The organism is Castellaniella sp. (assembly GCF_034675905.1).
Taxonomy (GTDB): domain Bacteria; phylum Pseudomonadota; class Gammaproteobacteria; order Burkholderiales; family Burkholderiaceae_B; genus Castellaniella.
Window position 1 is genome coordinate 1 of the sequence record NZ_JAUCCV010000009.1, and the last position, 111,348, is coordinate 111,348.

Consider the following 111,348-nt stretch of genomic DNA (forward strand, 5'->3'; position numbering starts at 1 on the left):
ACTTAGATGAAAATCTAGGTCCTTTTATTTTGTCTGTATGTGCCGGATTATGTGACACCGCCACATATCCAGTAGTTTTATCCGGCACTTGCAGGTCCTGATCACATCGGACCAATAGCGGTCCCGCCCTCCAGATCGAACGGGATGGTGGTCATGGTTTTCCTTGAGGGATTTTTAAGAGTGAGCAGGCTTAGAATCAGCCGATGCCATTCGATAAAGCGGGGATTCCATGAAAATCAAAAAAACCGAAGCGTCATCAGAAGGAAAGACCGGCGCCTTGCGCGCAAAATTCCCTGGGCAGCCCAAAACACAGATTGATGATCAAGGAAAACTGGCCGTTCAGATCACTGCCTGGGTTCCGAACGGGAAAGATGGCTCGGATCAACACCAGGTGGTGCTGACGGACGGCGATATCGAAAGGCTGCTCACTTGTCTTGCCAATCCAGGCGATGCGGATACGGTAAAGGCCGTGAGCAAGCTCATGAGAGAAAACCTTAGAAACACGCTTCGGCTAGTTGCGCTTGGCTCTGGAACTGCTTTGGTGGATTAATGTGATCGGATGTCTTCGATAACAGCACGCATTCGCTCGTGGTCGGTCTCTGATATTCTTCTTGTTGCTCTTGATCGCTCGAATCGGCGAGCCATCAAGAGCAACAAGGGAAATTCATGGTCCATGAGCCAGTCACTATTCACACCCGCGACGGCGCATGCTGCGTGCATGTCATGTCGCCCAGTCATGGGGGGCCTTGGCCAGCGGTAATCTTCTACGCGGATGCGGGCGGCATCCGACCAGCGATGTTCGACATGACGCAGCACCTCGCAGACGCGGGCTACATGGTGTTGCTGCCGGATCTTTTCTATCGTTACGGCCCTTATGGGCCGTTGGTGCCCAAAGAGGTTTTCAAGGGGGATGTGGGGGCAATACTAGGCCCGCTGATGGCGACGACCAGTAACGTCAAGTCGTCGGAGGACACTGAGGCCTTGCTTGGCTATCTCGACACTCGCGCTGATGTCGCTGGCGGGAAGATCGGCGCAGTGGGTTTTTGTATGGGTGGCGGTATGGCAATCACCTCGGCAGCCACCTATCCGGATCGTTTCGCGGCGGTCGCCAGCTTCCATGGCGGCAATCTTGCGACGAGCGCGCCCGACAGCCCCCACCTGCTGGCGCCAAAATTGAAAGCTGAAGTCTATGTGGCAGGCGCAGACAACGATGGGAGCTACCCGCCGGACATGGCCGAGCGGCTTGAGGCAGCCTTGGCCACCGCTGGTGTGCGTCACTTCGCCGAAACCTATTCGGGTGCTGCGCATGGCTGGATGGTGCCGGATTTTCCGGTCCATGATCAGATATCGGCCGCGCGCGGCTGGGAGGCATTGCTTGCGCTGTTCGACCGAACTTTACGTGCTTGACGCGATCTCCATGTGATCGGCGGCCTATAGCACTAGAACCTGATTTGCATCGAAACCCCTAGGCTGGCGTCGTCTTGGCGTCCGCCGCTTGCCAGTCCACGTCGCCTCGGGTGTGCTGATAACTGATCGATCCGGAGAAGGCGTGATCGAGGCGGGGGCGCTCACGTTTGGTAGCAGTATCCGCCTGTCGGTCGAGCAAAAATGGTTCCGCTGAAAACAATGGAGTGGCAACGTGAAAATAAAGATTCTGCTGGTGTGCGCGGCCCTGTCTATGCTGTCTGCGTGTGCGGTCTATACGCCTCGCGGCTCGGTGGTGGTGGATCCCGGGCCGCATCCTGACGCAGGTACGTTCTGCCCGCCAGGGCAGGCGAAAAAGGGGAATTGCTGATAAAGCCCGCTATTTCGCAATGCCTATGCTTTATTTCCACTGTGCTGGTCGTGAAGACAAGACCGGCCCGTGCTTGGTCCTGCTAAAAAATGAGCCATATCGCTAAGATGGCCGTCAGCCAGACCTGTCCTTGCGGCCTGCCGACTTCCTATCGTGACTGTTGTGGTCGCTGGCACTATGGGGCCTTGCGGTTGCGGGCGCCCGACGCGCAGGCCTTGATGCGGTCGCGCTATTGCGCCTATGTGCTGGATGAAATCGACTACCTGTTGCAGACCTGGCATCCGACGACGCGACCAGCGGCGTTGACGCCCAATGAGCCGGGGACAAAGTGGCTGGGGCTGGAGGTGCGCCGTCATGATCGTCAGGATGCGGATCACGAGACTGTGGAGTTCGTCGCCAGGGTCAGGGTCAACGGCCGCGCGTCCCGCATCCACGAAGCCAGTCGTTTCGTGCGCGAGGCGGGTCAGTGGCTATATGTGGATGCGCTGCCCGATGCCTAGTGCGCCCCCGCCGCGCCGCCTGCGCCATGATTCGCTGTTTTCGGACGGGCCAGCCAGATCAGCCCGATCAGGATCAGGAAGATGAAGGTCGAGGCATAGAAGAAATCCGCAGCGGACATGGTGTAGGCCTGCTGATTGATGACCTGATCCAGCAGCGCCGCGCCGTGCAGCGGATCGACGCCCATGTTCTGCAGGCCGCCCATGATGTGATCGAAGGCGGGTTCCCCCGGTCGGGCGATTTCGGTCAGGCGGGCATGGTGCAGGGTCGCGCGGTCGCCCCAGATCGTCGTGGTGATGGACGTGCCGAAGGCGCCGCAGACCAAGCGGACGAAATTCGTCAGGCCGGCGGCCGCCGGGATGCGATCCGGGCGCAGGCCGGACAGAGAAATCGTCGTCAGCGGGATGAAGAACGTCGCCATGGCGGCGCCTTGGATGAAGGTCGGCAGCATGACACCGAACAGATCCACATTGGTGTTGTATTGCGCCCGCATATAGCTGATCAGGGAAAAGATCAGGAAGGCTACGGTGGCGATGATGCGCGGATCGTGGCGGGCCAGCATCTTGCCCACCACGGGCGACAGGATGATGGCCAGGATGCCCACAGGTGCAGCCGCCACGCCGGCCCAGGTGGCCGTGTAGCCCATGGTGCTCTGCAGCCACAGGGGCAACAGCACGACGGTGCCAAAGAACACGCCATAGGCGATCGACAGGGCGATGGTGCCGGAGGTGAAATTGCGCTGGGCAAACAGCGTCAGGTCCACGACCGGGTGGGCGGCTGTCAATTCCCAGATGACGAAATAGATGAAGGCGACGACCGACACGATCGCCAGAATGCAGATCAGCGGGCTGGCGAACCAGTCCAGATCCTTGCCCTTGTCCAGCATGATCTGCAGAGCGCCGACCCAGACCACCAGCAGGAACAGGCCCATGCGGTCGATGGGCAGCTTGTAGCGTCGCGAATCGCGGGATTTGTACACCTGCCAGGATGCCCAGGCGGCCAGCAGGCCGATGGGCACGTTGATGTAAAAAATCCAGGACCAAGCATAGTTGTCTGAAATCCAGCCGCCCAGCAGCGGCCCGGCAATCGGCCCCACCAGAATCGTCATGGACCATAGGGCCAGCGCCATGCCGGCTTTTGCTCGGGGGTAGCTGGCCAGCATCAGCGATTGGGACAGCGGAATCATCGGCCCGGCCACAGCGCCCTGCAGTACGCGAAAGAACACCAGGGATTCAAAGGACCAGGCGAATCCGCACAGCCAGGATGTCAGGACGAACAACAGCGTAGCCAGGACGAACAGTCTCACCTGGCCGAAGCGCTGGGTCAGCCACCCGGTCAAGGGCACCGTGATGGCGTTGGCCACCGCAAAGGACGTGATCACCCAGGTGCCCTGGGTGGTGCTTACGCCCAGATCGCCGGCAATGGTCGGGATCGACACATTGGCGATGGAGGAATCCAGCACGTTCATGAAGACCGCGGCGGATACGGCGATCGTGCCCAGGACGCGGGCGCTGCCTTCCAGGGGCGGATGGCCGGCTTCGGGCGGTCTGGCAGGCGCGGGCGGCGGCGCGCCTTCGTCCAGCGTGGTCGTGCTCATGAGGCCAGATTTTCCTGAATGATGCGCTGAATCAGCGTGTCCGCCTCGGCCGGGTCATGGTCGTAGACCGAGGTGTTCAATGCGCTGGCGGGCGCGGGCTGGACAGCCTGATCCGGTGTGGAGGAAAGGTCGATCTCCACCGTCATCGACAGGCCCACGCGCAAGGGATGATCCTGCAGTTCCTTGGGGTCCAGCGCGATCCGCACCGGCACACGCTGGATGACCTTGATCCAGTTGCCGCTGGCGTTCTGGGCCGGCAGCAGGGCAAAGGCGCTGCCGCTGCCTGCCGACACGCCGACGACCGTGCCGTGATAGGTGAATTTGCTGCCGTACAGATCGGACACCAGGGTGGCTTTCTGGCCCGGTTGCATGGCGGGCAGCTGGTTTTCCTTGAAGTTGGCTTCCACCCACAGGCTGTGCAGCGGCACGATAGTCATCAATGGCGTTCCCGGCTGGATGCGCTGACCTAATTGGACGGAGCGCTGCGCGATCATGCCGCCCACCGGGGCCAGCACGCGGGTGCGAGCCTGTGCCAGCCAAGCCTGACGGACCTGATCCGCAGCCTGCAGGACGTCGGGGTGCGTGGCGACCGTGCTGCCTTGGGTCAGCGCCTGGTTGGTGGCCAGTTTGGCTTTGGATGCCTCCAGTCCGGCGCGGGCCTGAGCCAGGCCGGCCTGGGCGGATTTCGCCGCTACCTGGGCGTGCAGCAGTTCTTCGCCGCTCACCCCGCCCGAGTCGCGCAATGTATTGCGTCGCTGCAGATCGTTTTTGGCTTTGTGCAGCAGGGCTTCGGCTTGCTCGATGGTGGCTTGGCCAACCGCGACTTCCGCTGCCAAGGCGTCGTTTTGCACGAACAGCGTCTGCGTGTGGCGCACGGTCTGGGCCAGAGCGGCTTCGGCCTGGGCCAGAGCGAGATCGGTGTCGCTGTGGTCCAGTGTCACCAGGTGGGCGCCTTGCGCAATCGTCTGTGTATCGTCGGCGTCGATGGCAACCACGGTGCCAGGGATCTGGGCGCTGACCGAGACCAGATTGCCGTGGACATAGGCGTCGTCCGTGGATTCGTAGTGCGAGGCGAAGATCATCCACCATAACCCATACAGCAGGGCGATCAGGATGAACACGCCGGTGACGCCCCACATCAGGCGTTTGCGGATCGGGTGGGCTTGTGAGGTGCTTGCGGTCATGATGGCTGAAACTTAGTCGATGAGGGTCGAAGACTGAGGCGGAAGGGCTGCGTCGGCAGCGGCGGGCGTTTGGTAGCCGCCGCCCAGGGCTGTCGCCAGCTGCACGTCCAGCACATAGGCGCGGGCACGCAGATCCGTGGTCTGCACGGTTTGCTTGAGCGCCTCGCTTTGGGCCTGCAACACCTGCACGAAGTTGCCCAATCCGGCTTTGTAGCGGTCCAGTGCGACGTCGTAGGCGGATGTGATGGCTTTCAGGCTGGCTTCCTGGTGATGGATCTGCTCTTGCAGGGAACGAATGGAGGCGCTGGCGTCGGCGACCTCGCGCAGCGCGCCCAGCACGGTCTCGTTGTATTGCGCGATGGCTTCGTCGCGGGCGGCTCGGCGGCCCGCCAGCTGGGCGTTCAGGGCGCCGGCATTGAAGATAGGCAGGGTGATGACAGGGCCGGCGCTGTAGTTTTCGCTGCTGCTGCGCACCAGCTTGTCCATGCCCAGGGACAGGTAACCGGCGGCCGCCGACAGATTGATGTTCGGCAGAAAATCCGCCTTGGCGGCAGACACTTCCGCCCCTGCGGCCCGGGCCTGCAGTCGGGCGGCTACGATGTCGGCGCGGCGCCCCAGTAGGGCCATGGGCATATGTGCGGGGACGCCGGCGGGCAGCGCATATTGCGTCTGTATGGATAGTGCCGGCAGTTGTTCGGGGGCCAGGCCCAGCAGAGCGGCCAGCTGGTGATGCAGCAGCGCCACATTGTTATGGATCTGGCTCAGCTGCACCTGGGCGGACGAGACGGCGGAATCCGCCTGGTCCACATCCACCTGGATGCCCAGGCCGTTCTTGTAGCGGTCCCGGGTGATGTCCAGGGCTTCCTGCAGCTTGCCGACGATGGATTCGATCGCGGCCGCCTGGGCCTTGGCGTCCTGCAGCTGGAAATAGCTTTGTGCTACTGCCGAGACCAGCAAGGTGCGGGTCTGCTGGCCGATGGCCTGGGCGGCGGCGGCGCGCTGACCTGCGGCGGCTGCCAGGGTGCGCTGTTTGCCCCACAGGTCCAGGTTGAAGTTCAGCTGCAGCGTCAGGCCGGTGTCGCTCTGGTATGAGCCAGCCAGAGGGGGCGGGTAGATGTAGTTTTCGCTGAGCCGTTCGCGGGTCAGGTGGTAATTGGCGTTGATCTGGGGCCATTGCACGGCGCGCGCGCCCCGGGCTGCCGCCTGCGCGGCACGGATACGGGCTGCTGCCGCTTGCAGGGACGGACTGGACTGCAGCGCCTGATCGATCAGGCGGTTCAGTTGCGGATCCTGGTAGCGGGTCCACCAGTCGTCCTGGGGCCAGGCGATCGCCTGGTCGGTTTGCAGCGCCAGGTGTTCGCCTGTCAGGGCGGAGACGGCCGGTGCGCCGGGGTCCATAGGCGCGCAAGCCGATAGAGACAGGACGAGCAACAGGGGGATGAGCGGTTTCATGCTGACAAAAAGCTGAAAGTAATTGATTGGGTCTGTATCTGACTAGGCAATTATAAAACGAAAAAAAGCTGATTCACGCACTGACATCAGGGTAGATAGAGACTTTTTTCAGGAGGCGGTAGCTTCGCTGACTTGTTGCAGCACTTGTTCGCCGTTGTGGATCATGCGTTTCAGCAAGGCCAGCAGCATGCGGATTTCGTCTTCGGAAAACCCTTGCAGGTGCAGGTTCAGCGCATCGGCGATGATGGGCAGGATCTGTTCCGTCAGCGTACAGCCGATGTCGGTTAGCGTGACCTTGACCACGCGGCGGTCTTCGGCGATGCGATCGCGACGCACAAAGCCTTTGGTTTCCAGGCGGTCCAGCATCCTGGTCATGGCGCCGGTATCCACATTCATGGTGCGCGCCAGTTCTGCTGGGGTGTCGATGCCTTTATAGCGGACGAGTAACAGCGGTCGCCATTGATTGGCCGTCAGGCCCAGGGGCATGGTGCGCAGATCGATGACCCGGTGCATCAGGACATGCAAGTGCCGGATCAGCAGGCCGATATTGCGGTCTGCCGTCAGGTCGCCGGGGCTGCTGTTGTAAAAACAGCAGGACAGACCGGCGACGGAGGCCGGATCCAGGGGGGGCGATGACGGAAGCACGGGATCTTGCATGTTAAAATTCTACCCCAACAATATCTGACTAGGCAACTAATCATGCAGGACCTTTCGCGCCGCCTGTTCTGGACTGGATTCATACTGGCGGGGCTGGGGGCGGTGCTGTTTTCCGCCAAGGCGATTGTCGCCAAGCTGCTGTACCTGCAGGGTGTCGATGCCTTGGATGTGATTGGTTTTCGGATGCTGCTGGCCTTGCCGTTCTTTGCCGTGGTGGCCGTGTATCAGGCGCGCCGCGCGCGCCGAGGGCTGATCCCCCGGCTGAACTGGCGCGATGGAATTCGCATCTTCATTCTGGGCTTCATCGGCTATTACCTATCCAGTTTCCTGGATTTCCTCGGTCTGCAATATATTTCAGCCGGCCTGGAGCGGCTGATCCTGTTCTTGGCGCCGACCTTCGTGCTGCTGATTTCCGCCTGGTTTCTGGGCAAAACCATTTCGTCGCGCCAGTGGTTGGCGATGGCCTTGGCCTATGCGGGGGTGGCGCTGGTATTCTGGGGCGATCTGTCCATTGCGGGCGATCACGTCATTCTGGGATCGGCCTGTGTGCTGGGGGCGGCTTTTTCCTATGCCATGTATCTGATCGGTTCGGGGGAACTGATCGAGCGGGTCACGGCGACGCGGCTGGTGGCCTACGCAATGACGGTATCTGCCGGGGTGACGATGGTGCATTTTTTTCTGGTCAAGGGGCTGGCCGGTCTGGATCAGACTTGGCCTGTTTATGGTTTGTCTTTGATCCACGCAACGGTCAATACCGTGATTCCGACCTTCATGATCATGTGGTCGGTGGCCCGGATCGGTGCGCCTTTGACGGCTCAGCTGGGTTTGCTGGGGCCGGTGTCCATTCTGTTTCTGGCATGGGCATTTCTGGGTGAGCCGATCACGGTGCTGCAGGTGGCGGGCACTGTGTTGGTGGCGGCGGCTGCAGTCGTGCTGGGCCGGCGATCCCCAGAGGCGGCATCGCCTCGCGTCCGCTCCGGCAGGGCCTGATCAGGACAGGGCGCTCAGTCCCTGGAGGTCATGCTTTCCTCGATTTCGTCACGGTGCACGTCATGCGTGATAAAGCCGGTGCTGTTGTCGGGCATGGACAGATAGTGCGGATGGGCCAGGGTGTTGCGGATGTCCTGCAGGCCGCTGGCCCAGTGTTCGCGCATCGTCGCCGGGCCGAACTGGAAATCCCGAAAGTGCTGCTCGTAGGGTTTATCACGGTAGATCAGATGGATCACGTTGCTGCGGGCGCCGCTGGCCAATTCGGCCGCCTGACGGCAGGCAGGGTCCTGATCCCGCAGGGCCTCGGGAACTTGATCCAGCACCTGGCGCAGCAGGCGTTGCATCTTCCTGTGCGCGCGCATCTCCTCGGTGACCATCCGTGTCCGGCTGGAATAGCGGATGTCCTGGATGCGGTCGCCCACCTCGCTGATGCTGCGCGGCACAGGGCCGCGCGCCGACCATAGGTCCACCTGGAACACCAGGGTGTCGCGTTCCGGGCGTTGCTGCAGCACCTTGGCCAGCGGCGTATTGGAAACCAGCCCGCCGTCCCAGTAGTATTCGCCATCGATTTCGATGGCGGGAAAGGCCGGGGGCAGGGCGCCGGAAGCCATGAAGTGTTCCGCCTGCAGGCGGATCTTGCGATTGTCGAAATAGGTGAAATTGCCGGTGCGCACATTCACCGCTCCGACTGAGACATGCAGGCCGCCATCATTGATGCGATCAAAATCGCATAGAGATTCCAGGGTGTCCTTCAGGGGACGGGTGTCGTAATGGCCTACGCAGCCGGGGTCCAGGCTGGCCGCCAGAGCGGCAGGTGGAAAACGTGGGTGGAAAAAACCCTTTTGCCCGACCATCAGGGCGCTGCCGGCATGCATCGCCCCCATGAATTGGCGTGCCAGGTCGTTGATCTGGAACAGGCTTTGCTCCATCAGGGCATTGGCCCCCGGGCCGACATACGGCTGGCAGATGAGGTTCCAGAATTCCTGCAGCCGCTCGACGCGTTTTTCCAGGGGATTGCCGGCGATGATGGCCACATTCAGCGCACCGATGGAGATGCCGGCCAGATCGGTCAGCAGGATGCCGGCGTTGTTCAAGCCTTCATAGACGCCGGCCTGGTAGGCGCCCAGCGCGCCGCCGCCTTGCAGCACTAGCGCGCGGGCGGCGTAGGCTTCGTGGGCGGCCGGGATGGGGGATTCAGTCTTGGGCATGAGAGTCGGCCTTGAGTGAGTGCAGAAATGCTTCGATCAGCGTACCGCGATAGCGGCTGCGATGCAGCACGATGGACAGGCGCCGGTCCAGATTCAAAAAGGGCGTGCGCAAGACCCGCAGCCGACCGGTCGCCACAGCGTCCAGTGTGGCGGCGTAGGGCAGGCAGGCGATGCCCAGGCCGGCGATGACCGCCTGCTTGATGGCCTCGATCTGCCCCAGCTCCAGCAGGATGCGGCCCGGCGGCAAGACGGTCAGCGCTTGTTCGCTGAGGTTGCGGGTGGCGGAACCGCGCTCTCGCAAGATCCAGTGGGCGTCGGCGAAATCCTGGGGCTTCAGTCGGGCGCGCCCGGCCAGCGGGTGCGAGGGCGCGGCACAGACGACCAGCGCGTCGCTGCGCCAGGGCAAAGTTTCCAGCCGGGCATGGTGGACGGGGCCTTCGACGCAGGCAATATCGATGGCGTGATCCAGCAGCATGCTGGTGATCGCGCGCGTATTGTCTACGGTCAGATGCAGTGCCACCATGGGGTGTTGGGCCACGATGGGGCCCAGAAGTTCCCCTACCAGATAATTGCCCACGGTATTGCTGGCGCCGACGCGCAAGGCGCCGCTCAATCCCCCCTGCGTATCGGGATGGCGGCGCTGCATGTCCTGCAGCCGTTCCAGGATTTCGCGGGCCAGCGGCAGCTGTTCGGCGCCCTGAGCATTCAGGTGCAGACGCCCGCGCTCGCGGTCGAACAGCGTGCTGCCCAGCTGCCGTTCCAGCTCCGCCAGCGCCATGCTGACGGCGGGCTGCGTCAGATGCAGCTGTTCCGCTGCGCGGCGCACGCTGCCGGTGGCGGCCACGGCATCGAAGACTTCCAGCTGGCGGATGCTGAGTCCGATCATGGCGGCGTTTCCCAGTCCTTACAAGCAACGGGTATTGTAGGGCGTGCTGTTGATGCCATCAATTTTATTTATAGATACAGTCATGATTACTGAATTTATTGATTGAGTGGCATCCCCTAGAATGCGGATCGACATCTAACCCCTGATGATTTGCTTATGCTGCCGATCTCCGCTGTACCCAGTCCTCTTCCCGCTGCAGGCGGGGTGGCCGTTCCGGATCTGGCCGACGGCTGGCCGCGCACGCCCTCGCGCTGGTACGGGATTGCCTTGTCGGGCGGGCTGGCAGTGGTGGCCTGGCAATTGGGGCAGTGGTTCCCGCTGATCGGCGGGCCGGTCATGGGTATTCTCCTGGGCATGTTGTGGCGCAATCTGCTGGGTGTGTCTCCGGTGTTCGTGCCGGGCATCGGTTATAGCAGCCGTCAGGTGCTGAAATGGTCCATCATCGGCCTGGGGTTCGGGCTTAGCCTGGGGCAGGTCGTGCAGACCGGGGCCTCATCCCTGGCCGTGACGCTGGTGACGCTGTCCACGGCCTTTGCGGCTGCCTGCTTGCTGGGCCGCTGGCTGGGCTTGACCGGCCACCTGCGCACGCTGATCGGGGTCGGGACCGCCATCTGCGGGGGGTCCGCCATTGCTGCCGTGGCCCCCATCATCAAGCCCGATGATCACGATACGGCGCTGGCGATATCCACGATCTTTCTGTTCAATGTCGTCGCGGTGCTGGTGTTTCCGCTTTTGGGACACTGGATGGGTTTGAGCGATGCGGGCTTTGGCCTGTGGGCCGGCACGGCCATCAACGACACCTCGTCCGTGGTCGCCGCCGGCTACAGCTACAGCACCGCCGCGGGTGATATCGCCACCATCGTCAAACTGACGCGTGCAACTTTGATCATTCCCATCTGCATCGGTCTGGCCTTATGGACGGCCTGGCGGGCACGTCACGCGGAAACCCGCGTTTCGTTGGCGCAGATCTTCCCCTGGTTCATTCTGTGGTTTCTGCTCGCCTCTGGCGTCCGGTCCCTGGGAGTGATCCCCGAATCGCTGCTGGCCTTCCTGCATCTGGGGGCGCAGTTCCTGATCATCATGGCGCTGACCGCTATCGGCCTGTCGTCCGACCTGCGCCGCATGGCGCTGGCGGGCGTGCGCCCGCTGTTGCTGGGTCTGGGGGTGTGGGTGGCGGTGGCTCTCAGCAGCCTGGCTGTCCAGTGGGCGATGGGCAGCCTCTGATCCGCCGGCGCCGGTGGGGCCGGCCTGTTGTTCGTCTTACAGCATCGAGAACCAGGAACCGGAGTCCTTGGTGATGGCCACGCCCACGATGTAGGCGAAGATGGCGATGGCGATCAGGGCGGCTGTCAGACGCCCCCGGGTGGTGCGGCCGCGCTTGATGGCGATGGCGCCCACGCCGATATAGGCGATCAGCAGCACGATCTTGGTCAGGATCCAGGGCTGGTTCGGGCCGATGATCGCCGCCAGGATCACCCCGCACGTCAGCAGCACTGTATCGACCACGTGCGGCAGGATGCGCACCAGCCGATGCTGCAGCAGCGCCGAGCCCGTCACCGACCAGTAGGCCCGGATGACGAACAGGATGATGCTCAGGCTCACGGCAGTGACGTGCAGGTGCTTGATGGGGAAGTAGTAGTCGGTCATGGGCGGTGTGCTTGGATAAGGGTCGAGTGAGTCGGCGCCAGTGTAATGGATCGGGCTCAGGCGGCCTGGATGGGCTGCAGCTGCCAGCCGCCGCCGACGCCTTCCAGGACCAGTTCAGCCCCGTGATGGCGGCGCAGCGTGCTGCGGTGGCCGACGCTGATGATCCGGGTGCCGGGCAGCTGTTCGCGCAGCAGCCGGTACATGGCGTCCTCCAGGCCTTCGTCCATGGCGGAAGTCGCTTCGTCCAGGAATGCCGCGTCCGGGCGGGCGATCAGCAGGCGGCCGAATGCCAGACGCTGCTGCTCGCCCAGCGACAGGATGCGGCTCCAGTCGTCCTCGATGTCCAGCTGGTCGTGCAGATGCCCCAGCTGCACCAGATCCAGAATGGCCTCGTCCTGGCCGGCGGGCGCCTGATCGACCGGCTGCGGATAATGCAGCGCCTGGCGCAGGGTTCCCAGGGGCAGATAGGGCTTTTGCGCCAGAAACAGCGATGCGGATTCCGGGCGGATGATTTCCCCGGATCCGTAGGGCCAGATGCCGGCGATGGTGCGCAGCAGCGTCGTCTTGCCAGAGCCCGACGGCCCGCGCACCAGCACGGGGAGAGCGGGCTCGACTTCCAGGTCCAGGTTCTTCAGCAGCGCATGGCCGTCCGGGCGGCGGACAGTGAGGCCGTGCAGCGCCAGGCGTGCGCCGTCCTGGCGGGTGTCCGGCAGCACCATCTGGCGGGCGGCGTCGATGGTGGCATCGAAACCGGTCAGACGGTCCAGGGTGGCGCGATATGTGGCGAAGCTGTCGTACACGTTACGGAAGAACGAAAGATTAGCCTGCAGCTGGCCGAATGCCTGTGCGGTCTGGATCAGGTCGCCCAGGCTGATTTGCTTGGAAAAGAAGCGCGTGGCCTGGATGATGAAGGGAAAGACGACGGCCGTCTGGGTGACGACGAAATTGAAGCCCAGGAATTTCAGCGACCGGTAGATGATGTCCCAGGCATTGCCGATGACTTCGGCGAACCAGTGGCGCAAGGTGCGGCCTTCGACGCGCTCGCCTCGGTAAAACGCGATGCTCTCGGCGTATTCCCGCACCCGCACCAGGGCGTAACGGTAGTCGGCGTTCAGTTTTTCATTCAGGAAATTCAGGCGGATCAGGGGCTTGCCGATCCAGATGGCCAGCAGCGTCGCCAGAAAGACATAGATAAAGACCAGGAACACCATGGCCCGGGGGATTTCATAGCCCAGCACGGTCATGGGGCCCGACAAGTTCCACAGGATCAGGGTGAAGGCGATGGTGGACACCACGGCGTTGATCAGCCCGACGGCCAGGGTCATGGACGTGCTGGCGAAGCTGGTGATGTCCTGCTGGATCCGCTGATCCGGGTTATCGGCCAGGTGATTGAGCGATTGCGAACGGTAATAGGCCTGCTGCTCCATCCAGCGGCTGAGCAGGCGTTCATTCAGCCATTCGCGCCAATGTACGACGAAGGCCTGCTGGACATAGAAATCGAATAGGGATCGGACCACGTGCACGGCGGCCAGCAGCGCAAACAGCAGCATGGCGGCCCAGAAGCCCGGCGAGTCCAGCGCTTGCAGGGCGCTGTACATCGTGTTGTACCAATTGGAAAACAGCACATCCAGGCGCACGGCGCCCAGGGTCAGCAGCAGGATCAGGGCCACGCCGGCCAGAGGCCGCCAGTTGCGGCGCGGCGAAAAGAAATCCGCGCTCAGGCGCCAGAATTGATCCCCCCAGCGGGTGAAGCGCCGCAGGCACCAGACGGCGGCGATGCCCGCCAGGATGGTCAGCACATAGGCCTTGGCCAGCCACAGGCCGCTGTCGATCAGGATGTCTTGCCATGCCATGGATGTACTTGTCCTATCAGAAGATCCGCGCTGCCGCCCGGCTACGAGCTGGGATTGTATGTTGGATGGCTGAAGATCAAAAAGGTTTCTTCATTCCCAGCCGCTTCGCCAGTTTGTGCAGATTGCTTGCATCCATGTCCAGCGCCTTGGCGGCTTGGGCCCAGTTTTCCTCGGCGGCATCCAGGGCCTGACGGATCGCCAGGCGCTGACAGTCGTCCACCGTGGTGCGCAACGGCGGGATTTCATCCAGCGCGGGGGGCGTGACAGGGTCGCCGGCGGGCGGGGAAGGCGGGTCGGCAACTACTGCGTCCAGCGGGCTGTCAGGATCGGGGGGGATATCCAGATCCAGCAGTTCCGCCTCGATGGTCAGCACCTGATCGCGCGAAGCGCCCCGGCTGAGGGTTTTCAGTGCGGCCCGGCTGATCACGTGCTCCAGTTCGCGGACGTTGCCCGGCCAGGGATATTGCTGCAATGCCCGCTCGGCCTCGTAGGACAGGCGCACGCCGCGCAATCCCAGGCGCGCGCGGTTGAATTCCAGGAAATGGCCCGCCAGGATCAGGATGTCGCGGCCACGGTCGCGCAGCGGCGGGATGGGGATGGGGTACACCGACAGCCGGTGATAGAGATCAGCCCGGAACAGGCCGGCCTGGGTGTTCGCCTTCAGGTCGCGGTTGGTCGCCGCGATGATGCGCACGTCGGTCTTGATGGTCTGGTCCGTCCCCAGACGCTGGATCTCGCCGTTTTGCAGCACACGCAGCAATTTGGCCTGCAGGCTCAGCGGCAATTCGCCGACTTCGTCCAGAAACAGGGTCCCGCCCTGGGCGGCTTCAAAACGCCCGGGCCGGTCAGCCGTCGCCCCGGAAAACGCCCCTTTGACGTGGCCGAACAGCTCGCTTTCCGCCAGGGATTCGGGCAAGGCCGCGCAGTTCACCTGAATCATGGCTTGCCGGCTGCGGCGCGAATGGCGGTGCAGGCGCCGGGCGAACAGCTCTTTGCCCACTCCGGTTTCCCCCAGCAGCAGGATGGGCAGGTCGGAGTCGGCGACCAGATCCAGCTCGTTCAACAGGGATTGGATGGCCTCGCTGTGGCCCAGGATTTCCGTGGTTTCGCCGATGCGTTCGATGCCTTGCTGCGAAGTACCCAGTTGGCGCAGGCGGCGGTTGTCCCGTTCCAGGTCAGTCACGCGCACGGCGGCCTGCAGAATCAGTCCCAGCTGCTGCAGCCGGGCGCGGGCGGCTTCATCGAAGGTGCCGGTGGTCAGGGCGTCCAGGGTCATGATGCCCCAGGGGCGGTCTTGCTGATGGATCGGCACGCCCAGGCAGTCATGCACAGGCAGGGGCGAACCCTTGCGATCATCCAGCAACCCGTCGTAGGGGTCGGGCAGCACGCTGCCGGGGTCGAACCAGGTCGGTTCCTGGCGTGACAGGATGGCGGCGAAGCGGGGATGCTGGCCGACCACGAAGCGCCGCCCCAGGGCTTCGTGCGCCAGACCGGATGCGGCCACCAGGTGCAAGGTGTCATGGCTGTCGAGCATCAGCAAGCCCACGGCATCGCAGGCAAAGGCCTGTCGAATGGCAGTAGCGGCTCTTTGCAGCCGTACGCCGTCGGGCAGTTCGGTCGTCAGGTCAATCAGTAGTTGGGTTTCCATGACGGTAATTTAAACCATGTAAGGGTGATTTTTACCCCATCAGGGATGGTGAAATTAACCCTATTTGATCTACATCAGTGTTTTCCCTAGGTTTATCAGTTGGCACGATTCTTGCTTGATTACTGATGAAGTGAAAAAGGGAGCGCCCTCCGGCGCTGATTCTCGAATCTCTCGGCTGCAGAAGGAGCGCAGGATGGGTGAGTATAAGAAGTTATGGTGGACGCTCATCGGCGTCCTGGTCGTGTCATTTGGTGTCCTGGGGTGGATGGGCAAAGAGGTCTATCAGCAGGCGCCTCCGATCCCGGGGCAGATCGCGACGGCCAGTGGTCAGGTCGTCATGACCGAGGAACAGATTCTCGATGGTCAGGTCGCCTGGCAAACGGCGGGCGGCATGACCGTGGGTTCGATCCTGGGGCATGGGGCCTATCAGGCGCCCGACTGGACGGCGGATTGGTTGCATCGCGAATTGACGGCCTGGCTGGATCTGGCTGCGCAGGAACGCTTCGGGGTGAAATTTGATCAGCTCGATGGCGACAATCAGGCAGTGCTGCAGCGGCAGCTGAAGAACGAATATCGTAAGAACACCTACGATGCTGCGACTGATACTGCCATTGTGTCTGATCGCCGTGCGCAGGCCATTGCCCAGACGGCTTCCTATTACGACAAGCTCTTTGGCGATGATCAGTCCTTGCGCCAGAGCCGCATCCATTTCGCTATGAAGGAAGCCACGCTGCCCACGGCTGAAGCCCGAGCCCGTCTGGCGAATTTCTTCTTCTGGACATCCTGGGCGGCCGCCACAGAACGGCCTGATACGACGGCCACCTATACCAATAACTGGCCTCACGAACCGCTGATCGATAACGTTCCGACCGCAGAAAACATCATCTGGTCGATCATGAGCGTGATCATCCTGATCGCCGGGGTAGGCTTGCTGGTCTGGGCATGGGCTTTCACGCGCAAGGAAGAGGAAGAACCCGCCGCCCCGGCGCGCGATCCAATTCTGGGTATGGCGTTGACCGCTTCTCAACACGCGTTGGGCAAATACCTGTTCCTGGTGGTCGCCCTGTTCGTCTCCCAGATATTCATTGGCGGCTTCACCGCGCACTACACCGTGGAAGGCCAGACCTTCTATGGCGTCAATGTGTCCGAATGGCTGCCGTACTCGCTGGTGCGCACCTGGCACATCCAGGCGGCGCTGTTCTGGATCGCCACGGGCTTTCTGGCGGCCGGCCTGTTCCTGGTCCCCATCCTGAATGGCGGCAAGGACCCCAAACACCAGAAACTGGGTGTCGATATCCTGTTCTGGGCGCTGATCCTGGTGGTGGTCGGTTCCTTTACCGGCAACTTTGCGGCGATTGCCCACCTGATTCCCCAAAGCTGGAACTTCTGGCTGGGTCACCAGGGCTATGAGTATGTCGAACTGGGCCGTCTGTGGCAGATCGGCAAGTTCCTGGGCATTGTGTTCTGGCTGGTCCTGATGCTGCGCGGTATCGTGCCGGCGCTGCGTCAAAAGGGCGACAAGAACCTGCTGGCGCTGTTCAGCGCCTCGGTGGTCTGCATCGGCCTGTTCTATGGCGCCGGTCTGGCCTACGGCGAAAAGACCCACATCACCATCATGGAATACTGGCGTTGGTGGGTGGTTCACCTGTGGGTCGAGGGCTTCTTCGAAGTATTCGCCACCGCTGCCCTGGCTTTCATCTTCTGCACCATGGGGCTGGTATCCAAGCGGGGCGCGACTTCGGCCAGTCTGGCCGCCGCCGTGCTGTTCATGCTGGGCGGTACGCCGGGCACCATGCACCACTTGTATTTCTCGGGTACTACCACGCCGATCATGGCTATCGGGGCTTCGTTCAGCGCGCTGGAAGTCGTTCCCCTGGTCGTATTGGGGTATGAGGCCTGGGAAAACTGGCGCTTGAAGGCCCGCGCGCCCTGGGTGGAAAGCCTGCACTGGCCGCTGAAGTTCTTCGTCTGCGTCGCCTTCTGGAATATGTTCGGCGCCGGGGTGTTCGGCTTCATGGTCAATCCGCCGGTTGCGCTCTACTACATCCAGGGTCTGAACACGACCGCCGTGCACGCGCACGCCGCCCTGTTCGGTGTCTATGGCTTCCTGGCGCTGGGCTTCACGCTGTTCGTGCTGCGCTACATCCGTCCGAACATGCAGTTCAACCACGGCCTGATGAACACCTCTTTCTGGTGCATGAACATCGGCCTGGTGATGATGATTGTGCTCAGCTTGCTGCCGATCGGCCTGATGCAGTTCTACGCCAGCGTCAGCGTCGGTACCTGGTGGGCTCGCGGCGAGACCTTCATGCAGCAGGACATCCTGCAGACCCTGCGCTGGATGCGCACCTTCGGCGACGTGGTCTTCATCGTCGGCGGTCTGGGTGTCATGTGGCAGGTGGTGACGGCCTTGTTCGGCACACAGTCTGCGACTGCAGTCGACGCCGATCTGGCTGCGCAACGCACCTGATCATCGTTGTCTTGCAACAGGGGGCCCGAAGCGGGCCCCCGCTCGGACCCGCCTCGAAAGAGGCGGGTTGGGCCCAATGACTCTTAAAAATTCCCAAACTGACTTAATTAAAAAATCCAAGGATAAGAAAGATCTCAGGAAGAAAAAGAAAAAAAGAATAAAAAAAAAATAAAAAAAAAAAAAAAAAAAAAAAAAGAAAAAAAAAAAAAAAAAAAAAAAAAAAAAAAAAAAAAAAAAAAAAAAAAAAAAAAAAAAAAAAAAAAAAAAAAAAAAAAAAAAAAAAAAAAAAAAAAAAAAAAGAAAAATTAAAAAAAAAAAAAAAAAAAAAAAAAAAAAAAAAAAAAAAAAAAAAAAAAAAAAAAAAAAAAAAAAAAAAAAAAAAAAAAAAAAAAAAATTAAAAAAAAAAAAAAAAAAAAAAAAAAAAAAAAAAAAAAAAAAAAAAAAAAAAAAAAAAAAAAAAAAAAAAAAAAAAAAAAAAAAAAAAAAAAAAATAAAAAAAAAAAAAAAAAAAAACCTTTTAAAAAAAAAATAAAAAAAAAAAAAAAAAAAAAAAAAAAAAAAAAAAAAAAAAAAAAAAAAAAAAAAAAAAAAAAAACAAAAAAAAAAACAAAACTTTTTTTAGGCAGCCGGATCGTCGGTGGGGCCGGCGCCCGGCAGTTCCACATGCCCGCCAAAGGCATGCCGCATCGCCGACAGCACCCGATTGGCGAAATCGTCCTCGCCACGCGAGGCAAAACGCGAATACAGCGCGGCGCTGAGCACGGGCGTGGGGACGGCTTCGTCGATGGCCGCCTGGATCGTCCAGCGGCCCTCGCCGGAATCGGATACGCGGCCCTCGAAACCCGAGAGCGCCGGGTTCGCAGCCAGGGCCGTGGCGGTCAGGTCCAGCAGCCAGGAACTGATGACGCTGCCGCGCCGCCAGAGCTCGGCGATGTCGGGCAGGTTCATGTCGTACTGAAAGTGTTCCGGGTGCCGCAGCGGCGTTGTTTCCGCCGTTGCCGCGTGCGTCTGCTGCCCGACGTTGGCGTGGCGCAGGATGTTCATGCCTTCGGCGTAGGCGGCCATGATGCCGTATTCGATGCCGTTGTGCACCATCTTCACGAAATGGCCCGCGCCGTGCGGGCCGCAGTGCAGCCAGCCTTGGTCTGCGGTGCCTGTGCCGGGGCGGCGGCCCGGGGTGGATGGCAGCGTGCCTGCGCCCGGGGCCAGCGTGGTGAAGATCGGGGTCAAGTGTTCGACGGCCTGGTCGCCGCCTATCATCAGGCAGTAGCCGCGTTCCAGCCCGGCGATGCCGCCGCTGGTGCCGACGTCCACGTAGTGGATGCCCAGCGGCTGCAGCAGGGCGGCCCGCCGCAGGTCGTCGTGGTAATGGGAATTGCCGCCGTCGATGACGATATCGCCCGCCTGCAGCAGCGGAGTCAGTTCGCCCAGTACCCTGTCGACGGCGCCTGCCGGCACCATCAGCCAGATGGCGCGCGGCGCGGCCAGCGTCGCCACCATGGCTTGCAGGGATGAGGCGCCGGTCGCCCCCAGGGCGGTCAGGGGGTCGATGGCTGCGCGGCTTTGGTCGTATACGACGCAATCATGGCCGCCGCGCAAGAGCCGGGTAGTCATATTGGCGCCCATGCGCCCCAGTCCGATCATGCCGATTTGCATTGCGTATGTCCTGTTGTTCCGGGTGGGAGCGCGCCCGGACCGTCATGGTCATGCGCTGCCGCGGGCTCAGGACCGGATAGGCTGGGTCGGCCGGATTCCGTTTCTGGCGGTGAGCGCCCCCAGGGTGAATGTCAGCAGCAGTGTGGGCAAGGCACTGCCGTAGTCCGGTGCCCATTGTGCCAGGGAATGAAAGCAGACAATACCCAGCAGCCAGATCAGCGCAGGGGCGGCGTGGATGCTGCGCGGCGTGTCGCTCAAGCGGCCGGCCTGTAGGCCGGTCCGCCCCAGGATCGTGCCAAACAGGGGCACGAAGACCGAGCTGAGCGTCAGCAGAAAGGGTTCGAGCGACTGCATGGGCAGCACCATGGCCAGCGCCATCGACAACACGGCCAGCAGCATGCCCCAGGTCTTCAAGCTGAAGCGCGGCAGCAGGCTGTGGCTGTTGACAGACCCCGAATAGAGATCACCGTAGGTGTTGTCCAGTTCGTCGATCAGGATCAGGCCCAGGGCCAGCAGGCCGCCTTGCGCCATCAGCAGGGCGCTGACCATATCGGTGTCCGGTCCCGTGACGGTGATGACCAGCACCCCCAGCGCGTAGCACCAGATATTGGCCAGGGTATAGCCGAACCAGGTGCCGGCCAGCGCGCCTTGGCTGCTGCGGCCGTGGCGTGCGTAATCGGCCACCAGCGGCAGCCAGGACACGGGCATGGCGATCACCAGATCCAGGGCCTGAAAGGTATTCATGCTGCCGTCGCCTGCCCGTTGCCATAGGCTTTGCACGGCATCTGCGTCCAGCTTCAGACCGAATTGCACGCTCAGCCAGATCAGCGAGAGCACGACCAGGGGCAGACCGATGCGGCTGACGATGCGCCGCACCAGCGTCACCATGGACCCGCGCAGCAGCAGCAGGACGACCAGCCCCCAGAACAGGGTGGGCAACACCAGGCCGACATCCAGCTCCAGTGCTTGCTGGCTGATCGCACGAGTGCCGTCGCGCATGATGACCAGCTCGAATGTGGCCCAGCCGACCAGTTGCACGACGTTCAGCAGAACCGGCAGGCGAGCGAAGCGCTGGCCGTAGACCGCGTGGATCAGGCCGGCGCTGGAGAGGCCGCTGTCGCAACCCAGCCGTGCGACCCAGGCCAGCAGCCCCGCCCCCAGGATGGATCCGGCGATCACGGCAGCCATGGCGGCTTGCGTGCCCAGAGCCGGGACCAGATAGGCGCCGACCTGGATGACCAGCAGCCCCACGCCCAGGCTGAACCAGAGCGACATGTGATCGTGCCAGCCGAAGACGCGCTCGACGGCGGAATCGGGCAAGTACCCTGCGGACGGCGCGGAAGCGCTGGCGGGGGCTGAGGGGGAAAGCGGGGTTTGGTTCATGATGCGCCTGTCTGTCTAGATGCAGGAAGCAGGCGCACGCAACGGAAAGCCGTCGCCGTGGCGAGCTGCTTTCCTGCGCGAGGATTATCTCAATCAGGTTCGAAGGGACTGTCTCAGCCGCCGTGGCGGCACCCCTAGCGAGGCTCGAAAATGGGCAAAACGGTCCCTATTGTACGCTCAGTCGTGGTGCACGATCTCGAAGCTGAGCCGGCCTTGTGCGTCGCGGCCTACTGAATACCCCAGGTGCTCGCGGATGCTGTTGTCCGGGTGGAAGGTCAGCACGACAGGCTTGATGTGTTCCAGTTCGGCTTCCTGGATGTATTCCGAATTGGCGATGATGACCTCGTCGCCGCGTTGGCAGGTGCGGGCGGCTGCGCCGTTCAGGATGCAGCAGCGCGAACCGCGTTCGCCATAGATGACATAGGTGCTGATGCGGGCGCCGGAGCTCTTGTTCCAGATGTCCACGAATTCCATGGGCAGGATGCCGGCCGCTTCGCAGTGGTCGGGGTCCAGGGTGATGGAGCCGTGGTAGTCCAGGTCGGCCCCGGTGACGCGGATGCCGTGCAGTTTGGCGCGAACGATTTTCCTCATTGTGGTTCCAGAGAGCGAAATTGAGCAGGCCGTATTCTAGCGCGTTGCAGTGCAGCATCCGCTGCCGGCGCCCAGCGCTGTGCTGCTGCGCACGGTATCGGCCAGACGGTGCTGAAAGCGTGCGGGAAAACCTGCCCGCTCGGCAGCCGGCAGCAACAGATCCAAGGATATGGCTTTCTCTGCCGCGTAGCGGCGCGGCGCGTCCAGGGCGGTTTCCAGGGCATTGGCCAGATCGGTTGCAAGGATTGTGTTGCATTGCAATAAGATCAGCGCGTGAACCAGACCGATCTGGCGCTCGTCCTGTTGTGTGACCGTTTGCCCGGCAGGCAGGCGTCGCCACCACTGCGCCGTCCCGGCAATCTTGCGGGCGGGGGACCCGATTGCAAGGTTGTAGCGCCCGTCGCAGAAGGACCCTTCCACTGCCTGGGCATGCGTCTCGATGCCGAAAAACAGCAGCGCGGTGGCGATCAGGCCGCACAGATGTTGATAGAGCGCTTCGGAATGGTCCAGCGGGCGGCCCTGAAAAACCTGGGCCAGGCTGATGTTCAGGATGCCGGGCCCTTGGGGGACGATGCCGCCGCCCGATTGACGGACCTGGATGGGCCACCCTTGGGCGGCAAAGGCGGTTTGCGCCTTGGCAAACCCTGGCCGCGCGGCGTAGGTGCGCGGCACGACCAGGCCCTGGGGCGCTTGCCAGAGACAGGCGACCGGCCCGTCGGCAGCTTGCGCCAGCAGGGCTTCGTCGGCCAGCGGTCCGCTGTCGGGGCCGGGGTCCAGCAGACGATAGTGCGCAGTCTGTAGCAGCGCCATCAGTGCAGCTGGGTGGCGGCGAAAGTCTCGTCGTCCATGAACAGGTAGCGGATGGCGTCGATCAAGCCCAGTACCGCGGCCAGCGGCACGAAGATCCAGGCGATGAGCAGAAAGCCCAGACCCCAGCCGATCTGCCCCAGAAAGAAGCGGTGCGCCCCCAGCCAGCCCAGGAAAATAGCCAGTACGATGGCGATGCGCCGCTGGGATGTCGGTTTGCCCAGTGATTCGCGGTGCGACCCCAGGATCCAGATGCTGGCGGGGACGGTCAGCAGCAAGGCCAGCAGGACTTTGCCGCTGTGGATCTGCAGGTAGCTGCCGATGACGGTGAACAGTTCATCGAAATTGCGGATCAGCACACCGGTCAGGCTGGAGATCCAGGTGAATATCTGGCCAAAGGCCGCTTCGCCAAAGCTGAGCGCCAGCAGGATGACGACAAAGATGGCAGCGATCAGAATGATTTTTTTGAACATGGCAGCAGCCGGTATCTGGAATCGATCCGCCTGCGGCGGAGGGCCGCAGGCGGTCTGAACCGTCATTCTATCGGGATTGCCTGTCGTCAGCGCGCCGTCGCCTGATGAATGGCATGGTCCCATTGCGCCAGGTGTTCCGCCGCCTGGTCGCGGGGCATGGCCGGATCAAACTGGCGTTCGATGCGCCACAAGGATTCCAGTTCCTGCAGATCAGCGTAGACGCCGATCTGCAGTCCTGCCAGAAAGGCTGCGCCCAGGGCAGTCGTTTCCACCATGGTGGGACGCAGCACCGGGATGCCCAGCAGATCGGCCTGAAACTGCATCAGCAGATCGTTGACGCAGGCGCCGCCGTCCACCCGCAGGGCTTGCAAGGGGCTGGCGCCCGCAGCCTGGGCATCGCGGCTCATGGCCTGCAGCAGGGCGGCGCTCTGGTAGGCGATGCTTTCCAAGGCGGCGCGGGCAATGTGCGCCATCGTCGTGCCCCGGGTCAGCCCGGTGATGGTGCCGCGCGCCTGCGGGTCCCACCAAGGAGCGCCCAGGCCGGTAAAGGCGGGTACGAACATGACTCCGCCCGAATCGGGCACGCTGCGGGCCATTTCCTCGATGTCGCTGCTGCGCGTAAAGGCGCGTAGCCCGTCCCGCAGCCATTGGACGACTGCACCGCCGACAAACACACTGCCTTCCAGCGCATAGGCGGGCTGCTCGTCAATCTGCGCCGCGCTGGTCGTCACCAGGCCGTTTTCCGATACCTGGAACTGTTCGCCGGTATGCATCAGCATGAAGCAGCCGGTGCCGTAGGTGTTTTTCGCCATGCCGGGGCGAAAGCAGGCCTGGCCGAACAGGGCGCTTTGCTGGTCGCCGGCGACGCCGCAGATGGGGATGGCATGGTCCAGGATGTCAGGCGCGGTCAGGCCGAAGTCGGCGGACGAGGGCAGAATCTGCGGCATCATGGCCGCCGGGATGTCCAGGCGGTCCAGCAGTTCCGTATCCCAGGCGTTGCGGTGCACGTCCATCAGCATGGTGCGGGCCGCGTTGCTGACATCGGTCAGGTGGCGCTGGCCGCCGGTCAATTGCCAGATCAGCCAGCTGTCGATGGTGCCAAACAGCAGGTCGCCGGCTTGGGCGCGTGCGCGTGCGCCAGGCGCCTGATCCAGAATCCACTTCAGCTTCGTCGCTGAGAAATAAGCATCCACGCGCAGGCCGGTGCGCTGCAGGATGGTGGCCTCCAGCCCCTGAGCCCGCAGTTCGACGCAAGTGGGCTCGGCGCGCCGGTCCTGCCAGACGATGGCGTGGTGGATGGGCTGGCCGGTGTGGCGGTCCCAGACCACCGTGGTTTCGCGCTGGTTGGTGATGCCGATGGCGCGGATGTCGCGGGCGGCGACACCGGCCCGGTGCAGGGCTTCGCGCATCGTGTCACGCTGCGTCTGCCAGATTTCGGTTGCGTCGTGTTCCACCCAGCCCGGTTGCGGATAGTGCTGGGCGAATTCGCGCTGCGCCAGTCCGACGATGCGGCCCATGCGGTCGAATACGATGCTGCGGGTGCTGGAAGTGCCCTGGTCCAGGGCAAGCAGATACGTCATGAGAAATCCTCGGGGGCGATCACACACTCGACTTCGGCGGCTTTCAGCAGGCCGGGGAAGGGCTCGGGGGGACGGGCATTGGTGAACAGCCGGTCGATCTGGGACAAGTCCCCCACCCGCACCATGGCGGGTCGATGGAATTTGCTGACGTCCGAGGCCATCCAGACCTCGCGGGCTGATTGCATGATGGCCTGCGAGACTTTCACCTCGCGGTAATCATAGTCGCGCAGCGTGCCGTCTTCCTCGATGCCAGATATCCCCATCAGGGCGATGTCGACGCGAAACTGGCGGATGAATTCGACTGTGGCTTCGCCCACGATGGCCAGATCTCGCGGGCGCACATTGCCGCCCGCCAGAATGACCTCGCAGCCCGGCTGATGTCCCAGCGTATAGGCCACATTGATGTTGTTGGTGATGATGCGCAGTCCCGTGTGTCCGGTCAGCGCGTGAGCGATGGCTTCGGTGGTGGTGCCGATGTTGATCATCAGCGAGCAATCGTTGGGAATCTCACGGGCGATGGCCTGGGCGATGCGCTGCTTGTGATCGGCGTGCAGCTGTGCCCGCTGGCGGTAGGCAATGTTTTCCGTGCTGGATGTGGGCAGGCGCGCCCCGCCGTGAAAGCGGATCAACTGATTGTCTTCGGCCAGGCGCTGCACGTCGCGCCGGACGGTCTGGACCGTGACCTGCAGGTGGTTGGCCAGGTCTTCCAGGCTGGATGATCCGGCGATGTGCAGGTGTTTGAGCAGGCGGATCTGGCGCGGGTTGGGACTCATGATGTCAATGGAAGTTCGAACGAAAAGACTGTACAACGAAACAAAAGGAACTGATGTTAGGGTTTATATGGACAGCAAACCAATCAAAAACGAACAATAATGCTCAAAATAGAATCTTTGGGAGAAGCAGTCCATGCTGCTCGAACTGGCAGGAATTGACAAGCAGGTAGGGGCGGACACTTGGTTGTATCCGCTGAACCTGACATTGCAGGAATCCGCCGTCACCATTCTGCTGGGGGCGACTCGCGCCGGCAAGACCAGCCTGATGCGCATCATGGCCGGGCTGGATACGCCTACGACGGGGCGTGTCCTGGTTGACGGGCAGGATGTGACCGGTGTGCCGGTGCGCCGCCGCAATATCGCCATGGTGTATCAGCAGTTCATCAATTACCCGTCTATGACGGTGGCCGACAATATTGCGTCGCCGCTGCGCTTAAGCGGGCAGCGCGATGTGCTGCCCCGGGTGCGGGAGATCGCGCGCACGCTGCACATCGAAGAATTCCTGGATCGTCTGCCGGCGGAACTGTCAGGCGGCCAGCAGCAGCGGGTCGCTCTGGCCCGCGCGCTGGCCAAAGACGCGCCACTGATGTTGTTGGACGAACCTTTGGTGAATCTGGACTACAAACTGCGCGAAGACCTGCGCGAAGAACTGGGGGATATGTTCTCCCAGGGGCGTTCCACGGTGGTGTACGCCACGACGGAACCGGCCGAGGCCCTGCTGTTGGGCGGATATACAGCTGTACTCGATCGTGGTGAATTGCTGCAGTACGGTCCCACGATCGATGTCTTCCAGCGGCCTAATTCCATGCGGGTGGCCCGGGCCTTCAGCGATCCACCCATGAATTTCATCGAAGCGCGGGCCGATGGCGCCGCCTTGCACTGTCAGGGGATGGGTCCCGTGCCTTTGTCCGGCTCGAATCTGCCGTCCGGCGCTGTGACGCTTGGTCTGCGGGCCGCCGATCTGTCACTGCAGCATCAGGGGGGAGACTGCCTGATCAGCGGGCAGGTCCAGTTGGCGGAAATCTCCGGCTCGGCGACCTATGTGCATGCGCAGACCCCGGTAGGCAATCTGATTGCCCAGGTCCCCGGCGTCAGCCATCACCAGCTGGGTGATGCCATCACACTGCATTTTTCCAGTCGTCAGGCGTATGTGTTTGGTCCTGACGAATCCCTGTTGCGGGCGCCGCAGATGGAGGCTCGCCATGGCTCGTATTGATCTCGATCTGGCCCACAGTTATCAGCGCGTCGTGCGTTCCGATGCGGACTATGCCTTGTTGCCGCTGAAAATCACCTTTGACGATGGCGGGGCCTATGCTTTGCTGGGGCCTTCGGGCTGCGGCAAGACCACCATGCTGAATATCATTTCAGGGTTGGTCACCGCTTCGCACGGCGCCGTGCGTTTCGACGGGGCGGATTGCACGCGGGCCACGCCGCAGCAGCGCAATATTGCTCAGGTGTTTCAGTTCCCCGTGATTTACGACACCATGACGGTGGGTGAAAATCTGGCTTTCCCCTTGCGCAACCGCAAGGTCCCGGCGGCCCAGGTGCGCGAACGCGTAGGGCGCATCGCCGAAATGCTGGATCTCTCATCCGTACTGGATCAGCGGGCTGCCAATCTGGCGGCCGATGCCAAACAGAAAATTTCCCTGGGACGGGGGCTGGTGCGCCCCGACGTATCGGCGGTGCTGTTTGACGAGCCCCTGACCGTGATCGACCCCCATCTGAAATGGGAACTGCGCCGCAAGCTCAAGCAGATCCATCACGAACTGGGCCTGACGTTGATCTATGTGACGCACGATCAGGTCGAGGCCATGACGTTCGCCGATCAGGTGCTGGTCATGGCCCGGGGCCGGGTGGTGCAGCAGGGCACGCCGGCCGAATTGTTCGAACGGCCGCGCCATACGTTTGTCGGGCATTTCATCGGCTCGCCGGGCATGAATCTGCTGCCGGTCGAACGGCGTGCGGACCGGTCTCTGTGGCTGGCCGATCAGGCCCTGGCCGGCGCGGATGCCTTGTCCTTGCCCGATGGGCCGTTGACCCTGGGCATCCGCCCCGAATATCTGCGGGTGCTGCCCGATGCCGCCGCCGGTACGGTGCCGGCTACCGTGCAGCGGGTACGTCATGTGGGCACCAGCCAACTGATCAGCGCCCGGGTGGGCGGCCAGGAACTCAAGGCGCATATCGCGCCGGATGCCGCGGCGCCCGAATCTGGCGCCCAGGTGCATCTGGCCCTGTTGGATCCCCATACTTGCTTCTACCAGAACGAGGAGCTCATCGCATGAGCGCAACCGTCAAACCTGTCAATCAAAAAGCCTGGTGGCTGATCCTGCCAGTCATTCTGTGCGTATCGTTCTCGGCCATCATCCCCTTGATGACGGTGGTGAATTACTCGGTGCAGGACATCCTGGGCCCCAACCAGGTTGTCTTTGTCGGCACGGAATGGTTTGCCAACATCATGCGCGACGAAGACCTGCACGCTGCTTTGTGGCGGCAGCTGATGTTTTCCGGCGCGGTGCTGGCCGTTGAAATCCCCCTGGGCGTGATGCTGGCCTTGTCCATGCCGGCCAAGGGCTGGCGGGCGTCGTCCGTGCTGGTCATCGTGTCTCTGTCTCTGCTGATTCCCTGGAATGTCGTGGGCACCATCTGGCAGATCTTCGGGCGTACCGATATCGGCCTGTTCGGCTGGGCGCTGACGCAGCTGGGCATCAATTACAGCTATGTCGGCAATCCCATGCAGGCCTGGCTGACCGTGCTGCTGATGGATGTCTGGCATTGGACGCCGCTGGTCGCGCTGCTGGCCTACGCCGGTTTGCAGGCCATCCCCGAAGCCTATTACCAGGCTGCCAGCATCGACGGCGCCAGCAAATGGGCGGTGTTCCGCTACATCCAGCTGCCCAAGTTGCGCGGGGTGCTGATGATCGCCGTCCTGCTGCGTTTCATGGATAGTTTCATGATCTATACCGAACCGTTTGTCCTGACGGGCGGCGGGCCGGGCAGCTCCACCACCTTTTTAAGCCAGTACCTGACGCAAAAAGCCATCGGGCAATTTGATATGGGTCCGGCAGCGGCTTTTTCCCTGATTTATTTCCTGATCATCCTGCTGTTCTGCTTCGTCCTCTATAACTGGATGCTCAGGGTCGGCACAGGCTCGACGGAGACCCATCATGACTGAGCGCACTTGGCTGCCTCGCAAACGTACGGTCTTTCTATGGCTGTATCTGTTGTTCGCCCTGATCCCCATCTACTGGATGGTGGTCATGAGCTTCAAGACCAATCAAGGCATTCTGGCCGAATTTTCGATCTTTCCGCGTGAATTCACGCTGGCCAACTACCGCACCATCTTGACGGATCCGTCCTGGTATATGGGTTATGTCAACAGTCTGGCCTACGTCAGCCTGAACATGGTCATGGCGATTGCCGTCGCCTTGCCTGCGGCCTATGCGTTTTCGCGCTATTCCTTCCTGGGCGACAAGCATGTTTTCTTTTGGCTGTTGACCAATCGCATGACGCCGCCGGCGGTCTTTCTGCTGCCCTTCTTTCAGCTGTATTCGACGCTGGGACTGCTGGATACTTATTGGGCGGTCGCACTGGCGCACCTCTTGTTCAATGTGCCCCTGGCGGTCTGGATTCTGGAAGGCTTCATGAGCGGCGTTCCGCGTGAAATCGACGAAACCGCCTATATCGATGGCTATAGTTTTCCGCGGTTCTTCCTGACGATTTTCCTGCCCCTGATCAAGTCCGGGGTCGGAGTGGCGGCGTTCTTCTGCTTCATGTTCAGCTGGGTCGAACTGCTGCTGGCGCGTACGCTCACCAGCGTCGATGCCAAACCGATCGCGGCCATCATGACGCGCACCGTCTCGGCGTCCGGCATGGACTGGGCCACCTTGGCGGCAGCGGGCACGCTGACCATCGTGCCGGGCGCTATCGTCATCTGGTTCGTTCGTCACTACATCGCCAAGGGCTTTGCCATGGGCCGGGTCTAAAGGAAAACACATCATGTTCGATTGGATGGTCTGGACCGTACCGACAGCCGTATTTTTCATCTGCGTCGTGCTGCTGCTGGCTGGCATGACGATCTGGGAAACCCGTTCGCCTACGGTGTTGCGCAAAGGTTTTCTGCCAATGAAGACTACCCGTGGGGATCGTCTGTTCATTGGCCTGTTGATCGCGGCGTATATCAATCTCGGTTTTCTGGGCTTGGGCGAACAATTCGTGGATTGGTTCGCCCTGCAGGCGGAACCCTCGGTCTGGATCAGCTTCGTGCTGTCCATGGGGGTGCTGGTGTTCGTCATTCGCAAAGGTTAGGAAGGGCATGCGGTCTGATGTGGATCAGCGCCGCGTCTCAGTGGATCGCCGTACCCCGCGGCGGCGCCATTCAGTAGTACTCGGGGATATCTAAACCAGAGGAGAGCAACATGAGATTTCGCTACACCGCCGTGGCGCTGGCAATCGCCTGCGCCATGGGCAGCCAGGCCGCCTGGGCCGGCATGACCGAGGCCCAGCAATGGATCGATACCGAATTCCAGCCTTCGACGCTGAATAAAGATCAGCAAAAGGCGGAAATGCAGTGGTTCATCGACGCTGCCGCCAAACTCAAGGCGCAGGGCGTCAATGAGATTTCCGTGGTGTCCGAAACCCTGACTACCCATGAATACGAATCCAAGGTTCTGGCCAAGGCCTTTGCCGAAATCACCGGCATCAAGGTCACCCATGATCTGATCCAGGAAGGCGACGTCGTTGAAAAACTGCAGACCTCGATGCTGTCGGGCAAATCCATCTATGACGGCTGGATTTCGGATTCCGACCTGATCGGCATGCACTATCGCTACGGCGAGGTCCTGTCCTTGACGGATTACATGAAAGGCGCGGGCAAGGAATACACTAACCCCGGGCTGGACCTGAAGGACTTCATCGGTACCTCCTTCACTACGGCGCCTGACGGCCAGATGTATCAGCTGCCGGATCAGCAGTTCGCCAACCTGTACTGGTTCCGCTACGATCTGTTCAATCGCCCCGACCTGAAGGAAAAATTCAAGGCCAAATACGGCTATGAACTGGGCGTGCCGGTCACCTGGACGGCCTACGAGGACATCGCCAAATTCTTTACCGACGATATCAAGACCCTGGACGGCAAACCCATCTATGGACACATGGATTACGGCAAGAAAGATCCGTCCCTGGGGTGGCGCTTTACAGACGCCTGGCTGTCGATGGCAGGTTCCGCCGACAAGGGCAGCCCGAACGGCCTGCCCGTCGACGAATGGGGCATTCGGGTCGCGGATGACAATTGCACGCCCGTTGGCGCCTCTGTCGAGCGGGGCGGGGCGACCAACTCGCCTGCAGCCGTCTACGCCTTGACCAAATATATCGACTGGATGAAGAAATATGCGCCGCCGGTGGCGCAGGGCATGACCTTCTCCGAATCCGGTCCTGTGCCGGCGCAAGGCGAAATCGCTCAGCAGATCTTCTGGTACACCGCGTTTACGGCGGACATGACCAAGGCCGGCTTGCCGGTGGTCAATGCGGACGGCACGCCGAAATGGCGCATGGCCCCGGCGCCGCATGGTCCCTACTGGAAGGAAGGCATGCAAAACGGCTACCAGGATGTGGGCTCGTGGACCTTCTTCAAGAACCATGATGCCAACAAAGTTGCTGCCGCCTGGCTGTATGCCCAGTTCGTCACATCCAAGACCACGTCTCTGAAGAAGTCCATTACGGGTCTGACCTTCATTCGTGACAGCGACATCCACAGCGATTACTTCACGCAAAATGCCAACAAGTATGGCGGGCTGATCGAGTTCTATCGCAGTCCTGCCCGAGTGGCTTGGACCCCGACCGGTACCAACGTGCCTGACTATCCGAAGCTGGCTCAGCTCTGGTGGCGCAGTATTTCCGAGGCCATCGCCGGAGAAAAAACACCTCAGCAGGCGATGGATGGTCTGGCCACCGACATGGAAAAGGTCATGGCCCGTCTGGAACGCGCCGGCATGAAGCGGTGCGCGCCCAAGCTCAACCCCAAGAGCGATCCTTCCAAGTGGCTCAGCGATGAACACGCCCCCTGGAAGAAACTCGCCAATGAAAACCCGAAACCGGAAACGGTCTCTTATGATTCCCTGTTGCAGGCCTGGAAGGAAGGTCGCGTCAACTAAGTCTTAATGGTGTCAACACGATGTCTCAACCCGCTGACCTGTCGCCGGCCCTGACTGATCGGGCTCAATTGCTGCACTCCCTCGATGCCTTGCACGAGGTGGACCTGATCGTGATCGGGGGCGGCGCCAGCGGGCTGGGGGTCGCTTTGGATGCCCGGTTGCGGGGCCTGTCGGTCCTGCTGCTGGAATCCCATGATTTTGCAGGCGGCACCTCGTCGCGCGCCACTAAACTGGTGCACGGCGGGGTCCGTTATCTGGCTCAGGGCAATATCAGCCTGGTGCGCGAAGCCTTGCACGAAAGGCGCGCCCTGCTGAATAATGCGCCGCATCTGGCGCAACCGCTGGCGTTCATCATGCCAGCCTACCGGCCTTGGGAACTGCCGTTCTATGGCATCGGCTTGAAAGCCTACGATACCTTGGCCGGCGCTGCCAGCCTGGGCAAGACCCGGTGGTTGGGGCGCGCCAGCACGCTTCAGGAATTGCCTGGGGTCAATGGCGACCATCTGTATGGCGGCGTCAAATATTGGGACGGCCAGTTCGATGATGCGCGTCTGGCTTTGACATTGGCGCGGACCGCGGCCGCCCAAGGCGCTCTGGTGCTGAACTACTGCCCCGTGGTCGATATCCTGCACGAAGAAGGGCGGGTCTGCGGCGTGCGCTGGCAAGATGCCCTGGCCTCCGATGAGGCTCCCCGCTCCGGTCAGGTGCGGGCGCGGTGTGTCGTCAATGCCACGGGTGTCTGGGTGGACGAAGTCCGCCATCTGGATGATGCCGCCCGGGGGCAGGCGATGCGTCCCATGGTGGCGCCCAGCCAGGGAGTCCACCTGGTGGTGGATCGCTCTTTTCTGCCATCCGATCATGCGCTGCTGGTACCCCATACGCGCGATGGGCGGGTATTGTTTGCCGTGCCCTGGTTGGGGCACGTGATCCTGGGTACGACGGACACCCCTCGCGACAAGGTCGAACGCGAACCTCACGCCTTGGCCGACGAGGCGGCTTTTATCTTGAATGAATCCGCCCATGTGCTGGCGCGCGCCCCCAAGGCCGCCGACGTCCTCAGCGTCTGGGTGGGCCTGCGGCCCCTGGTGCGTCCGGATGACCAGGATGGCGGCAATACCAAGTCCATCAGCCGCGAACATACCGTGCGCATCAGTCCTTCCGGCATGGTGACGGTGACGGGCGGTAAATGGACGACCTACCGGTCCATGGCCGAAGACGTGCTGCATCAGTGTGTGCAGGCGGGCCGCCTGGACCCCTTGCCGCCGTGCCGCACGGCCCGCTTCCCGCTGGTGGGGGCGCCTGCCCCGGATCAGGCGGCCACGCGCCTCAGCGTCCTGCCCGGGCTGCAGGGGTACGGCACCGAAGCTGCTGCCGTTCAGGCGCTGCCCGGCGCCGGTAATGTCCTGGGGATGGGGTTGACCGAGGCCATGGTGCGCTATGCCGCACGCTATGAATATGCCCGTTGTGTCGAAGATGTGTTGGCTAGGCGCCACAGAATGCTGTTCTTGGATGCCGCGCTGGCCTGCCGGGTCGCCCCTACGGTATCGTCGATCTTGCAGGACGAAATCGGCACAGAAGGCCGCCTGGACGGCTTTTTGGCCCTGGCGGAGCAATACCGGCAAGTGCCGGTTTGAATATCCCGGCCAGACCTCAATATTTATTATAATTTAAATTTTTAGAAACAATTATAATTCCCTTAAGCGGATGAGTAAGGGCAAATCGCCCGCTAATTGAGGCTATACTCTTACTGTCCATGTCAAATGTGCATGGAATTGTTTCTTTGATGTCTGAATTTGATTCTTGTAGCAGCCTGAAACGTGACAAATATCTTCTGGCGGGCTGGTTAAAGCCGAAAGACCATGTTCCGGATCTGCTGTATCAAGAACAGCCATTGCCAAAAGGGATCCCATGTCCGATATTGATTCTGCGTTGTTAGATGACATTCGCGAGGTCAATCTTTCCTACCTGATGCTGGCGCAGCGCCTGTTGCGTGAAAATCCAGCCGCCGGCATGTTCCGGCTAGGGTTCGGTGCTGACGTTGCGGAAATCATCCTGAACCTGTCTCCCGCACAGATCGTCAAATTGGCCAGCTCGAATTCCGTGCTCTGCGCCTTCCGGCTGAACGATGCCCAGTTGCTCAATTCCCTGACCCACGAAGTCCTGGGGGGCGTGCTGCAACAGGCGCACTCCACTATCTTGATGAGCCGTCAGGAAGCCGTGTCTGCTTGATCCATGACCAGTAAAAGTGTCTCGCGCGAAGCCGACGACATCCTGCTGGCCACCGATATGATCCGCCTGGGCGCCCGTTTACAGGTGCTGCAGGCGGAAACATCGCTCAGCTATGATCGCTTGGCTCGCCTCTACCGCGAGGTCAGGGGCGCCTCACCCCCAAAGGGCATGTTGCCGTTTTCGGTCGATTGGTTCATGACCTGGCTGCCTAATATCCATTCCAGTCTGTTTTACAACATCTACCGCTATCTGGATACCTTCACGCCGGCTAAAAAGTCGTATGCGCTGGTTCAGGCCTATCGCCTGTATCTGGAACAGTCCGAGGCAGGGCTGCATCCTGGCGGGTCGCCGGCCGAACCTGTGCTCAGCTTTACACGGGCCTGGATGTTGGTGCGTTTTTTTGAAAGCGGTCTGGTGCAGCTGTCCTGTTGCCAGCAGTGCCATGGCCAGTTTGTGGCGCACGCCCATGATCCGGAATCCGCTTTCGTGTGCGCCATTTGCAAGCCGCCCCCCCGGGCGGGCAAGACCCGTGCGCGGCGCAAGGCTCATGCCTCCACCACTGCATGATCGGCGCCAGATACCGGATTTGTGGACAAAAAGACCTGTTGAACCATGCTTTTAAAAGCATGAAAACAGGCGAACATTGACAGCATTCTGACGACTAACAAGGCGCGCGCACGTGTTTATTCTTCTGGGGTATCTGATCGTCACGATCGGGGTGTTTGCCAGCTTCATCGGAGTAGGCGGACATCTGGGGGCTTTGTACCAGCCTTTCGAATTCCTGCTGATCGGCGGTTGCGCGCTGGGCGCCTATGTGGGCGGCAGCAATGGCGCCTCGATCAAGCTGCTCCTCGAGGCTATCCCCAAGGCTCTCAAGCGCAATCCTTACGGCAAGCCGCTGTATATGGAATTGCTGGCCTTGTTGTATACCTTGCTGACCAAAGCCCGGCGCGACGGGCTGATGTCTATTGAGTCGGACATCGAAGACCCCAAGGCCAGCGCCATTTTTGCGCAGTACCCTCAGGTTCAGAAAGACGCCAAATTGATGGAATTTCTGACTGATTACCTGCGCATCATGATCAGCGGCAACATGAATCCCTTTGAAATCGAAACCCTGATGGATCAGGAAATCGAGGCGTTGCACAGCGAACACAACACCCCGATCAATGCCGTCCGGGCGGTGGCCGACAGCCTGCCGGCTTTCGGGATTGTGGCCGCGGTGCTGGGGGTGGTGCATGCGCTGGCCTCGGTCGATCAGCCACCGGCCGTGCTGGCCGATCTGATTGCCAAGGCCATGGTTGGCACCTTCCTGGGGATCTTGTTGTCCTACGGCTTTGCCGCGCCATTTGCCTCGGCGGTCGAGCGCCAATCGGTGGCCGCCATCAAGGTCCTGGAATGCATCAAGGTCACATTGCTGGCCAGCATGAATGGTTATCCGCCGCCGCTGGCGGTGGAATTCGGCCGCAAGGTCTTGTTCTCGACAGTGCGGCCCACGTTTGCCGAACTGGAAGCCCACGTCCGGCAGGCCAAAAGCCAGGCCGCCAAATAAAGATAAGGGACAAGAGGTATGGCTAAGCAGGATACCGGCCGGGTCGTCGTTCGCCGTAAGCGTGCTTACGGCGAAGGGCATCACGGTGGTAGCTGGAAAATCGCCTACGCTGACTTCATGACGGCGATGATGGCGTTTTTTCTGGTTATGTGGCTGTTGCTGCTGGTGCCGAAAACAGAACTCGAAGGCATTGCCGAATATTTCCGCATGCCGCTGATCACCGCCGTCACGGGCGGCCCCAAGGTCGACAACAGCAGGTCGGTGATTCCCGGGGGCGAACCCAGCATCATCCCCAATCCGAACCCGGCGCCACCCCAGTCGCCCTCAATGGACCAGCAAGAGCAGCAAGACCAGCTGGATCAGGAAAGCCTCGAAAATCTGAAGCAACAGCTGGAAAACCTGATTGAAAATAATCCGGTGCTCAAGCAGTTCCGGCCGCAGCTGCTGTTGGATATGACGCCTGATGGTTTGCGCATCCAGATTCTGGATCAGCAGAATCGTCCGATGTTCGCCACGGGCAGCGCCCGGGTTCAGCCCTATATGCGCGATATTCTGCGCGAACTGGCCCTGCCGATCAGCCAGCTGCCCAACTCGATCACGATATCCGGGCATACGGATGCAACGCAGTATGCGTCCGGCGATCGCAGCTACAGCAACTGGGAATTATCCGCAGACCGGGCCAATTCCGCCCGCCGTGAACTGGTGGCAGGCGGTTTGATCGAAAAAAAGGTCAAGCGCATTCTGGGCCTTGGGGATACCGTCAATCTGATTCAGGATGATCCCATGGCGGCGGTCAATCGTCGTATCAGTGTCCTGGTATTGAACCGTCGGGCGGAGCGGCGCATCGACCTCCAGAACGCTGCCGGCACGACTGGAAAGCAGATCCATTTGCTGCTGGAAGAGCTGAGTCATCCGGGGCGGGCGGGCAGTCCTGTTTCGGTGGTGTCTCCTGCCGTGTTCAGGCGCCTGCAGCGACAGGCAACGGTGTTTCCGGCATCAATGGCGGTACAGCGGGTGTGACCACGCCTTCCACCTCGGCAGCAACACCTGCCGAGGCCTTATCGCAAACAGGCTCGATGCAGCCTGAGGCAAACCAACCATCCGGCGCGCCGGCGGCAGTATCCGCCCCGGCGGCCAGCAATTAAGGCGAGGGTAATCATGAGCGCAGGTGTGGACCTCAGCGAATTCTACGATACGTTTTTTGACGAGGCCGACGAGTTGTTGGCCAATATGGAACAATTGCTGTTGAACCTGGATCTGGCAAATCCGGATTCGGATGAATTGAACGGTATTTTCCGGGCGGCGCATTCCATCAAAGGTGGCGCCGGCACTTTCGGGTGCTTCGAAGAACTCGCCAAAACGACCCATCTACTGGAAAACCTCCTGGACCTGATCCGTCATGGTGAAATACCCTTGCGTCAGGATATGATCGACCTATTTCTGGAAACCAAGGACGTGTTGACTGATCAAGTCGCCGCGTATCGCGGCGCGGAAAAACCCGACCAGCAAGTCTACGAACGCATCTGCGCTCAGTTGCGCCAGTTGGCCCTGGAACATCAGCCTGGCAGCCAGGCGGCAGCGCCTGCAGCGGCGCCGGTTGCTCCGGCCCCTAGCGCGCCGCCGGTTGCGGCGGCAGCCGGCGGCGGAGCGCTGCCGGTACGGGTGCGGATCAACAGCATTCAGGACAAGGACGTAGATCCCTTGTGCAACGAGATGGCGCTGATGGGCGCCATCCTGCACCGTGTTCACCAGGACGGCAATCTGACGCTTTGGTTGCAGAGCACCACGTCCACGGCTGATCTCGAAGCCGTCTGCTGCTTTATCGTCAATGCTGATCAGGTGGATGTCACCCACGAAGCCCTGCCGACAGAGTCCGCGCCGGCAGTGGGTGGCATGTCAGCGCCGGTCTCTGCGGCCAGCGCCGGCCAGGAACCTGCACACACCGAATCTGCTGCTGCAGAATCCGCCAGCGATGCCGAGACATCCCATCCCGCTGCGTCGAGCGATCATCCTGCGGACGGCGGCGATAAATCCGCTGCCCACAAGGCCAAAAAAGAAAGCGGCACCATTCGGGTCGGTGTGGAAAAGGTCGACCAGATCATCAATCTGGTGGGCGAGCTGGTGATCACCCAGGCCATGCTGGTCCAGACGGCGCAGTCCCTGGACCCCGTGCTGCATGATCGTCTGCTCAACGGTATCGAACAACTGGATCGCAATGCCCGCGACCTCCAGGAGGCTGTCATGTCCATCCGCATGATGCCTATGGATTATGTCTTCAGCCGCTTCCCCCGGGTGGTGCGTGAAAACGCCCATAAGCTGGGCAAGCAGATCAAGCTGGTCACCAAGGGGCAGGCTACTGAACTGGATAAGAGTCTGATCGAGCGCATCATCGATCCGCTGACCCACCTGGTGCGCAACAGCCTGGATCATGGCATCGAAATGCCCGAAGCCCGCATGGCGCAGGATAAAGATCCCGAAGGCACGCTGATCCTGTCGGCCCAGCATAACGGCGGGCAGATCATCATCGATGTGATCGATGACGGCGCCGGCCTGGATCGCGACCGGATCCTGAAAAAGGCCATCGCCCAGGGCTTCCCGGTATCCGAATCCACGCCGGATGATGAACTGTGGCAGCTGATTTTTGCACCTGGATTTTCCACGGCGGAAAAGGTCACGGATATTTCCGGTCGCGGCGTGGGCATGGACGTCGTGCGCCGTAATATTCAAAGCATGGGCGGGCATGTGCAGCTGTCGTCCCGCAAGGGCCATGGAACGACCACGCGCATCGTGCTGCCGCTGACGCTGGCCATTCTGGATGGCATGTCGGTCAAGGTCGGCGAGGAAACCTTCATTCTGCCGCTGTCTCACGTCACTGAGTCCATGCAGGCCAGCGTCGAACAGATTCATCGGATCTCCGATACCGAGCAGATGCTGCATGTGCGCGGTGAATATTTGCCCGTCGTGGCCTTGCACGAGATCTTCAATGTCGGGAATGCAGAGACTGACCTGACCAAGGCTATTGCCGTGATCCTGCAGGCGGAAGACCAGCGCTTCGCCCTGATGGTGGATCATCTGATCGGCCAGCATCAGGTCGTCGTCAAGAATCTGGAAACCAATTATCGCAAGGTGCCGGGGATTTCCGCCGCCACTATTCTGGGTGATGGCAGCGTTGCACTGATCGTGGACGTCTTTGCGCTGCGCCGCACGACCGCTATGCGTTCGTCGTCGGCAGCGGCTTGATCCCATTTTTCTCGCTTCTGGAGCCACCATGAATCTTACCGACGCCAAACAGGATCAGGCCGAAACCCAAGGCAAGGAATTCCTGATCTTTACGCTGGCTAGCCAGGAATATGGCATCGATATCCTGAAAGTACAGGAAATTCGAGGCTATGACAGCCAGACCGTGACGCGCATCGCCAACGTCCCATCTTTCGTCAAGGGCGTGACCAATCTGCGCGGGGTGATTGTGCCGATCATCGATCTGCGCATGAAATTCAATATGGACAATGTGGAATACACCGCACAGACTGTGGTGGTGATCCTCAATGTCAGTTCCCGCATCGTCGGCGTTGTGGTCGATGGGGTGTCGGATGTGCTGATCCTGCAGACGTCGCAGATCAGCTCGGCGCCGCAGTTCGGCTCGGCCTTTTCCACTGAACATCTGACCGGCATCGGCACGATCGGTGATCGCATGTTGATTCTGGTAGACATTGAAAAGCTCATGACCAGCGAAGAAATGGCGCTGGTTGAAAGCGCGGCGGCCTGACTCGGGTAGTCGCTTGTATTGTGACAGACACATTCATGCTCACGAGGTTTTGATTCATGCAGGCAGGTCAGAAGCGTCTTTTCAGTGCGCTGAAAGTCCGCACCAGTCTGGTTCTGGTGCTTGTTTTTTTCTTCATCATGTTGATTTCAGGCGCCCTCCTGGGGGTCTTGTCCCTGAAAATGAACAATGATGCGCTCAAGCGTATCGCCAGTGAACAGGAAACAGTTTCCCTGTTGGATGACGCGGTTTATCAGTATGAAAACGTGCAGGCGCTGATGGGGCGCGCTCTGGCCAGTATTGTCGTCAATAGCGATCTGACCAATAGCGCCATCCTGTCCAACTGGAGCGCGGACGGCGAAAGCGATGCGGCGGTGCTCAGCGACGAGACTCGCTCCCTGATTATGCAGGCGGAAGCCGTGCTGGAACGTGCTCGCCAGTCCATGGAGCGCTTTCGCCAAGCGGCGGCGCAGTTTCTGCCGACCGATAGCGGTGCGGATCAAATCAGCCTGCTTTACACCGACCTGGTCCATGAGGCCTTGCCTGCTGTGCTGGCGCACCTGAAGACCGGGCATATCGATGAATATGAAAAATTGCAGAAAAGCCGAGTCGACCCTGCAGAGGAAAAACTCAATCAGGCGTATCTGATTTTGAAGCAGCACGAGACCGAATTGATCCGCCAAGCGGTGGTGGTTGAAGACGAGCACCTGACATGGGTGGTTGCCGTCGTCGGGGTGTCGATGTTCGTGGCGCTGCTGTTTGCCGTGATGGCTTATCTGTTTCTGCAGCGCATCGTTCTGCGCCCCTTGCGCCTTGCCGGCGAACATTTTGACCGTATTGCCGCCGGCGACCTGACCGCGACGATTCAAGTGCCGTCGCGCAACGAAATTGGTGTGCTGTACCTGTCCATGCAGCGCATGCAGGAAGGGCTGGTGCGCATGGTCGCCCAGGTGCGCAGCGGCGTGGGCGAAATCACCTTGGGTTCGCAGGAAATCTTTGCCGGCAATACGGATCTCAGCAGCCGGACCGAGCAGCAGGCGGCGTCGCTGCAGCAGACAGCGGCCAGCATGGAACAGCTGGCCAGCACGGTGCGCCAGAATTCCGACAATGCCGGACAGGCCGATCAGCTGGCAAAAAGTGCTGCTGATGTGGCTCAGCGGGGCGGGGCGGCTGTGTCCAGCGTGGCCGAGACCATGACGGGCATCACCGACAGTTCCGGCAAGATCGCCGACATCGTCAATGTGATCGATGGTATTGCTTTCCAGACCAACATCCTGGCACTGAATGCCGCCGTCGAGGCCGCCCGTGCCGGTGAACAGGGCAAGGGCTTCGCCGTTGTTGCTGGCGAAGTCCGGTCTCTGGCTCAGCGCAGCGCTCAGGCCGCCCGGGAAATCAAGGGTCTGATCGAAGACTCCGTCGAGCGCATCCGTGAAGGCTCGGAGCGGGTTCAGGATGCCGGTCGTATCATGGGGGATATTGTCCAGTCCGTGCAGGGAGTGACGGCCATCATGAATGAAATTTCCTCCGCATCGCGCGAACAGGCGGATGGTATCAATCAGATCAATGCTGCAGTGACCGATATGGATCAGGTAGTGCAGCAAAACGCGGCCCTGGTTCAGGAAGCCGCCAGCGCCGCTGGGTCTTTGCAGGATCAGGCGGAACATCTCAGTGCAGCGGTGTCGGTTTTCCGCATCCAGGAAGGCGGTCCAGTGATCGACGTCCAGGGCGGGCAGTTGGCTTATACCCCTTCGGCAGGCCGTCCACCGCTGGCGCTGGGGCAGGTCTAACCTCGAGTCCCAGACATGATTCATGATGCCGCATCCGTTTCCTACTTCTCGCAACCGGCCTTGCCCAAGGCCGATGCGCAGGATCTTGGGCGGGTCGTCGACGTGCTGCACAAACGGGCGGGCATCCTGCTGGGGGAGCACAAAAAGGACATGGCGGCCCGTACGCTGGGCTTGCGAGCGCACCATGCAGGCATGAACTCGGTGCGCGATTACCTGAACCATCTGGAACAACACCCCCAGTCCGAGGAGTGGGATCGTTTCGTCAGCGCCTTTACCATCAATCACACGGCATTTTTCCGTGAACAGCACCACTTCCAGATTCTGGCTGATTTCGTGCGTACCCGCCGCAAGCCTATTTCCATCTGGTGCTGTGCCTCGTCTACTGGCGAAGAGCCTTACACCCTGGCCATGACTTTGCATGATGCCTGTGGCCAGTCCGATGCCGGTATTTCCGTGCTGGCGACCGACATCGACCTGCAGGTGCTGGCGCAGGCGCGCAAGGGCGTTTATACGCTGGATCGCATCAAGCCCATTCCCCCTGAGTTCCTGCGCCGCTACTTCTTGCGTGGTACGGGCAGGCAATCGGGCATGGCGATGGTCAAGCCGGTGATTCGCAATCTCGTGACATTCGAAGAGTTGAATCTGGTGTCGCCCAGCTGGCCGATCAATCAGAAATTTGACGCAATCTTCTGCCGCAATACGATGATTTATTTTGACAAACCCACCCAGACCAGAATTCTGGAACGCTTCGTGCCTTTGCTCAAGCCGGGCGGGTTGATGTTTGCAGGGCATTCCGAAAACTTTACGTATTTGACGAAATCCCTGCGCCTGCAGGGGCAGACGGTCTATGCCCTTGCCTGATATTGGGAACATTTGCTGAGATGGCTGAATCGAAAAAAATACGCGTCCTGTGTGTGGACGACTCGGCGCTGGTGCGCAGCCTGATGACGGAAATCATCAATGCGCAGCCTGACCTGGAAGTCGTGGCGACGGCGCCTGACCCCCTGATCGCTCGCGACCTGATCAAGCAACACAACCCCGACGTGCTGACGCTGGACGTTGAAATGCCGCGCATGGACGGCCTGGATTTTCTTGAAAGGCTGATGCGTCTGCGCCCCATGCCGGTGGTCATGGTGTCATCCCTGACCGAGCGTAATTCCGAAGTCACCCTGAAAGCCTTGGAATTGGGCGCTGTCGATTTCGTTACCAAGCCCAAGCTCGGCCTGCGCGATGGCTTGCTCGATTACGGCGACATGATCGCTGACAAGATCCGTGCCGCTGCACATGCGCGTTTGCGTCCGCGTCCCGCGCATGCTGCCGACACTCCGGTGCGTCCGCGTCTGGCCGGTAATTTTTCCACGACGGAAAAACTCATCATGATCGGCTCCTCCACCGGGGGAACCGAGGCCATCCGCCACGTGCTTGAGCCTTTGCCAGCCAACAGCCCGGCCATCATGATCACGCAGCACATGCCGGCGGGCTTCACCAAATCTTTTGTCCAGCGCCTGGATGGTCTGTGCGCCGTCCATGTGCACGAAGCCGAAGACGGGCAGCGAGTGTTGCCAGGGCACGTCTATTTGGCGCCAGGCGGGGTCGCTCATATGAAATTGGCCCGTTCCGGGGCCAATTATGTGGTCAAGCTCGAATACACTGACCCCGTCAATCGCCACCGTCCTTCTGTGGACGTGCTGTTCCACTCGGCGGCGCAGGTGGCGGGGAAAAATGCGGTGGGTGTCATCCTGACCGGTATGGGCAAGGACGGCGCTCAGGGACTGCTGGCCATGCGCCAGGCTGGGGCGCGCACGTTCGCCCAGGACGAGGCCAGCTGCGTCGTGTTCGGCATGCCCCGCGAAGCCTTGCTGATCGGGGCCGCCGAAGAAGCCGTCCCCTTGGATGACATCAGCGAACTGATTTTGAAAAGTGCGGGTGCCTACGGGCACCGTGTGTGAACAAACGGCAGATATTTGCCATCTATCCTGCCTGATTTATTGACTGGAGAACGATCCGTGGTCCAAAAAACCTTGAAAATCCTGGTCGTCGATGATTTCCCGACGATGCGCCGGATCATCAAAAACCTGCTGAAAGACCTGGGCTATGAAAATGTCGACGAAGCCGAAGACGGCGCCCAGGGCTTGGAAAAACTGCGTAACGGCGGTTTTGAGTTCGTGGTCTCTGACTGGAACATGCCCAATATGGACGGCCTGACGATGTTGCAGAACGTCCGCGCAGATCCAAACCTGGCGAATCTGCCGGTGTTGATGGTCACCGCCGAAGCCAAAAAAGAAAACATCATTGCGGCCGCCCAGGCCGGAGCCAGCGGTTATGTGGTCAAGCCCTTTACAGCGGCCACGCTCGAAGAAAAGCTGAACAAAATCTTCGAAAAACTCTGAGAGGCGGATCATGGTGGAAGCACAATCTTCGGCGAACAATTCAGGTATTCAGGCGCCTCCGGTTGATCTGATCCACAGGATCGCGCAGCTGACGCGTTCTCTGCGTGAAAACATGCGCGAGCTCGGCCTGGATCAGGCGATCAAGGATGCCGCGCATGCCATCCCCGATGCCCGGGATCGCCTGCATTACGTCGCTCAGATGACCGAACAGGCAGCCAATCGGGTGTTGAACGCTGCAGAGCAGACCCAGCCCTGGCAGGAATCCATGCAAAAGGATGCCAAGGCGCTGGATGTTCGCTGGCAGGACTGGTTCGATCATCCGGTCGAGCTCGATCAGGCCCGTTCTCTGGTAGATGACACGCGTGCTTTCATCAAGGGTGTGCCGGAAAAAACCCAGGCGTCCCAGAACAATCTGATGGACATCATCATGGCCCAGGATTTTCAGGATCTGACCGGGCAGGTCATCATGAAGATGCTGGGCGTGATCGGCGCCATCGAAAGCGAACTGGTGCAGGTGCTGATCGACAATGCGCCGATCGAAAGGCGTGAAGAAACCAAAACCTTGCTCAATGGGCCGGTGGTCAATACCCAGGGCAAAAACGACATCGTGACCAACCAGGACCAGGTCGACGACCTCCTCTCCAGCCTGGGATTCTGACGGACTGCCAACAGTCCCCTGCGGACTGTTGGCAGCCGTCAGAATCGGAGCCGCCTGCAGGCGGCGACGTGGGCCACTGGCGGACAGTCCCTGCGGACAGTCCGCCGCCGGCAGAACCGGAGCCCCTTGCAGGCGGCGACGTGGGGTTTTCCCTCGAGAATGTGACATCGGGGCGGCATGTAAGTTCCGCGTAAGATCTGAAACTCAATATGGGCCAAATTCCTGATCAGGAGCCGGTATTCCATCGGCCCTGAGCCGACACCATCCAGCAACCCTGACAGCCGCTCAATCGGCAGGCTGCTTTGACGGAGACGCGACATGAACCAGAGGCGAACGCGGGTTTTGGGGCTGGGGCGTCTATTACGGCAATTGCGCCGAGGGCGGGCCACCTTGAATGATCGGGCCTGGACCTGCAATCCGCTATCCTGGTCTGTCGGTCCCTTCTTGACCGCCTTGCGCAATCGCTTGGTGGTCATGCGTCAGTCCAGCATCCGCATCGCCATCAATGCTGCCCGTCTGCAGGCCCATACCCAGGCCTGCGAAGCCATGGCCCAAGCCCAGGCCAGCGAGGCCGAAAGTCTGTCTGCGCAAGGCGTGCAGATTGCCGGCCTGTCGCAACAGACCAGTGATACCGTCATGCAGGCCACCCAGGTCTTTCGCACCCAATTGAGCGGGCTGCAGGCTACCCAGAGCCAGCTGGCGGATCTGCAGCAGCGTGTGGCGCGGGTTACCGCTCATATGCAGGCTTTCTCGCAGGTCATCACACAGCTGAGCCGTGGCGCCCGATCAGTCGAGGACACCACCCGCTTGATCAAGGACATCGCCTTGCAGACGCATCTGCTGGCGCTCAATGCAGGGGTGGAAGCCGCGCGGGCGGGGCATGCCGGGCAGGGTTTCGCCGTGGTCGCCACCGAGGTGGGCAAACTGGCCGAACGCGTTAATGCCGCTACCGGCGATATTGTGCTGCATACCGGTGAAATCCTGGGGCTCGTATCCGATTCCGAAAAGCAAAGCCGCACCATCTATACCGACATGCAGGCTTCGGACGGCTTGGTGAGCGACTTTGCAGCACAGTTCGGCGCCTTGGTGCGTGAACTCAGCGCCGTGGGAGTACAACTGGACGGCGTAACCGAACAGGTGGCGCAGGTCAATGACACCAATCAGGCGATGAGTTCCTCCATTGAACTCATCGCCGATCACAGCGCCGTGTTGCGCCAGCGCATGCAGTCCATGCGCGAACAGGTGCATGGTGTGCGCGACCAGACCGAAAGCCTGCAGGAAATGCTGGCGGCCTGGCGCACGGGGGCGACGCCGTTTGACCACCTGGAATCCTGCCTGGGGCGGTTGCGTGATCAGGCGGTGGCGCTGTTGCGCCGGGGGCAGGCCGATGGTCTGGATGTCTTCGATAAAGCCTATCGCCAGATTCCGGGCAGCCAGCCGCCGCGCTATCACGTCGCCTATGACCAAAAGCTGGACCAGGCTTTGCAGCAGATTCTGGATGACATCCTGGGGCATATTCCGCATGGGTCCTACGCCATTCTGATCGATATGAACGGCTATGCCCCGACCCATAATCGTCAGTACTCCCAGCCGCCGACAGGAGATCTCGCCCACGATACGGCGCATTGCCGAGACAAGCGCCTGTTCGACGATCAGATCAGTCAGGGGGCCATCCGCAACCGGGGCGGCGTGCTGTGCCAGACTTATATGCGCGACACGGGCGAAATCATCACCGACGTATCGATTCCGGTGGAACTGAACGGCACGCGCTGGGGGGCGGTGCGTATGGGCCTGGACTATCAGCGTTTCGAGCAGGCCAGCCAGCCCACGCCAGCGCCCGTCGCCGTCGCCCAATTGGCAAGCCCTTGAATTGTCGCGGGTATTGCGCTTTTATCTGCTATTCCCCCAGCTGGCCTGCAGACTACAATCCAGGCTGTTTTAACATCGCCGGATAGTCGCCAGGATGGCCGAGGATAGCGATCTCGAAAAAACCGAACCAGCCTCGCCTCAACGCCTCCAAAAGGCGCGAGACGAAGGCCAGGTCGCGCGTTCGCGGGAACTCGGCACCTTTCTGGCCCTGCTCTGCGGGATCGGGGCGCTCTGGTTTTTGGGCGGTCACCTGTACTACACCCTGGAAGGCGTGTTGCGTAGCGGCCTGTGGTTCGACGCCCGCATCACCAGCGATCCGCAGGTCATGCTCAATGTGGCTGGAATGTCGGCTTGGCAAGGTCTGCTGTTGGTGCTGCCGATTTTCGGGTTGTTGATGGTCGTGGGGATTTTTTCTTCTGTCGCCCTGGGGGGGTTTCTGTTGTCGCCCAAGGCGTTGGAGCCCAAGCTTGAACGCCTCAATCCCCTAAAGGGGATGAAGCGTTTCGTTCAGGCGCAGACCTTCATCGAACTGATCAAGACCCTGGCAAAAGCCGTGTTGATCGGTTTTGTCGCCGTCAAGGTCATCGGGGCGTATCTTCCCGACATGCTGGCTTTGTCGCATATGTCGATCAGCGATGCCCTGGCTCAGGGACTCAGTCTGGTGGCCATGTGCTGTCTGCTGGTCGCGTCGACCCTGATCATTCTGGTGCTGATCGACGTGCCCTGGCAGATTTGGAATCACGCCAAACAGTTGCGCATGTCCCGTGACGATGTCAAGCAGGAACACAAGGACAGCGAAGGCGATCCTCATGTCAAGGGCCGCATTCGCCAGCAGCAACGCAGCATGGCGCGCCGGCGCATGATGACTGCCGTGCCCGATGCCGATGTCATCATCACCAACCCGACCCACTATGCCGTGGCTTTACGCTATAGCGAAGGGCAGGGGGGCGCGCCGGTGCTGGTGGCCAAGGGCGCCGGCCTGATTGCCGCGCAGATCCGTCAGTTAGGGCAGGATCATCATGTGGCGCAACTGGAAGCCCCGCCTTTGGCCCGCGCCCTGTATCATCATGTCGGCCTGGACCAGGAAATCCCGGCCGCCTTGTATTCCGCCGTGGCGGAAGTCCTGGCCTGGGTCTATCAAGTCCGTACCTGGCAGCAGGGCTCGGGTACACTGCCGCAGGTGCCGCAGGCTTTGCCGGTCCCGCCCGAACTCGATCCGCAACATCGCCCTGAACCGGCTCACGCATTCTCCTCATGAACAGTTTCCTGGATTTTCTCAAGACCCAAGGCTTCGGGCATGCCCGCCTGTTAGCCGGGCCGGTGCTGATTCTCATGGTCCTGGCCATGATGATTCTGCCCTTGCCGCCGTTCATCCTGGATCTGCTGTTCACTTTCAATATTTCGCTGTCGGTCATGATCCTGCTGGTGGCCATGTTCACCCGCAAGCCCCTGGATTTCGCCGCCTTTCCTTCGGTGCTGCTGTTTGCGACTTTGTTGCGCCTGTCGCTGAACGTCGCTTCCACCCGCGTCGTGCTGATGAACGGGCACAAAGGCCCGGATGCCGCAGGTCAGGTGATCGAGGCCTTCGGGCACTTTCTGGTGGGGGGCAATTTCGCCGTCGGGATCGTGGTCTTCGTCATTCTGGTGATCATCAACTTCATCGTGATCACCAAGGGCGCCGGACGGATCGCCGAAGTCGGCGCGCGCTTCACCCTGGATGCCATGCCAGGCAAGCAGATGGCGATCGACGCCGACCTGAACGCCGGCCTGATCGGCGAAGATGACGCGCGCAAGCGGCGCGCGGAAGTCAGCCAGGAAGCCGAATTCTACGGCGCCATGGATGGGGCCAGTAAGTTCGTGCGCGGGGACGCCGTCGCCGGCCTGCTGATCATGGTGATCAATGTCATCGGCGGCCTGATCGTCGGTGTCGCCCAGCACGACATGTCGGTGGGGGATGCCGGCACGGTCTACACCTTGCTGACCATCGGTGACGGCCTGGTGGCGCAGATTCCGGCGCTGGTGATTTCCACGGCGGCCGGTGTCGTCGTGTCGCGTGTGGCGACCGATGAAGACGTCGGCCAGCAGATGCTGGGGCAGTTGTTTTCCAACCCCAATGTCATGTTCATCACGGCGGCCATCCTGACCCTGATGGGCTTGATTCCCAATATGCCGCACGTGGCGTTCCTGCTGCTGGCAGCCATTATCGGCGGCAGCGGTTGGGCGATTCTAAAGCGCCAGCAGCGCGATCTGCAGGCGGCGGCCAGCCGTCCCGATCAGGAACACACGGCGGCCGTAGCGGCGGCTGCCGAGGCCAGCTGGGATGATGTTTCGCCAGTCGATCCGCTGGGCCTGGAAGTCGGCTATCGCCTGATTTCGCTGGTCGATCACCAGCAAAGCGGCGAGCTGCTGCATCGCATCCGCAGCTTGCGGAAAAAATTCGCCCAGGAAATGGGCTTCCTGCCGCCTGTGGTGCATATCCGCGACAATCTGGAAATCAAGCCTACCGACTATCGCATCCTGCTGTTCGGTGTGGAAATCGGCAAGGGCATCGCGCAGACCGGCCAGTGGCTGGCGATCAATCCGGGCGGCGTCACCAGTCCGCTGCCGGGTACAGCCACCCAGGATCCAGCCTTCGGTCTGCCCGCCATCTGGATCGATCCTGCCTTGCGCGAACAGGCGCAGATCGCAGGCTATACCGTAGTGGATACGGCGACGGTGGTGGCCACGCACCTGAATCATCTGATGCACCGTTATGGGGCCAAGCTCTTGGGCCGGCAGGAAACCCAGCAATTGCTGGATCATGTCGCCCGCGACGTGCCGAAACTCATCGAAGACCTGGTGCCCAAAACCATTGCGCTGCCGCAACTGCAGAATTTGTTGCGCAGCCTGCTGGACGAAGATGTTCCCATCCGCGATATGCGCACCATCCTGGAGGTCATCACCGACCATGCGCCACGCCTGGCCAGCCTCAACCCTGCCGGCTCCGGCCCCAATCTGGACGAGCTGCTGGCGCAGGTGCGGGTGGGGCTGGGTCGCGCCATCGTGCAGCACTGGTTCTCGGGTGAAGAAGAGCTGCGCGTCATCGGTCTGGATGCCCGTCTGGAACGCGTGCTGATGCAGGCCCTGGGCGCCAACGGGGCGCTGGAACCGGGTCTGGCCGACAATCTGCTGACCGAAACCGAGCGTCTGGTGCAGGATCAGGAAGACCGGGGCGATGCGCCGGTGCTGGTGGTGCCGCCGGTGCTGCGGGCTTCGCTGTCGCGTTTCCTGCGCCATCATCTGCCGCATATGGCTGTGCTGTCCAGCGCCGAAATCCCTGAAGATCGTATGATCAGGGTTACAGCCGTCATCGGCGGGGGTGCTGCTGCGTGAACATCAGTCGTTTCTTTGGCGCCACGAACCGGGAAGCCATGCGCCAGGTGCGCCTGGCGCTGGGGTCCGAGGCGCTCATCATTTCCAATAAACGTGTCAATGGCGGGGTGGAAATTCTCGCCACGGACCAGACCTCCTTGCCCGAAGACGCTCAGGCTGCCGTCGACGAGGCCGCCAGCGGCGCGGTGCAGCAGCCCGTCCGCTCGCCACCGCCGCTTGCCCCTGCCGCACCCGTGTCAGTTGCGCCACCGCCTGCTGCGCCCTCAGGAGATGAACTGGCCGGTGTGATTGGCGAACTGAAAGGTTCTCTGGAAAGCCGCATCGATGAATTGCTATGGGGCAATCAGCTGCGCCGCTCTCCCCAGGCCGTCACGCTGTTCCAGAATTTATTGCGCTTCGGTTTCAGCACCACCTTGTTGCGGGCCATGCTCAAGACCCTGCCTGAATTGTCGGGCGCGCGTTCGGCCCTGCAGTGGGCTCGCAATGAACTGATCACGCATCTGCCCGTGCTGTCTTCCGAAGACGCTTTGTGGCAGCCGGGCCTGGCGCTGGCCCTGGTCGGCCCCACCGGGGTGGGCAAGACCACGACGATCGCCAAACTGGCGGCGCGGTGCGTGCGGCGCAACGGCCCAGGCAGCCTGGTGCTGCTGACGACCGATACGTATCGGATCGGGGCGCATGAACAGCTGAAGATCTACGGCCAGATGATGCGGGTGCCCGTGCATGTCGTGCAAGACATGCACGAACTGCGTCGCATCCTGCAGACCGTGCGCCCGGACCAGACCGTGTTGATCGACAATGTCGGCATCAGCCAGCGGGATCGCTACGTGGCGGATCAGGCCGCGCTGCTGGCCGGCGCCGGCCGTCGGGTGGAACGCCTGCTGGCGTTGAATGCGTCCAGTCATGGCGATACGCTGGATGAGGTCGCCCGTTCCTATGCCCGGGATGGCGGTACGCCTTTGCGCGGCTGCGTCATCACCAAAATCGACGAGGCCGCCTGTTTGGGCGCTTCGTTGGATACGGCGATCCGCTATCGCTTGCCGATCCATTATGTGTCCAATGGGCAGAAGGTCCCCGAAAATCTGCTGTTTCTGACTGCCGCGGAACTGGTTGACCATGCCCTGGTGCCGCTGCAGTCCGCGCGGCCGCAGTTCGCTCCCACCGAGGCAGATCTGGCCGCTTTGCTGTCGATCACGCAGCCGGAACACAGCGCTGAATCGGCCGCCGAGCGTCGCCGCCAGCAGGTGCTGCTGCCGCAGTTGCTGACCCAGTCCGCCCGGGGGGATTCCCTGGGCTTGGGTGAACTGCAGGCAGCGGTGACGCTATTGGACGAAGATCCCGTGTTGTCGGAAGCCTATGATCTATGGCATAGCCGCGCCGCCGGCGATTTGCCCGCTGCGGCCGATGCCATCGATCACCTGCGCCGGGTGGCGCAAACGGATCTGGGGGAATCGACCTCCGCCCTGATCGTGCATGATCGTCAACCGCTTGCCTGGCAGGGGCGCCGTGGCGCCTGGTCGGGCGCCGCCTGGTTCGATGATCGCTGCCGGCCACTGGCGGTTGCCACGCAGCAGGCGGGTCTGGCGGATGGCTGGTATACCCCGCAGGGGGCTTCGTCCGTGGCGCCATCGGCTGCCGATGCGCTGCTGGTTCAGATTCAGCTGGAATCTGCCGACCAGGCGCTTGCGCCTTGGCATGTTTTTGAGGGCGGTAGCCAGGCCATGTTGCGGGCGCTCAGCGCCCAGGGACATTGCTGGATTTCCGCTTGCAGCGCCCGTGCCCGGGTCTACCAGGATGGCGAGGCCTGTGTGGTATCGGCTGCCGCCCAGCGCTTGTTGCTGCAGCCGCTGTCCGCCGATCTCTTTACCCATTTGACGGCGCCTGCAGGTTTGGACAGTGCCTCCTTGGCCTGGTGGGCCGGCGTAGGCGACGCCCAATTGCAGGCACGGGGGGAGTAGTCACCGCTGCCGGTCCGACTCTATTGCGTACGGGCGGTGGACCCTCTGGATGGTCGGGTGCTGCGCATCTGGCATGCCTTGCTCGGAGCTGAGGCGGATATCGACTCGGCCCGAGTGGCTGCCGCTCTGGTGCTGCGTCAGGAATGCCACGCGGCATGGCGTCTGGCTGCCCCTTGGCTAGCCGATGCGCAAGGTCGTGAACCGCTATTGGATCGGGCAGTGTTGGCTGCTCAGATGGGCTTGGCCGCCTGGCGTCTGGTGCAGGATCCTGCTTTGGCCCCGGCTGCCCGTGTCGTCGCCCGTATGCTGGGCGCCGATCAGCTGTCAGCCCGGCAGTCGCCCGCTGGTTTGCTGAAGTTGTATACGCTGAAGGAATTGCTGGCGAACTAGAGGCCGGCCGCTTATTTCTTTGACAGACGCCCGCGGGCGTCGTACAGCTCCTGACCCATCAGACTGCGCAAGGTGTCCAGCGCCTGCTGGTTGTGTTCCATGAAGGTCTTCAGGATCTGGCCATTGCTCTGGTTCAGGGTGCTGGCCTGAGCGACCTGTTCAAACAAACCGTCGAAGGCGGATCGCAAGTCGGGATGCAGAGCGCAGACGGCCTCGATGCCGGCGGCATTGTCGGGCTGTTCCATGTCGGTCAAGATCGTGGTGCGGGCCTGATCCAGTTCGCCCAGCCGGCGCGCGTAATCATTTTTGCGCACAGTCAATGAACCCAGCGCTTCATTGGAAGGCGTTTCCAGCAGCAGGGCGTTTTCGGCTTCCAGGACCTGGATGAAATCGTTCAGCAGTTCGGATTGTGCGTCCACGCACTGCAGCAGCGCGTCGATATGGCTCATGATGGGATGATATTATCGGGGCGGGCGACCAGTGTACTGGATTATTTCAGCAGATCGCGCACACTGGCCAGCAGGCTGTCGGCAATGCGGCCCGCGTCGATTTTCAGTTCGCCCGATGCCAGGGCATCGCGAATCTGCTGGACGCGCGCGGTCTGCACGTCGGCGTCGCTGTTGTTCAGGGCCGCCAGCTGACGAGCCGCCGGGCTGAGATCGACTTCGGATCGGCTGCTGCCCGCGGTGTTGCCAGCAGCATGGCTGCCGCTGTCGGTGCGCGCATTCCCGGACACCCCGTTCAGCAGGGGGTTGGACGATGTGGAATTGATTTTCAAGGCTCGTCTCCGGGAAAGGGCAGGGATCAATTGGTGCATCCCATGTTACGGCAGCAAATCGCAGATCTTTAGGCGTCGTTTGACTGACGCTACATCATAACCTGAACAGTATGAGCATCCAGCACCGTGCCGGTGATGATCTGCCCATTGGGCGTGCGTACCTGGATCTGGGCGCCCGGGCTGCCGGATCCCATCGCCTGGCCCTCGCCGGAGACGACAAAGCCCGCGCCGCGGGCCACGGTGCGTACCTGCTGGCCGCGTGCGATGGAATTGGGATCGCGCAGGGCATTGCCCTCGATCGGCCCGCCGGATCGGATGCGGCGGGTGGTGATCCAGCCCACGACGTGTGCCGGGTCGCTGATCACCCGGCGCAGGCGCAGCAGATCGCCTTCACGGGTGTCCAGATCGTCCTGGCCGATGACTGTCCCCCGGTTCAGGGTGTGGCTGGCGACAAAATAGTGGCCGATGATCTGCACACTGGCCTGCACGTACAGAGTCCAGGGCTGGGGCGCCAGGCAGCGCACCCCGACGGATGTGCGCGGCTGCAGGCCGCCCGATCCGGCCAGAAAGGCATCCAGTTGGCTGCAGGCGGCCTGATTGGTGATTCTGGGGGTGTCCGCCGTGATGGTGGCCGTGCCGGGATAGGACGCCGCACGGTCTTTCAGCAAGGTTTCGACCTGAGTGACGATGGCGGCCGGGTTCTGCAGAGCCGGTGCAGGGTTGCGGGTCTGGGCCAGCGCCACCGCACCGGGCAGTGCGATGATCAGCGCGCAGAGCGCGCGGCGGAAAGGGGGGCGAAGCGATCCTGGCAGGATAGGGCGGATAGGCATGCCAGCATTGTAAAAGAGATGCTTGGCGACATTGCCCGAATAGCCCTTCAATCCCTGCTTTGTTCCAGCCTTTATGGCATTTGCACGGGCCGTACTATGCCAATGTGCGCTAAAACCGCGAATGGTCTGGGATCATTTGGTGCCCGGTGGGTGCGCACTCCACTCACTTGATTGCATTGCATGTCATGATTGATCGAATCGGCAAGGACTTCGAGTTCTATCAGAAAGCCCTGGCCCTGCGTCAGCAGCGACAGGAAATCCTCGCGACCAATATCGCGAACTCCGACACGCCCAACTACAAGGCGCGTGACATCGATTTCAGCGCGACGCTGCGCGAGGCGATGGGCGGTGGCAGCGGCATGCCGCGCCTGCCGGATACATCCCTGACGCTGACATCGTCGCGTCACATCCCCGCCCAAGCGCATAGCAGCGGCCCCGCTCAGGAACTCTACCGCGTACCCCTGCAGCCCAGCCTGGATGGCAATACGGTCGATATGAATGTCGAACGCGTCCAATTTGCCGATAATACGGCCAAATATCAGGCGGATCTGCAGGTGCTCAACGGCCGCATCAAGTCCTTGCTGACCGCCATGCAGCAGTAATCACCGGAATCCAGGGAAACCACGCTCATGTCCACCTTCAGTATTTTCCAGATTGCCGGCTCTGCACTGACCGCCCAGTCCGAACGCATGAACGTCTCGGCCAGCAATATCGCCAATGCCGACAGCGCCGTCGGTCCCGACGGCCAGCCTTACCGTGCGCGCCAGGTGGTTTTCCAGATGACGCCGTCTGCGCAGTCGGCTGCCGTCGGCGGGGTGCGCGTGTCGGCTGTCCAGGAAAGCAATGCGCCGCCCCGCCTGCAGTACGACCCTGAAAACCCGCTGGCCGATGCCCGCGGCTACGTGACGATGCCCAATGTCAACGTCGTGGCTGAAACCGTCAATATGGTGTCGGCATCGCGTTCGTACCAGGCCAATATCGAAGTCATCAACACGGCTAAATCGCTGATGGCTAAAACGTTGACCATCGGTCAATAAGGAATCCGATCATGACAACCGTCAATGATGTCTATGGCTCGAACGCCGCCGGCGCGATGGCCAATGCCCAGACAAAATCCCTGATGGGGGATACGCAGGACCGTTTCCTGACCCTGCTGGTCACCCAGTTGCAGAACCAGGATCCCCTGAATCCCATGGACAATGCGGAAGTCACTTCGCAGATCGCCCAGCTGTCCATGGTCAATGGCATTCAAAGCTTGAACAACACCCTGCTGGCCCTGTCGGGCCAGATGGATATGTCCCAGTCCCTGCAGGCTGCGGGTTTGATCGGTAAAAGCGTCCTGTACCCGGGCGAAAAGATCAAGGTCGGCGAGGATGGCGCCGCCACCACGTTTGGCATTGACCTGATGTCCGAGGCCGCCAAGGTCACGGTCACGATCCGTGATAACGCCGGCAAGGTCGTCTACTCCAAGGAAATGGATGCCCAAAAAGCCGGGGTCTATCCCCTGGAATGGGACGGCAAGGACACGGCAGGTGTTGTCGTGCCTGCGGGCGCCTATGACGTTGCTGTCGAGGCATCCGACGCCAACGGCAAGCCTGTCTCGGCCGAGGCCTTGACCTCCGGCAGCATCAACAGCATCGCTTACACCACCGAAGGCCTGAAGCTTAATCTGGCCATGGGCGGCAAAATTTCTCTGCTCGACATTCGGCAGGTCATGTAGTTTCTTCTGGCGGCGGGCCATCGGGCCGCCACAGTCCAAATTCAACGCATTTCGCAGTACGTACAGAAAAGAGGTCAATCATGGGTTTCGGTCAAGGTCTTAGCGGTCTGAATGCCAGTTCACAAAACCTGGATGTCATCGGCAATAACATCGCCAACTCCGGCACGGTAGGGTTCAAGTCCGGTACAGCTACCTTTGCCGACGTTTATGCCAGCTCTCGCGTCGGGCTGGGCGTACAGGTCGCGTCCATCAATCAGCGCTTCACCACCGGCATCGTATCCACGTCAGGGAACCAGTTTGATATGGCCATCGACGGGGCTAAGGGTTTGTTCGTGGTGACACCAGCCTAACGGCGCCACGCTGTACACGCGCAATGGTCAATTTCTGGCCGACAAAGACCATAAGATCGTCAATGCCCAGGGCCAGCAGCTGATGGGCTACGCGCCGGGCGGTACCAGCCTGATCGGCATGACTGTGCCGGTGGGGAACATCGCGCCCCAGGCGACCAGCACCATCACCAACAAGGTGAATCTGGACGCGAATTCGAACGTTGTGCCACCGACATCTGAAGTGTTAGCCAAGGTCTGTGTTGACATCCGGTGGTGTGGATACAACTTATTATTACCGACCGGTGAGTAACGATTGGTATAGCGATCCGGCGGGTACTCCTGGTCAGTGTGCCAGCCGACGGTTGACCAGTACTACGACAGGAACACCGGCGACGACGGTGACTCTTACTGCGGGTGTCCCTGACGTCACGATTCCTTCGACGGGCAACAATGTGGCCTATGTCCCTGCAGTGGCTGCAATCGCATTCGATCCTAGCAATTCCGACTCGTACTCCAACATGGTCCCGCTGACGGTCTACGACTCGTTGGGAAATTCGCATCGCATCGAGCAGTACTACACCAAGCGTGAGCCAGTGGGTGGCAATAGCGTCTGGGAAGTCAACTACGTCGTCGACGGCGTTCCGCCCGTTCCTCCGGCCAACTACAGCAACGCTCGAATTTGATAGTGCTGGCCGTCTTGCATCTGGTTCGCCGGCGACGATCACCTTCACCCCGGGCGGGACGACCTCGCCGGCTGATCCGGTGTCGATCCCGGTGGCCTATGAGGGTTCCACCCAGTTTGGCGGCAGCTATTCCCAGGACTTCGTCCAGAATGGTTACGCCACCGGCGAATACGCCAGCATGTCCATTGGCTCCAATGGTGAGCTGATCGCCAACTACACCAATGGCGCTAAGCAGACCATGGGTACGCTCGCCCTAGCCGACTTCGCCAACCTGCAAGGCCTGCAGCCCGTAGGCGGCAATGCTTGGGCGGAAACCGCCAACTCCGGCCAACCCATCGTACGGGACGCCGGGCAGCAACGGTTTGGCCGTCATCAAGGGCCAGGCCGTCGAAGAATCCAACGTGGACATGTCCCAGGAACTGGTCAATATGATCATTGCCCAGCGCACCTATCAGGCCAATGCCCAGACCATCAAGACGCAGGATCAGATCCTGCAGACCTTGATCACGATGCGTTAATCGCGGTAGGACGGCATGGATCGTATCCTGTACACGGCGTCCAACGGCGCCGCCCGCATTCTGGAACAGCAGTCGGCCATTTCCAACAATATGGCCAATGTGTCCACGACGGGTTTCCGCGAACAGCTGGCCGTCTATCGTTCGGTGCCGGTGGTGCCGCAGGCGGGCGAACTGCCCACCCGCGTCAGCACCGTGGCATCCACGCCGGGCAGCCGTTTCGGCCAGGGCGCCATGCTGGAAACCGGCCATGCCTTGGATGCTGCCATCGCAGGCCAGGGTTGGTTCGCCGTGCAAGCCCCCGATGGCACCGAGGCCTACACCCGGGCAGGCGAGTTTGCCGTCAATCAGGAAAATCAACTGGTGACGCAGACCGGCTTGCCGGTGCTGTCCAATGACGGGCGTCCCATCGAGATTCCCGAACGCGGGACTGTGACCTTCGCCACCGACGGGCAGATGAGCGCGCTGGGGGCGGGTGATAATCCGCGCGACATCCAGATGCTGGCTCAGCTGAAGCTGGTGAATCCCCCCACAGACCAGTTGGTGCGCGGTGACGATGGCCTGTTTCGCCTGAGTGGCGGCCAGCCTGCCCAGCCGGATGAGTCCATCCGGATCGCTCCCGGCTTCATCGAAAAAAGCAACGTCAATCCGGCTGAAGCCATGGTGGCCATGATTTCCAACGCCCGCCAGTTCGAAATGCAGATGCAGGTGATCAAAAACGCCAGCACCAACGAAGAACGCGGCAATTCGATACTTTCTGCGGCGGGCTGATGCCTCGCGCCCCTGAACAGGACTTTTCAAGATGATACGTTCTCTGTGGATCGCCAAGACCGGTCTGGAAACCCAGCAGACCGCCATGGATGTGATTTCCAACAACCTGGCCAACGTCAATACCACGGGCTTCAAACGCGGCCGCGCCGTATTTGCCGACCTGATGTACCAGACCATGCGTCAGCCTGGCGCCACTGTGGGGGCAGCCAATCAGCTGCCGTCCGGCCTGCAACTGGGTACGGGCGCCCGCGTCGTGGCGACCGAACGCATCCACACCACGGGCAATCTGAAAGAAACCGGCAATCCGTTGGATGTGGCGATTCAGGGCAACGGTTTTCTGCAGGTGGAAATGCCTGATGGATCATTCGCCTACACGCGTGACGGCAGCATCCAGCGCGATCAGAATGGCATGTTGGTGACGGCTGGCGGCTATACCGTTCAGCCGGGCATCAATATCCCCGACAATGCGCTGTCGATCTCCATTTCCCGCGACGGCACGGTATCCGTGACCCAGCCGGGCGCCACTGGCACCAATGTCGAGGTCGGCCAGCTGCAGCTGTCGACCTTCATCAACCCCACTGGCCTGCAAAGCCTGGGCGAGAACCTGTACGCGGAAACCGATGCTTCGGGACCGGCCAATCAGTTGCAGCCGGGGCTGGATGGCGCAGGTATTTTGATCCAGAATTACGTGGAAACCTCCAACGTCAATGTGGCCGAGGAACTGGTCAATATGATCACCACGCAGCGCGCCTTTGAAATGAACAGCAAGGCCGTGCAGACATCGGATCAGATGCTTGCCCGTTTGACACAGCTGTAATCAGGATGTCCATGAAGGGTTTGCGTCGTCTTGCGGGATCATGGGTGGCCGTCGCGGCCTTGTTGCTGTCCGGGTGCGCTTTGGTGCCGCCCGAGCCGATCGTCACCGGCCCGCTGACGGCGCCGCCACCGCCGCCTTTGGCGCCGGCTGCCCTGGACAATGGGTCCATCTATCAGCCCACTGCCTACGGTAACTATCCGCTGTTCGAAGACCGCCGTCCGCGCAATGTCGGGGATATCGTTACCATCGTCATCCAGGAAAAGACCAACGCGGCTAAAAGTGTGGATACCAGCACCAATCGCAATGGCAGCGCCAGTATGAATGTTGGTATCGCGCCGGCGATCCTGCCTACCGATCTGGGGGCCAAGCAGAACTTTAATGTGGGCAGCGGCAACCAGTCCCAGGGCAAGGGTTCCAGCAGCGCCACCAATGTGTTCAGCGGCACCCTGACTACCACGGTGATCGGTGTGTTGCCCAATGGCAATCTGCAGATCGCCGGTGAAAAGCAGATCGCCATCAATCGCGGCAGCGAATATGTGCGTTTTTCCGGTGTGGTGGACCCGCGTTCCATCACCGGCAGCAACACCGTGTCGTCTACCCAGGTGGCCGATGCCCGTATCGAATATCGCAGCAAGGGCGTGATGGATGAGGTCCAGACCATGGGCTGGCTGCAGCGCTTCTTCCTGAATATTGCCCCGTTCTAAGCTCATGATCAATCAACAGGTGTCTGTACAAAAATTGATGACCGGCCGGCGTATGCGGGCCTGCTTGGCGGCGGTCTGTCTGGGGGTGATCTTGCCCCTGTCGACTGCTCACGCCGAACGCATCAAGGACCTGGCCTCCTTTACCGGCGTGCGCGAAAACCCCTTGATCGGCTACGGGCTGGTGGTGGGTCTGGACGGCAGCGGCGACCAGGTGCGCCAGACGCCGTTCACGCAGCAAAGCCTGACCAATATGCTCTCGCAGCTGGGGGTCACTGTCCCTCAGGGCACCAATATGCAGGTGAAAAACGTGGCGGCTGTGATGGTCACCACCCGTCTGCCTGCCTTTGCCCAGCCGGGCCAGAGTCTGGACGTGGTGGTGTCGTCCATGGGTAACGCTAAAAGTCTGCGGGGGGGGACCCTGTTGATGACGCCTTTGAAAGGCGCCAACGGCCAGGTGTATGCGTTGGCTCAAGGCAATCTGCTGGTGGGCGGCGCCGGGGCGTCGCAGGGCGGGGCCAGCGTGCAGGTCAATCAGTTGAATGGCGGCATTATTCCCGATGGGGCCATCGTCGAGCGCGGCGTGCCGACGACTTACGCCCAGAACGGCGTCGTGCGGCTGGAATTGAATTCCAGCGACTTTGCCGTGGCGCAAAACGTGGTGACGGCCTTGAACCGCAAGTTCGGCGGGCAGACAGCCACTGCCGTGACGGGCCGTACCATTGAGCTGCGGGCGCCGATGGACCCGAAATCGCAGTTGGCGTTTCTATCTCAGGTTGAAAATTTGCAGGTGACGCTGCCGCCAGCCCGGGCTCGCGTCGTGATCAATGCCCGCACCGGGTCGGTGGTGATGAATCGCACCGTCATGATCGATGAGGCCGCCATCGCCTATGGCAATCTGTCGGTGACCATCAGCCCGCAGCAGCAGGTCAGCCAGCCGACGACGCCGTTTGGCGGCGGCCAGACCGTGGTCACCAACAACACCCAGATTGAAATGCGCAGCGACAATGGTTCCTTGAAACGGGTGAATACCAGCGCCAATCTGGCGGATGTGGTGCGGGCCTTGAATGCCTTGGGCGCCACGCCGCAGGATTTGCTGTCGATTCTGCAGAATCTGAAAAGCGCCGGCGCCCTGCGGGCCGATCTGGATGTGATCTAGCATCATGGCGTTCACGACCCATACTCCTTTGCCCAGCGCAGACGCCACACCCTCGGCGCTGGATTTCAGCGGCCTGAATACGCTGAAGCGCGGGGTGCAGGCGAATCCTGCTTCGGAAGAAAAACAGCGCGAAATTGCCCGGCAGTTCGAGGCGATCTTCATCCAGATGCTGATGAAGCAGGCTCGCCAGACCAGCGATCAGATGCCGACACTGTTCGATTCGCAGGCCACGCGCATGGCGCGCAGCCTGAGCGACGAACAGGCGTCTCTGGCGTTGGCCAACCCCGGTATCGGTTTAGCCGACGCCTTGATGGCGCAGATGCAAGGCGGGGTGCTGAGCAAGCCCTTGGATCCTCTGGCCAATCCACCCGAGGCCGCCCGTTCGCGCCTGCCTGGGCTGCAATCGCGCATCGGCGAGGGTCAACGGCAGGCGGCGGATTCCATTACTTCGTTGATCGATCTGTTGAGCCAGCGTCATCTGGGGCAAAAGGTGCGCAGCGCCATTCAAGGGGCGCCGGATCATATCCGCACCTTTGTGGATCGGATGGCGGTGGCGGCTGAGTCTGCCGCGCAGCACAGCGGCGTACCGGCTAAATTGATTCTGAGTCAAGCGGCGCTGGAATCCGGTTGGGGGCAGCGTGAAATCCTGCGTTCAGATGGCAGCAGCAGCCATAATCTGTTCGGCATCAAGGCCGGCGGCAGCTGGCGCGGCGATGTGGTGCATGTCATGACCACCGAATATGTAGACGGCGAGCCGCGCAAGATGTCGCAGCCTTTCCGCGCCTATGATTCCTATGCGGATTCTTTTAGGGATTACGCCAAGCTGATCAGCCAGAGCGACCGCTATAGCGATGTGATGAAGGCCCGCAGCGCCGAGGACGCCGCCCGCAAGGTGCAGGCTGCCGGTTATGCCACCGACCCGTCCTATGCGGACAAGCTGATCAGTATCATGGGATATTTCAACGCCCGCTGATAAGGCGGCGGCGGTTTGCCTAGCGCTAAATTTTCCCGCTGTGCTGCCGTTATCAGGTAAGACGAATTCTCGCGGATGCCGATCAGGCGTTTGCATCACAGACAGGATTGCAGCATATGAATCTGGCGAATCTGGGCAAGGCCGGCCTGTTGGTCGCGCAAAACCGGTTGGCGACAGCCGGGCACAACATCAATAACGCGGCAACGGCCGGCTATAACCGCCAGACCGTGCTGTCGCAGACGGCAGGCGCTACGCCGACTTCCGGCGGTTGGATCGGTCGCGGGGTGCAGGCCGTCAGCGTGATGCGGTCTTACGATAATTTTTTGTACAACCAGTTCACGACCTCCCTGACACGGGGCGCCGCCCTGAAGACCTATGGTGATCAGATCAGCCAGGTGAATAATCTGGTGGCTGATCGCACGGTGGGCATTTCGCCCAATATCCAGCAGTTCTTTAATAGCTTGGATGCGTTGGCGACTGCGCCGGCTGATGTGGCTGCCCGCCAGGAATTGCTGGGCCGTGCCAACAGTCTGGCTTCGCAGGTGCGCGACGCCAACGCCTTTTTGGATGATCAGCGGCAAAACGTCAACACCCAGATTGACACCACAGTGACGCAGATTAACAGCTACCTGGATCGCATCCAGGACATGAATCGCCAGATCACCACGGCTAAAGCCACCAATCCCGGTCAGCCACCCAATGATCTTGCTGGACCAGCGGGATCAGTTGGCAGCTGATCTGGGTCAGTTGGTGGATATCAAAATCTATGAACAGGATGATCGGTTCAGCATTACCATCGGTAACGGTCAGACCGTGTTGGGTGGCGATTCGGTCTATCATCTGCAGGTGCAGCCTTCTGCTGCCGATCCTGGTCGCATGGCGGTGAACTATACGGTGATCGACGCCACGGGTAATGCTCAGCCTATGGAGATGCAGGATAAGCTGATTGCTGGCGGCAAGTTGGGTGGTTTGCTGACCTTTCGGACGGATGTGCTGGATGTGACCCAGAATGACCTGGGGCGCCTGTCCTTGGGTATTTCGATGTCTATGAACGCTCAGCACTCGCAGGGCTACGATCCCTCCGGTGCGAAAGGCGCGGATTTCTTTTTTGCTAGTGATGGATTGTGGGGACAAGTTGTGGCGGGTGAAATACTGCGACCGGCACACCCACAGTCACCTTGCCTCCGTTCCCGCATGAGAGGCTCAGTTATAGCTGGTTACGACGGGGTACCGGCGATTACACGGTCACACAGATGCCTGAGACGAATCCGCCAAATAGCGAAGCGGCAACGGGTACCTTGATCCGGTGGATGGTCCATCCAATTTGACACAGCGGGTCGGGCTGCGATGGGGATCGGCCATTAGACTGCCAACCCAGGGCAAGGTCATTGGAATGCAGATAACACGGTAGCCGCGGGCAGCCCGACAGCATCCATCCAGAATGCATCCGCTGCTGACCACTCAGGATTACCGGCTGGAGTTTGATGTGGTCAGTGGTCATTATTCCGTCACTCGGGTGCCAGAAGGCTCTTTTGTGGGAGTTATCTGGATTGCCGGCGGCGGAACTCTGTCGATCGATGGTGTGGAAATTGACACCACAGCTATTGCAGGCACCCCGGTGAGGCGATTCCTGGCTGATCCAGCCCACGCGGGATGCGGCGGGTAGTATGAACGTCGCCCTGACTGATCCAGCAAAAATCGCAGCAGCGGGTGAAACCGCGAATGCGAAGGATTCTGCCAGGGCGCCTCGGCCGGGCCCTGCAGGTTCCGCCAATGGCGACAATGCCCTGAAACTGGCCGCCTTGCGCTCGGAAAAAGTCCTGGGCAATGGCACCATGGGCCTGAACGAGGCCTATTCCCAGCTGGTCAATGGCGTAGCGGTCAAAACCCAGGCCAACACCACGGCGCAAAAAGCCCAGGAATCCTTGATTCAGCAAAACTATGCTGCTCAGCAGGCCGTATCCGGCGTCAATATGGACGAGGAATACATCAATCTGCAGCAGTATCAGGAACAGTACCGCGCCGCTGCGCGGCTGATCGACACCGCATCGACCCTGTTCGATACCTTGCTCAGCCTGCGCAACTGATTAGCGCGCCGCTTTACTAGGAAATCATCATGCGTATCAGTTCCAGCCTCATGTTTCAGACCGGCCTGAACACCATCAACGCCCAGCAGTCCGACCTGATGCATCTGTATCAGCAGATCGGCTCCGGGCAGCGGATGGTGACGCCGGCTGATGACCCTTTGGCCGCTGCGCAGGCCATCAATCTGTCGCAGTCCCAGGCACAGAATGTCCGCTATGGAGATAACCGGGCGGTCGCCAACCGTAATCTGGGGACCGAGGAAGATGCGCTGAATACGTTGACTCTGCTGCTGCAAGACGTGCGCACCCGTCTGGTGCAAGCCGGCAACGGTACTATGTCGGATGCGGATCGCCAAACCCTGGCCAATGTGCTGCAGAATGCTCGCGACACGGCCCTGGGTATTGCCAACACGACTGACGGCAATGGGCAGTATGTGTTTTCTGGATCTTTGGGCAGCACCCCCGCTTTTGCTGCCAATGGCAACTATAACGGTGACGGCCTGCAGCGCCTGATCCAGGCGGATGCTACCCGCCAGATTGCAGGCAGTGACGTCGGATCGGATATTTTCGCCCGGGCGCAGCCGGGGACGCTGGCCTATACCAGTGCAGCGGGTGGTGCCAATACCGGCACGGCGGTGCTGGGTGGGCCGTATATATCAGATCGGGCTCTGAATGCGGATGCCCGCTATTCATATGCGGTCAGTTTCACGGGGCCGAATACCTATGATGTCACCATTACGGACGAGACGAATGGCACTGCTACGCCCAATGCAGGTTTAACACTGCCGGCGGGCGCCACCGAAATGGATCTGGGCAATGGCACCAAGGTTCAAATTTCCGGCGCACCGGCTGCTGGTGATACCTTTACAGTAGATCCCCTGAAGCATCAGAACGCGAATATGTTCGCAACGTTTGATAATCTGATCGCGGCGCTGAATGCGCCGTCCCAGGGCGACGCGCAGGCGACTGCTCAGTTGCACAATGTGCTGAATACCGGTATGCAGCAGTTCGCCTCCAGCTACGACAACGTCCTGACGGTGCGCTCGTCCATCGGCGCCCGCATGAATGAACTGCAGGCGCTGGATGACAGCGGCAATCAGCGCAATCTGGGTTTCAGGGCCGCGTTGTCCGGTCTGGAGGACCTGGATTACTATGAGGCCACAACGCAGCTCAGCCTGCGCAAGATCGCCCTGGAAGGCGCGGGCTTGGCTTTCCAGACGATCCAGGGGCTTAGCCTGTTCAATCTGGGCCGCGGTTGATCTACCATAGTTAGCAGGTTCCGGTTCGTCTATCGCGAATCAGGTGCAGTTCCAGCGAATAGGGCCTACAAGGCCCTATTTTCTTAGGAAGAAAAGCGGCGTGCGTATGGCATGCTGACGATAATCACAAAGGTGAGGTGACATGAAGTTTCGTTTCTGGAAGGGGCGTGCTATCGCCTTGTCTCTGCGGGTCCGATTGACCTTGGTGGTGGGGCTGTTGTCCCTGTTGACGTTTGCTGCTGTGGGCAGCGCCTGGTTTGTGCAGCAGCAAAGCCAGCGCACCATTGCACAATTGTCATCGGTAGGGGTGCAGGCGAATTCAGATGTGAAAAACGCGCTGATCTATGCTCAGCAGGCGACCACCCAGGTCGAAGGCGCGCTGGGGATCGCCAATGAAAAGCAGCGTTTGTGGGAATTGGGTCAGGCCGACCAGCTGCTGAAACGCTCCCGCGATCATATGCAGTCCTTGCAGGATTCCAAGGCCTTGACAGGGTCGCAGGGGGAATCCCTGCAGCATATCCTGGACACGACGTTCAATGATTACTGGACGCAAGTCGACCAGTTGCGCAGTTTTGCCGCCAAACAGGATGCCAAGGCCTTCGAGGCCCTGAAGCGCGGCCGTCTGCGGGGCGCAGCCCGGGGGATGGACCGGGCTTTTGGACAGTTCGATCAGTACATTCAGAACAGCAGCAGCGAATCGCGCCAGGCGCTGGCCCAGCAGTTCGAATGGGCCAACTACGGCTTCATCGGTTTGCTGGTGGTGGCCGTCGTGCTGGCCTTGCTGGCATATCGCACCTTGATCCGCACGGTGCTGCGGCCATTGCAAGGGGTGGGCCGGCATTTGCAGAAGATGGCAGCGGGCAACCTGGATCTGGCGATTTACCCCAAATCGCGTGACGAGATCGGGCAGCTGCTGTTCGGCTTGAAAGACATGCGCGAGGGCCTGGAATCCCTGATTCTGGGGGTGCGGACCCGCATGGGCCGGATGACGGACAGTGCCCGACGTATCGCCAGCGGCAATCTGGATCTCAGCAGCCGCACCGATCAGCAGGCAGCCGCCTTGCAGCAGACGGCCGCCAGCATGGAAGAGCTGGCCAGTACGGTCAAACAGAATGCCGATCATGCCCAGCAGGCCAATCAGTTGGCCAGCACCGCGTCCCAGGTGGCGTCGCGGGGCGGACAGGTGGTCGATGAAGCCGTGCAGACCATGCAGGGTATTTCCGGCAGCTCACAAAAAATCGCCGATATCGTCGGCGTGATTGACAGTATTGCATTTCAGACCAATATCCTGGCGCTGAATGCCGCCGTCGAAGCCGCCCGTGCGGGGGAACAGGGACGGGGGTTTGCCGTGGTCGCGGCTGAAGTCCGCGCCCTGGCGCAGCGCAGCGCGGGTGCGGCCAAGGAAATCAAGGAACTGATCGAGGATTCCGTCGGTCGCGTGCAGGCAGGGTCGGCCCAGGTCAATCGCGCTGGCGAGACCATGCAGGAAATCGTGCAGGCCGTGACCCGGGTGTCCGACATCATGAGCGAAATCACCGCCGCCACGGTCGAACAGTCCTCTGGTATTGATCAGGTCAATATGGCCATTGCCCAGATGGATACGGTCACGCAGCAAAATGCCTCGTTGGTGCAGCAGGCGGCAACGGCGGCCGGCTCTCTGGAAACGCTGGCGGCTGAAATCAGCCAGTCCCTGGCGGTGTTTCAGCTTAGCCAGCAGGCGATGGCGGCAGCGGATCTGCCGGTAGATGACGATTCCGCGCCGCAAGATTCACTGGCGATAAACGCGGCGTCGGCGCCAGCGGCTACTGCACGTCAAACAGCATCGACAGGCGCTGCCAAGCCTCGCCTGGCAGCGCCTGCTCAGGCGTCGCGACAGGCAGCGTCTCAGGCCGCCACAGACACTGAACAATGGGAGGATTTCTGAATATGATGGATCGTGGGCAAGAGGATTTTCGGGCAGGCACCAGACTAGGGGGTCAATCTCTGTGGCGACACAGCGGGCTGGCCGGCGAGAGAGGAGCCGTTGTGTTGGTTGCCGTTGCGCTTGTGCTGGCTGGCTGCACGTTCACGGGAAATGGCCTGAATACAGCCGGCCTGGATCGTATCGTGGTCGGACGGACTACCTTGGACCAAGCCTCTGCAGATCTGGGCGCTCAGCCCACGGATACCTGGCAGCAGGGCGATACCCTGCTGGCGCGCTGGGCCTATAAAGGCACGGTGGCAACGGATGCTGTGTATGCCCGCCAGGAAGTCTGGCTGCGTTTTGGACCGGATGGCACCTTTCAGCGGATGGAAAACAGCATTAATGTACCAGCGCTGCGCCATCCCAGGACGGCTGCCGAGGCTGATCACGAAGCAGCTCAGCAGCAGGCCAAGGCTCAGCCTAAGGCAAGCGCTGCCGGGGAAGTGGATGTCCAGACGACAGCGGATGATGGCATGATCGTGATTCCCGGCAATGGTGAACCCGGCGCGCATCCAGCGGCCGCAGGTCCGATCCCTGTTCCCCCGCCGCCGCCTGTGTCCAGCGGCTCCGCTGCTGCCTCAACGCAGGGGCAGCAGCCGCTGCTGCCGGCGGGGTCCACGGTTGTGCCGGGGGTGACGTATCCGCTGTCTTCTTCTACCAAGGCCCCCTAGACAGGTCTGAATGGCGCGGGATAAGGGCGGTCGCTACAGGCCGGCCAAGCCGCGGGCAATCCGCGCCATTGTCTGATAGCCGTCCTGGAATAATTTCATCAGGAACTCGCTGCTGCGGGGCAGCACGATCGCCAGCATGATCAGGCCCGTCGTCAGGGTGATCGGGAATCCCACTGCAAATACCGATAGCTGTTGTGCGGTACGGTTCAGGATGCCCAGGGACAGATTGATGGTCTGCAGCACAATAAGGATCGGCAGCGCCAGCAAGATGCTTGAAATCCAGATCTGGCCGCTCCAGTCGATTAGCGCCCCCCAGCCGTCTGCATGAAGGGATGCTCCAATGGGCAGAATCTCAAAGGTGCGCACCAGGCCGTCCAGCATCAACAGGTGGCCATTGACCGCCAGAAAAAGCAGCATGGCCACGATATTGATCAGGCGCGACAGAACTGCCGTGTTGGCGCCGGTGGCGGGGTCAAAGAACGATGCAAAGGCCAGCCCCATCGGTAGACCGACGAATTCACCCGCCATCATCGCAGCGGTGAAGATCAGCCGCATGCAGAATCCCAGGGCCATGCCGATCAGCACCTGTTGCGCTGCAATCAGCAGGCCGGCGTACGAGCCAGGAGGGATGGCGGGAATCGGGCCGATCAGGGGGGCGATCACGACCGTCAGTGCCACAGAGACTCCAACCTTGATGCGGATGGGGACAGTGGATTCACCCAGAACGGGAGCCAGCATGACCAGACCGCCGATCCGGAACATAGGCCATAGCAGGCCGGTGATCCAGGCGTACAGTTGGTCGATCTGAACGTCAATCATGTCAGACCGCTTAGACGGCCAGGCTGGGAATGGATTCGAGCAGCGTCCGGATATAGTCGACCATCGTGGTCAGCAGCCACGGTCCCAGCAAGACCAGTGTCGCTCCCACCGCCAGCAGTTTGGGGATGAAGGACAAGGTCATTTCGTTGATCTGGGTGGCTGCCTGAAAAATGCTGATCAGCAGGCCCACCATCAGCGTGACCAGCAAGAGCGGCCCCGCTATGGTCAGGGCAACTCGCAGTGCTTGATATGTCAGAGACATGACGGCTTCGGGTGTCATGGGCAAACGTCTCCCTTATTGATAGAAGCTGCGGGCCAGCGATCCCAGCAGCAGATGCCAGCCATCGGCCAGCACGAACAGCATCAGCTTGAACGGCAGGGAAATGCTGACGGGCGGGACCATCATCATCCCTAGCGCCATCAGCAGGCTGGCGACGACCAGGTCGATGATCAGAAAGGGGATGAAGATGGTGAAGCCGATCTGGAAGGCGGTTTTCAGCTCGCTGGTGACGTAGGCCGGGACCAGTACCCGTAGCGGCGTGGCGTCGGGGGTGTCCAGCGGACCGATAGCAGCCATGTCGGCGAACATGCTGAGGTCCGCTTCGCGCGTCTGATGCAGCATGAAGGTCTTCAGCGGCTGGGCTCCCCGGTCCAGGGCTTCTTCAAAGCTGATCTGGTCATTGGATAGCGGTTGATACGCTTGGGTGTAAATTTGATCGAAGACCGGCGACATGGTGAACAGCGTCAGGAACAGGGCCAGCCCCACCAGGATCGTATTGGGGGGAGATACGCCCGTACCCAGCGCATTACGCAGCAGACCCAGCACGATGATGATGCGGGTGAAGCTGGTCATCATCAACAGGGCTGCCGGCAGGAACGACAGCATGGTCAGCATCACCAGCGTCTGTACGCTGAGCGACCAGGTTTCGCTGCCGTTGGGGCCGGGAGTAGACGTCAGGGCGGGCAGGGTGGCCTGGGCCAATGTATTGCCCGGCCAGATCAGCAGCAATAACAGGCCGGCTGACAGACCACGCAGCGCCAGGGCGCCGGTGGGGGAAAGGGCGTGGGAAAAAGCGAGCCGGCGGAACATCAGGATCTCGACAGAGTCTTGCTCAGCGATTCGGCAAAATCGGAATGTTCAGCCGGGGTGTCAGGCAGAGCGGACGAGGTATGCAACAGGGTGATCTGCTGGGGCGTCACGCCCAGGAGCAGGCGGGCGCCATCGATCTGGACCACAGTCAAAGAGCAGCGCGTACCCAGGCTGTGGCTGCCCAGCACGCGTAGATTCGTGGCTTTGTTCGAGTGGCGGGCCCAGCCTCCTCGGCGGGCCGCCCAGGCAAGCGCCAGCAGCAAGACCAGGATGAACAGCAGCGCTAGGACGACGCGCAGGATCTGAGCCTGGTCCATCAAGAATCAGCGACGGTTGTTCAGCCGGGCAATCCGGTCTGAAGGCGTGATGATGTCCGTGATGCGGATGCCGTATTTCTCGTCCACGACCACAACTTCGCCTTGGGCGATCAGGTAGCCGTTGACGTAGATGTCCATGGGCTCGCCGGCCAGGCCGTCGAGTTCCACGACCGAGCCCTGGCCCAGTTGCAGGATATTTTTGATCGTCAGGCGGGTGCGACCCAGTTCGACCGATAGCTGGACAGGGATGTCCATGATCATGTCGATGTCGCTGTCGGCGTCGCTGGCCTGGCCGACCAGCGGCTGGAAGACCTGCGCAGCAGCGGCTTGAGCCGGGGCTGCAGGTTCAGCGGCTGCGGGCGGCGTGGCGGCGGTCTGTTCGGCTAGCGCCGAGGCCCAGTCGTCTTCCGCCCCCAGGCCGGCTGCCTGAGTAGGCTGGTCGTGGGCGGTCGTCTGCTGTTCTGCCAGAGCGGCAGCCCAGTCATCCTCTAGTTTGTCGGTAGAGGCGGGATCCGTTTGATTAGGATCCTGGGTGTCGTCGTCTTTGATGTCGCTCATTTCTTCGTGCGGGCTAGCAGTTGGTCGGAGTCCCCAGGCGTCGCAAGAATTTTGTGTACGCGCAGGGCATAACGGCCGTTGAAGGTCCCGTAGCTGCAATCCAGCACGGGAACGCCTCCGACGCGCGCCGTCAGGTTGGGTTGGATGTCGACAGGCAGCACGTCGCCGACGGCCAGATGCAGCAGTTTGGCGATCGATGTTTCGATGCGGGTGAATTCCACGCCGAGTTCGACTTCGGCGCTACGGACTTCACGTGACAGCTGCTGGGTCCAGCGCTGGTCGATCGAGTCGGCGGCGGATTGCTGCAGCGGGCGCGTCAGGATGTCGCGGATGGGCTCCAGCATGGAATAGGGCAGGCAGATGTTCAGCTTGCCGCCCGAGGAACCCAGTTCGATATTGAAGGTAGACAGCACCACCACATCGTTGCCTGAACCGATGTTGGCGAATTTGGTGTGCATTTCCGACCGCATGTATTCGAATTCGATCGGGTAGACATTGTCCCAGGCTTGGCCATAGCATTCCAGGGTCAGGCTGAGCAGGCGGCGGATGATGCGTTGTTCGGTATTGGTGAAATCGCGCCCTTCGATCCGGGTGTTGTAGCGGCCATGACCGCCGAACAGGCTGTCGATGACCAGAAAGACCAGATTGGGGTCGAAGGTGAACAGGCCGGTGCCGCGCAGCGGTTTCATGGCAACCATGTTCAGGTTGCTGGGTACTGGCAGGTTGCGCTCGAAATCCGAATATTTCTGGATCTTGATAGCATTGACCGTGATGTCTGCGTTACGGCGCATGAACCCGAAAAACATGGAACGCAGTCGCCGGGCGAAGCGCTCGTTGATGAGTTCCAGCGTTTGCATGCGATGACGCACGACCCGGTCGGGCGAGCCCAGGTCGTAAGGCCGCACGCCGTCCTGGGGGACTTCGGCGGTAGATTGCGTCGAGGATTCTTCGCCGGTGACCCCTGCGAGCAGGGCATCGACTTCATCCTGAGAAAGCATGCTTTGATAGGGCATTACTGCACCACGAAGGCGGTGAACAGCACATCGGCCACGTGCGGGCCGGGCAGTTGAACCGCAAAGGGGCGAGAGAGATCCGCCTTGATGATCGTACCAAGCGCCAGACGGCCTTCAGGCGTCTGGATGGTGGCGAGTTCCTGGGCGGACAGGACTTTCAGTATCCGGTCCCGGACTTCAGGCATATAGTCCTGAATCTGTTTGCGCGAGGCTTCATCGTTCAGGCGCAGCGTGATAGCGGTGTACAGGATGCGGTTGCGGATTTCACCGTACAAGGTCACAGTGAAGGGTTCGAGATCTGCAAAGATGGGTGCCGGGACAACGGGCGCCGCTACCGGAGCGGCATTTGTCGCCTGAGCCGCGGGGTCCGTGGCAGGGCTGGACGCGCTGGTCCTGTTCATGAACAGCATCGTGCCGCCCACTGAGGCGCCGATGAGGACGATGAGCAGAAGAATGAATTTAAGTAGCCTGAGCATGGTTCCGGTTCAAGGTGTCACAGGGATCGGGAGGCTGCATTGTAATGCCTGGATCGCCCGATGTAACAGAAAGCGTTCATACAAAGGTGTCCACCAGGGCATCCGGGCGGGCAGCTGTGCGTGGGGCCTGTGCGTGAGCGGTCGTGCTGGACGCTGCCACCATATCGCCATCCAGGCTGAAGACCATGCCGTCGGACGTGCCGGAGGAACCTTGGGCGGACTGGTCGGCTTGTTGCTGGCCGGCTTGCTGGTCGCTGACATTGGCCTGGCCCAGGGACAAACCCGCCTGGGCTAATTGCTGTTCCAGGTGCGGCAGTGCGTTTTCCAGCGCCTGGCGCACATTGGCGTGCGGCGAAACGAAGGATGCCTGGGCCAGCGAGTCACCCAGGTGCAGTGTGATGTGGATCGGGCCCAGTTCGGGCGGATTGACGCGCATCTGGACGGTGTGTCCGGCGAGGCCAGCCTGCGTCAGATTGAGTATCTGGCGGCTGAAATCCTGGGGCCATTGAGGACTGCTGAGCGGTGTGGGGACAGCAAGTTGGACGGTGGCCTGGGGATTGGCAGCGGTGGGCAGCAGCGTGGCGCCCAACGCAGATGCTTGGCCGCCAACGGCGGCCAGCGTGTCTGCCGGGCTGGACAGCGGGGTGGTTTGCAGATGCGCAGTGGCTGCGCTGGCCGCTGCAGTCGTCGGGTTTGCCGGTAATACAGCGTTGTCGGCAGTCGCCGCCAACGCTGTCGCGGCCCGACTGGCGGTGGCCGCACGGCTGCCAGCGGATGGCGTCGTGGCTGTCGTTGCCGAGGCTATAGATGGGTTTGAGGCTTGCGCAGCAGGCGTCAGGATTGTTTGAGCGGCGCCGAGGCGGGCATTTCGAGAAGCGGCATCGCCTGCCGTCTGCTGAGAGGATGGTGAGTCGTTGGCGGCTGTGTCATCTGTCAGCAGGGCGGCGACGGCTTGTCCGCGCTGCGAGGCTGGTTTTGCATCGGTCGCTGCGGTGTCTGTCTTGAGCAAGGCTGCGGCGCCGGTCTGATGACGCGGCACAGCCAGAGCCTGGATGGGCGCTTGCATCAGCGGCAGGGCGGCGCTATCCAGAATCAGCGCCAGCGTTTCGTCAGGGCCCAGAGGATCCTGTTTTTTTGTGGTGTCGGTAGGCACAGCATCAGCGCGCCCGGTTTTGGCGGCAGTTTCATCGTTTGCCGCAGCACCGCGCTGACTGGACAGTACGTTTGAAAAGGCGGGGGCGTTGTCCTGGGGGGCGCCTGCGTCCGCGGCCCGCGTCGTGCTGTCGGCCGAGGGCGGGCTGGAGTGGGTCGTCACAGGAAGAACGGGCATGTTCATGGCTAGGGCGGATTCAGTGAGGCTGTCTCAAGCGTCGGTACAGGCCGGCAGCGGCTTCGTCGCTGGCGCGCTGTTCGCGGCGCTGTTCGCGGGTTGCCAACTGGCGAAGCTGGCGGGTTTTCAGAGTTTCGTATGAATTCAGGTGGCGTTTTTCGTGGTGCCACTGCTGGCGCCCGGCTTCGATTCGTATATCAATTTGGGCGATGATCCTATTTTGCTGGGAAATGGCCTCGTCCAATGTGGCAATAAAGTGCCTAAAGTTATGGTAATTCGAGGCGGTTACCCCGCTTTCAGTCGTATCCTGAAGTTTCTGCGTGTAGTCGCTGCGGTAGTTGTCCAGGGTTTTGAGCTGGCCCTGGGCCTCGCGCCGCTGAGCGGCGAGATCGGCCAGCACGCGCCCGGCCTCGTCGAGCTTGTCCTGGGTCAGGTTGATCAGGACATCAAGCGGAGTTTCAGGATTCATAGGTGATCTCCTGGCCCAGTACGCCTGCCAGAGCAGAGACGGCAGCCGGATAGTCGACCTGCACATCAATGCCTTGCTGCAGATAGCCTTCGAGCCAGGGGTATCGTTCGATTGCCTGGTCGATTTCTGGGTCGTTGCCTGCAGTATAGGCCCCCACGGCGATCAGGTCCCGGTTACGTTGATAACGGGACACCATGCGTTTGAACTGATGCACGCAGCGGAACTGGCTGGCCGGCACAATGGCTGACATGACCCGTGATATCGAGGCTTCGATGTCGATGGCCGGGTAGTGGCCGGATTCGGCCAGAGTGCGTGACAGCACGATATGGCCGTCGAGGATGGCGCGCGCGGAATCCGCAATCGGGTCTTGCTGGTCGTCGCCTTCGGTCAGGACCGTATAGAACGCAGTGATCGATCCAGCGGCCAGTTCTCCGCGGGGAGCGCCGTTGCCAGCCCGTTCGACCAGCGTGGGCAATTTGGCGAAAACGGACGGGGGATAGCCTTTGGTCGCAGGGGGTTCGCCAATCGCCAGGGCGATTTCGCGCTGCGCCATGGCATAGCGGGTCAGGGAATCCATGATCAACAGCACATGTTTTCCCTGGTCGCGGAAAAATTCCGCCAGGCGCGTGGCATAGACGGCGCCCTGCAGGCGCAGCAGCGGCGAGACATCCGCAGGAGCGGCGACGACCACTGAACGCGCCAAGCCGTCTGTGCCCAGATTCAGTTCGATGAATTCCTTGACTTCGCGGCCGCGTTCGCCGATCAGGCCGACCACGATCACGTCGGCTCGCGTGTAGCGGGCCATCATGCCCAGCAGCACGCTTTTACCGACGCCCGATCCGGCGAACAGGCCCATGCGCTGGCCTCGGCCCACTGTCAGCAAGCCATTGATGGCCCGCACGCCCACGTCCAGTACTGTGTCGACCGGTGCGCGGGTCAGAGGGTTGATCGGCGCCGCCGTCAGGGGCGCCATATCCAGGTCGGTGGGCAGCGGTTTGCCGTCCAAGGGGCGACCGGCGCCATCCAGGACCCGGCCCAGCAGGGCCTGGCCGACCGGCAGGTGGCGGGCCTGGTCGACGCCGACCGGCGAGATGGTCTCCGGGCGTTGGGTGGTGGGCAGGGGCACAGGGTCCAGCAGCAGGGTTTCCGATGGCACCACGCGCGCGCCAGGGCGCAGGCCGGTGATATCGCTTTGCGGCATCAGGTATAGCGTATCGGCATGAAAGCCGACCACTTCGGCGTCCGCCCAGAGATCGCGCCCCGGCGAGACCTGCACCCGGCAGGCGGCGCCTACGGGCAGTTGCAAGCCGGTGGCTTCCAGCACCAGGCCGGTGGCGCGGGTGACGCGACCCTGGCGGCGTGTGGCCAGACGCGCTTCGATACGCTGTTCGCAGAATTCCATCTGGGTCCGCCAGCGGGCGCCAGCGGTATCCAGCGGGGAGTCAGGGGCCGTCATGTCGGGCCGGGACATGCCCGGTTTTCTGGCCCAGCGCCGAGATGATGCGTTGCCAGCGGGTTTCCAGCGTCGCGTCGACAGATCCCAGCGCGGTTTCCGCGATGCAGCCGCCGCGCGTGATGCGTTCGTCGGCAATCAGGCGGTAGTTGCTGAGGTCGGGGTTTTGCTGCAAAAAGGTATTGACCAGGCCCAGATCGTCGGGGTGCAGCCGCAGATTCAGCGGTGAGCCGGGCTCCGGACGGGATTGCAGCACATCCTGGACCAGGGTCAGGATGTGGTCGGGGTGTTCGCGCAGCTGATCGCTCAGCACCTGCTCGGCGATACGGGTGGCCAGGCGGATCAACGATTGCCCGATTTCTGATTCAAGATCATTGATGGCAGCGGCACAGGCCTGGGCCAGGGCGTTCAGACGAGCAGCTTGTTCCTGGACCAGGGCGGCGCCTTCGGTGTGACCGGTTTCCAGGCCCTGGGCATGGCCTTCGGCGCGGCCCGCCGCCAATCCTTGGGTATGGCCTTCGGTGCGGCCTGTTTCCAGACCCTGGGCCTGGCCTTCGGCCAAGCCTTTTTCGTAGCCTTCCTGGTAGCCTTTGTCCAGGCCTTCCTGGCGGGCCTGGGCCAGCGCCTGAGCGCGGCGGCGCAGCAGATCTGCCTGAGGCGGTTCGGCGTCGGTAGCCCGCCGTTGTTGTTGTGTCCTGAGGGATTCCATTTCCCAGCGCTGCCAGCGGGCACGCATCTGGAGATCCATGGAAGGCTTGTCAGACATACTGATCGTTGCCCATGCTCAGGTTGATCTGGCCGGCGTCGGCCAGTTTGCGGGCCACCAGCAGGATGGCCTTTTGTTCCGTTTCGACGCGGGACATGCGTACCGGTCCTTGGGCCTCGAGGTCGTCGCGCAGGATTTCGGCCGCGCGGTTGGACATGTTCTTGAAGAATTTGGCGCAGAGTTCTTCGCCGGCGCCCTTCAGGGCGATGGTCAGCGAAGCCGTATCGATTTCCTTGAGGATGAGCTGGATGGCGGCATCCTCGACGTCAGCCAGATTGTCGAAGACGAACATTTCGTCGACGATGCGCTGCGCCAGGTCGGCATCGATTTCGCGCAGGCTGCTGACCACGGCTTCTTCTTCGGTGGTGTTCATGAAATTGAGGATTTCCGCCGCCGTGCGGACGCCGCCCATCTTCGAGCGCTTGGCCCCCTGGCCGGACAGGACCTCGTTGAGTACATCGGTGAGCTCGTGCAGCGCAGCCGGTTGTACGCCGCCGAACGTGGCGATGCGCATCATCACATCATTGCGCGAACGCTCGTTGAGCAGGGCCAGCACGGCCGAGGCGCGGTCGCGTTCCAGGTGCACCAGGATCGTGGCGATGATCTGCGGGTGCTCGTCGGCGATGAGTTCGGCGACGTTGGCGGGTTCCAGCCAGTTCAGGGCATCGATGCCGGAGCCTGCCCCGTCGCCGGCATCCAGGATGTCCTCGATGAGACTGGCGGCGCGGTCGGTGCCTAGCGCCTTGGTCAGTACGGAGCGGATGTAGTCATCCGAGCCCAGCGTGACGGCCATGAACTGGTCGGCTTCGCGGCGGAAGTCTTCCAGGACCTCGTCGACGTCGGCGCGGGTGACCTGCTTCAGATTGGCCATGGCTGAGCCGATCTGCTGCACCTCGCGTGAGGTCAGGTATTTGAAGACTTCAGCAGCGGCATCCTCACCGAGAGACATCATGAGGATGGCGCAGCGGTTCAGATCGGGTTCAGGGCTTGGCATTTTTAGAATCCATCCAGGATCGCAACACCATGGCGACGGCGCGCGGATCGCGTTGGGCCAGTTCGCGGGCAGTGTCCAGGTTTTCCTCGTAGCGGTTCATTTCGGAAGCTCGTACCTCGTCCTGGCGGCGTTGTTCGCGCATGGTTTCCAGGTGGGCTTCGTTTTTCACGCGTTCGACCTGGGCGTTGGCAAAGCCCTGCACAATGGGGCGAATGACCGAGCGCCACAGGAAGAACAGTATCACCAGGACCAGCAGCACCTTGCCGATCTGCAGCGCCAGGTTCTGGTAGGTCGGGTTATCCCAAGGCTTGACGGAGGGTTCCTGATTGGTGAATTCACTGTTCACTACGCTGAGCGTATCGCCTCGGTCAACAGAATAGCCCATGGCCTGTTTCACCAGAGCATTGATGTTGTCCATGTCGGATTGTTCGAGCGGGGCGGGCTCGCCGTCTTTGTCGCGATAGTTGACGACGACGGCCACCGACAGGCGTTGAATCGTGCCCAGTTCATGCTTGACATGGCTGATGGTGCGGTCGACTTCGTAGTTGACGGTGGCATCGTTGCGCATCGATCCCCGATTGGCGGAGAGCGGCGCGGAAAGCGTGTTGACGGCGGTTTGTGGCGCCTGCGCAGCGGCGCCCTGCGCCGGATTCTGGGCATTGGCCGCCTGGCCGGCGGGCGCCGTCTGGATGGGGGCCGTGGCATTGGCCGGGGGCTGGTTGGTCAGTGCGCCCGGCACGCCTTCAGGCGGTGCGATGCCGTTTTGCGCGGAATCGCTGGTCTGCTTGCTGCGCACAGCTGCCGTACCCGGCGTTTCGTTGGGTCGATAGACTTCGGAGGTCTGTTCGCGCTGAGAAAAATCGACGCTGGCACTGACCTGAGCGCGGACATTGCCCGAGCCGACGATGGGGGTCAGCAGCGTCAGGATGCGCTGGGTGGTGCGCTGTTCGAGGTCGGTGACGAAGTTGCGACGGGTACTGTCCATGGCGGCTTCGCCGCTGGGCTTGGACAGCAGCTGGCCGTCCTGGTCAACGATGGAGACATCGGCGGCATTGAGTTTCGGCACGCTGGACGAGACCAGCCAGGAGATCGCGGAAACCTGGGCTTCGCTGAGGCTGCGTGCGGGAAACAGCGTGAGCAGCACCGAGGCGGTGGGAGCTTCACGGTCGCGTACGAACAGGGACTGGCGAGGAATGGCCAGGTGCACCCGGGCGGATTTGACCGGATGCATGGCCTCGATAGAGCGGGCCAGTTCGCCTTCCAGGGCGCGTTGATAGGTGATTTGTTCTGTAAATTGGCTGGCCCCGAACTGGGGTTTGTCCAGCAATTCAAAGCCTACGCTGCCGCCGCGCGGCAGGCCTTGTTCGGCCAGCTGCAGGCGTAGCGCATAGACCTGATCGGCGGGTACCAGGATGGTGGCGCCATTGTCGGCAAATTTGTAGGGAATGTTGCGCTGGTTCAGTACCGAGACGATCGCCCCGCCGTCGCGGGATTCGACATTGGAAAACAGCGTTTTGTATTCGGGTTCGCGCATCCACATGGAGGCGACGACCAGCAGGGCAACGAAAGCAGCACCCAGGCCCAGCAGCACGGGGCGGGGCAGGGCCGCCAGCCGCGCCAGGGCGGGATTTTTGTTCATCCAGTCGGCAATCGGGTTCATCGAGCGGGAGATGCAGAAGGGGCCGCCAGGCTGCGCCCGGGCCAGAAACCGTCGGTCTGGATGATATGCATGCTGATGCGGCAGTATGGAAGATGGATGGCGGCCATTATGGCGGGGATTGCGGTTTGGGCAAGCCCTGAAAAGCCCGGTTTTTGGGGCTTAGTTAGGTTGATATCGCGAATTGCTTGAATTGCCAGGACTTGTTCCTGCTATTGGCAGTCTAGTCACTGGCACGAACCGCGTATAGTACAACGCTGACCCGTTCTGTCACGGGTCGATGCCCGTCAGCAATCTTTTCAATGGCTCCGACATGATCAATTCCCAGGCCCTGGCCAGTGTTGAAAATCTGCTTTCCCAGATGCGGGCGGTCACGCGCGCGTCCCAGGGGCTGGAGGCTCAGCCAGCGGTCGCTCAGGCGGGGCAGTCAGGCGGGTTTGCGTCTGAATTGGCTCGGACCCTGAATCGGGTGTCGGATGCCCAGAACGCCGCCAACGCCCAGGCCCGGGCTTTCGAAATGGGCGATCCCAATGTGTCGCTGAGCAATGTCATGATCGACTTGCAAAAGGCGGGCTTGTCGTTCCAGGCCACGGTGCAGGTGCGCAACCGCCTGGTTGAAGCCTATAAAGAAATCGCCAATATGGCCATCTAGGCCGGGGGCTGAGGCGCTGGTTTTTTAACGATGCCGTCTTTGCCGCCGGTATCCAGGTCGTATAGCCAGGCCAGCAGTTCGGCGATGGCGATGTACAGCTTGGGCGGAATGTGGGCATCCAGGTCCACTTGCATCAGCAGGCCCACCAGTTCCGGCGATTCATGAATGTACAGGCCGTGTTCGCGCGCTGTGCGGATAATGGTTTCCGCCAGGTTGCCGTAGCCCTTGGCGACCACGCGTGGCGCCTGATCCGACGGATCGTAGGTGATGGCCACCGCGCTGGGGCGGTGAGAATCAGCGGGCCGCGACTTCATGTTCTGCAGGATCTGGGTCGGTGATGGGGCCGCCGGACATTGTCACGTTTTCCGGGTCATTGTCGTGATCCACGACTGACAGCTGGCTGGCTTGCAGGCCTTGGGCCAGCAGGCGCAAGCGCAAGGGTTCGATGGATTGGTTCAGCTTATCTGCTGATTGGGGCGCCGTCAGGCGCATGATCAATTGATCGCCTGACAAGCTGAGCCGCGCCTCGACCTGACCCAGATTGGGCAATTGCAGATTCAGGCGGGTTGACCAGTATTCCTCGGGGGTGGCGGGATGCTGTCCATCATCAGGCTGGCGTCGGCGAACTTCCATTTGCATGTCTGCGCCTGACCAGGCTTCGCCTTGCCACATGAAACCCTGATTGGCCAGTACTTCCAGCTGTTGGCGTACCAGTAGCTGTGCCTGGGGATCAATCCCGGGGATAGGGACGTGTGGCGTGGGGTTCTGAGCAGTCGCCGTCTGAGCGGTATTGTGCTGGCTTGCCGAGGCATTCGCCTGCGGGCCGGTGTCTTGGGGGGCGGCAGTCTGTGCCTGCTGGATGATGGATGCCAGGGATGTGGCCTGCCCAGCTTGCTGCCCGGACGGCGTGCCGGGCAGGCTGGGTTGCTGCCCCATCATCTGACCCTGGGGTTCCTGGCGTAGCGCCTGGGGAGATGTCTTGCCCGCAGCCAATTGCGCCACGTGGGATTCGTAGAACAAGCCGCTGCCCTGGATGGACTGGGACAGCGCGTGGGCGAAACGGGCCGCCAGAGCGCCAGGTTGATTCAAACTCGTTGCCAGCTGTGCCCATACCTGTGTGGTGCTGGAGGCGGTCTGGTTCGGGGAGCCAGCGGTGGTGGCGCCCGGGCTGCCGGCGCCGGGTGCGGCTGCGCCAGCTTGGGCCGTACCGCCGCCTGCTGCCGGCCCTGAGGGTGTCAGCAGGGGGGTTCGCCCTTGGATGATCTGATTGGCCTGTGGAAATTGGTTCAGCAGGGCCAGAATGATGCGTGCGGCATAGCCCAGGGTGGTGGGGGCGGACTGGGTCGCCCCCTGAAAGGTGGTGGATCGTCCGAGCAGGTTGTCGAGCTGCATCTCCCGGCCGGCTTTGCCGACCGCGGCTCGGCGCTGGCCTTCGGCATTGGCTTGGTCGACTGCCTGACGGGGGTCGCGCTGCACAGGGTTTTGCAGTGCGTGCGGATTTTCGGCGTTGCCCGGCTGGGGGACGGCCTGCGGGCCGGCGCCGGAGACCAGATTGGCCTGTTGTCCCAGGCTTGTCCCCAGCGCGGTATCGAGGCGCTGGATGAGCAGTGTGCCGAGGTTGGAGGGGGCCCCGATGCTCATGGCTTATTGGGGGCGTACAGTGCTGTAGTACGCTTGCAGGACAGTGCGTTGACGTTTGATCGTACCCAGCAGATGACTGAGACGGTCAAGTTCGGGGGCGACCAGTTGGCGGATCTGGGCGTCATCGTCCAGTATCCGGGTGAGCAATTCCAGCCGAGCGGTCCTTTGGTCATCATCCAGAGGGTCGAGTTGTTTCAATCGCTCGACGGCCAGGTGATACTCGGAACCCAGAGAAACCAGGCGGTCCCATTGTTGGGTTTCAGCCATCGTTCGCATGCGCGAGGAGATATCTGCAATGGCCTGATAGTGCTGCAGTAGAGAGTCTTGTGGGGTGCTCAATTGCCGGGCCCTCGCGCTTAGCTGTTGGACGAAGGCGTCTTGAACTGTGGGTCGACAGCCGTGTACCAGGCGTCGGCCAAGTCGCTGAGCTGCTTTTCGGCTGTCGTCAGTTTGGCTGCGTCGTTATGCAGATTGGCCATCATCAGATCACGGATGATAATTTCATAAGATGCGGTCAGCAGGCGGGCGACTTCGCCCCCCCGTTCGGTATCGACGCCGGCTTTCAGGCCGGAGTCGACAATATCGATGGCCTTGGAAATGGCCTTGCCACGCTCGGCGATATTACCGTTGTTCAGGTGATGACGCGCCTGTGCCAGAGCTGTCAATGCTCCCCGGAACAGCAGGGAAATCAAGCGTTCCGGAGAGGCGCTGAGGACTTCTGTTTCGAGTCCTATCGTGGCATAGGACCCAGTGGCTCGTGCGGTCCGAGAGCGTGGCGCGTACGTCATAAAACCTTATTTCTTAGCGCCGTTCAGAGCGCTGAGTTGCTGTGATAGGTAGCTGCTGAGCGAGTTCATCTGGCTGACCATGGCATCCAGCTGAGTAAACTGGTTGCGGTAGGTGTCCATGCGCTGGGCGATACGGTCAGAGGTGGCTTCAAACTGCTTTGTGATGTCTTCGACAGTTTTGCTCATGCTGGTTTGAGCCGTGCTGATGGAACCGTTCGTGTTGACGAAACCTTCTGCTGTGTCGCTGACGCGTTTGCCAATGCCTGTATCGCTGGTAAACAGAGATTTCACGCCTTCGCCGTTTTCGGCCAGCGCTTTGCTGAGCTTGGCATCGTCAATGACCAGTTCGCCGGTTTTGGGATCGGTGCTGATGCCGATCTGGGCCAGGTTGGTGCCTTGGGCGGGGTCGAATCCACCGGAAATGGCGTCGCGCATGCGGGTCTGCACTGAGCGCGCAACGGAGTCCCCCGTCAGGGCGGATGATTTTTGCGCACCGACGTCATAGGCGGTCAGGGTCTTGATGCTGCCCAGCAGGCTGTTATAGGCCTTGACGAAATCCCCGACCGCTTTTTTAGCGACGGAATCATCTTTGGTCAGACTTAAGTTGGCGGCTTTCCCGTCGGTGGTCTGATTCAGTGTCAGGGTAACGCCATCAATAACATTGCTGACGGTATTGGTGGCGCTGGTGACATCAATGCCGTTGATGGATAGTTTAGCGTCTTGGGCTGCTTGGCCCTGTTCGACATTGGCCGCATCCGTCCCGGCGTATTTCAGGAAATTGTCCAGATCCGTGTTGCCGGATACAGAGATTGAGGCTGCTGCATTTTGTGCGCCGGTCTCGCGGCTGGTCAACAGCAGACGATAAGGTGTGCCGCTGCCGTCGTTGACGACCGTGGCATTCATGCCAATGTCTTTGTCGGCATTGATGGCTTTGGCCAAGCCGTTGAGCGAAGTGTCGGCGCCCAGGTCCAGCGTCTTGGTGTCGCCATTGGCCAAAGTGACGGACAAGGTGCCGCCGCTGCCGATGCTGGTAGTGCGGTCAGTCTGACCGGCATAGACCAGAGTCTGCGAAGTAGCCAGTTGGGAAACATTGACCGAGTACTGGCCCGCGATGGCTTGATTGGTAGTAGTGACAGAGATTGCGTCTGAACTGCTCTTGGCCGCGATGGCGCCAAAGGCATCAGTGTTTTTTACTGCATCAGCGGCTTTCTGGAAGGCGGAGACAGCGTCTTTCAAGGTGCCGTAGCCGGACAACTTGGCTTTGGCGACAGTCTGGCGATTCTGGATGACGGCCAGAACCTGATTTTCGTTTTTCTGCAGGCTATCCAGCAGATCGCCCAGGGGCAGGCCCGAGATGCCGATAGAAGAGATATTTGCCATGACGAGGACTCCTTTAGACCATTATGCCCTGGATTGACAGTAGGTAAAACCAGCGGCAGGGGTCGGATTCAGTTTCAGTTCAGTGTTTGGTGGGGGGGCGGATCAGGCCTTGGTGTCCACGCCCGAGCCTTGCAGTTGCGCGATCATTTTGGCGATTCGCAGCATGGCTTCGGAAGGAATGGTCTTGATAACGTCGCCACTGGCGCTGTCGACGATGGAAATCACCAGCTTCTGGGTGTCTTTATCCATATCGAAGCGGACACCGGTGGACCATGCCTGAAGGTTGCCGTTAATGGATTCCAGCGCCTTTTCCAGAGAGGATTTGGGCTGTTCCGGGTATTCTTTCAGCATGGGGTTCTGTTGACCCGCCTGCTTGGACGTGCCGGATTGGGCCTTTTCGCCAGCGGAGACTTCCGCGACAGGTTCGGGTTTGCCGGCGGGTCGTTCGGAGACCGCGGGGGTCAGACCCAGGCTGGCAGAGGTCAATTGGTTGCCGATTGGGTGAATCATGTGTGTTCCTTTGCGGAAATCATCCACGTGTTCCGAAAAACAACGACCAGGCGCCGCCCAGCGTCATTAGACTAGGTTTCTCCCCAGACATAACGGCAGGCGATAGAAAAAGTTTAGGGGTGAGGGGCTTTAGAGGAATGGCAGGCTGGCCGGCGGAAGTCTCGGGGGAAATACGGGGTGATCCGGCCATTGTCAGCCAGAGACTTGGTGCATACTTGCATTTTACGTCGTGGATTACGGATTGTGCGATGCCTCTGTCAGAGGACCAGCTGATTGCTCAATATGCACCGCTAGTACGTCGGCAGGCGCTGACCCTGATCGGTCGTCTGCCGGCCAGCGTCGAACTCGATGATCTGATGCAGGCCGGTATGATGGGCCTGCTCGATGCCGTGCGCCGCTATCAGCAGCAGGCCGATGCGCAGTTCGAAACCTATGCCGTCACCCGGATCCGGGGCGCCATGCTGGACGAACTGCGCGGCCAGGACTGGTTGCCGCGCAGCGTGCGCAGCAAAGCCCGATCCATCGAAGAGGCCGTGCAGGCGCTGCACCACCGCCTGCTGCGCGCACCCACCGAAGCGGAAATCGCCGATGAGATGGGTCTGGCGTTGGCGGATTATCAGACTTTGCTGGAAGAAGCCCGAGGGGTGCAGGTGCTGATGGTCGAAGACCTGGTGCAGCATCGTGAAAATGCGGATGGCGCAACGATGCTGGATGCAATCGCCGATGCCGGCAGCGCCAGCCCTCTGGATTGGCTGCTGCGCGATGGCTTGCGCAATGCGCTGATCGAGGCCATCCGCAATCTGCCCGAACGTGAACAGCTGCTGCTGTCTTTGCAGTTCGAACAAGACCTGAATCAGAAAGAAATTGCCGTCGTGCTGCAGGTGACGGAAGGCCGTGTGTCCCAATTGAGATCCCAGGCGGTGGCGCGGATCCGGGCTTGGCTATCCAGCCATTCCTGGGAACCGGACGCCAACGAGACCGATCTCGAGAATTTGTTGTAAAGCCGGCAGGGCAGGCTGATCTGCTTGTTGTGCAGCGCAAAAGATTCATATAAAATATATCTTATGCGGCTGAAGCAGCCGTCCGACTGTACAAAGGAAGTTCCGTCATGAATATTGATCGCTTCAAGCACCATCATGTAGAAATCCTGAGCGGTATTGCTGCCTTGCGCAAACTGGCTCATCAGGGCGTGGCCGACCGTGCGGTCGATATCGCGCACGAACTGAAGGCCCTGGCTCAGGTGATCACGCAGCATCTGGCCATCGAGGATCGCATTCTGTACCCTTCGCTGGAACGCAGCGGGGATGATCACATGGCCGCCATGAGCCGCACATATCAGAACGATATGCAGGGGATTGCCAGCGCCTTCATCAACTTTGCCCGACGCTGGGGTAACGCCACCTTGTTGGCGAAAGAGCCCGAAAGCTTCCGTGCCGAGGCCAATACTGTGCTGAAAAGCATCCACAACCGGATGGTGCGTGAAAATCACGAGTTCTATCCCGCCATCGAGGCAATGGAAGAGAACGCATACGCGTAAGACAAGGTCGGACACGAATCCCTGGCAGTTGAATGGCGATTCATCCGATCGGTTTCTTGATCAGGCCCTGTTCAGCAGAATGGGGCCTGATGCTTTTCGTGCCGTCCTTGGCAGCAGCCCTCTGAAAGCCATCTATAATCCCTGGCTGGTTTCCCCCTTGCGGCCACATGAATGAAAACCTCCGAAATCCGTCAGAAATTCCTGTCCTTTTTTGAATCCAAAGGGCATCAGATCGTTCCGTCCTCGCCGCTGGTGCCGGGCAATGACCCGACCTTGCTGTTCACCAATGCCGGCATGGTCCAGTTCAAGGACGTGTTCACCGGCAAGGACACCCGGCCTTATCATCGGGCAACGACAGCGCAGCGCTGTGTGCGCGCCGGGGGCAAGCACAACGACCTGGAAAACGTCGGCTATACCGCGCGGCACCATACCTTTTTTGAAATGCTGGGCAATTTCAGCTTTGGCGATTATTTCAAGCGGGATGCCATCATCTACGCCTGGACATTGCTGACCGAAGTCTATGGCCTGCCCAAGGAAAAGCTGTGGGTCACGGTCTACCAGGACGACGATGAGGCTCATGATATCTGGGCGCAGCAGGTGGGCGTACCCGTCGAGCGCATCATCCGCATCGGCGACAACAAGGGCGCCCGGTATGCGTCCGATAATTTCTGGCAGATGGCCGATACCGGCCCCTGCGGCCCCTGTTCCGAAATCTTCTATGACCACGGCCCTGAAATCTGGGGCGGCCCTCCGGGATCGCCCGAGGAAGACGGTGACCGCTATATCGAAATCTGGAATCTGGTGTTCATGCAGTTCGAACGCGATGCCCAGGGGACGATGCACCCGCTGCCCAAGCCGTGTGTAGATACCGGCATGGGGCTGGAACGCATTGCGGCGGTGTTGCAGCACGTGCATTCCAATTATGAGATCGATCTGTTCCAGAGTCTGATCCGCGCGGCGGCACGTGAAACCGGCACGGCTGATCTGGCCGACAATTCCCTGAAGGTCATCGCCGATCACATCCGCGCCTGCAGCTTTCTGGTCGTCGACGGCGTCATTCCCGGCAACGAGGGGCGGGGCTATGTCCTGCGCCGCATTATCCGCCGTGCTTTGCGGCATGGCCATAAGCTGGGACAAAAGGGCGTGTTCTTCTATCGCCTGGTGGCTGACCTGGTGGAACAGATGGGCGCTGCCTATCCCGAATTGGCTGCCCAGCAGGCGCGGGTTGAGCAGGTGCTGCGTCAGGAAGAAGAGCGTTTCGGCGAAACCCTGGAAAACGGCATGCGGATTCTGGAATCCGCCCTGGCCGATCTGCCGGCAGATCAGCCGCTGGATGGGCAGACCTTGTTCACCCTGTATGACACCTATGGTTTTCCGGTCGACCTGACGGCGGATATCTGTCGCGAACGCAAGATTCAGGTGGATCTGGATGGCTTTGAGGCCGCCATGACGCATCAGCGTGAACAAGCCCGTGCGGCAGGCAAATTCAAGGCAGCGGCCGATCTCAGCTACGACGGCGTGGACACGCGCTTTGACGGATATGAACATCTGGAAGGTCAGGCGGTCGTTTCTGCACTGTACGTGGACGGCACTGCAGTGGACTCCATCGCTCAGGGGCAGGATGCCGTGGTCGTGCTGGATGCGACGCCGTTCTATGCCGAATCCGGCGGCCAGGTGGGCGATACGGGGCTGATTCACAATGCCTCGGTCCGCTTCGAAGTCGCCGATACGCAAAAAATCCAGAGCGCGGTCTTTGGCCACCACGGCAGCCTGACGCAAGGCGCTCTGTCCGTGGGTGACACGGTGCAGACCCAGGTGGACGGGCAGCGCCGGGCGGACACCATGCGCAATCACTCGGCAACTCATCTGATGCACAAGGCCCTGCGCCAGGTGCTGGGTGATCATGTGCAGCAGCGCGGGTCCTTGGTGGATCCGGACAAGACCCGCTTCGATTTCGCGCATGATGCGCCCATGACGCCCGAGCAGGTTGCGCAGGTGGAATCCATCGTCAATGACGAGGTCCTGGCCAATCAGGCCGTGCGCACTCAGCATCTCAGCTACGACGAAGCCGTGGCCGGCGGCGCCATGGCGCTGTTCGGCGAGAAGTACGGCGATGTGGTGCGCGTGCTGGACATCGGGTTTTCGCGCGAATTGTGTGGCGGCACCCACGTGGCCCGCACAGGCGATATCGGTCTGTTCAAGATCACAGCCGAAGGCGGTGTGGCGGCGGGCATCCGTCGGGTAGAGGCCATCACCGGTCGCAATGCCTTGTCCTGGGTTCAGCAGACTCAGGGGGTATTGGATCACGCGGCTGGCTTGTTGAAGACTCAGCCTGCCGGTGTGCCGGAACGCATTCAGGCGCTGCAGCACCAGACCCGCCAGATCGAGCGTGAACTGGAGCGCCTGCAGGACAAGCTGGCGGCCGCCGCCGGATCGGATCTGGCCGGTCAGGCCGTGGATGTGTCCGGCGTCAAGCTGCTGGCGACGCGCCTGAACGGCGTGGACCCCAAGGCCTTGCGCGGCATGGTCGATCAATTGAAATCCAAGCTGTCGAATGCCGTGATCTTGCTGGCTGCCGTCACCGACGACAAGATCAGCCTGGTGGCGGGCGTCAGCCCCGAACTGACCGCGCGCGTCAAGGCGGGCGACTTGGTGGGCGCGATTGCCGCCCAGGTCGGCGGCAAGGGCGGCGGGCGTCCCGACATGGCCATGGGCGGCGGTTCGGATGTGGCGGCGCTGGATGGCGCCGTGGCAGGAGTCGCCGGCTGGCTGACTGCTCGCCTGGGAGCGTCGTCGTGACGGATCCTCTGCCTGCGGCGGACCAGGAGATCGATGCGCGGGGCTTGAACTGTCCCATGCCGATTCTGCGCACCAAAAAGGCGCTGGCGCAGCTGGTCAGCGGGCAGGTACTGTCGGTCATGACGACCGACCCGCATGCAGGGCGCGATTTTCAGGCCTTTTGCCAGCAGACGGGCAATGCCTTGTTGGCGCAGCAGGCGCGCGATGATGCCGTCATGGTGCATTACGTCCGGCGGCGTTAGCGGGCAAGTTGTGCATAGCGTACCGGGCGGATCATGCAGCCGTCCGGGCCGTCAGTGTTGTTTTTCGTGGTCCGGCATCAATTATTCCGGGTATCCATTGCGGAACCTGGATGCCAGATGCTAGAATCTCGTGTTTTACATCGGTTTATCAAAGGATTATCAATGGTTGTGATTCGTCTGGCCCGCGGCGGCTCGAAGAAGCGTCCCTTCTACAATGTCGTTGCTGCTGATTCGCGCAATCGCCGCGATGGCCGTTTCATTGAACGCGTGGGTTTCTACAACCCGTTGGGGGGCGAAACGCAGGAAAACCTGCGTCTGTCTCTGGATCGCGTCCAGCATTGGGTGTCCAATGGCGCTCAGCTGTCCAGCACGGTTGATCGTCTGGTCAAGGAATACTCCGCCAAAGTCGCTGCTGCCGCCTGATTTTCAGGCGCTTGGCTTGTGATGGTGGATGTCTGCCCCGATGCTGCCGTTCCCGATGATCTGGTCGAAGTCGGCCGGGTGGCAATGGCGCATGGGGTGCGTGGCGGGCTGAAAATACAGCCTTATTCTCCCCAGGCCGAAGCCCTGCTGGGTGCACCGGTCTGGTGGCTGAAGGCGCCGGATTCCATTCTGGAACCCGGCGCTTTGCCATGTCTGCGCCGTATGCAGGTGCAGGCATGTCGCCGGCAGACCGACCAGTGGCTGTTGGCCCAGTTGGCTGGCATTGATGACCGGGACACGGCGGAATCCCTGCGTGCTTGCACGATCTGGGTGCCGCGTACGGCTTTCCCCGTTGCCGCCGCCGACGAGTACTACTGGATAGATCTGATCGGCTGCGATTTCTATGGGCAAGCCGAATCCGGCGCGTCCGTGCTGCTGGGGCAGGTCGATCAGGTCGTGGACAATGGCGCTCATGCGATACTGCAGATCGCCTGCGGCGCACCGGATCAGACCGGGGTGTTCCAGGCACGGCAGGATGCCAAGGGCCGGCCGGTCCAGGTATTGGTGCCTTTTGTGGCGGCGCATGTGCAGCAGGTCGATGTGCCCGGCCGCCGTATCGACAGCGACTGGCCTGCTGATTTCTGACATTCAGCCTCGTCCATGCGTTTTGATCTGATTACTCTGTTTCCCGAGATGTTTGCCGCTGTCCGTGACCAGGGCGTCTGCGGACGGGCGCATCAGCGCGGCCTGTGGGCCTTGCATACCTGGAATCCCCGCGATTTCACCCATGATGTGCATCGCACGGTGGACGACCGGCCATTTGGCGGCGGCCCGGGCATGGTCATGATGGCGGAACCCCTGGCGCAGGCCGTACAGGCGGTACGCGCGGCCCGTCAGCAGGTGGGCGCGGACGCCGTAGGCCAGGAGGCCCCTGTGGTGTTGCTGTCTCCGGTGGGACAGACGCACCATCAGGCGCTGGCCAGCCGTTGGGCTGGCGGGGCAGGGGCGATTCTGGTGTGCGGGCGCTATGAGGGCATCGATCAGCGCTTTATCGATCGTTATGTCGACCTGGAGGTGTCTCTGGGAGACTTCGTGTTGTCGGGCGGGGAATTGGGCGCCATGGTGCTGATCGACAGCGTCGTGCGCCTGTTGCCTGGCGTGTTGCACGATGCAGAATCGGCGCAGCAGGATTCTTTCAATCCGGCGCTGACGGGGTTGCTGGACAGTCCGCACTATACGCGCCCTGAAGTTTGGGACGGCGTCACGACGCCCGAGACGCTCCTGTCCGGCCATCATGTCCGGATTGCCGCTTGGAGGCGTCAGCAGTCCCTGACCCTGACGGCAGCCCGGCGCCCGGACCTGATCGAGCAGGCTCGTCGCACAGGAGGGCTGAGTCCTCGGGATGAGGCGGTCCTGAAGGACGCTTCATTATTGACGGACAGCAGTGATCGGACGGAGTCTGCGCAGTAGTCACACTATCCGAGAGCGTGCTCAGTCGGGCTGCTCGATGTGTCTTATCTATTGGCGCGCCTGTTGCACAGGCGTCAGCGGCTGTCCGTCCGGCCCGATCCGGTATTGTCGCCAGACCCAGGCGGTTTCCGGACCCTTGGGGCGAGAGCAGGGGGTCTGTGGCGGGCAGTAGTGCGGATCATCCACCATGTAGCGCAGAAAAGTCGCCGTTTTGAACGCGCGTTCAATCGCCGTCAGGTTGGCGGGTCTTTCCTGGCTGGGGTAGCCCAGGTAGGCTTGGGCAAGATAAGGCCCAGGGGTCTGCCGCATGGCTTCGCGGACCAGTTTGGCGCCAGCGATGTGATCGGGGTGATCGTGCCCCGGGCAGTGCCAGCATAGTTGGGTGTAGGCCGTGGCGATGGATGCATCCATCAGGCGGATGGTGCTGGGCTGGACGGCTTGGATCACGCTGGAGAGCCATGCCACCAGACTGCTGCGGGTATAGGTTTCGCGATAGGGCGCGTAGGACTGGACGTTGGTCCGGGATACGGATTCGAGGCGGCTCAGAGGAGTCAGGCTGCCCCAGCCTGGGCCCAGCCAGGGATCCGGGATGCGCAGCATGAGCAATTGCACTCGGGGGGCGGCCAGCAAAGTATGTCTGACAATAGTGTGCCCGCCCACTGACCAGCCGTCGTTGCGCCAGCGATTGGCCACCCTGGCCATTCGGGCATAAGCGGCCATGATGCCGCGTTCCCGGGCCTGCAGATAGGGCTGGCCTTCGCCGCGATCCCCAGCCGTCAGGTACACCACTCGCATGCATTGCCCCTGGCGGATGGCATTGTATTGATCGGGGTTCATGAACAGCAGGTCGTCGTCGGTATGCGCAACAAAGGTCAGGACTGTGCCGCGCCAGCAGGCCGGCAGGGGCGCCGCGTGCTGGCCGGCGGGTGGCGGCGAGGGTAGAAGAGTGGCTATGGAAACGGCCGCCAGCGCGGCCTGAGCTGTCATCCCGCAGAGTCCGATGCAGACGAGCAGTATAAGCCCCCATCCGCAGGGATTTTTTTGTCGCATCCGGAAGGAAAATGACAGACTCATGGCGTCGCCATTCTACGCCTGAGGCTTTGGGTGGAGCGTTGCTATTTTTGCCTTTGTGGGGCGGATGCTACACCGTGATCAGGCCCACGGCGCTGTTCAGTTGCCGGGCGCCGTGATCCAGGCGTTGCACCAGGTCTTCCGTGTCCTGGGCGCGGTTCAGCGTCGTGTCGGCGATATTCTGGACCTGGGTCATGGATCGTTCGAGTTCTGCAATCTGCTCAGCCTGGGCGCGGTTGGCCTGCAGAAACTGTGTGAGCGTCTGGGACAGGGCCTGTACGCCGGTGGCCAGCCGCCCCATCGTGGCGCCGCTGCGCTCGATCAGGGCAGTGCCTTCGGTCACTTGACGGGCCGAGGCCTGAGTCAGTTCGCGGATCTGGTGGGAGGCATCGGCGCTGCGTTGCGCCAAGGTGCGTACTTCGTCGGCGACGACTGCAAAGCCGCGGCCATGCTCGCCGGCCCGGGCCGCCTCGACCGACGCGTTCAACGCCAGGATATTGGTCTGAAAGGCGATGCCGTCGATCAGCGTGGTGATATCGGAAATCCGTTGTGAAAGCTGGCTCATCTCGCGCATGCTCTGCACGGATTGCGCCATGGCTTGGCTGCCTTCTTGTGCCAGCCCGCTGGTCTGATTGGCGTGCTGCTCGGCCGCTTGGGCCTGTTGCAGATCGTCGTTCAGGGCATCCGAGAGTGTCTGCAGCGCCAGGACCGATTGGCCAATGGCTTCAGCCTGATGATGGGCGCCCGAACTGACAGCTTCATTGTCGTTGCGCAGGCGTTCCAGCACGTGGTCGATGGTGACGGCATGTCCATGTACCTGGGAGACGGCCCCGGCGATAGCCTGCAGCACTTGATGCAGGGTCATGGCTGCCGGGCTGCGTGGTGCTGCGTCGCCGACGTCCAGATGAATGTGGCCGTTGCGGGTGATGCTGCCGACCAGTTGTGTCAGTTCAGCGGCTTGGCGGGCATCACGTTGCATCCAATGGGCGATGTAGCACAGAAAAATGGATTCGACGACGACGTAAGCCGCGTGCGAGAGGACCCGGCCTAAACCCGGCTGGGTGAAGCAATAGGTGGGATAGCCCATTTCCTGCAGCGTATTGAAGCTGAGGTGGTGCAGGGCGACGACCACGGCCGCCGTCAGGATGACGGTCCAGTCGCGGTAGCACAGCAGCACGGCCAGCAGGACGAAAATACCGAAATGCAGTTCGATCGTCCCCATGGCTTGATGGATATGCAGAGCGCAAAACAGCATGAAGGACACGGCGACCGTTATGCGGGTGATGCGCTGTCCCGGCAGCCAGAAAATCAGGGCGGTGGGGATGACAGCCAGCGGCAGGCCGATTCCCAGCGCGATTCCCCAGGTGTCATACCAATTGGCCAGCCCCAGCGCTGTGATGAACAGCACCCAGATCAGCGGCAACATGATGCGGTCGGCGTGGCGCGTGCTGGCATCAGGGGTGGGAGATGAGGGGCGGGGGGCTTGGTGCATGGCGGGAGGGGTCCGGGCGTAAGGGGTGGTCCTGGCATATAAAGAGCCCGCTGACCTCAGGCTGGTCGGGCGGGCTCATTTCAAACAATTGTTTGAGATATAGAACAGTATATCTAAACTAAGGGTAAACCCTTGTACTGATGCCGGAAGTTAACAGAGAAAGCGTGCGGATATACAACAAATGTAGTGATTGATCTGGTCTTGTTACGCGATTTTCGTCTGAAATCCCAAGGCGGGAGGATAGCGGTTTGGCGCTGATTGCGAGGCTGGATGGTCGGCATCCAGCTGAAAGACAGCCACGATCCGGGCCAGAGTGTCCGCCTGGTCTTTCAGACTGGTGGCGGCGGCGACGGATTCTTCCACCAGGCTGGCGTTTTGCTGCGTGACATCATCCATCTGCGTGATTGCCGTATTGATTTCCTCGATGCCGGTGGCCTGTTCGCGGCTGGCTTCGCTGATTTCACCCATGATGTCGGTGACGCGCTGCACGCCCTCGACGATGTCCTGCATGGTCGCGCCAGCCAGGGCGGCCTGTTCATTGCCTCGGGCAGTCGCCTGGACAGATGTGTCGATCAGGTTTTTGATTTCCTTGGCGGCGCCGGCGCTGCGTTGAGCCAGTGCGCGGACTTCGGCGGCCACTACGGCAAAGCCTCGGCCTTGCTCGCCGGCGCGGGCGGCTTCGACCGCCGCGTTCAACGCCAGGATGTTGGTTTGGAAGGCAATGGAGTCGATGACATTGATGATGTCAGCGACCTGGGCGGATCGCTGATTGATGTCCTGCATGGTGTCCACCAGCTGCGCGACCAGTGCGCCGCCGTTACCGGCTGTCTGGGCCGCCGCCGCCGCCAGTCCGTTGGCTTGTTGGGCATTGTCGGCATTCTGGCGGACGGTGGCCGTGATCTGTTCTGTGGTGGCGGCGGTCTCCGTCAGGGAACTGGCCTGTTGTTCGGTGCGGGCGGATAGGTCCAGGTTGCCGGCGGAAATCTGGGCTGAAGCCGTGGCGATGGCATTGGCGCCGCTGCGCACGTTGCCAACGATGGCGGCCAACTGGATGCGCATGTCGTGCATGGCAAACAGCAGGCTGGACTTGTCATGAGGGCGCAGCCTGATCGGCACGGCCAGATCGCCGGCGGCGATGTGGTGCAGGATGGACGCGGCGTAATCCGGTTCTCCGCCCAGCTGGCGCAGCAGCGCCCGGGTAATCCGCCAATTGATCCAGGCAGCGATCAGGCACAGCAATAGAATGCCGCCTCCCAGGAGGTAGCGGGTGTAGATCAGGCGCTCGGCGCGGGCGGCCAGCAGTTGATCGAGCTGAGTCAGTGCAGCTTCGTTCAGTTGGAATTGCGCGTCCACGGCGGTGGTGAACGTCGCGAAGTAATCTGCTGCGGAGAAGTCCAGGGTCTGGGCCTTGATCAGTTGGTTCTGGGCCAGTGCGATGGCGCTGCCGGCAGAGTCCAGGGCCGCCCGGCCGGGAGCGTCCAGCGCGGTTTTCAGGCGCGGATCCAGGCGGGCGGCATTATCCAGGGCGTTGTTCAGACTGTCATAGTGTTCCTGGGCGCGGTCCAGCAAGACACGGATTTCGATCCGTTCTTCGGCATTGGCTGCCCGCCGGGTCAGCAGGCTGGCCCCCAGGGCCCGTGTCTGACCGAATAGTTCCGTCAGCATGGGGGTCTGTTCCAGGGCTGCGTCGATCAGATAGTAGCCCTGAGCGTCGGGATCGAAACGCAGTCCATAGTGTTGCAGCAGCAGGGATTCCAGGCGCAGCAGCTGCGCGTTCAGGCGGGTGTGGTCGGCAAAGCTGTCACCAGCGGATAATCCGCCTTGGCCTATTCCGGTTTTCAGGCGATCCCAGTTGCTGCGGGTATCCTGCCATAAACTCGCCAGAGCCGGATCCTGGGCGCTGTCTTGTTGCAGGGCCAGATCCAGGGCATCCAGCGCCTGATCGGTTTCGTCCTGCTTGGCCTGGCGTTTTGCCTGGGCGGCTGAGTCACCGTTCAGGACCAGGGCGGACAGGCCCCGATGCTGTTGGGTCAGCCGCAGGGCTTTCAGGTTCTGGCGCAAAGGCGTCAGGCCCGCGGTTTCGAGTTCCGTGGCCTGGATGATCCGGCCGGATTCATTCAGGTAAAGCAATAGCGGCAGGGCGACCAGCATGGCGCCGATGGCGGCAAGAATGGAGAATTTCTGCCACAAGCGTAGACGGTTCAGATAGGCGTCAAGCGGGCTGGCTGGGATCGCATGGGTCGAGGCGATGGACGTCGTCATCTTGATTCCGGAAGGTTGATGGCTATGGCGTCTGGCCCGCTCCAGGAGGTGGAGCGGGTAGCCATCAGCATCGTACGGGAATCGTCGCCGGGTGGATTTGCTTTAGATCAAGCAGCGAGAGCCAGAGCCGTGCCACTGAGTTTGAAGGTCGACACCAGACCCGCCAGGGTATCGGCTTGTTTCTGCAGACTGGCTGCTGCTGCGGCGGATTCTTCGACCAGACTGGCGTTTTGGCGGGTGACGTCGTCCATCTGCGTGATGGCGGAATTGATTTCCTCGATGCCGCTGGTCTGTTCACGGTTGGCGGCGCTGATTTCGCTCATGATGTCGGTGACGCGCACGATGGCGCTGATGATGTCCTGCATCGATGCGCCGGCATTGCTGGCCTGCTGATTGCCGGTGGTAATGGCAGCGACCGAGGTGTCGATCAGCGCTTTGATTTCCCGGGCGGCGGAGGCGGATCGCTGCGCCAGCGCCCGGACCTCGGCGGCGACGACGGCGAATCCGCGGCCTTGTTCGCCGGCGCGGGCGGCCTCTACGGCAGCGTTCAGGGCCAGGATATTGGTCTGAAAGGCGATGGAGTCGATCACGCCGATGATATCGGCGACTTGCTGCGACTGGGTATGGATGGCGCCCATGGTGTTGACCAGTTCAGCCACCAACGCTCCCCCGCTGGTTGCCGTTTGCGTGGCGGATGCCGCCAGGTGGTTGGCCTGTTGGGTGTTGTCGGCATTCTGGCGCACCGTAGCGGTGATCTGTTCCATGGTAGCGGCCGTTTCGGTCAGGGAGCTGGCTTGTTCCTCGGTGCGCGAGGACAAGTCCAGATTGCCGCTGGTGATCTGGGCGGCGGCCGTGGCGATGGAAGTGGCGCCGCTGCGCAGTTCGCTGACGGTGTGTTTCAGCCCCTGCGACATGTGTTCCAGGGCTTGTTCCAGCGCCGTGATTTCGTCCTTGCCCTGGGGCTGGATCTGCTGGCTGAGGTCCCGGTCGGCCACGGAGCGGGCCAGTGCGACGGTGGCGCGCAGCGGCCCGGTGATGGATCGTGTGACCTGCCAGGCGAACAGCAGCCCCAGCAGCAGGGCCAGCGAAGTGGCGAGCGCCACCAGCAGCATGCCGGTGCGGTTGTTATCGTGCAATTCCTGGGTATTGCGGTCGATCAGGTCTTTCTGATAGGCCAGCAGATTGCTGACGCTGCCGACATAGGCGCTCAGGTAGTTGGCCATGTCGTGGTCGTAGAATTGTTTGGCGGCGGCTTCATTGCCCGATTCCTGGTTTTTGATGGCTGCCGCCCGCGCGCCGGTGTATTCCGAGCGCTTTTGCTGCACGACATCGAATAGCTTGCGGGTTTCCGGATCCTGGATGCTGGCATCGACCTGTTTTTGCAGTTCGGAGATGCGTGCGCTGGTGGCTTTCATGTCTTTTTTGATCTGATCGCTGAGCTCCTCGTTATCGGTCTTGGAGACCGTAGTGGTGCGCAAGGCGTTCATGGCAGTGTTCTTTTCCCATTCGGCGATCAGCCGCTCGGACTTCAGCAGCGAGTCGGTGATGTCGGCCGTGAGGGTGCTGCTGCCTTGCATGCGCCAGATGCTGATGGAGGCGGTGACCAGCAACAGTACGATGATCAGACTGAAGCCCAGCGTCAGTCGGGTGGCGATTTTCAGCGTACGCATGAGAGAGCCCTTTTACGGTAGTTGCAGATATTGCGAAAGTTCTGGGAACATTTTGTCCGAAAAGATACTTTTCGCCAATATCCATGCGGGTAACGGGGGTAAACCCCGACCCAGGGTGTCGCAGATGTGTCCAGCGCTCGGGCGTGCTAAAAATACAGTGCTTGGGCATCGGAAAAGGCACTTTCATGGCAACGAATGCGCATCAGATGGATTCCAGCCGCCTGGAGGCCTTTACGGATGGCGTCATGGCGGTCGCCCTGACCATCATGGTGCTGGAGCTCAAACCACCCCACGCGCCCGCGTGGCGGGCGCTGGCGGCCCAATGGCCGGTGGCCCTGAGCTATATCCTGAGCTTCATCTACATCGGTATCTATTGGAACAATCACCATCATCTGATGCGGGTGACGGAAGGCATCCGGGGGCGCATTCTGTGGGCCAATTTGTATTGGCTGTTCTGGATGACGCTGATTCCCTTTGCCACCGCCTGGATGAGCGAAACGGAATTCGCCACTGTCCCGGTGGCCCTATATGGATTTGTGCTGCTGATGGCCGCGTGCGGATTTTTTTTGCTGCAGCACGAGATCGTGCGTTTCAATGGACGGGATTCTTTGTTGGCCAAGGCTGTGGGGCGGGATACCAAAGGCAAGATTTCAGCGGTGCTGTATCTGGCGGCCCTGGCCGTGGTGTCCTGGCAGCCTTATCTGTCGTGCGCGTTGTATGCCGTCGTGGCTGCCATCTGGTTCATTCCGGATCGGCGGTTCGAGCGGGCCGTGATGCGATAGAGGGGGGCTGTGGTGGGGGTCAGCCCAGGGAGGAGATGCCGCTGCGGGCGTAGATAGATGGGTTCAGCTTGGCATTGGGATGGGGCTGCCAATTCCGCTACCAACGCAAAAGACGGACGAAAAAGGCCGCCTGATAAATCAGGCGGCCAGGGTATTTTGGTGGAGCCAGGGAGGATCGAACTCCCGACCTCGTCATTGCGAACGACGCGCTCTCCCAGCTGAGCTATGGCCCCGAAAGACAGAAATTCTAGCATAGAAATATCCTGTTTGTGGGTGGTTCGCTCCTGTGTTTGGGTATGCAGGCCCGGCAGGGCCGTTCGGGGCAAGGGCGCCGAGTGTGTGGGCGGTTTGCCTGGGGGCGACGATATAATGCTGGATTGATTTCATTTCTGGCTAATTCGGATCCCCATGAGCACAACCATTCTAGAAAACCTGCCGGTCGGGCAGAAGGTCGGCATCGCCTTTTCAGGCGGCCTGGATACCAGCGCTGCGCTGTTGTGGATGAAAAACAAGGGCGCGGTGCCGTTTTCCTACACGGCCAATCTGGGGCAGCCTGACGAGCCGGATTACGACGAAATCCCCCGCAAGGCCCTGCGTTATGGCGCCCAGGGCGCTCGGCTGGTGGATTGCCGCGCCCAGTTGGTCGCCGAGGGCATTGCTGCGCTGCAGTGCAACGCCTTTCACATTTCTACCGGCGGTGTCACGTATTTCAATACCACGCCCATCGGCCGTGCGGTGACGGGCACCATGCTGGTGTCGGCCATGCGCGAAGACGAGGTGCATATCTGGGGTGACGGCAGCACCTTCAAGGGCAACGATATCGAGCGCTTTTACCGCTATGGTCTGTTGACCAATCCTGACCTGAAGATCTACAAGCCCTGGCTGGATCAGCTGTTCATCGACGAGCTGGGCGGTCGTGCCGAAATGTCCCAGTATCTGCAGGAAAACGGTTTCGACTACAAGATGTCGGCCGAAAAAGCCTATTCCACGGATTCGAACATGCTGGGCGCCACACACGAGGCCAAGGATCTTGAACACCTGAGTTCCGGCATCCGCATCGTCGAGCCCATCATGGGGGTGGCGTTCTGGAAGCCGGAAATCGACGTCAAGGCCGAAGAAGTCACCGTGCGGTTTGACGAAGGCCGTCCGGTGGCCTTGAACGGCGTGGAATATGCCGACCCGGTGGAACTGATGCTGGAAGCCAATCGCATCGGCGGGCGTCACGGCCTGGGCATGAGCGATCAGATCGAAAACCGCATCATCGAGGCCAAGAGCCGCGGTATCTATGAAGCGCCGGGCATGGCGCTGCTGCATATCGCCTACGAGCGCCTGGTGACGGGTATCCACAACGAAGACACCATCGAGCAGTACCGCATCAACGGCTTGCGTCTGGGCCGTCTGCTGTATCAGGGCCGCTGGTTCGATCCGCAGGCCATCATGCTGCGCGAAACCGCTCAGCGCTGGATCGCACGAGCCGTTACCGGCGAAGTCGCGCTGGAACTGCGCCGGGGCAATGATTATTCGATCCTGGATACCCGTTCGCCGAATCTGACCTATCATCCCGACCGCCTGACCATGGAAAAGGGTGAATCCATGTTCTCGCCGCTGGACCGCATCGGCCAGTTGACGATGCGCAATCTGGATATTGTCGATACGCGCGCAAAGTTGTTCACCTATACCCAGGTTGGCCTGCTGACGAAAACCGGACAGTCGGACATTCCGCAGATCCGGCAGGACACGGCGGAAAAATGATCATGGCAGGCGGCGGGGCGTACCCCGCCGCCGTGGGTCAATCCATGGCCGCATATCGAAAACACCGGCGTTGCAGCCGGTGTTTCTTTTTAGGGTGATCGCCAGGCGCCTTGCGGCTTATGCAGGCGTGTCCGGGTCGTCGATCGGGGTGGATGTGTCGCTGGTCTGCAGATGGTTGCTCTCGGCGAAATCGCAGGCGAATTTCCAGGCCAGGGGTTCCAGCTGGCGCAGCCGGTGGTCGATGAGCACGCAGGGGGTGCCTTCCAGGGTGCGCGGCGTGGCGTAGGGGGAATAGGACAGGGGGTTGTGAACCGATCCTGCGGGGCGGAATTGGGACAGCACGCCGGCCAGTCGTTCTGCCCAATCGCTGGGACGGAATCGCTGGCCATCCAAGGTCTTGCCGTGGATGATCAAATGCTGGACTGGGAGATTCATGTGGGTTCCAAAGACGGGACACGCCTGGCGGCCAGGTGCGCAACATCCCCTACGCCGCGCATTGTATCCGATCGGCGTTTTGCGCGTCCGGCGGGCGCACGGTAAGATGGTCCCTTTGCATAGGGTTTCCCATGTCTGCAGCCAATCCCCCCGGGCCTTTGCGGCATTTCTTGCAGTTGCGCGATTTTTCCGAGGACGAAATCCAGTATGTGATCGACCGGGCGCGCCTGATCAAGGACAAATTCAAGCGATATCTGCCCCATCACACGCTGCATGACCGCAATCTGGCCATGGTGTTCGAAAAGGCCAGCACCCGCACCCGGGTATCGTTCGAGGCGGGCATGTACCAGTTGGGCGGGTCTGTCATCTATCTGACGACAGAGGGCTCGCAGCTGGGGCGGTCGGAACCCATCGAGGACACGGCTCGCGTGATTTCGCGCATGGTGGATCTGGTGATGATCCGCACATTCGAACAGACCCGCATTGAACGCTTCGCCGCGCATTCGCGGGTGCCGGTCATCAATGGCCTGACCAATGAATTCCATCCCTGCCAGATTCTGGCCGATATCCTGACGTTCGTGGAACATCGCGGACCGATTCGTGGCAAGACCGTCGCCTGGATCGGGGATGCCAACAATATGTCCTATACGTGGCTGCAGGCGGCTGAATTGCTGGGCTTCACGCTGCACGTGTCGGCGCCGGCCGGATACCGCCTGGACCCCGTACGGGTAGGGCAGCAGCCCGCGTCCGTGCTGCGGGAATTCGATGATCCCCTGGAAGCCTGTCAAGGCGCTGATCTGGTGACGACCGACGTCTGGACCAGCATGGGCTACGAGGCTGAAAACGAGGCCCGTCGCCTGGCGTTTGCCGATTGGTGCGTCGATGCTCAGATGATGGCTGTTGCGCAGCCGGATGCGCTGTTCATGCACTGTCTGCCTGCCCACCGTGGAGAAGAGGTCACGGGCGATGTGATCGATGGGGCGCAAAGCGTGGTCTGGGACGAGGCCGAGAACCGCCTGCACGTGCAAAAGGCGCTGATGGAATTCCTGTTGCTGGGGCGCCAGGGCGTTTAAGCCGATAAAAAAAGGACGCCGATGCGGCGTCCTTTTTTGCGAACAGTCCAAGCTGCGCGTTTCTTCGGTCAGGCAAGCGCCTTGATGGCGGCCGACAGGCGGCTTTTATGACGAGCGGCCTTGTTCTTGTGAATGATCTGTTTGTCGGCAACGCGATCGATCACGCTGCTGGCTTTGCGGAAGACTTCGTTGGCAGCAGCCTTGTCACCCGAGTCGATGGCCTGGCGCACGCGCTTGATGGCGGTGCGCAGCATCGAACGAATGCTGGCGTTGTGTTTGTTCTGGGCAACGGCCTGGCGGGCGCGTTTACGGGCTTGTGCGGAATTGGCCATAAAGTGTTATCTGGTTTGCGTAAATAGAAACGGTTGCTTGGACTGCAAAAGCAAAGACGGTAAGTGTATCCTACGACTGCCGACGTGTAAAGTCTCTTGGCCGAAAACCGAATAAAAACAAGGTGCTGAAGTAAGCCAGGACGGCTAGCATCAGTACGCTCAGCAGCCAGGCGATTCGAGCAGCTGGCTGGGCGCCCAAGGCGACCCAGTCCAGATGCCGGTCAGCCCAGCCCAGCACCAGCGCCAGGGCGCCCAGGGCCGGCAGCAGTTTCAGGGCAAAGCCCGTCCAGCCGGGCAAAGGGGTGTACAGGCCGCGTCGGCGCAGCAGCACCACCAGGCATAGCGCATTGGCGCTTGCGCCCAGGCCGATGGACAGCGCCAGCCCTGCGTGGGCCAGCCAGGGTACCAGGATCAGATTCATCAGCTGGGTAAAGACCAGTACGGCGATGGCAATGCGCACCGGTGTGCGGATGTCCTGCTTGGCGTAAAAACCAGGGGCCAGGATCTTGATGGCCAGCAGGCCCAGCAGCCCGGCGGCATACGCCGTGACGGCCAGCCGCGTCTGCGCCACGTCGGTGGCGGAAAAGGCGCCATAATTGAACAGCGTGGCGACCAAGCCGTCGGATAGCAATGCCATGCCCAGGGCTGCCGGCAGACCCAGCAGCAGCACCAGGCGCAGACCCCAGTCCAGCAAGGCGTTATAGGCGCGGTGATCGTCGCGGGCATGGGCGGCGGACAGGCTGGGCAGCAGCACCGTGCCCAGGGCCACGCCCAGCAGGGCTGTGGGAAATTCCATCAGCCGGTCGGCAAAGGACAGCCAGGTGACGCTGCCGGGCGCCAGCCAGGTGGCGATATTGGTGTTGATCAGCAAGGACAGTTGCGCGACGGACACGCCCAGGGTAGCGGGCAGCATCTGTCGCAGGATACGTCGTACGGTGGGATCTTGCCAGGCGGCCCGCAGCCCGTCGCCGTAGCGCGGCAGCATGCCCAGGCGGCCCAGGGCGATCCATTGCACCGCCAGTTGCAGGACGCCGCCGATCACCACCCCGATGGCCAGGGCGTGGATAGGTTGATCCAGGTAGCGGGTCAGCAGCAGGCTGGCGGCGATCATCGATAGGTTCAGCAGCACCGGCGTGAAGGCCGGGACGGCGAAACGGCTGAAAGTGTTGAGTACGCCCGAGGCGAAAGCCACCAGCGACATGCAGATGATGTAGGGGAACATCAGCTGCGTCATCCAGATGGCTTCCTGGAATTCGTGGGCGCGTGCAGCGGTGCGCATGCCGCTGGCCATGGCGGTGACAACCCAGGATGCCCCCAGGATCCCCGCGAGTGTGACGCCGCACAGGGAAATGAACAGCAGCAGGGCGACGCGATCCAGCAGGCGGCGCAGGCTGTCATGGTCGCCGCGTTGACGGATTTCCCCCAGGATGGGCACGAAGGCCTGGGAAAAAGCGCCCTCGGCAAACAGGCGGCGCAGCAGATTGGGGATGCGAAAGGCCACCCAGAAGGCATCGGTCAGCGGCCCGGCGCCGAACACGCTCGCAATGAGCACATCGCGCAGCATGCCGGTCACGCGGGAAAACAAGGTCAGGCCGCTGATCGTAGCCGCCGAGCGAAGCAGACTCATGAAACAGTTGGTGGCAGGCAGGCCTTTTGCCGCCGGGCCGCCCCAAGGCAAAAGCGGCCCCCTTGGGGGGCAGCAAGCGGGCGCAGCCTGCGTAGCATGGGGGCCAACATTACTTTGGCGCCATACGGATGGCGCCATCCAGCCGGATGGTTTCGCCATTGAGCATGTCGTTTTCCAGAATGCTGAGGACCAGCTTGGCATAGTCTTCCGGACGGCCCAGGCGGGACGGGAAGGGGACGCTGGCGGCCAGGGAATCCTGAACATCCTGGGGCATGCCGAACAGCATGGGCGTGCCGAAGATGCCCGGTGCGATGGTCATGCAGCGCACGCCCAGGCGGGACAGGTCGCGGGCGATGGCCAGGGTCATGCCGACGATGCCGGCCTTGGAGGCGGCGTAGGCGGATTGTCCGACCTGGCCGTCGTAGGCCGCCACGGATGCTGTATTGATGATGACGCCGCGTTCGCCAGTGGCCTGGGGATCGTTGGCCGTCATGGCTTGGGCGGCCAGGCGGGCCATATTGAAGGAGCCGACCAGATTGATGTCGATGACGCGGCGAAACAGCGCCAGGTCATGCGGCCCGGTCTTGCCGACGATGCGCGATGCCGGCGCGATGCCGGCGCAGTTGATCAGCCCGCGCAGCGTCCCCAAGCCCGTGGCGGCGTCGACGGCAGCCTGGGCATCGGTTTCGGAAGTCACGTCGCAGTGGATGTAAGTTTGGCCGAGCTCGGCCGCCAGGGCCTGTCCGGCGGTTTCCTGGACGTCGGCCAGCACGACGCGGGCGCCCTGGGCCGTCAGGGCGCGGGCGGTACCCGCCCCCAGGCCGGAGGATCCTCCGGTGATCAGGATGACTTGGTTGCGGATATCCATGATGGCTTCCTGGCGGCGATCAGGCAGCCGAGTGGGCGCGCAGAATGCCCAGGATGCGTTCGCGGATTTCGCCGACCGAGCCCACACCGGAGATTTTTGCGTAGTGCGGCGCCAGGGCATCGCCTGTGGCGGCCCATTGGGAGTAGTAGTCCACCAGGGGACTGGTCTGATCACGGTAGACCGACAGGCGGTGACGCACGGTTTCTTCGCGGTCATCGTCGCGCTGGATCAGGGCTTCGCCGGTTTCGTCGTCCAGGCCTGCACGCTGCGGCGGATTGAACTTGACGTGATAGGTGCGGCCGCTGGCGACGTGGACGCGCCGCCCGCTCATGCGTTCGATGATGTTGTCTTCGGGGACGCTGATTTCGATCACGTAATCCAGTTGGACCTGTGCGTTTTTCAGGGCGTCGGCTTGTGGAATCGTGCGGGGGAAGCCGTCGAACAGATAGCCGCTGCGGCAGTCGGCTTGTGTCAGGCGGTCGCGCACCAGGCCGATGATGATGTCGTCCGACACCAGGCCGCCCTGATCCATGATTTTCTTGGCTTCCAGCCCTAGCGGGGTTTGTGCCTTGACGGCCGCGCGCAGCATGTCGCCGGTCGAGATCTGTGGAATGCTGAACGCTTCAGTGATGAACGCAGCCTGGGTACCCTTGCCCGCCCCGGGGGGGCCTAGCAAAATCAAGCGCATGATTTCCTCCGAAAGTATTTTTCAAATTTTTTCGATTATGCCGCAATGCAGCAGACGCTGCAGAGATTCCTGGCGCATAAGGTTTATATGTTTGAAAACAGAGCGCGCACCCGAGCCAGGTCTTCCGGGGTGTCAACCCCCCGGGCCGGCAGCGTCTGGGTTTGATGTACGAAAATCGGGAAGCCTTGTTCCAGCGCCCGCAGCTGTTCCAGGGATTCGACATGTTCCAGCCGTCCCGGGGGCAGTTCCGGGAAGGTCCTGAGAAAACCGGCGCGGTAGGCGTACAGGCCGATATGGTGCAGGGCGGGCAGGCCGGGCGCCAGGCGCTGCTGGCCGTCCTTCAGGGCATCGCGGGCCCAGGGGATGGGCGCCCGGGAAAAATACAGGGCTCGTTGACGGCTGTCGCAGACGACCTTGACTGCGTTGGGGTCGAACAGCGTGGCGGCGTCGCTGATGGGGGCGGCGCAGGTGGTGATGGCGGCTTCGGGGTGCTGTTGCAGCAAGGCGGCCACGGCGTCGATCAGGGCTGGGTCGATCAGCGGTTCGTCGCCCTGGACGTTGACGACGATGGCGGCGTCGTCCAAGGCCAGCTGCTGCACGACTTCGGACAGGCGGTCGGTGCCGGTCGGGTGATCGGGCCGGGTGGCCAAGGCTTCGATGCCGTGCGAAATCGCAGCCTGCAGCACATCGGGGTGATCGGTGGCGATGATGACCCGGTCGGCGCCGGATTGGGCCGCCTGGCGGGCGGTGCGCACCACCATGGGCAGGCCGCCGATATCCAGCAGCGGCTTGCCCGGCAGGCGGGTGGACGCGGCGCGTGCTGGCACGACGACCGTGAAGCTCATTGTTCTGGCGCCTGCTCGAGTGTGCGGGCTTCGCCCGGCAGCATGACGGGCACTCCGTCGCGGACCGGGAAGGCCAGGCGGTCAGCCGGGCAGATCAGTTCCTGGTGCTCGCGGTCATGGCGCAACGTGCCCTTACAGACTGGACACACAAGGATCTGCAGCAAACGGTTTTCCATGGAGACGGGTATCGAGTGGAGAGACAAAGAGCACAGTTTAATGCCTGTCGCCGTGATTGTGCGGCAAAGCTGCAGAACGGTCCTGCAGCAGGGCTTCCAGGGCGTCGAGCCAGGCGGGATCGGAAAATACCGGAGCGGCATGGACGACCCACAGGCGCGGGTCATGGGGCGGCGCGTATTTGACAGCGTCCTTGGCGGTGATCAGGATGGGGCCGGCAGGCAAGGTCTGCAGAGCGCTCAGGGATGGCGCGTGGTGGTCGGGGCTGCTCAGGGTGCGTTCAAGGACAAGGCCCGCCTGTTGGAGCATGGCAAAAAAACGCTGGGGCTGGCCGATACCGGCCGCAGCGCTGCAGGGGGTGCGTCCATGGGTCAGGCGCCAGGCGGACCAGTCCAGCTGTTCGCCGGTGCTCAGGTGGGTCAGATAGTCCGGCTGCAGGCGCACGCTGATCTGACGAGGCTTGCCGGTGGAATCCGTTGGCAGGCTGGGGGGGGGGCGTGTCGGCCGGCCCCAGTTGCGTGATGAGCCAGTCGGCGCGCTGACGTCGCTCGGGGTGTTCGCGTAGCGGGCCAGCCGGCAACAGCCTGCCGTTGCCGGCGCCTCGCGCATCCTGCACGATGATTTCCACATCGCGGGCCAGAGCGGCGTGTTGCAGCCCGTCATCCGCCAGCAGTACGTCGATCTCCGGGTGCGCTTGCAGCAGGGCGGCGGCCGCCAGGGATCGTCGCGGGTGGACGGCAATCGGCGCCCCCGTGACGGCGTGCAGCAAGGCGGGTTCATCCCCCAGATGGGGGCTGTCCGGCGCGTGGTCGCTGAGCCTTGGCGTGGCGCCGGGACGCGTGCCATAGCCTCGGCTGAGGATGCCGGGGCGCCAGCCCTGGGCCTGCAGAAACTGACAAATGGCCGCCGTGACCGGGGTCTTGCCCGTGCCGCCGACCAGGATGTTGCCGATGACGATGACCGGCACGGGCGCTCGCCAGGCCTGTGCTGCCTGCCGGGTCATGTGCCGGGCGGACAATCGACCATAGAGCCAGGAAAGGGGGGTCAGCACGGTGCTGGTCACGCCCTGTGTCCGCCAGATGTCTTGCAGACAGTCTTCTGCCCGTCGGCGCCATGCCGCCTTCATGGGCGGCTTTGCGTCAGAAAGGAGACTCGGCGGATGTCAGCCTGCCGGGCGGCTTCCAGGGCCAGCACCACGGCGGCGTGGGATGTCTGGCCGTCTGCGTCGATGCGCAGTGCCGCGTCCGGGTGTTCGATCGCCGCCTGGCGTAGCGCTGCCGTCAGGGTGTCGGGTGTGACATTGTCGACATAGTGGCCGTTCAGTGCGTACTGCCCGTCACGGCTGATGGCCAGTTCCAGGGCTGGGCCGGTATCCAGCGCTTGCGCCTGAGCCTGGGGCAGGGCGATGGGCAGTTGCCGTGTCTGCGTAAAGGACGTGGAGGCTGCCAGGAAAATCAGGATCACCAGCAAAACGTCGATCAGGGGGATCAGATTGACCTCGGGTTCGTCGTGCGCTTGGCGGTGGCGGAAATTCATGAGCTGATGTGGAGGCTGATCAGGCGGTCCAGGGCGCCGGCTTCGCGTTCCATGGTGTGCAGGAAATATTCCACACGGGAGCGGAAGTAGCGATGAAAAATCAGCGCCGGGATGGCGATCAGAATGCCGAAGCCGGTGTTGTACAGCGCGATGGCGATGCCATGGGCCAGCAACGCCGGGTTGCCGCTGCCGGTCGGGTCGTAGGCGCCGAAGATCTCAATCATGCCGACGACGGTGCCGAACAGCCCCAGCAGCGGCGCCACCACGGAGATGGTGGCCAGACCGGCCAGGTAGCGGTTCAGGCGCCAGGAGACGTCCCGCCCGACGGCCTCGATGGCGGCTTGACGCAGGGCGTCGGTTTGGCGGCGCTGGGCGACGACTTCGGCCAGGATGCGGCCCATGGCGCTGCTGCGCGCCAGGCGCAGCACGGCGTCGGGTTCATCCTGCTGGCGGCGCATCAATTCCAGTACCTGTTCGGGCAGGCCGCGGGGCATGATCTGGCTGGGCCGCAGGGCCAGGAAACGTTCTATGATGATCGCCAGCGTGATGACCGAGGTGGTCACCAGTAGCCAGATGGGCCAGCCGGCCGCGTGGATGATGTCCAGCAAGATCGGTTCCTTTGTGGTCAGTGGGGCGGGGCGATAGTTTCCTATTTTATCCTCAGGGCGTGAAATCGGGCTTTACCCAGGTAAAGTCCCGTGTCGTAAGGCTTTCCAGAGAGTATCCACAGATTCTGTGGATAATTCTGTGTATAAAGATCCCCAGGCGCATGATTCAAGCCGTCTGGCGGTCGATTGGCTATTTTTTGCACACCTGGGCTGTATTTATATTTTTGTTATTAATCAATTGGTTATGGTTGATTCTTTAGAATTCATCTGATGATTGTCTCGTGCAAGCCCGAAAATAGGCCTGTTTGACAAAAAAAGGTTTTCTGTGGATAGGTTTTCATGAATTTTCCGGATCAAGCGCCCGCCAGTAATGGTTTTCCAGCGGATGATGTGGTACTTAGCGTTGCGCAGCTCAATCGCCAGGTGGCCCGCTTGCTGGAAGCCGGCATGCCGCGCCTGTGGGTGGCAGGGGAAATCTCCAACTTCACCCGGGCGGCATCGGGCCATTGGTATTTTTCCATCAAGGATGAGTCCGCCGCAGTGCGGGCTCTCATGTTTCGCGGGCGGACCCAGACGGTGGGTTTTGTGCCGGAAGTCGGCGGGCGCTATGAATTCCGGGTGCAGGTTTCTTTATATGAGCCACGCGGGGATTATCAGGTTCAGGTCGAGGCTATGCGGCGGGCCGGTCGTGGGGATTTGCACGAGGCTTTCTTGCGCTTGAAGGATCAGTTGACCCGCGAGGGTCTGATCGATGCCGAGCGCCGCCGTGCCATATCGGCGATGCCGCAAACCGTGGGGGTGGTGACGTCCTTGGCTGCAGCCGCCTTGCGGGATGTGCTGTCGGTCATGGCGCGTCGTGCGCCGCATGTGCGGGTGATTCTGTATCCGGCCCCCGTGCAGGGGCGCGAGGCGGCTGCCCAGCTATGTCTGGCCCTGGACCAGGCAGCGGCTCGGGCCGAGATCGATGTGCTGCTGCTGGTGCGCGGCGGCGGCAGCCTGGAAGATCTGTGGTGCTTCAATGACGAGGCCTTGGCGCGGCGCATTGCGGCCAGTCCGGTGCCGGTCATCAGTGGCGTCGGGCATGAGACGGATTTCACGATTGCGGACTTTGTGGCCGACCTGAGAGCGCCGACCCCGACGGCGGCGGCGGAACTGTGTTGCGATAGCCGGGATCAGCTGCTGGGGCAGTTACGTGCCGCCTCAGACGATCTGGCGCGTGCGCAGCGCCGCCGTCTGGAAACCGCCGCCATGCGCCTGGATCGGGCGGCGGCGCAGCTGGTGTCGCCGGTGCAGCGCTTGCACATGCATCGTCAGCGTTTGCGGGCCGCCATCCAGCATCTGGCGACGCCGGTATCCGGGCAGGTGCGTCAGCGGGAACAAAGCCTGCACCGGGCAGGCGAACGCCTGCAGGCGGGCATGGATCGTCTGTTGCAGCGGGGTGGCCGCCGTTTGGCGGTGGCCGAGGGCACGCTGCGGGCGCTGGACCCCCGCGCCGTGCTGACGCGGGGCTACGCCATCGTGCGCGGCCCGGGCGGGGAGATCGTCAAAAATGCGTTAGACTTAAACGTTGATGCGCGTCTCGATATTGAATTCGCACAGGGCCGGGCTCAGGCTACAGTGGTTCGTGCCGATACGCTGCTCTAGGCTTGCGACCCCCTTTGGGTTCGTGTCATGTTTTTTGAAGGAAATGTCATGGCTTTTACTCTGCCGCCGCTACCTTATGCGATGGACGCGCTCGCGCCCCATATTTCCAAGGAAACCCTGGAATTCCACTACGGCAAGCACCACCAGGCCTATGTCACCAACCTGAACAAGGCGGTGGAAGGCACGGAACTCGCCGGGCTCAGTCTGGAAGACGTCATCCGTCAATCCACGGGCGGGGTGTTCAACAACGCCGCCCAGGTCTGGAATCACACTTTCTACTGGAACAGCCTGTCTCCTAAAGGCGGCGGCGTCCCTAGCGGCGCTCTGCGCCAAGCGATCGAAGCCAAATGGGGCAGCGTCGATGCCTTCAAGGATGCGTTTTCCAAGTCCGCGGCCGGCAATTTCGGGTCTGGTTGGACCTGGCTGGTGAAGAAACCCGACGGCACGCTGGACATCGTCAATACCGGCAATGCCGGCACCACGGTCAATACCGCCGACAAGGCGCTGCTGACCTGTGACGTCTGGGAACACGCCTACTACATCGATTATCGCAATGCCCGCCCCAAATACCTGGAACACTTCTGGGATCTGGTGAACTGGGACTTCGCGGCCAGCAACCTGGGCTGATCGCAGCCGGACTGGCGATGCGCCAGCCCTGGACGCTGAAAGGACAAAGGCAGCTTCGGCTGCCTTTGTCATGGGGGCAAGACGATAGCGTCTGTCAGCGCCGGGCCGGAATGCCGTGTATCGGGTCGCCGGCCTGGATGCCAGCGCGCTTGAACCAGCCCTGATTCATCTCCAGCGTCGTCGTGATGAGGGATGGGGGGCAGTGCGGGCTCAGGTCATGCGGCTGCATGTCCTGGATCGAGACGATGCGCCCCTGCTCGTCGATGAAGGCGATCGACAGGGGGATCAAGGTGTTTTTCATCCAGAAACAGTAGATGTCCGGCGGTCCCAGCGCGAACAGCATGCCGGCGTTGGCGGGCAGGCTGGGGCGGTCCATCAGGCCGGTTTGCAGGGTTTCCGGAGTGTCGGCCAGTTCGGCCTGTATCGTGTGCGCGCCGATCTGCAGCGTGACGGCAGGCAGGGGCGGCTGGGCATGGGTCGGACCGCTGGTGGCAGTCAGCAGGGCTGCCAGCGCCAGCAGACGCCGGATGCCAAGGGGGATGCGGTGAGCGGACATGTAAAAAGCAGGACCCGTGGAGGGTCCTGCATCGCGGTAAAATGCCAAGAAGTATCCTGCGAAATCAGGCGGCAGTAATATTCAGGGCTTGTTTGCCTTTCGGACCCTGCGCGATATCGAAAGCGACCTTCTGACCCTCTTTCAGGGTTTTGAAGCCGTTCATCTGGATCGATGAAAAATGAGCGAAAAGGTCTTCGCCCCCATTATCAGGGGTAATGAAGCCAAAGCCTTTGGCGTCATTGAACCATTTAACCGTGCCAGTTAGTTTTTGTGATTCTCCGGTATTTTCGATGGATTCCGACATGCAAACTGCCTCTAATGTGTAGGGTTAAGCGGCCCCGGCCGGCCGAAATGATAGCGGCGACCTGCGGGACACGTCGATCATGCTGAATTCCACTGCCTTCAGTCAACTATGGAAACCACTAGGTTTTAACGCGCATGCCCACAGTCATTCACAATCAGCGTGAGCTGGTGCGCGAGGCCTTGCCGGTGCGGCTGGCGCCGCCGCCCATGTATCAGGTCGTGCTGCTCAACGATGATTACACTCCCATGGATTTCGTCGTGCTCGTGCTGCGGCAGGTCTTTCACAAGACGGATGCCGAGGCCGAACGCGTCATGCTGCAGGTTCACCACGAGGGGCGCGGGGTTTGCGGCATCTATACCCGAGACATTGCCGCCACACGTGTCGAGACCGTGCTGCACATGGCGCATGCCGATCAGCATCCGCTGCAATGCCTGATGGAACCTGTTGCCCTGTTCTAGGGTGTTGGCGGCATCGATTCCATGGGCGTCTTGGGGATTGCCCCGACAAGGCGCAAACAACGACGGTCCGTTTTAGTCATAGAATAGACGCAATGGATTGCTTGGTCCGCTCCGAATCAATGGAGGAAGCGTGATTTCCGAAGAACTTGAAGTCAGCCTGCATATGGCGTTCGTCGAGGCCCGTGCGGCCCGGCACGAATTCATCACCGTAGAGCACCTGCTGCTCTCCCTGCTGGATAATGCTTCAGCGGTCGAGGTCCTGCGCGCCTGCGCAGCCGACATCGAACTGCTGCGTCAGGATCTGCGCAAATTCATCATCGAAAATACGCCGGTGTTTCCGGGCGACGGCGAGGTCGATACCCAGCCGACCTTGGGGTTTCAGCGCGTCATTCAGCGGGCCATCATGCATGTGTCCTCGAACGGCTCGAACAAGACCGCCGTCACCGGGGCCAACGTCCTGGTGGCCATGTATGGCGAAAAAGACTCGCATGCCGTGTATTTCCTGGTCCAGCAGGGGGTGTCGCGCCTGGATGTCGTCAATTATCTGTCGCACGGCATCACCAAGGCGCCAGAGGAACCCTTGGCAGCGGACAATCCGCGGCTCGAGCCGCCGGCTGCCGAACCCAAAGCCGAACAGCAGAAATCCCCGCTGGAAACCTACGCTACCGATCTGAATGCCGAAGCGTTGAAAGGCCATATCGATCCCCTGATCGGCCGCGAAGACGAGGTCGAGCGGGTCATCCAGGTGCTGTGCCGCCGGCGCAAAAACAACCCCTTGCTGGTGGGCGAGGCCGGGGTGGGCAAGACGGCGATTGCCGAAGGCCTGGCTTGGCGTATTACCCAAGGCGATGTGCCCGAGGTCCTGAATCAGACCCAGGTCTATGCGCTGGATATGGGGGCGCTGCTGGCCGGTACCAAATACCGGGGGGATTTCGAACAGCGCCTGAAATTGGTGCTCAAAGCCCTGAAGGACAATCACCACGCGGTGCTGTTCATCGACGAGATCCACACGCTGATCGGCGCCGGCTCGGCGTCGGGCGGCACCCTGGATGCGTCGAACCTGCTCAAGCCCGCCCTGTCGTCCGGGTATCTGAAATGCATCGGCGCCACCACGTATACCGAATACCGGGGCATCTTCGAAAAAGACCACGCCTTGGCGCGACGCTTCCAGAAGATCGACGTGCCGGAACCCACGGTGGAACAGACCATCCGCATCCTGCGCGGGCTCAAAGCCCGTTTCGAGGCGCATCATCAGGTGCGCTATTCGGCGGCGGCCATTACCGCGGCGGCTGAATTGGCTGCCCGGCACATCAGCGACCGCTTCTTGCCGGACAAGGCCATCGACGTCATCGACGAGGCCGGCGCCGCGCAGCGCTTGCTGCCCAAATCGCGGCAGAAAAAAATCATCGGTCAGGCGGAAATCCAGGCCACTGTGGCGCGGATCGCCCGGATCCCGCCGCAGAACGTGTCCAACGACGATCGCAATAAGCTGGCCACCCTGGAACGCGACCTGAAGGCCGTGGTCTTTGGTCAGGATCAGGCGATTTCCGCTCTGGCGGCATCGATCAAAATGGCGCGTTCAGGGCTGGGCCGGCCCGACAAGCCGATCGGCTGCTTCCTGTTTTCAGGGCCGACCGGGGTGGG

General features: G+C 61.3%; 116 protein-coding genes, 1 tRNA gene, 2 pseudogenes and 1 riboswitch (1 of these 120 only partly in view). Of the genes and pseudogenes, 63 read left to right on the plus strand and 56 right to left on the minus strand.

The features are described 5' to 3' along the window. The first annotated feature begins 229 nt into the window (after window positions 1–229). From VDP79_RS08795 to VDP79_RS08805, 3 genes are all read left to right on the plus strand, one after another. A complete protein-coding gene (locus tag VDP79_RS08795; RefSeq protein ID WP_323017836.1) occupies window positions 230–550 on the plus strand; it encodes a hypothetical protein in 321 nt (106 codons plus the stop codon). 173 nt (window positions 551–723) lie between these two features. Further along, window positions 724–1,407, plus strand: a complete 684-nt coding sequence (locus VDP79_RS08800) for a dienelactone hydrolase family protein (RefSeq protein ID WP_323018078.1) — start codon at window positions 724–726, stop codon at window positions 1,405–1,407. A gap of 477 nt (window positions 1,408–1,884) precedes the next feature. After that, complete coding sequence (locus tag VDP79_RS08805; RefSeq protein WP_323017837.1) at window positions 1,885–2,295, plus strand: YchJ family protein; 411 nt, start codon at window positions 1,885–1,887, stop codon at window positions 2,293–2,295. Here the strand turns inward: VDP79_RS08805 and VDP79_RS08810 are convergent. From VDP79_RS08810 to VDP79_RS08825, 4 genes are all read right to left on the minus strand, one after another. Further along, window positions 2,292–3,890, minus strand: coding sequence for a DHA2 family efflux MFS transporter permease subunit (locus tag VDP79_RS08810; RefSeq protein WP_323017838.1), 1,599 nt, complete (start codon window positions 3,888–3,890; stop codon window positions 2,292–2,294). The two genes, VDP79_RS08805 and VDP79_RS08810, sit on opposite strands and share 4 nt — an antisense overlap. Then, on the minus strand, window positions 3,887–5,074 hold the full coding sequence (locus VDP79_RS08815) for an HlyD family efflux transporter periplasmic adaptor subunit (RefSeq protein WP_323017839.1): 1,188 nt from the start codon (window positions 5,072–5,074) through the stop codon (window positions 3,887–3,889). The genes VDP79_RS08810 and VDP79_RS08815 overlap by 4 nt, the downstream gene beginning before the upstream one ends. Window positions 5,075–5,086: 12 nt before the next feature. Continuing rightward, window positions 5,087–6,526, minus strand: coding sequence for an efflux transporter outer membrane subunit (locus tag VDP79_RS08820; RefSeq protein ID WP_323017840.1), 1,440 nt, complete (start codon window positions 6,524–6,526; stop codon window positions 5,087–5,089). Window positions 6,527–6,634: 108 nt separating this feature from the next. Continuing rightward, the gene (locus tag VDP79_RS08825) at window positions 6,635–7,183 is read right to left on the minus strand and encodes a MarR family transcriptional regulator (RefSeq protein WP_323017841.1); all 549 of its coding nucleotides are present in this window, start codon (window positions 7,181–7,183) and stop codon (window positions 6,635–6,637) included. Between the two features lie 42 nt (window positions 7,184–7,225). Here VDP79_RS08825 and VDP79_RS08830 point away from each other — a divergent pair, with 42 nt between their 5' ends. After that, window positions 7,226–8,173, plus strand: a complete 948-nt coding sequence (locus VDP79_RS08830) for a DMT family transporter (protein WP_323017842.1) — start codon at window positions 7,226–7,228, stop codon at window positions 8,171–8,173. Between the two features lie 14 nt (window positions 8,174–8,187). On the opposite strand, the gene VDP79_RS08835 is transcribed toward VDP79_RS08830, so the two are convergent. Next, window positions 8,188–9,381 (minus strand): patatin-like phospholipase family protein, encoded by a 1,194-nt coding sequence (locus VDP79_RS08835; RefSeq protein WP_323017843.1) that lies wholly within the window; start codon window positions 9,379–9,381, stop codon window positions 8,188–8,190. Continuing rightward, window positions 9,368–10,267 carry a LysR substrate-binding domain-containing protein gene (locus VDP79_RS08840; protein WP_323017844.1) on the minus strand — a complete coding sequence of 300 codons (900 nt, stop codon included), beginning with the start codon at window positions 10,265–10,267 and terminating at the stop codon, window positions 9,368–9,370. Before VDP79_RS08840 ends, VDP79_RS08835 begins: the two co-directional genes overlap by 14 nt. A gap of 156 nt (window positions 10,268–10,423) precedes the next feature. Here VDP79_RS08840 and VDP79_RS08845 point away from each other — a divergent pair, with 156 nt between their 5' ends. Next, a complete protein-coding gene (locus tag VDP79_RS08845; RefSeq protein ID WP_323017845.1) occupies window positions 10,424–11,491 on the plus strand; it encodes a YeiH family protein in 1,068 nt (355 codons plus the stop codon). Between the two features lie 36 nt (window positions 11,492–11,527). Here VDP79_RS08845 and VDP79_RS08850 read toward each other — a convergent pair whose 3' ends face one another. The 3 genes from VDP79_RS08850 to norR all read right to left on the minus strand — a co-directional run bounded on the left by VDP79_RS08850 (window position 11,528) and on the right by norR (window position 15,415). Next, complete coding sequence (locus VDP79_RS08850; protein ID WP_323017846.1) at window positions 11,528–11,914, minus strand: SirB2 family protein; 387 nt, start codon at window positions 11,912–11,914, stop codon at window positions 11,528–11,530. A 56-nt stretch (window positions 11,915–11,970) separates the two neighbouring features. Then, entirely contained in the window at window positions 11,971–13,767 is a 1,797-nt protein-coding gene (locus VDP79_RS08855) for an ABC transporter ATP-binding protein/permease (RefSeq protein ID WP_323017847.1), read from the minus strand. Between the two features lie 76 nt (window positions 13,768–13,843). After that, complete coding sequence (gene norR, locus VDP79_RS08860; protein ID WP_323017848.1) at window positions 13,844–15,415, minus strand: nitric oxide reductase transcriptional regulator NorR; 1,572 nt, start codon at window positions 15,413–15,415, stop codon at window positions 13,844–13,846. A 193-nt stretch (window positions 15,416–15,608) separates the two neighbouring features. On the opposite strand from norR, the gene VDP79_RS08865 reads away from it, so the two are divergent. Then, window positions 15,609–17,885 (plus strand): nitric-oxide reductase large subunit, encoded by a 2,277-nt coding sequence (locus VDP79_RS08865; protein ID WP_323017849.1) that lies wholly within the window; start codon window positions 15,609–15,611, stop codon window positions 17,883–17,885. Between the two features lie 619 nt (window positions 17,886–18,504). Here the strand turns inward: VDP79_RS08865 and gnd are convergent. The 7 genes from gnd to VDP79_RS08900 form a co-directional block, all read right to left on the minus strand. Then, window positions 18,505–19,542 carry a phosphogluconate dehydrogenase (NAD(+)-dependent, decarboxylating) gene (gnd, locus tag VDP79_RS08870; protein WP_323017850.1) on the minus strand — a complete coding sequence of 346 codons (1,038 nt, stop codon included), beginning with the start codon at window positions 19,540–19,542 and terminating at the stop codon, window positions 18,505–18,507. Between the two features lie 66 nt (window positions 19,543–19,608). Next, window positions 19,609–20,925, minus strand: a complete 1,317-nt coding sequence (locus VDP79_RS08875; protein ID WP_323017851.1) for a purine-cytosine permease family protein — start codon at window positions 20,923–20,925, stop codon at window positions 19,609–19,611. 53 nt (window positions 20,926–20,978) lie between these two features. Continuing rightward, window positions 20,979–21,071, minus strand: a riboswitch (TPP riboswitch). 31 nt (window positions 21,072–21,102) lie between these two features. Further along, window positions 21,103–21,516, minus strand: coding sequence for an aspartate 1-decarboxylase (gene panD, locus VDP79_RS08880; RefSeq protein WP_323017852.1), 414 nt, complete (start codon window positions 21,514–21,516; stop codon window positions 21,103–21,105). A gap of 36 nt (window positions 21,517–21,552) precedes the next feature. Next, window positions 21,553–22,326, minus strand: coding sequence for a lipoyl protein ligase domain-containing protein (locus tag VDP79_RS08885; RefSeq protein WP_323017853.1), 774 nt, complete (start codon window positions 22,324–22,326; stop codon window positions 21,553–21,555). After that, on the minus strand, window positions 22,326–22,862 hold the full coding sequence (locus VDP79_RS08890) for a TM2 domain-containing protein (protein WP_323017854.1): 537 nt from the start codon (window positions 22,860–22,862) through the stop codon (window positions 22,326–22,328). The genes VDP79_RS08885 and VDP79_RS08890 overlap by 1 nt, the downstream gene beginning before the upstream one ends. Before the next feature lie 20 nt (window positions 22,863–22,882). After that, window positions 22,883–24,376 carry a glycerol kinase GlpK gene (gene glpK, locus VDP79_RS08895; RefSeq protein WP_323017855.1) on the minus strand — a complete coding sequence of 498 codons (1,494 nt, stop codon included), beginning with the start codon at window positions 24,374–24,376 and terminating at the stop codon, window positions 22,883–22,885. Then, the gene (locus VDP79_RS08900) at window positions 24,373–25,149 is read right to left on the minus strand and encodes a DeoR/GlpR family DNA-binding transcription regulator (protein WP_323017856.1); all 777 of its coding nucleotides are present in this window, start codon (window positions 25,147–25,149) and stop codon (window positions 24,373–24,375) included. The genes glpK and VDP79_RS08900 overlap by 4 nt, the downstream gene beginning before the upstream one ends. Before the next feature lie 133 nt (window positions 25,150–25,282). Here VDP79_RS08900 and VDP79_RS08905 point away from each other — a divergent pair, with 133 nt between their 5' ends. The 23 genes from VDP79_RS08905 (at window position 25,283) to VDP79_RS09015 (ending at window position 51,263) form a co-directional block, all read left to right on the plus strand. Continuing rightward, the gene (locus VDP79_RS08905; RefSeq protein ID WP_323017857.1) at window positions 25,283–26,365 is read left to right on the plus strand and encodes an ABC transporter ATP-binding protein; all 1,083 of its coding nucleotides are present in this window, start codon (window positions 25,283–25,285) and stop codon (window positions 26,363–26,365) included. Next, window positions 26,352–27,431, plus strand: a complete 1,080-nt coding sequence (locus VDP79_RS08910) for an ABC transporter ATP-binding protein (RefSeq protein WP_323017858.1) — start codon at window positions 26,352–26,354, stop codon at window positions 27,429–27,431. The genes VDP79_RS08905 and VDP79_RS08910 overlap by 14 nt, the downstream gene beginning before the upstream one ends. Beyond that, a complete protein-coding gene (locus tag VDP79_RS08915; protein ID WP_323017859.1) occupies window positions 27,428–28,321 on the plus strand; it encodes a sugar ABC transporter permease in 894 nt (297 codons plus the stop codon). Before VDP79_RS08910 ends, VDP79_RS08915 begins: the two co-directional genes overlap by 4 nt. Continuing rightward, window positions 28,314–29,132: a carbohydrate ABC transporter permease gene (locus tag VDP79_RS08920; RefSeq protein WP_323017860.1), complete on the plus strand. Its 819-nt coding sequence runs from the start codon at window positions 28,314–28,316 to the stop codon at window positions 29,130–29,132. Before VDP79_RS08915 ends, VDP79_RS08920 begins: the two co-directional genes overlap by 8 nt. Before the next feature lie 13 nt (window positions 29,133–29,145). Beyond that, window positions 29,146–29,454, plus strand: a complete 309-nt coding sequence (locus tag VDP79_RS08925) for a DUF2160 domain-containing protein (protein WP_323017861.1) — start codon at window positions 29,146–29,148, stop codon at window positions 29,452–29,454. 110 nt (window positions 29,455–29,564) lie between these two features. Continuing rightward, entirely contained in the window at window positions 29,565–31,298 is a 1,734-nt protein-coding gene (locus VDP79_RS08930) for an ABC transporter substrate-binding protein (protein ID WP_323017862.1), read from the plus strand. Window positions 31,299–31,318: 20 nt separating this feature from the next. Then, window positions 31,319–32,932, plus strand: a complete 1,614-nt coding sequence (locus tag VDP79_RS08935; RefSeq protein ID WP_323017863.1) for a glycerol-3-phosphate dehydrogenase/oxidase — start codon at window positions 31,319–31,321, stop codon at window positions 32,930–32,932. A 274-nt stretch (window positions 32,933–33,206) separates the two neighbouring features. After that, window positions 33,207–33,527: a flagellar transcriptional regulator FlhD gene (gene flhD / locus VDP79_RS08940; RefSeq protein ID WP_323017864.1), complete on the plus strand. Its 321-nt coding sequence runs from the start codon at window positions 33,207–33,209 to the stop codon at window positions 33,525–33,527. Window positions 33,528–33,530: 3 nt separating this feature from the next. Continuing rightward, window positions 33,531–34,094: a flagellar transcriptional regulator FlhC gene (gene flhC, locus VDP79_RS08945; protein WP_323017865.1), complete on the plus strand. Its 564-nt coding sequence runs from the start codon at window positions 33,531–33,533 to the stop codon at window positions 34,092–34,094. A 112-nt stretch (window positions 34,095–34,206) separates the two neighbouring features. Further along, window positions 34,207–35,076, plus strand: coding sequence for a flagellar motor stator protein MotA (motA, locus tag VDP79_RS08950; protein WP_323017866.1), 870 nt, complete (start codon window positions 34,207–34,209; stop codon window positions 35,074–35,076). An 18-nt stretch (window positions 35,077–35,094) separates the two neighbouring features. Further along, window positions 35,095–36,096, plus strand: a complete 1,002-nt coding sequence (gene motB / locus VDP79_RS08955; protein ID WP_323017867.1) for a flagellar motor protein MotB — start codon at window positions 35,095–35,097, stop codon at window positions 36,094–36,096. 138 nt (window positions 36,097–36,234) lie between these two features. Further along, complete coding sequence (gene cheA / locus VDP79_RS08960; protein ID WP_323017868.1) at window positions 36,235–38,316, plus strand: chemotaxis protein CheA; 2,082 nt, start codon at window positions 36,235–36,237, stop codon at window positions 38,314–38,316. A 28-nt stretch (window positions 38,317–38,344) separates the two neighbouring features. Further along, complete coding sequence (locus tag VDP79_RS08965; protein ID WP_323017869.1) at window positions 38,345–38,842, plus strand: chemotaxis protein CheW; 498 nt, start codon at window positions 38,345–38,347, stop codon at window positions 38,840–38,842. A gap of 56 nt (window positions 38,843–38,898) precedes the next feature. After that, window positions 38,899–40,626, plus strand: coding sequence for a methyl-accepting chemotaxis protein (locus VDP79_RS08970; RefSeq protein WP_323017870.1), 1,728 nt, complete (start codon window positions 38,899–38,901; stop codon window positions 40,624–40,626). Window positions 40,627–40,641: 15 nt separating this feature from the next. Then, a complete protein-coding gene (locus VDP79_RS08975; protein WP_323017871.1) occupies window positions 40,642–41,487 on the plus strand; it encodes a CheR family methyltransferase in 846 nt (281 codons plus the stop codon). Between the two features lie 20 nt (window positions 41,488–41,507). Beyond that, window positions 41,508–42,575, plus strand: coding sequence for a chemotaxis response regulator protein-glutamate methylesterase (locus VDP79_RS08980; protein WP_323017872.1), 1,068 nt, complete (start codon window positions 41,508–41,510; stop codon window positions 42,573–42,575). A 57-nt stretch (window positions 42,576–42,632) separates the two neighbouring features. Then, a complete protein-coding gene (gene cheY / locus VDP79_RS08985) occupies window positions 42,633–43,016 on the plus strand; it encodes a chemotaxis response regulator CheY (protein ID WP_323017873.1) in 384 nt (127 codons plus the stop codon). A gap of 10 nt (window positions 43,017–43,026) precedes the next feature. Continuing rightward, the gene (cheZ, locus tag VDP79_RS08990) at window positions 43,027–43,674 is read left to right on the plus strand and encodes a protein phosphatase CheZ (RefSeq protein WP_323017874.1); all 648 of its coding nucleotides are present in this window, start codon (window positions 43,027–43,029) and stop codon (window positions 43,672–43,674) included. 318 nt (window positions 43,675–43,992) lie between these two features. Further along, on the plus strand, window positions 43,993–45,543 hold the full coding sequence (locus VDP79_RS08995; RefSeq protein ID WP_323017875.1) for a methyl-accepting chemotaxis protein: 1,551 nt from the start codon (window positions 43,993–43,995) through the stop codon (window positions 45,541–45,543). A 94-nt stretch (window positions 45,544–45,637) separates the two neighbouring features. Then, window positions 45,638–46,801: a flagellar biosynthesis protein FlhB gene (gene flhB, locus VDP79_RS09000; protein ID WP_323017876.1), complete on the plus strand. Its 1,164-nt coding sequence runs from the start codon at window positions 45,638–45,640 to the stop codon at window positions 46,799–46,801. Further along, the gene (gene flhA, locus VDP79_RS09005; RefSeq protein ID WP_323017877.1) at window positions 46,798–48,915 is read left to right on the plus strand and encodes a flagellar biosynthesis protein FlhA; all 2,118 of its coding nucleotides are present in this window, start codon (window positions 46,798–46,800) and stop codon (window positions 48,913–48,915) included. The genes flhB and flhA overlap by 4 nt, the downstream gene beginning before the upstream one ends. Beyond that, on the plus strand, window positions 48,912–50,873 hold the full coding sequence (gene flhF / locus VDP79_RS09010) for a flagellar biosynthesis protein FlhF (protein ID WP_323017878.1): 1,962 nt from the start codon (window positions 48,912–48,914) through the stop codon (window positions 50,871–50,873). The genes flhA and flhF overlap by 4 nt, the downstream gene beginning before the upstream one ends. A gap of 36 nt (window positions 50,874–50,909) precedes the next feature. Then, window positions 50,910–51,263, plus strand: a complete 354-nt coding sequence (locus VDP79_RS09015) for a hypothetical protein (protein WP_323017879.1) — start codon at window positions 50,910–50,912, stop codon at window positions 51,261–51,263. Window positions 51,264–51,274: 11 nt separating this feature from the next. On the opposite strand, the gene VDP79_RS09020 is transcribed toward VDP79_RS09015, so the two are convergent. From VDP79_RS09020 to flgA, 3 genes are all read right to left on the minus strand, one after another. Then, entirely contained in the window at window positions 51,275–51,712 is a 438-nt protein-coding gene (locus tag VDP79_RS09020) for a flagellar protein FlgN (RefSeq protein ID WP_323017880.1), read from the minus strand. A 41-nt stretch (window positions 51,713–51,753) separates the two neighbouring features. After that, a complete protein-coding gene (gene flgM, locus VDP79_RS09025) occupies window positions 51,754–52,041 on the minus strand; it encodes a flagellar biosynthesis anti-sigma factor FlgM (protein WP_323017881.1) in 288 nt (95 codons plus the stop codon). A gap of 89 nt (window positions 52,042–52,130) precedes the next feature. Continuing rightward, window positions 52,131–52,871, minus strand: coding sequence for a flagellar basal body P-ring formation chaperone FlgA (flgA, locus tag VDP79_RS09030; RefSeq protein ID WP_323017882.1), 741 nt, complete (start codon window positions 52,869–52,871; stop codon window positions 52,131–52,133). A 185-nt stretch (window positions 52,872–53,056) separates the two neighbouring features. Here flgA and flgB point away from each other — a divergent pair, with 185 nt between their 5' ends. The 19 genes and pseudogenes from flgB to VDP79_RS09110 all read left to right on the plus strand — a co-directional run bounded on the left by flgB (window position 53,057) and on the right by VDP79_RS09110 (window position 66,516). Next, the gene (gene flgB, locus VDP79_RS09035; RefSeq protein ID WP_323017883.1) at window positions 53,057–53,473 is read left to right on the plus strand and encodes a flagellar basal body rod protein FlgB; all 417 of its coding nucleotides are present in this window, start codon (window positions 53,057–53,059) and stop codon (window positions 53,471–53,473) included. Between the two features lie 27 nt (window positions 53,474–53,500). After that, a complete protein-coding gene (gene flgC, locus VDP79_RS09040; protein WP_323017884.1) occupies window positions 53,501–53,908 on the plus strand; it encodes a flagellar basal body rod protein FlgC in 408 nt (135 codons plus the stop codon). 11 nt (window positions 53,909–53,919) lie between these two features. Further along, a complete protein-coding gene (locus VDP79_RS09045) occupies window positions 53,920–54,591 on the plus strand; it encodes a flagellar hook capping FlgD N-terminal domain-containing protein (protein ID WP_323017885.1) in 672 nt (223 codons plus the stop codon). Between the two features lie 80 nt (window positions 54,592–54,671). Then, a complete protein-coding gene (locus VDP79_RS14930) occupies window positions 54,672–54,941 on the plus strand; it encodes a flagellar hook-basal body complex protein (RefSeq protein WP_416233087.1) in 270 nt (89 codons plus the stop codon). A 34-nt stretch (window positions 54,942–54,975) separates the two neighbouring features. Further along, window positions 54,976–55,230, plus strand: a complete 255-nt coding sequence (locus tag VDP79_RS14935) for a hypothetical protein (RefSeq protein WP_416233093.1) — start codon at window positions 54,976–54,978, stop codon at window positions 55,228–55,230. Between the two features lie 208 nt (window positions 55,231–55,438). After that, window positions 55,439–55,919 (plus strand): annotated as a pseudogene (locus VDP79_RS14940) (flagellar hook-basal body complex protein); the annotation flags it as partial. A gap of 112 nt (window positions 55,920–56,031) precedes the next feature. Then, window positions 56,032–56,121 (plus strand): flagellar basal body rod C-terminal domain-containing protein, encoded by a 90-nt coding sequence (locus VDP79_RS14945; RefSeq protein ID WP_416233094.1) that lies wholly within the window; start codon window positions 56,032–56,034, stop codon window positions 56,119–56,121. Between the two features lie 15 nt (window positions 56,122–56,136). After that, window positions 56,137–56,889, plus strand: coding sequence for a flagellar basal-body rod protein FlgF (gene flgF / locus VDP79_RS09055; RefSeq protein ID WP_323017886.1), 753 nt, complete (start codon window positions 56,137–56,139; stop codon window positions 56,887–56,889). A gap of 31 nt (window positions 56,890–56,920) precedes the next feature. Next, window positions 56,921–57,706, plus strand: a complete 786-nt coding sequence (flgG, locus tag VDP79_RS09060) for a flagellar basal-body rod protein FlgG (protein WP_323017887.1) — start codon at window positions 56,921–56,923, stop codon at window positions 57,704–57,706. Between the two features lie 5 nt (window positions 57,707–57,711). Further along, window positions 57,712–58,410 (plus strand): flagellar basal body L-ring protein FlgH, encoded by a 699-nt coding sequence (locus VDP79_RS09065; RefSeq protein WP_323017888.1) that lies wholly within the window; start codon window positions 57,712–57,714, stop codon window positions 58,408–58,410. A gap of 52 nt (window positions 58,411–58,462) precedes the next feature. Continuing rightward, window positions 58,463–59,566 carry a flagellar basal body P-ring protein FlgI gene (locus VDP79_RS09070; protein ID WP_323018079.1) on the plus strand — a complete coding sequence of 368 codons (1,104 nt, stop codon included), beginning with the start codon at window positions 58,463–58,465 and terminating at the stop codon, window positions 59,564–59,566. Window positions 59,567–59,570: 4 nt separating this feature from the next. After that, window positions 59,571–60,539 (plus strand): flagellar assembly peptidoglycan hydrolase FlgJ, encoded by a 969-nt coding sequence (gene flgJ / locus VDP79_RS09075; RefSeq protein ID WP_323017889.1) that lies wholly within the window; start codon window positions 59,571–59,573, stop codon window positions 60,537–60,539. Between the two features lie 116 nt (window positions 60,540–60,655). Next, window positions 60,656–61,276, plus strand: coding sequence for a FlgK family flagellar hook-associated protein (locus VDP79_RS09080; protein WP_323017890.1), 621 nt, complete (start codon window positions 60,656–60,658; stop codon window positions 61,274–61,276). Next, complete coding sequence (locus tag VDP79_RS09085; RefSeq protein WP_323017891.1) at window positions 61,239–61,841, plus strand: FlgK family flagellar hook-associated protein; 603 nt, start codon at window positions 61,239–61,241, stop codon at window positions 61,839–61,841. The genes VDP79_RS09080 and VDP79_RS09085 overlap by 38 nt, the downstream gene beginning before the upstream one ends. A gap of 139 nt (window positions 61,842–61,980) precedes the next feature. Continuing rightward, window positions 61,981–62,205: a hypothetical protein gene (locus tag VDP79_RS09090; RefSeq protein ID WP_323017892.1), complete on the plus strand. Its 225-nt coding sequence runs from the start codon at window positions 61,981–61,983 to the stop codon at window positions 62,203–62,205. A 1-nt stretch (window position 62,206) separates the two neighbouring features. Further along, window positions 62,207–62,626, plus strand: coding sequence for a flagellar basal body rod C-terminal domain-containing protein (locus tag VDP79_RS09095; RefSeq protein ID WP_323017893.1), 420 nt, complete (start codon window positions 62,207–62,209; stop codon window positions 62,624–62,626). 29 nt (window positions 62,627–62,655) lie between these two features. Next, a complete protein-coding gene (gene flgL, locus VDP79_RS09100) occupies window positions 62,656–63,882 on the plus strand; it encodes a flagellar hook-associated protein FlgL (protein WP_323017894.1) in 1,227 nt (408 codons plus the stop codon). Window positions 63,883–64,024: 142 nt separating this feature from the next. Beyond that, a complete protein-coding gene (locus tag VDP79_RS09105) occupies window positions 64,025–65,806 on the plus strand; it encodes a methyl-accepting chemotaxis protein (RefSeq protein ID WP_323017895.1) in 1,782 nt (593 codons plus the stop codon). 101 nt (window positions 65,807–65,907) lie between these two features. Beyond that, window positions 65,908–66,516, plus strand: coding sequence for a hypothetical protein (locus tag VDP79_RS09110; protein WP_323017896.1), 609 nt, complete (start codon window positions 65,908–65,910; stop codon window positions 66,514–66,516). A 33-nt stretch (window positions 66,517–66,549) separates the two neighbouring features. Here VDP79_RS09110 and fliR read toward each other — a convergent pair whose 3' ends face one another. The 13 genes from fliR to fliF all read right to left on the minus strand — a co-directional run bounded on the left by fliR (window position 66,550) and on the right by fliF (window position 77,461). Then, a complete protein-coding gene (gene fliR / locus VDP79_RS09115) occupies window positions 66,550–67,335 on the minus strand; it encodes a flagellar biosynthetic protein FliR (RefSeq protein ID WP_323017897.1) in 786 nt (261 codons plus the stop codon). A gap of 10 nt (window positions 67,336–67,345) precedes the next feature. Continuing rightward, a complete protein-coding gene (gene fliQ / locus VDP79_RS09120) occupies window positions 67,346–67,615 on the minus strand; it encodes a flagellar biosynthesis protein FliQ (protein ID WP_323017898.1) in 270 nt (89 codons plus the stop codon). Window positions 67,616–67,630: 15 nt separating this feature from the next. Further along, entirely contained in the window at window positions 67,631–68,425 is a 795-nt protein-coding gene (gene fliP, locus VDP79_RS09125) for a flagellar type III secretion system pore protein FliP (protein ID WP_323017899.1), read from the minus strand. Continuing rightward, window positions 68,425–68,742: a flagellar biosynthetic protein FliO gene (gene fliO / locus VDP79_RS09130; protein ID WP_323017900.1), complete on the minus strand. Its 318-nt coding sequence runs from the start codon at window positions 68,740–68,742 to the stop codon at window positions 68,425–68,427. The genes fliP and fliO overlap by 1 nt, the downstream gene beginning before the upstream one ends. 6 nt (window positions 68,743–68,748) lie before the next feature. Beyond that, window positions 68,749–69,300: a flagellar motor switch protein FliN gene (gene fliN, locus VDP79_RS09135; protein ID WP_323017901.1), complete on the minus strand. Its 552-nt coding sequence runs from the start codon at window positions 69,298–69,300 to the stop codon at window positions 68,749–68,751. Continuing rightward, window positions 69,297–70,313, minus strand: a complete 1,017-nt coding sequence (gene fliM / locus VDP79_RS09140) for a flagellar motor switch protein FliM (RefSeq protein ID WP_323017902.1) — start codon at window positions 70,311–70,313, stop codon at window positions 69,297–69,299. The genes fliN and fliM overlap by 4 nt, the downstream gene beginning before the upstream one ends. Then, window positions 70,313–70,714: a flagellar basal body-associated FliL family protein gene (locus VDP79_RS09145; protein ID WP_323017903.1), complete on the minus strand. Its 402-nt coding sequence runs from the start codon at window positions 70,712–70,714 to the stop codon at window positions 70,313–70,315. The genes fliM and VDP79_RS09145 overlap by 1 nt, the downstream gene beginning before the upstream one ends. Window positions 70,715–70,865: 151 nt before the next feature. Further along, window positions 70,866–72,119, minus strand: a complete 1,254-nt coding sequence (locus VDP79_RS09150) for a flagellar hook-length control protein FliK (RefSeq protein ID WP_323017904.1) — start codon at window positions 72,117–72,119, stop codon at window positions 70,866–70,868. Window positions 72,120–72,138: 19 nt separating this feature from the next. Next, window positions 72,139–72,588 (minus strand): flagellar export protein FliJ, encoded by a 450-nt coding sequence (fliJ, locus tag VDP79_RS09155; RefSeq protein WP_323017905.1) that lies wholly within the window; start codon window positions 72,586–72,588, stop codon window positions 72,139–72,141. Beyond that, window positions 72,578–74,044, minus strand: coding sequence for a flagellar protein export ATPase FliI (fliI, locus tag VDP79_RS09160; RefSeq protein ID WP_416233095.1), 1,467 nt, complete (start codon window positions 74,042–74,044; stop codon window positions 72,578–72,580). Before fliI ends, fliJ begins: the two co-directional genes overlap by 11 nt. Further along, window positions 74,031–74,807 carry a flagellar assembly protein FliH gene (gene fliH, locus VDP79_RS09165; protein ID WP_323017906.1) on the minus strand — a complete coding sequence of 259 codons (777 nt, stop codon included), beginning with the start codon at window positions 74,805–74,807 and terminating at the stop codon, window positions 74,031–74,033. The genes fliI and fliH overlap by 14 nt, the downstream gene beginning before the upstream one ends. After that, a complete protein-coding gene (gene fliG, locus VDP79_RS09170; protein ID WP_323017907.1) occupies window positions 74,800–75,801 on the minus strand; it encodes a flagellar motor switch protein FliG in 1,002 nt (333 codons plus the stop codon). The genes fliH and fliG overlap by 8 nt, the downstream gene beginning before the upstream one ends. Beyond that, window positions 75,788–77,461 carry a flagellar basal-body MS-ring/collar protein FliF gene (fliF, locus tag VDP79_RS09175; RefSeq protein WP_323017908.1) on the minus strand — a complete coding sequence of 558 codons (1,674 nt, stop codon included), beginning with the start codon at window positions 77,459–77,461 and terminating at the stop codon, window positions 75,788–75,790. The genes fliG and fliF overlap by 14 nt, the downstream gene beginning before the upstream one ends. A 313-nt stretch (window positions 77,462–77,774) precedes the next feature. Here fliF and fliE point away from each other — a divergent pair, with 313 nt between their 5' ends. Then, window positions 77,775–78,110, plus strand: coding sequence for a flagellar hook-basal body complex protein FliE (fliE, locus tag VDP79_RS09180; RefSeq protein ID WP_416233096.1), 336 nt, complete (start codon window positions 77,775–77,777; stop codon window positions 78,108–78,110). On the opposite strand, the gene VDP79_RS09185 is transcribed toward fliE, so the two are convergent. From VDP79_RS09185 to VDP79_RS09210, 6 genes are all read right to left on the minus strand, one after another. Then, window positions 78,107–78,424, minus strand: coding sequence for an EscU/YscU/HrcU family type III secretion system export apparatus switch protein (locus VDP79_RS09185; protein WP_323017910.1), 318 nt, complete (start codon window positions 78,422–78,424; stop codon window positions 78,107–78,109). The genes fliE and VDP79_RS09185 overlap by 4 nt on opposite strands. Next, window positions 78,405–79,751, minus strand: a complete 1,347-nt coding sequence (locus VDP79_RS09190) for a flagellar hook-length control protein FliK (RefSeq protein ID WP_323017911.1) — start codon at window positions 79,749–79,751, stop codon at window positions 78,405–78,407. The genes VDP79_RS09185 and VDP79_RS09190 overlap by 20 nt, the downstream gene beginning before the upstream one ends. Window positions 79,752–79,754: 3 nt before the next feature. Continuing rightward, the gene (locus tag VDP79_RS09195; RefSeq protein WP_323017912.1) at window positions 79,755–80,090 is read right to left on the minus strand and encodes a flagellar protein FliT; all 336 of its coding nucleotides are present in this window, start codon (window positions 80,088–80,090) and stop codon (window positions 79,755–79,757) included. A 17-nt stretch (window positions 80,091–80,107) separates the two neighbouring features. After that, window positions 80,108–80,539, minus strand: a complete 432-nt coding sequence (gene fliS, locus VDP79_RS09200; RefSeq protein ID WP_323017913.1) for a flagellar export chaperone FliS — start codon at window positions 80,537–80,539, stop codon at window positions 80,108–80,110. 6 nt (window positions 80,540–80,545) lie between these two features. After that, window positions 80,546–81,919, minus strand: coding sequence for a flagellar filament capping protein FliD (gene fliD / locus VDP79_RS09205; RefSeq protein WP_323017914.1), 1,374 nt, complete (start codon window positions 81,917–81,919; stop codon window positions 80,546–80,548). Window positions 81,920–82,021: 102 nt separating this feature from the next. Then, window positions 82,022–82,429 carry a flagellar protein FlaG gene (locus VDP79_RS09210; RefSeq protein ID WP_323017915.1) on the minus strand — a complete coding sequence of 136 codons (408 nt, stop codon included), beginning with the start codon at window positions 82,427–82,429 and terminating at the stop codon, window positions 82,022–82,024. A gap of 248 nt (window positions 82,430–82,677) precedes the next feature. On the opposite strand from VDP79_RS09210, the gene VDP79_RS09215 reads away from it, so the two are divergent. From VDP79_RS09215 to trmD, 7 genes are all read left to right on the plus strand, one after another. Continuing rightward, window positions 82,678–83,430 (plus strand): RNA polymerase sigma factor FliA, encoded by a 753-nt coding sequence (locus tag VDP79_RS09215; RefSeq protein WP_323017916.1) that lies wholly within the window; start codon window positions 82,678–82,680, stop codon window positions 83,428–83,430. Window positions 83,431–83,537: 107 nt separating this feature from the next. Next, window positions 83,538–83,966: a hemerythrin domain-containing protein gene (locus VDP79_RS09220; protein WP_323017917.1), complete on the plus strand. Its 429-nt coding sequence runs from the start codon at window positions 83,538–83,540 to the stop codon at window positions 83,964–83,966. Between the two features lie 171 nt (window positions 83,967–84,137). Further along, on the plus strand, window positions 84,138–86,765 hold the full coding sequence (gene alaS / locus VDP79_RS09225; protein WP_323017918.1) for an alanine--tRNA ligase: 2,628 nt from the start codon (window positions 84,138–84,140) through the stop codon (window positions 86,763–86,765). Next, window positions 86,762–87,007 (plus strand): sulfurtransferase TusA family protein, encoded by a 246-nt coding sequence (locus VDP79_RS09230; RefSeq protein WP_323017919.1) that lies wholly within the window; start codon window positions 86,762–86,764, stop codon window positions 87,005–87,007. Before alaS ends, VDP79_RS09230 begins: the two co-directional genes overlap by 4 nt. Before the next feature lie 162 nt (window positions 87,008–87,169). Then, a complete protein-coding gene (gene rpsP / locus VDP79_RS09235; RefSeq protein ID WP_323017920.1) occupies window positions 87,170–87,430 on the plus strand; it encodes a 30S ribosomal protein S16 in 261 nt (86 codons plus the stop codon). A gap of 21 nt (window positions 87,431–87,451) precedes the next feature. Then, complete coding sequence (gene rimM / locus VDP79_RS09240) at window positions 87,452–88,075, plus strand: ribosome maturation factor RimM (protein WP_323017921.1); 624 nt, start codon at window positions 87,452–87,454, stop codon at window positions 88,073–88,075. 15 nt (window positions 88,076–88,090) lie between these two features. Then, window positions 88,091–88,900: a tRNA (guanosine(37)-N1)-methyltransferase TrmD gene (gene trmD / locus VDP79_RS09245; RefSeq protein ID WP_323017922.1), complete on the plus strand. Its 810-nt coding sequence runs from the start codon at window positions 88,091–88,093 to the stop codon at window positions 88,898–88,900. A gap of 48 nt (window positions 88,901–88,948) precedes the next feature. Here the strand turns inward: trmD and VDP79_RS09250 are convergent, their stop codons facing one another. From VDP79_RS09250 to VDP79_RS09265, 4 genes are all read right to left on the minus strand, one after another. After that, window positions 88,949–89,887: a PIG-L family deacetylase gene (locus VDP79_RS09250; protein WP_323017923.1), complete on the minus strand. Its 939-nt coding sequence runs from the start codon at window positions 89,885–89,887 to the stop codon at window positions 88,949–88,951. Between the two features lie 154 nt (window positions 89,888–90,041). Beyond that, entirely contained in the window at window positions 90,042–91,463 is a 1,422-nt protein-coding gene (locus VDP79_RS09255) for a methyl-accepting chemotaxis protein (RefSeq protein WP_323017924.1), read from the minus strand. A 204-nt stretch (window positions 91,464–91,667) separates the two neighbouring features. Continuing rightward, window positions 91,668–93,725: a methyl-accepting chemotaxis protein gene (locus VDP79_RS09260; protein WP_323017925.1), complete on the minus strand. Its 2,058-nt coding sequence runs from the start codon at window positions 93,723–93,725 to the stop codon at window positions 91,668–91,670. A gap of 107 nt (window positions 93,726–93,832) precedes the next feature. Next, a complete protein-coding gene (locus tag VDP79_RS09265; RefSeq protein ID WP_323017926.1) occupies window positions 93,833–95,395 on the minus strand; it encodes a methyl-accepting chemotaxis protein in 1,563 nt (520 codons plus the stop codon). A gap of 185 nt (window positions 95,396–95,580) precedes the next feature. On the opposite strand from VDP79_RS09265, the gene VDP79_RS09270 reads away from it, so the two are divergent. Then, entirely contained in the window at window positions 95,581–96,177 is a 597-nt protein-coding gene (locus tag VDP79_RS09270) for a TMEM175 family protein (protein WP_323017927.1), read from the plus strand. Window positions 96,178–96,334: 157 nt separating this feature from the next. Here the strand turns inward: VDP79_RS09270 and VDP79_RS09275 are convergent. After that, a tRNA-Ala gene (locus VDP79_RS09275) sits at window positions 96,335–96,410 on the minus strand. Window positions 96,411–96,585: 175 nt separating this feature from the next. Between VDP79_RS09275 and argG the strand changes: the two genes are divergently transcribed. Then, window positions 96,586–97,929, plus strand: a complete 1,344-nt coding sequence (gene argG / locus VDP79_RS09280) for an argininosuccinate synthase (protein ID WP_323017928.1) — start codon at window positions 96,586–96,588, stop codon at window positions 97,927–97,929. A gap of 117 nt (window positions 97,930–98,046) precedes the next feature. Here argG and VDP79_RS09285 read toward each other — a convergent pair whose 3' ends face one another. Further along, complete coding sequence (locus VDP79_RS09285; RefSeq protein WP_323017929.1) at window positions 98,047–98,364, minus strand: DUF3579 domain-containing protein; 318 nt, start codon at window positions 98,362–98,364, stop codon at window positions 98,047–98,049. A 131-nt stretch (window positions 98,365–98,495) separates the two neighbouring features. On the opposite strand from VDP79_RS09285, the gene argF reads away from it, so the two are divergent. Continuing rightward, the gene (gene argF, locus VDP79_RS09290) at window positions 98,496–99,437 is read left to right on the plus strand and encodes an ornithine carbamoyltransferase (protein ID WP_323017930.1); all 942 of its coding nucleotides are present in this window, start codon (window positions 98,496–98,498) and stop codon (window positions 99,435–99,437) included. A 68-nt stretch (window positions 99,438–99,505) separates the two neighbouring features. Here argF and rpsT read toward each other — a convergent pair whose 3' ends face one another. From rpsT to VDP79_RS09340, 10 genes and pseudogenes are all read right to left on the minus strand, one after another. Next, window positions 99,506–99,769 (minus strand): 30S ribosomal protein S20, encoded by a 264-nt coding sequence (gene rpsT / locus VDP79_RS09295; RefSeq protein WP_323017931.1) that lies wholly within the window; start codon window positions 99,767–99,769, stop codon window positions 99,506–99,508. 70 nt (window positions 99,770–99,839) lie between these two features. Next, window positions 99,840–101,396, minus strand: coding sequence for a murein biosynthesis integral membrane protein MurJ (gene murJ, locus VDP79_RS09300; protein WP_323017932.1), 1,557 nt, complete (start codon window positions 101,394–101,396; stop codon window positions 99,840–99,842). Window positions 101,397–101,505: 109 nt separating this feature from the next. Continuing rightward, complete coding sequence (locus tag VDP79_RS09305; RefSeq protein ID WP_323017933.1) at window positions 101,506–102,264, minus strand: 3-hydroxyacyl-CoA dehydrogenase; 759 nt, start codon at window positions 102,262–102,264, stop codon at window positions 101,506–101,508. Window positions 102,265–102,283: 19 nt separating this feature from the next. Continuing rightward, window positions 102,284–102,952 (minus strand): adenylate kinase, encoded by a 669-nt coding sequence (gene adk / locus VDP79_RS09310; protein WP_323017934.1) that lies wholly within the window; start codon window positions 102,950–102,952, stop codon window positions 102,284–102,286. Window positions 102,953–103,035: 83 nt separating this feature from the next. Then, complete coding sequence (gene kdsB, locus VDP79_RS09315) at window positions 103,036–103,797, minus strand: 3-deoxy-manno-octulosonate cytidylyltransferase (protein WP_323017935.1); 762 nt, start codon at window positions 103,795–103,797, stop codon at window positions 103,036–103,038. Beyond that, window positions 103,794–103,973, minus strand: coding sequence for a Trm112 family protein (locus tag VDP79_RS09320; protein ID WP_323017936.1), 180 nt, complete (start codon window positions 103,971–103,973; stop codon window positions 103,794–103,796). Before VDP79_RS09320 ends, kdsB begins: the two co-directional genes overlap by 4 nt. A 37-nt stretch (window positions 103,974–104,010) precedes the next feature. Then, entirely contained in the window at window positions 104,011–104,601 is a 591-nt protein-coding gene (locus VDP79_RS09325) for a tetraacyldisaccharide 4'-kinase (RefSeq protein WP_323018081.1), read from the minus strand. Then, window positions 104,510–105,097: pseudogene (lpxK, locus tag VDP79_RS09330) on the minus strand (tetraacyldisaccharide 4'-kinase); the annotation flags it as partial. The gene VDP79_RS09325 and the pseudogene lpxK, both read right to left, overlap by 92 nt. Then, entirely contained in the window at window positions 105,094–105,507 is a 414-nt protein-coding gene (locus VDP79_RS09335; RefSeq protein ID WP_323017937.1) for a biopolymer transporter ExbD, read from the minus strand. The pseudogene lpxK and the gene VDP79_RS09335, both read right to left, overlap by 4 nt. Then, window positions 105,504–106,115, minus strand: a complete 612-nt coding sequence (locus VDP79_RS09340) for a MotA/TolQ/ExbB proton channel family protein (RefSeq protein ID WP_323017938.1) — start codon at window positions 106,113–106,115, stop codon at window positions 105,504–105,506. The genes VDP79_RS09335 and VDP79_RS09340 overlap by 4 nt, the downstream gene beginning before the upstream one ends. A gap of 339 nt (window positions 106,116–106,454) precedes the next feature. Between VDP79_RS09340 and xseA the strand changes: the two genes are divergently transcribed. Together xseA and sodB are read left to right on the plus strand one after the other, a co-directional pair. Beyond that, the gene (xseA, locus tag VDP79_RS09345; protein WP_323017939.1) at window positions 106,455–107,759 is read left to right on the plus strand and encodes an exodeoxyribonuclease VII large subunit; all 1,305 of its coding nucleotides are present in this window, start codon (window positions 106,455–106,457) and stop codon (window positions 107,757–107,759) included. Window positions 107,760–107,807: 48 nt separating this feature from the next. Then, the gene (gene sodB / locus VDP79_RS09350) at window positions 107,808–108,386 is read left to right on the plus strand and encodes a superoxide dismutase [Fe] (RefSeq protein ID WP_323017940.1); all 579 of its coding nucleotides are present in this window, start codon (window positions 107,808–107,810) and stop codon (window positions 108,384–108,386) included. A 94-nt stretch (window positions 108,387–108,480) separates the two neighbouring features. Here the strand turns inward: sodB and VDP79_RS09355 are convergent, their stop codons facing one another. Continuing rightward, window positions 108,481–108,942 (minus strand): DUF192 domain-containing protein, encoded by a 462-nt coding sequence (locus VDP79_RS09355; protein ID WP_323017941.1) that lies wholly within the window; start codon window positions 108,940–108,942, stop codon window positions 108,481–108,483. A 64-nt stretch (window positions 108,943–109,006) separates the two neighbouring features. Continuing rightward, window positions 109,007–109,246 (minus strand): cold-shock protein, encoded by a 240-nt coding sequence (locus VDP79_RS09360; RefSeq protein WP_066454117.1) that lies wholly within the window; start codon window positions 109,244–109,246, stop codon window positions 109,007–109,009. A 134-nt stretch (window positions 109,247–109,380) separates the two neighbouring features. On the opposite strand from VDP79_RS09360, the gene clpS reads away from it, so the two are divergent. Then, window positions 109,381–109,704 carry an ATP-dependent Clp protease adapter ClpS gene (clpS, locus tag VDP79_RS09365; protein ID WP_323017942.1) on the plus strand — a complete coding sequence of 108 codons (324 nt, stop codon included), beginning with the start codon at window positions 109,381–109,383 and terminating at the stop codon, window positions 109,702–109,704. 130 nt (window positions 109,705–109,834) lie between these two features. Next, a protein-coding gene (gene clpA / locus VDP79_RS09370) for an ATP-dependent Clp protease ATP-binding subunit ClpA (RefSeq protein WP_323017943.1) crosses the window boundary here: on the plus strand, window positions 109,835–111,348 show its 5' portion. 805 nt of this gene lie beyond the right edge of the window; the window shows 1,514 of its 2,319 coding nt (coding positions 1–1,514); the start codon lies at window positions 109,835–109,837; its stop codon lies off the right edge, out of view.

Bases quoted from the DNA above. Each gene is read 5' to 3' on its own strand.
- VDP79_RS09325 (WP_323018081.1), bottom strand. From the start codon at position 104,601: ATGTGGAAATCATCGTGCAGGATGCGCGAGGCGCCGGCAACGGCAGGC.
- VDP79_RS08845 (WP_323017845.1), top strand. From the start codon at position 10,424: ATGCTGCCGATCTCCGCTGTACCCAGTCCTCTTCCCGCTGCAGGCGGG.
- VDP79_RS09065 (WP_323017888.1), top strand. From the start codon at position 57,712: ATGTCCATGAAGGGTTTGCGTCGTCTTGCGGGATCATGGGTGGCCGTC.
- VDP79_RS08995 (WP_323017875.1), top strand. From the start codon at position 43,993: ATGAACCAGAGGCGAACGCGGGTTTTGGGGCTGGGGCGTCTATTACGG.
- argF (WP_323017930.1), top strand. From the start codon at position 98,496: ATGTCTGCAGCCAATCCCCCCGGGCCTTTGCGGCATTTCTTGCAGTTG.
- VDP79_RS08830 (WP_323017842.1), top strand. From the start codon at position 7,226: ATGCAGGACCTTTCGCGCCGCCTGTTCTGGACTGGATTCATACTGGCG.
- VDP79_RS08815 (WP_323017839.1), bottom strand. From the start codon at position 5,074: ATGACCGCAAGCACCTCACAAGCCCACCCGATCCGCAAACGCCTGATG.
- flgA (WP_323017882.1), bottom strand. From the start codon at position 52,871: ATGCCTATCCGCCCTATCCTGCCAGGATCGCTTCGCCCCCCTTTCCGC.
- fliS (WP_323017913.1), bottom strand. From the start codon at position 80,539: ATGACGTACGCGCCACGCTCTCGGACCGCACGAGCCACTGGGTCCTAT.
- flhB (WP_323017876.1), top strand. From the start codon at position 45,638: ATGGCCGAGGATAGCGATCTCGAAAAAACCGAACCAGCCTCGCCTCAA.
- cheA (WP_323017868.1), top strand. From the start codon at position 36,235: ATGAGCGCAGGTGTGGACCTCAGCGAATTCTACGATACGTTTTTTGAC.
- VDP79_RS09250 (WP_323017923.1), bottom strand. From the start codon at position 89,887: ATGACAGCTCAGGCCGCGCTGGCGGCCGTTTCCATAGCCACTCTTCTA.
- VDP79_RS09185 (WP_323017910.1), bottom strand. From the start codon at position 78,424: ATGAAGTCGCGGCCCGCTGATTCTCACCGCCCCAGCGCGGTGGCCATC.
- VDP79_RS08930 (WP_323017862.1), top strand. From the start codon at position 29,565: ATGAGATTTCGCTACACCGCCGTGGCGCTGGCAATCGCCTGCGCCATG.
- fliN (WP_323017901.1), bottom strand. From the start codon at position 69,300: ATGAGCGACATCAAAGACGACGACACCCAGGATCCTAATCAAACGGAT.
- fliF (WP_323017908.1), bottom strand. From the start codon at position 77,461: ATGAACCCGATTGCCGACTGGATGAACAAAAATCCCGCCCTGGCGCGG.
- fliR (WP_323017897.1), bottom strand. From the start codon at position 67,335: ATGATTGACGTTCAGATCGACCAACTGTACGCCTGGATCACCGGCCTG.
- VDP79_RS09145 (WP_323017903.1), bottom strand. From the start codon at position 70,714: ATGAACAGGACCAGCGCGTCCAGCCCTGCCACGGACCCCGCGGCTCAG.
- fliG (WP_323017907.1), bottom strand. From the start codon at position 75,801: ATGCCAAGCCCTGAACCCGATCTGAACCGCTGCGCCATCCTCATGATG.
- alaS (WP_323017918.1), top strand. From the start codon at position 84,138: ATGAAAACCTCCGAAATCCGTCAGAAATTCCTGTCCTTTTTTGAATCC.
- VDP79_RS09020 (WP_323017880.1), bottom strand. From the start codon at position 51,712: ATGAGCCATATCGACGCGCTGCTGCAGTGCGTGGACGCACAATCCGAA.
- fliQ (WP_323017898.1), bottom strand. From the start codon at position 67,615: ATGACACCCGAAGCCGTCATGTCTCTGACATATCAAGCACTGCGAGTT.
- VDP79_RS09080 (WP_323017890.1), top strand. From the start codon at position 60,656: ATGAATCTGGCGAATCTGGGCAAGGCCGGCCTGTTGGTCGCGCAAAAC.
- VDP79_RS09265 (WP_323017926.1), bottom strand. From the start codon at position 95,395: ATGCGTACGCTGAAAATCGCCACCCGACTGACGCTGGGCTTCAGTCTG.
- flgF (WP_323017886.1), top strand. From the start codon at position 56,137: ATGGATCGTATCCTGTACACGGCGTCCAACGGCGCCGCCCGCATTCTG.
- VDP79_RS08915 (WP_323017859.1), top strand. From the start codon at position 27,428: ATGAGCGCAACCGTCAAACCTGTCAATCAAAAAGCCTGGTGGCTGATC.
- rimM (WP_323017921.1), top strand. From the start codon at position 87,452: ATGGTGGATGTCTGCCCCGATGCTGCCGTTCCCGATGATCTGGTCGAA.
- rpsT (WP_323017931.1), bottom strand. From the start codon at position 99,769: ATGGCCAATTCCGCACAAGCCCGTAAACGCGCCCGCCAGGCCGTTGCC.
- flgC (WP_323017884.1), top strand. From the start codon at position 53,501: ATGTCCACCTTCAGTATTTTCCAGATTGCCGGCTCTGCACTGACCGCC.
- kdsB (WP_323017935.1), bottom strand. From the start codon at position 103,797: ATGAGCTTCACGGTCGTCGTGCCAGCACGCGCCGCGTCCACCCGCCTG.
- fliH (WP_323017906.1), bottom strand. From the start codon at position 74,807: ATGTCTGACAAGCCTTCCATGGATCTCCAGATGCGTGCCCGCTGGCAG.
- flhC (WP_323017865.1), top strand. From the start codon at position 33,531: ATGACCAGTAAAAGTGTCTCGCGCGAAGCCGACGACATCCTGCTGGCC.
- VDP79_RS09285 (WP_323017929.1), bottom strand. From the start codon at position 98,364: ATGAATCTCCCAGTCCAGCATTTGATCATCCACGGCAAGACCTTGGAT.
- VDP79_RS08865 (WP_323017849.1), top strand. From the start codon at position 15,609: ATGGGTGAGTATAAGAAGTTATGGTGGACGCTCATCGGCGTCCTGGTC.
- VDP79_RS09190 (WP_323017911.1), bottom strand. From the start codon at position 79,751: ATGAGCATCGGGGCCCCCTCCAACCTCGGCACACTGCTCATCCAGCGC.
- VDP79_RS14945 (WP_416233094.1), top strand. From the start codon at position 56,032: ATGATCATTGCCCAGCGCACCTATCAGGCCAATGCCCAGACCATCAAG.
- VDP79_RS09360 (WP_066454117.1), bottom strand. From the start codon at position 109,246: ATGTCGGAATCCATCGAAAATACCGGAGAATCACAAAAACTAACTGGC.
- VDP79_RS09090 (WP_323017892.1), top strand. From the start codon at position 61,981: ATGCATCCGCTGCTGACCACTCAGGATTACCGGCTGGAGTTTGATGTG.
- VDP79_RS08850 (WP_323017846.1), bottom strand. From the start codon at position 11,914: ATGACCGACTACTACTTCCCCATCAAGCACCTGCACGTCACTGCCGTG.
- VDP79_RS09095 (WP_323017893.1), top strand. From the start codon at position 62,207: ATGAACGTCGCCCTGACTGATCCAGCAAAAATCGCAGCAGCGGGTGAA.
- VDP79_RS09150 (WP_323017904.1), bottom strand. From the start codon at position 72,119: ATGCCCGTTCTTCCTGTGACGACCCACTCCAGCCCGCCCTCGGCCGAC.
- VDP79_RS09215 (WP_323017916.1), top strand. From the start codon at position 82,678: ATGCCTCTGTCAGAGGACCAGCTGATTGCTCAATATGCACCGCTAGTA.
- argG (WP_323017928.1), top strand. From the start codon at position 96,586: ATGAGCACAACCATTCTAGAAAACCTGCCGGTCGGGCAGAAGGTCGGC.
- VDP79_RS08925 (WP_323017861.1), top strand. From the start codon at position 29,146: ATGTTCGATTGGATGGTCTGGACCGTACCGACAGCCGTATTTTTCATC.
- VDP79_RS08810 (WP_323017838.1), bottom strand. From the start codon at position 3,890: ATGAGCACGACCACGCTGGACGAAGGCGCGCCGCCGCCCGCGCCTGCC.
- fliD (WP_323017914.1), bottom strand. From the start codon at position 81,919: ATGGCAAATATCTCTTCTATCGGCATCTCGGGCCTGCCCCTGGGCGAT.
- VDP79_RS08910 (WP_323017858.1), top strand. From the start codon at position 26,352: ATGGCTCGTATTGATCTCGATCTGGCCCACAGTTATCAGCGCGTCGTG.
- VDP79_RS08800 (WP_323018078.1), top strand. From the start codon at position 724: ATGTCGCCCAGTCATGGGGGGCCTTGGCCAGCGGTAATCTTCTACGCG.
- VDP79_RS09255 (WP_323017924.1), bottom strand. From the start codon at position 91,463: ATGCACCAAGCCCCCCGCCCCTCATCTCCCACCCCTGATGCCAGCACG.
- VDP79_RS08855 (WP_323017847.1), bottom strand. From the start codon at position 13,767: ATGGCATGGCAAGACATCCTGATCGACAGCGGCCTGTGGCTGGCCAAG.
- murJ (WP_323017932.1), bottom strand. From the start codon at position 101,396: ATGAGTCTGCTTCGCTCGGCGGCTACGATCAGCGGCCTGACCTTGTTT.
- VDP79_RS09320 (WP_323017936.1), bottom strand. From the start codon at position 103,973: ATGGAAAACCGTTTGCTGCAGATCCTTGTGTGTCCAGTCTGTAAGGGC.
- flgJ (WP_323017889.1), top strand. From the start codon at position 59,571: ATGGCGTTCACGACCCATACTCCTTTGCCCAGCGCAGACGCCACACCC.
- gnd (WP_323017850.1), bottom strand. From the start codon at position 19,542: ATGCAAATCGGCATGATCGGACTGGGGCGCATGGGCGCCAATATGACT.
- panD (WP_323017852.1), bottom strand. From the start codon at position 21,516: ATGAGGAAAATCGTTCGCGCCAAACTGCACGGCATCCGCGTCACCGGG.
- glpK (WP_323017855.1), bottom strand. From the start codon at position 24,376: ATGACGTATCTGCTTGCCCTGGACCAGGGCACTTCCAGCACCCGCAGC.
- motB (WP_323017867.1), top strand. From the start codon at position 35,095: ATGGCTAAGCAGGATACCGGCCGGGTCGTCGTTCGCCGTAAGCGTGCT.
- VDP79_RS08905 (WP_323017857.1), top strand. From the start codon at position 25,283: ATGCTGCTCGAACTGGCAGGAATTGACAAGCAGGTAGGGGCGGACACT.
- VDP79_RS08875 (WP_323017851.1), bottom strand. From the start codon at position 20,925: ATGAACCAAACCCCGCTTTCCCCCTCAGCCCCCGCCAGCGCTTCCGCG.
- VDP79_RS09355 (WP_323017941.1), bottom strand. From the start codon at position 108,942: ATGTCCGCTCACCGCATCCCCCTTGGCATCCGGCGTCTGCTGGCGCTG.
- VDP79_RS09335 (WP_323017937.1), bottom strand. From the start codon at position 105,507: ATGAATTTCCGCCACCGCCAAGCGCACGACGAACCCGAGGTCAATCTG.
- VDP79_RS08975 (WP_323017871.1), top strand. From the start codon at position 40,642: ATGATTCATGATGCCGCATCCGTTTCCTACTTCTCGCAACCGGCCTTG.
- VDP79_RS08820 (WP_323017840.1), bottom strand. From the start codon at position 6,526: ATGAAACCGCTCATCCCCCTGTTGCTCGTCCTGTCTCTATCGGCTTGC.
- VDP79_RS09045 (WP_323017885.1), top strand. From the start codon at position 53,920: ATGACAACCGTCAATGATGTCTATGGCTCGAACGCCGCCGGCGCGATG.
- sodB (WP_323017940.1), top strand. From the start codon at position 107,808: ATGGCTTTTACTCTGCCGCCGCTACCTTATGCGATGGACGCGCTCGCG.
- flhD (WP_323017864.1), top strand. From the start codon at position 33,207: ATGTCCGATATTGATTCTGCGTTGTTAGATGACATTCGCGAGGTCAAT.
- VDP79_RS08835 (WP_323017843.1), bottom strand. From the start codon at position 9,381: ATGCCCAAGACTGAATCCCCCATCCCGGCCGCCCACGAAGCCTACGCC.
- VDP79_RS08890 (WP_323017854.1), bottom strand. From the start codon at position 22,862: ATGACGGTTCAGACCGCCTGCGGCCCTCCGCCGCAGGCGGATCGATTC.
- adk (WP_323017934.1), bottom strand. From the start codon at position 102,952: ATGCGCTTGATTTTGCTAGGCCCCCCCGGGGCGGGCAAGGGTACCCAG.
- flgB (WP_323017883.1), top strand. From the start codon at position 53,057: ATGATTGATCGAATCGGCAAGGACTTCGAGTTCTATCAGAAAGCCCTG.
- VDP79_RS14930 (WP_416233087.1), top strand. From the start codon at position 54,672: ATGGGTTTCGGTCAAGGTCTTAGCGGTCTGAATGCCAGTTCACAAAAC.
- fliJ (WP_323017905.1), bottom strand. From the start codon at position 72,588: ATGAATCCTGAAACTCCGCTTGATGTCCTGATCAACCTGACCCAGGAC.
- VDP79_RS08920 (WP_323017860.1), top strand. From the start codon at position 28,314: ATGACTGAGCGCACTTGGCTGCCTCGCAAACGTACGGTCTTTCTATGG.
- trmD (WP_323017922.1), top strand. From the start codon at position 88,091: ATGCGTTTTGATCTGATTACTCTGTTTCCCGAGATGTTTGCCGCTGTC.
- VDP79_RS09220 (WP_323017917.1), top strand. From the start codon at position 83,538: ATGAATATTGATCGCTTCAAGCACCATCATGTAGAAATCCTGAGCGGT.
- VDP79_RS08970 (WP_323017870.1), top strand. From the start codon at position 38,899: ATGCAGGCAGGTCAGAAGCGTCTTTTCAGTGCGCTGAAAGTCCGCACC.
- VDP79_RS08965 (WP_323017869.1), top strand. From the start codon at position 38,345: ATGAATCTTACCGACGCCAAACAGGATCAGGCCGAAACCCAAGGCAAG.
- fliI (WP_416233095.1), bottom strand. From the start codon at position 74,044: ATGACGGCCCCTGACTCCCCGCTGGATACCGCTGGCGCCCGCTGGCGG.
- VDP79_RS09085 (WP_323017891.1), top strand. From the start codon at position 61,239: ATGATCTTGCTGGACCAGCGGGATCAGTTGGCAGCTGATCTGGGTCAG.
- VDP79_RS08900 (WP_323017856.1), bottom strand. From the start codon at position 25,149: ATGAGTCCCAACCCGCGCCAGATCCGCCTGCTCAAACACCTGCACATC.
- VDP79_RS08840 (WP_323017844.1), bottom strand. From the start codon at position 10,267: ATGATCGGACTCAGCATCCGCCAGCTGGAAGTCTTCGATGCCGTGGCC.
- norR (WP_323017848.1), bottom strand. From the start codon at position 15,415: ATGGAAACCCAACTACTGATTGACCTGACGACCGAACTGCCCGACGGC.
- cheZ (WP_323017874.1), top strand. From the start codon at position 43,027: ATGGTGGAAGCACAATCTTCGGCGAACAATTCAGGTATTCAGGCGCCT.
- rpsP (WP_323017920.1), top strand. From the start codon at position 87,170: ATGGTTGTGATTCGTCTGGCCCGCGGCGGCTCGAAGAAGCGTCCCTTC.
- VDP79_RS09270 (WP_323017927.1), top strand. From the start codon at position 95,581: ATGGCAACGAATGCGCATCAGATGGATTCCAGCCGCCTGGAGGCCTTT.
- flgG (WP_323017887.1), top strand. From the start codon at position 56,921: ATGATACGTTCTCTGTGGATCGCCAAGACCGGTCTGGAAACCCAGCAG.
- VDP79_RS09260 (WP_323017925.1), bottom strand. From the start codon at position 93,725: ATGACGACGTCCATCGCCTCGACCCATGCGATCCCAGCCAGCCCGCTT.
- VDP79_RS08805 (WP_323017837.1), top strand. From the start codon at position 1,885: ATGAGCCATATCGCTAAGATGGCCGTCAGCCAGACCTGTCCTTGCGGC.
- VDP79_RS09105 (WP_323017895.1), top strand. From the start codon at position 64,025: ATGAAGTTTCGTTTCTGGAAGGGGCGTGCTATCGCCTTGTCTCTGCGG.
- fliP (WP_323017899.1), bottom strand. From the start codon at position 68,425: ATGTTCCGCCGGCTCGCTTTTTCCCACGCCCTTTCCCCCACCGGCGCC.
- fliM (WP_323017902.1), bottom strand. From the start codon at position 70,313: ATGCCCTATCAAAGCATGCTTTCTCAGGATGAAGTCGATGCCCTGCTC.
- fliO (WP_323017900.1), bottom strand. From the start codon at position 68,742: ATGGACCAGGCTCAGATCCTGCGCGTCGTCCTAGCGCTGCTGTTCATC.
- VDP79_RS08795 (WP_323017836.1), top strand. From the start codon at position 230: ATGAAAATCAAAAAAACCGAAGCGTCATCAGAAGGAAAGACCGGCGCC.
- VDP79_RS08935 (WP_323017863.1), top strand. From the start codon at position 31,319: ATGTCTCAACCCGCTGACCTGTCGCCGGCCCTGACTGATCGGGCTCAA.
- xseA (WP_323017939.1), top strand. From the start codon at position 106,455: ATGAATTTTCCGGATCAAGCGCCCGCCAGTAATGGTTTTCCAGCGGAT.
- flgL (WP_323017894.1), top strand. From the start codon at position 62,656: ATGCGTATCAGTTCCAGCCTCATGTTTCAGACCGGCCTGAACACCATC.
- VDP79_RS08980 (WP_323017872.1), top strand. From the start codon at position 41,508: ATGGCTGAATCGAAAAAAATACGCGTCCTGTGTGTGGACGACTCGGCG.
- flhA (WP_323017877.1), top strand. From the start codon at position 46,798: ATGAACAGTTTCCTGGATTTTCTCAAGACCCAAGGCTTCGGGCATGCC.
- VDP79_RS08885 (WP_323017853.1), bottom strand. From the start codon at position 22,326: ATGGCGCTGCTACAGACTGCGCACTATCGTCTGCTGGACCCCGGCCCC.
- VDP79_RS09305 (WP_323017933.1), bottom strand. From the start codon at position 102,264: ATGGATATCCGCAACCAAGTCATCCTGATCACCGGAGGATCCTCCGGC.
- VDP79_RS09210 (WP_323017915.1), bottom strand. From the start codon at position 82,429: ATGATTCACCCAATCGGCAACCAATTGACCTCTGCCAGCCTGGGTCTG.
- VDP79_RS09070 (WP_323018079.1), top strand. From the start codon at position 58,463: ATGCGGGCCTGCTTGGCGGCGGTCTGTCTGGGGGTGATCTTGCCCCTG.
- VDP79_RS08825 (WP_323017841.1), bottom strand. From the start codon at position 7,183: ATGCAAGATCCCGTGCTTCCGTCATCGCCCCCCCTGGATCCGGCCTCC.
- clpS (WP_323017942.1), top strand. From the start codon at position 109,381: ATGCCCACAGTCATTCACAATCAGCGTGAGCTGGTGCGCGAGGCCTTG.